The following is a 115,343-nucleotide window of genomic DNA, read 5'->3' as shown; positions in this document are numbered from 1 at the left end:
TGAGGCCGAAGACGTGGGTCGCGGTGAGGCGGCAGGACGAGCGTGACGGGTCGATGGTGTAGGTGCCGGGCTGGATGCTGGTGTGCACGTTTGTCGTCATGCCGTTCAGCTTCGGCGCGGGCACCGACGAAAACCTCAGTGCCGGTACTGAGGTTCGCCACGTAGAGCGGCCCGGTTCTCGACCCCCAGCTTCGCGAGGATGTTGCGGACGTGCGTCTCGACCGTGCGTTCCGAAAGCACCAGCTGGGAGGCGACGGCCCGGTTCGACAGGCCTGAGGCGACCAGCCCGGCGATCTCGCGTTCCCGGGCTGTGAGGTCGTCGCGGGCCAGCGCGGTGGCTTCCGCGGCGATGATCGGCAGGCCCAGACCGCGGGCGGTCGCGAGCGCGGCCGACGCGAGTTCCCGGGAGCGGCGGGGGTCGGTGGTGCGCAGACTTCGGGCGTACGCGGTCTGGGCCTGGGCGAGGAAAGCCGGCGCGCCGATCCTCTCCTCCATCGCCACCGCATCGGCCAGGTGCTGGTTCGCGGACGGCAGGTCCAGGGCGAGAGCGATCGTGCCCAGGGACCGGTCGATCGCGCCCCGGCAGCCTGACATCGAGTTCAGGAAGAGCCCGGACCACGGCAGGATCCGCGTGTAGCAGTCCGAGGCCAGCGATTCGTCGCCCAGCCACGCCGCGAGTTCCCCGGCCACCACGGTCACGAACGGCCGGCGACCGTCGGCGGGCAGCCGAGGTACGACGGGCCGCAGCTTGCGCAGGGCCGTCATCGCGCCCTCCCGGTTCCCGCGTTCCAGAGCGGTCAGCCCCATCTGCGCCGTGCCGATGGCCATCTCGTCGCCGAAGTCGAACGAGTCGGCCCACGAGTAGTCGCCGGTCAGCGACGCGCAGCCGCCGAGGAACGCGTAGTAGAGGTACGGGGCGGAGGCATCCTGGGACCGGCCCGCGAGATCGCGGGCCGCGGCCGCCAGGTCGAGCGCGGAGCCGAGCCGGCCGGCGAGCAGGGCTCGGGCACTGCGGGCGCGCAGCAGGTGCCAGCGTGACACCGGCCAGCCCAGCCGGTCGGCCAGCGCGGCCAGCCGGTTGACCTCCGCGTCGAACTCGCCGAGGTCCCCGATCATCAGGTAGGTGTCGAGCCGCCAGGTGCGTCCCCACAGTTCGGCGTCCGGCTGCCCGCTCGGGCCGGCCAGTTCGCAGCTGCGCCGGGCCAGGTCGAGCACCTCGTCGGTCGCGCCGGCCGGGTCGATCGTCTCGTGCCGGGCGTGGATGGCCGCGACCAGCGCCTCCGGCCGGCCCGAGGCGGTCGCGAGTGCCATCGCCTCGCCGCTGATCCGTTCGGCCCGTGCCGGGTCGCGGTCCTCCGCGAGCAGGAACGCGTACTGGGCGAGCACCTGGGCGCGGTCGCCGTCGTCGAGGTCGTGTTCGAGCGCGCGTTCGCAGAGCCGCAGCAGCGCCGGCCCGAGCGGTCCGCCGAAGCCCCGCACGACCAGCGCCGCCGGGGCACCGACACGGTCGACCACCGCCTCGCAGTCGGCCACGGCCAGATCCAACTGCCCATCCCGGTACGCCGCCTCGGCGCGCTCCAGACGCAGCCGCGGGTCGCCCGGCGCGTGCTCGATCGCCCGGCCCAACCAGCGCACCGCCTCGGTGTAGTCGAGGCCACGGGCCGCCGTCCGGGCCGCGGCGGCGCAGGCCTCAGCGGCGGCCCGGCGTGACGCGGGGTCGGCCACCGCCCGCACGCGGTGGCGGGCGATCTCGGCCGGGCTGCCCTGTTCGCGCAGCGCGTCGGCGAGGACCGCGTGCGCCCGGAGCCGTTCGTCGCGTCCGAGCGACTCGTAGACGGCCTGCCGGACGAGTTCGTGCCCGAACCGTACCCGGGCCGGGGCCGACGGGTCGTCGATCAGGATGCCGGCCGTGACCGCCTCGTCCAGCGCCGTCACCGGGACGACCCGGCCCAGGACGGTCACGTCGATCTCGGCGCCCAGGGCGGCGGCCACCGACAGCATGACCTGGGCGGACGCGGAGAGTTGGGCCACCTGGTGAGCGACCAGACGGCGCAGCCCGGCGGGCAGGTCGGGGTGGGCGGCCGGGCGGGCCAGCCGGTCCTCGAGGATCAGCAGGCGCGCCAGCTCGCGGGTGCGCAGCGGGCTGCCACCACCGATCCGGTGCACGACCACGGCCCAGCTCGGGTGGGTCGGGCCCTGCGCGGCGAGATAGTCGCCGACCGCGGCGACGTCCCAGAGACCCAGCAGCAGCACCTCGGCGCCGGGAAGGTCGGGCCGGCGGTCGGAGCGGCTCGTGCCGATCACCAGCAGGCGGGAGCGGTCGATCTCACGGGCCAGCGCCGTGAGCAGAGCGAGGGAAGCCTCGTCGGCCCAGTGGAGGTCTTCGAGCACGAGCACCAGCGGCCGCCGCTCGGCCGCGTCGACGAGGGCCGCGATCGTGGCCTGGATCGCCCGGAAACGCGCGGCCGCCGCCGTGCCACCCTCGTCGGCCAGCAGAAGCAGGGCCGGGGAAAGCCGCGCGGCAGGCTCAGCCGGCGACAACGAGGCTGGTGCGGAGCGCAGCAGGCTTGTCCACGGCCAGAAGCTGGGGGCGCCCTCGTCGGGGTCGGCTCGCCCGGTGAGCACGGTGGCGCCGGCCGCCTGCGCTCGGGCCGCCGCTTCCTCGGCGACCGCCGTCTTGCCGACGCCGGCCTCGCCGACCAGCAGCGCCACCCCGCCGGTGCCCTGTTCGGCGCTCGCTCGCAGGCGGTCGAGGGCGACCACCTCGGCCACCCGCCCCACCAAGCGCGTGCTCATAGTGACAACGTGGCCCCTAGGCAGCGGGGATGTCTACCTCGATCTCGTTCGAGAGGGTGAAACCGGCGCTGAGTTCGAGGTCGTCGCCGCTCCAGAAGCGGCCCGGGTCGTACCAGTTGGGCTGTTTTCCGCCCGGGAGCAGACCCATGTCCTCGTACGTCACCGCGACCACCTCGGCGCAGTACGCGGTCTCGAGTGTCGCCTCGTTCACCTGGCCGCCGCGCAGCCGCACGTTGGGCACCCGGCCGCGCACCCAGCGCCAGGCGAGCTGGGCCGACGACGGGAACGGGGTGCCGTCGAGCCGCGCCACCGTCTTGAGGGCCTTGTCTTCCATCTCTTTGGAGACGCCCGGCTCGATCTGGCGCAGCCAGCCGCGCTGGCCGTAGCGGCGGGCCCACACCGTGACCGCGTCGCGCAGGTCGTGGAGCTGGACGCCGCGCTGGAACGTGCCGGACCACAGGTCGGGCAGCGACCGGCCGAGTTCGGCGTGCCACATGAGCGGCGGCATGTCCTCCACCACGATCGACATGCCGACGTGGTTGACCGGGCTGTTGGTCAGGGTCTGGATGGCCCGGTCGGGGCCGCTGCGGCCGCGGAAGATCCAGATGTCCCCGGTCCGGGTCAGGTCGATGGCCTCATCGAGGCTGATGGCGGCGTCCACGTGTCTATCCTCAAGTGATGCGTTGGTGGAAGGTAGTGGGATTGGCCGGGCTGGCTGGGGTCGCGGCAACCGGAGTCGTCGTCGCGCGGGCCGAGCGGAAACGCCGGCAGTACACGCCCGACGAGATTCGCGAACGCCTGCACCAGCGGGTGGCCGAGGCCGCCGCCGCCGGTTCAGACGACATCAGTATCGCGGAGTAGCGACCACAATCCTGCCCCGTCGGGCGCGGAGAACCAGGTCTTGCCGCCGGAACCGACCGCCTCGGGCGAGCCGGACGGGCCCGGGATGGCGCCGGCCAGCACCGACTGGGTCGGCGACAGCCGCCGGATCGCCACCGCGGCCACGTTTTCCGGGTGGGCGTGGGCGAACTCGGAGTAGATCTCCTGGTCGTGCTGTCCGTCGTCGCCCACCAGCAGCCAGCGGATGTGCGGGAACTCCCGCGACAGCCGCTGCAGGGTGTTGCGCTTGTGTTCCTGGCCGCTGCGGAACCAGCGGTCGGGGGTGGGCCCCCAGTCGGTGAGCAGCAGCGGGCCGGCCGGGTAGAGGTGGCGGGACAGGAACCGGGTCAGGGTGGGCGCGACGTTCCAGGCGCCGGTCGACAGGTAGAAGACCGGGGCGCCCGCGTTGGCCGTGACCAGCCGTTCGTAGAGGACGGCCATGCCGGGCACGGCCATGCGGGCGTGCTCGTCGAGCACGAACGTGTTCCACGCGGCGAGCAGCGGACGCGGCAGGGCGGTGACCATGACCGTGTCGTCGATGTCGGAGATGAGACCGAAGCGGGCCTCGGGATCGACCACCCGGATCGGGGCCTCGGCCGGTTCGGCGCCCTCGGTGAACAGCCGCACCTTGCCCCAGCCGGGCTCGAGGTCGCCCTTGACGCGGGTGTCCACGTAGCCGCTGCGGTCGGTGCGGGTCTCGGTGATCGTGTCGCCGATCTGGATCTTCACGATGGCGTTGTTCACCGGTGAGTTGGTGAAGCTCCGCCAGCCGCGCAGCTTCTCGAGCTTCTTGCGGGACGGGTTGGCCCGGGAGAGCACCACGCGGGCCATCACCCGGGCCCAGCCGGGCGCGCCGTAGCCCGTGTAGGCGGTGATCACGGGCTGCCAGCCCCGGTTGCGCAGGCGGCGTTCGATGATGTCGTGGAGGGCGTCCTCCACCCTCGCGGCCCGGTGCATCCGGATCGCGGAAGGGTGCCCGCCCGCCGGAGTTGCTGCCACTTCCTGGCCCCCTGATCTCCTGATATCGGCGGTCATCCTGCCCGGTACGGTACCCGGACAGCCTGACAACCGCGGGCGAACGGTATGCGATCCACAGGCGACATTCAGGCGGCCGCCTTCACCATCGCCGGGAGCTCGGTCGTCGTCCACTGATCGGCGAACCACTGTTCATCCGCCACCGGTTGCCCGATCACCCCGGCCCGCACCAGTGCCGCCGCGGCCTCGGCCCGCAGGGTACGCAGCGCCTCGGCGGCCAGCTCGGATTCGTGCCAGGTGGCCAGCTCACGTTCGCGGGCCTTCTCGAACTGGGCCTGGCGATGCGCGCGGGCCGCGGAGCGCAGCAGCCTTTCCTGCACCACCGGATGCAGGCGCGGATTCCAGCCGCGATGCGCCAGCACGTCGTTGAGCTGCACGATCGAGAGATCCCGCTGGCGGCAGGCGGCGGTCGCCGCGCGGTGCAGGTAGCGCTCGCGGTCGGCGTTCTCACCCGGCTTGCGGCGGCGGCTCATCAGCGGGAAAGGCGCGGCCAGCTCGGTCTCGCGGGCCCGGCGGTCGGCCTCGTCGAAGGCCAGCCAGGCGGCGTCGGACTCGCGCTGGGCGGCGGCCCACTCGTCGCGACGGCGGACGGCGGTGGCCGCGGCGCGCTCGGCCGCCACGGCGACCTCGCCGGCGAAGCGGAACGCGTCGGCCTGCGCCTCGGTCAGGGGGCGTACGGGAGCCTTGGGCGGCCAGGCGACCAGGGCGGCCGAGACCGCGATGGCGACCAGGATGACCAGCCACAACACGGCGGCCTGGGGCAGGGAGACGAAGAAGCTCTGCACGACGGATTCCAACGCAACCTCACAGGCCGGGAACGACGCTTGAAGGGGGTGATGGGATCAGAGCGTGGGCGGGCCGCGACCGGCCCGGACGCGGAGCACGACGCCGGTGAGCACAGCGATCACCGCGACGGCGAAAACGACCACCGGCAGGCTGACGCGAGCCGGGGTGCGAAGAGGGGCGAGAGCCAGGGCCAGCAGGGCCAGACCGGTGAGAAAGCGCAGGAAGCGGTGCCCGTCCCAGTCTCGGGGGAACACTCGCGCCACGGCCGTCACACGGACCAACTTACCTTTTCGCCCGGAAACGCGCATGGCTCATCCGAGTTACGGCCATCTCGTCCCGAATCCCTCGAACGGGTGATCGACAAAGAGAAGCGGCGCCTGGCCGAAGCCGGGCGCCGCCGAACCCGCGGTGCCTACTTGCTGGGCTCCGGGATGTCGCACTTGATCTTCGGGTTCACGCCGACCCAGTTCAGCGGGCCGGCCAGAGTGGTGACCGCGATCGTGCCGAACTCGGCACAACTCGTGTTGCTCGTGTCGGAGAAATAGCCGCGCTCGTAGGCGGCGACGCCACCGAGGACGAGCCAGATGATAAGAATCAAACCGCCGATCGAACCGGCTCGCATCGGGGGCCTCCTATGCCGTGGGGATGCCCACCGATACCCCGATCAGTTCAGTCTCTAAACGGGAGGCTTGATCGCAAGGGTCCGCGGGGGCGCGGCATCGTTCAAGCCTTGACCGCTTGCAGGGTGTACGTGTGCGGCAACCGGTTCGGCCGGTCGACGAGTTGATATTCGCCGTTCCCGATGTCCGCCATCTGGCCGCCCTCGAGAGCCTCCCACGGCACGCTCGTGTGCTCGACCAGACCGGTCAGGGTCAACCCCGCTTCCAGTACGGCCGTCACGATCTCGCCGAGGCCGTGGTTCCACTCGGCCGTGCGGTTGTGGGTGAACTCCACATCGGTCTCGACGTAGGTTCCGCCCTCGTCCCAGATCGTCGGCTCGTCGGTTTCGAAGTACGGGTATTCGAGCGCGACGACCCCGTCCTTGCGGTCATAGTCGAGCGCCCACAGCACCGGATGCCCCTCGCGGATGAACAGCCGCCCACCCGGCCTGAGCAGGGCCGCCACCGTGCGAGCCCAGCGGCCGACGTCGGGCAGCCAGCACAGCGCGCCCACTCCGGTGTAGACGAGGTCGTAGCCGTCCCCCACCGCGGCCACCGCGTCGTACACATCCGACTGCACAAAACGTACGTCGGCCCCGGCCACTTCGGCGACGTGGCGGGCCTGTTCGAGCGAGCGTTCCGAGAAGTCGAGCCCGGTCATCGTGGCACCGAGCCGCGACAGCGACACCGTGTCGGTGCCGATGTGGCACTGCAGGTGCACGCCGCGCAGGCCGGAGAGGTCGCCGAGCCGGGGCAGGTCGAACCGCACCGTATCGCTGAGGAACGCGGGGTCGGCGGCGAAACGGTCCACGGCATACGTCGGTGAGGCCGCGTGGGCGGCCGCCCGGTCATCCCAGTTCGCCCGGTTGAGGTCGCGATAGTCGGTCACTCGGGCACGATATGCCGACGTCGATACCGGCGGCTTACCATTTTCGGCCCGGCGCGGTTGGATGACAGTTCGGCAACGTCGACAGGCGGGAGCAACGGCTTGGACACCAGGCGTACGACGGTGCGGGACGTCCGGCGGGCGAACCGGTCCGGCCTGCTCACCGACCTGTTCCACGGCGGTCTGCAGAGTCGGCAGCAGCTCGCGGCCAGCACCGCGCTGAGCCAGGCCAGTGTCAGCAACCTGATCGGCGAGATGATCGAGGAGGGTCTGGTCGAGGAGGCCGGCCTGGTCGGCTCGGACGGCGGGCGCCCGCGCGTTCTGCTGCGGGTGCGGCCCGGCTTCCGTTACGTGGTCGGCGCCGACGTGGCCGAGACCCGCGTGCTCGTCGAGCTCTACGACCTGGAGATGTCCCGGCTGGCCGCGGTGACGCTCGACCACGACGACCGTCCCGAGCAGGTCGCCGACCGGCTGCTGTCCGGCCTGCGTACGGTCGTCGACGACGCCGGCGTCTCCCCGGCCGACGTGCTCGGCTTCGGCGTCGGGGTGCCCGGCGTGGTCGGTCAGGACGGGGTGGTCGACTCGCAGTCGACCGGGTGGGACTCGGTGCCGCTGAGCGACATGCTGCGGGCCGGGACCGAGGTGCCGATCTTCGTCGAGAACGGCGCGAAGACGCAGGGCCAGGCCGAGATGTGGTTCGGCGCGGGCCGCGGCGCCCGGCACGCGGTCATCGTCATGATGGGTACGGGCGTGGGCGCGGCCGTGGTCATGGACGGGCGCGGCTACTACCGGGGCGCGAACAGCAACGCCGGCGAGTGGGGGCACACGACCCTGATCTACGACGGGGACGAGTGCCGGTGCGGGGCGCGGGGCTGCCTGGAGGCGTACATCGGCGCGGAGCGCATCGGCCGGCGACTCGCGGCCGCGATCGGGGAGCCGTACTCCGCGGAGCTTCTCCCCCGGCTGCTGGCGACGCGGGAGTTGCCGCCCGCCGCCGTGCAGGTTTTCGAGCGGACGGCCGGCTATCTGGGCGCCGGGCTGGGCGACCTGATCAACCTGTTCAGCCCTGAACGCATCGTGCTCGGCGGCGACACGGGTTCCGTCCTGGGCGCCCGCTTCCTGGCCGACATCCGAGCCGCCGCGGCCCGGCACGCGCTGCGACGCCCCTACGCCCAAACAAGAATCACCGTTTGCGAACTGGGCGTCGACGCGGTGGCCATGGGCGCGGCGACGCTGCCGATCGCCCACCTGCTGGCCGAGGGCGGCCTGCCGGAAGCAGCCGAGCCGATCCTCATCTTCACGCCGAGGCAGCGGGCCCGGCGCTAGAGGATCTCGGGCAGCCGTCGGGGCCAGTCGCGCTGATCGAGTGGTTACCGAGGCTCTCCAGGCGGGCCGACGTCGTGGTTCGGTCTCAGCGTGGCCCGTCGGCCACCCCGAGCCGTAGCTCAGAAAAGCGTTGCCCGCTCGGGCGGAGTCGGCGGCGGGACCTCGGCGATGCGGTCGGGTCGCGGATCGTAGTAACCCGGTGCGGCCACCAGCGCGGACTGGAAGAACCTGCCCTCGAGGTCTCCAGGATCATCCGGCACGCCCGGGCGCCACAGCGCGAGCAGCAGATCCGGCGCGACCGCGAAAGCGCCGTCGTCCTCCAGCTCCACCCGGGTCACCGCGGCCAGCCTGCTGATCACCTCGTCGGCGGGCACGCCGAAGAGCGGGATGCCCGCGAACAGGACCGGCAACTCCTGGACAGGCCGGTAGATCTCGACCGCGTCGACCAGCCCGGCGTGATCGCGGCTGATCGAGATCGTCAGGCCCGACTTGTAGTGGAAGTAGCCGGCGCTCACCCGGGAATCGGGGCCGGGCGGCCGATAGCCGGACAGATCTCGGAGAAGCTCGGTCGCCTTGGCGTACTCCATGCCCAGGGTGACCGGCCCGGCGGAGCGCGGAGGATCCAGAAGAATTCGCATGCCTGGCCCAGAGTTTGGCCGGCGCGACGTCAACCGCCGCGCCGGCGTCCTCACGTAACGGGGTTCAGCGTAGGGCGGCGATCGTGTCGCGGAACCAGAGGGCGCTCTGTTTCGGGGTGCGCTGCTGGGTCTCGTAGTCGACGTGGACGATGCCGAACCGTTTCGCGTAGCCCTCGGCCCACTCGAAGTTGTCGAGCAGGGACCAGGCGAAATAGCCGCGCACGTCGGCGCCCTGGTCGCGGGCGGCGGCTACGGCGGCGATGTGCGAGGCGAGATAGGCCGTGCGGTCGTCGTCGGCCACGAAGCCGGTGGAGTCCGGCGAGTCGTCGAAGGCGGCGCCGTTCTCGGTGATCACCATGGGCAGCCCGGGATAGTCGTGGTGGAGCCGCACCAGCAACTTGGTGAAGCGTGAGGGCGTGATCGGCCAGTCCATCGCCGTGCGGGGAGTGTCCGGCGCGACGGCCCGTACGACCGGTTCGCCTGACGCGTCGTGCGTGTTGCCTTCAAGATCGGTGCCGGCGAAGTCCTGTCCGAAGTAGAAGTTGACGCCGAGCACGTCGAACGGGGTGGAGATGACGTCCAGGTCGCCGGAGAGTACGGGCAGGGCCGAACCGCGGGCGGCCAGGTCCGCCACGACGTCAGCCGGGTAGGAGCCGCGGCGCAGCGGGTCGAGGTAGAGCCGCAATCCCATCCCGTCGGCGCGGCGGGCGGCGTCGTGGTCCTCCGCCGTGTCGCCGAGAGGGTCGGCCGTGCCCAGGTTCAGCGTGATGCCGTACGTGTGGGGCCGGGTCTCCGAGGAACGCATCTGTCGCACCGCCAACCCGTGGCCCAGCAGCAGGTGGTGGGTGGCGGCCAGGGACGCGTCGAAGTCTTTGCGGCCGGGCGCGTGCACGCCGATGTTGTAGCCCAGGTAGGCCGAGCACCACGGCTCGTTCAGCGTCGTGAACGTGTCGACGCGGTCCTGCAGCCGTTCGAAAACCAGCGCCGCGTAGTCGGCGAACCGGTAGGCCGTGTCCCGCGCGGGCCAGCCACCCGCGTCCTCGAGTTCCTGCGGCAGGTCCCAGTGGTAGAGCGTGGCCCAGGGGGCGATGCCCTGCGAGAGCAGTTCGTCGACGAGCCTCTCGTAGAAGCCCAGACCGGCCTCGTTGACCGGGCCGCGACCGCCCGGCTGCACACGCGGCCAGGCCACCGAGAACCGGTAGCTGTCGACGCCGAGGCTCTTCATCAGCGCCACGTCCTGCGGCATGCGGTGGTAGTGGTCGCACGCCACATCGCCGTTGTCGCCGTTCGCCACGGCGCCGGGCACACGGGCGAACGTGTCCCAGATGGACGGTGTGCGGCCGTCCTCGGCGGCGGCGCCTTCGATCTGGTACGACGCGGTCGCGACGCCCCAGAGAAAGCTCGGCGGCAGGCCGGTGGCGAGCGGAACGTGCGAGGTGATGGTGGGGTTCATTCTTCTCCAGCAGGTACGGGGTGCAGCCAGCACGCGACGGACCGTACGGATCCGTCGGGGGTGCCTGGGCGGCCGAGCACCGGGATGTTGGCCGAGCACGGGTCGAACGCCTTGGGGCAGCGCGGGTGGAACGAGCAGCCGCTGGGCATGCCGGCCAGGTCGGGCGGCGATCCGGGGATGCCCGCCAGTTCGCGCCGCGGTCCGCGCAGGGCCGGGAAGGAGCCCAGCAGACCCTTCGAGTACGGGTGGAGCGCGTCGCGGTAGATCGTCGAGGCGGGCGCCTCCTCGACGATCCGGCCGCCGTACATGATCGCGATCCGGTTGGAGAACTCGACCAGCAGCGACAGGTCGTGCGTGATGAAGATGACCGAGAAGCCGAGCCGTTCGCGCAGCTCGATGAGCTGTCCGAGGATCTGCCGCTGCATCACCACGTCGAGCGCCGTGGTCGGCTCGTCCATGATCACGACCTGCGGTTGCAGGATCAGCGCCATCCCGATCATGACGCGTTGCCGCATGCCGCCGGAGAGCTGATGCGGGTACGCCTCCATGCGGTCGGGCGAGATGCCGACGACCTTGAGCATCTCGCGCGCACGGGCGTTGCGGCTGTGTTCGCTCATCTTCGGCTCGTGGGCCCTGAGCACATCGGTCAACTGCGTCGAGATCTTGTGTACGGGGTTGAGCGAGTTCATCGCCCCCTGGAAGACGATCGCCGTCTCGGCCCAGCGGAAGGCCCGCAATTCGTTGTCCGTCAGGCGCAGGACGTCGTACGCGGGGCTCCTCTCGGGGTGGTAGACGACCTCGCCGCCCGTGATCACCCCGGGTGGGGCGAGCAGCCGGGTCAGGCCGTACGCCAGGGTCGATTTGCCGGAGCCGCTCTCGCCGGCCAGGCCCAGGACCTCGCCGCGGTGCAGGGTGAGGTTGACGTCGCGGACCGCGTGCACGGCCTTGTCACCCAGCCCGTAGTCGACGTTGAGGTTGCGAATCTCGAGGACGGGTTCCATCTACTTGACCGCCTCTCGCGGCAGAGGGCGGGCGTGTGTGTGCGGCTCGGCCGAGTTGGACAGCACGGGGGTGAAGCCGATCCTCATCCGTACGGTGCCGCCGGAGGCTGTCTTGAGCTTGGTCTTGCCCGCGCTGCGCAGCCGGGGGCTGACGAATTCGTCGATCCCGAAGTTGATCAGCGAGAGGGCGGTGCCGAGGAAGGCGATCGCCAGGCCGGCCGGGACGAACCACCACCACGCGCCCTGGCCGAGCGCCTGCTGGCCCTGCGCCCAGAAGAGGATCGTGCCCCAGTTCCAGCCCGAGTTCGACGTGATGCCGATGAACGCCAGCGTGATCTCGGACAGGACCGCGAAGATCACCGTGCCGACGAAGCCGGACGCGATCACCGCGGTGAGGTTGGGCAGCAGTTCGAAGATGACGATGCGCCAGGTCTTCTCGCCGGTCGCGCGGGCGGCCTCGACGTAGTCGCGCCGCCGCAGCGAGAGGGTCTGCGCGCGCAGCACCCGCGCGTTCCACGACCACGACGTCAGGCCGATGATCAGGGCGATCAGGGTGTCGCTGGCATTCTCGAGAATCGACGTAATGATGATCATCAGCGGGACGGCCGGGATGACCAGGAAGACGTTGGACAGCGCGGAGAGCGTGTCGTCGGCCTTGCCGCCGAGGTAACCGGCCGTGACGCCGATCAGCACCGACAGCACGGTCGCGATCGTGCCGGCCAGGAAGCCGACGAACATGACGCTCTGGGTGCCCTCGAGCACCTGGCTGAAGACGTCCTGCCCGAGGTGGGTGGTGCCGAACCAGTGGTCGGCCGACGGCGGTTGCACCAGGTCGTTGCCGCGCGCGCTGGGGTCGTACGGGGTGATCCACGGGCCGATGATCGCGAGGACGACGTAGACGCCCAGGATGACCAGGCCGGTGGCGGCCTTGCCGTTGCGCAGGAACAGGAAGCGCTGCCGTTTGGCCTTGCCGGGACGGACGCTCTCGGGCTGGGCCATCGAGCCCTGGCCGGGGATGACCTGCTCGATGCTCGAGGTCGGGATGGTCATCGACTTAGCCCTCCTTGCGGGTGCGCGGGTCGAGGAGCATGTAGGCGACGTCGGCCAGCAGGTTCGCGACCAGTACCGAGATCGTGATGATCAGGAAGATGCCCTGCATGAGCGGGTAGTCCTTGGCCCCGAGCGCCTGCAGCAGGATGAAGCCGAGGCCGGGGTACGAGAAGACGATCTCGACCAGCAGCGTGCCGCCGACGATGAAGCCCAGCGAGAGCGCGAAGCCGGAGACGTTGGGCAGCAACGCGTTGCGCGCCGCGTAGCCCACCGCGACCCGCCGCTCGGACAGGCCCTTGGCGTGCGCGACGGTGATGTAGTCCTCGGACGACACCGTCACCATCATGTTGCGCATGCTCAGGATCCAGCCGCTGACCGACGAGATCAGGATCGTCAGCGCCGGGAGCAGGCTGTGCTGGATGGCGCTGGGGATGAAGTACTGGTCCCAGGCCGGGATCAGGCCCGAGTCGAAGCCGCCGGAGGACGGGAAGAAGCTGTCCGGCCCGGCGAGCAGGTAGATCGCGATGATGCCGAGCCAGAAGTAGGGCACCGACGAGAAGAACGTGGTGACCGGCAGCAGGCCGTCGGCCCACGAGCCGCGACGCCACCCGGCGACCACGCCGAGACTGGTGCCGAGCAGGAAGCTGATGATCGTGGTGACGCCGACCAGCAGGATCGTCCAGGGCAGCGCGTCGCCGATCACCTGGGAGACCGGGGCCGGGAAGAACGTGAACGACAGCCCGAGGTCGCCGCGGAAGAGCTGCCCCCAGTAGTCGATGTACTGCGACCAGAGGCTGCGGTCGTCGTCGAGTCCGAACAGGACGTAGAGCGAGTTGATCGCCTCGGAGCTGAGCTGGCCGCGGAACTTGGCGATCAGCGACTGCACCGGATCGCCGGGGACCAGCCGGGGGATGAAGAAGTTCAGCGTGATCGCGGCCCACGCGGTGAACAGGTAGAACGCGATGCGTTGCAGAAAGTACTTCACGCCGGGACCTCTGCCTTCGCGTCGTACAGCCAGCACGCCGCCCAGTGACCGGGGACGTCGCCGATCTCCAGCCGGACCGGCAGGTCGGTGGAGCAGCGCGGCATCGCCGACGGGCAGCGCGGGTGGAAGCGGCAGCCGCTCGGCGGGTTGATCAGGCTCGGCGGCTCGCCGTTGCCGCGGTCCTCGTCGAGCGGGTCGGCGTCGCCGGCCAGCCGATCGGGATCGGGGGCGGAATCGATCAACAGCCGGGTGTACGGGTGGGCCGGCGTCTGCGTCACGGTCTCGCTGTCGCCGCCCTCGACCATCCGGCCCGCGTACATCACCAGGGTCTCGTCGGCGAAGTAGCGCGCCGAGGCGATGTCGTGGGTGATGTAGAGGATCGCCAGGTTGAGGCGTTCCTTCAGGTCGCGCAGCAGGTTGAGCACGCCGAGGCGGATCGAGACGTCCAGCATGGACACCGGCTCGTCGGCCAGCAGGGCCTCGGGCCGGGCGCCGAGCGCGCGGGCGATCGCGACACGCTGGCGCTGGCCGCCGGAGAGCTCGTGCGGGAACTTGTCGAGGTAGCGCTCGGGCGGGGTGAGGCTGACCTGGGTGAGCAGTTCGTGCAGCGCGTTCTCGAGGTCGGCGTCGGTCTTGCCCGCATTGTGGTGGATCTTCAGCGAGCGGGTCAGGTGATAGCGGATCGTGTGCACGGGATTCAGGGACGCGAACGGGTCCTGGAAGATCATCTGGACGCGGGCCGCGTACGCCCGGAACGCACCGCCGCCCTTGACCGTCGTGGACTCGCCGTGCAACCGGATGTCGCCGTCCGTGCGCGGGTAGAGCTGGGCGAGCAGGCGGGCCACGGTGCTCTTGCCCGAGCCCGACTCGCCGACGAGCGCGACCACCTGGCCGCGCCGCAGGGTGAGCCGCACGTCGTCGACGGCGTGCACGGCCGGGCGTTCCTTGGAGAACAGCTTGCGCAGCCCTCGGCGTACGGGAAAGTGCTTGGTCAGGCCGATCGCCTCGAGCACCACCTCGCCGGCGCGCGCCTTCGCGTCCTGGGTCATTGATGGACCTCTTTTAAAAGGGGCCGCTCCCGCCCGGCGGCACGGGCGGGAGCGACCACGAATCAGGAGTTGGCGGGCTTCAGCTTGCTGATGATCAGCGACACGTACGGCTGGGTCGGCTGTCCGCCGGAGTACGGGTCGGCGTCGGTCGGCCAACCGGTCCAGTTCTTGTCGCTGTAGGCGGCGCCCACGTTGTCCGCGCCGACCGGGAACATCGGCGCCTGCTCCACGAAGATCTTCTGGATCTTGTTCATGGCCGTGGTGCGGTCGGCGTCGCTGGTGGCGTTCGCGTAGGCCTTCAGCGCCGCGGTCGCCTCGGGGCTCTTGAAGCGGCCGAAGTTGCCCTGCTGGGCGGCGGTGCCGATGGGCTTGAGCATGTCGCCGTCCATGACGGTCTGGTAGATGTCGTACGGCGTGGCGCCGCCGTTCGTCCACCGCATCGAGGCCTCGAAGGCGCCCGTCTGCACGTTCTTGTCCCAGACGTCCTGGTTGGGCTTCTCGACCGTCGCCTCGATGCCGATCTCGGCGAAGTTGCTCTTGATGATCTCCAGCGAGGTCTGGTAGTCCGACCACGGCGCCGGATCGCTGAGCTTGATCTTCACGGGCTTGCCGCTCGGGTCGGTCAGCGTCTTGCCGTTCAGCTTGTATCCCGCAGAGCTCAGAAGAGCCTTGGCCCCCGCGACGTCGTTCGAGAACTCCTTGCCCTTGAACTCCGGGGCGATGAACGCGTCACCGGCGCCCGGCGGCAGGCCGGTAACGCTCTTGATCTCGGGGTGGAAGTAGGCGGCCTCGGCCTGGTTGAAGATGTCGGTTCGGTTGATCACCATGTTCATCGCCTGACGCAGCTTCACGTCGTCGAACGGCTTGATCGTGGTGTTGACATAGAGGCCATGGATGCCGAGCACGCCGGGCGCCCACACCTTGTGGTGCGCCGGGTCCTTGTCGATGAAGGTCGCCTTCGGGTTGGGCAGGAAGACGAACGACCACTCCGAGTCGCCGTTGGCCAGCGCGATGCCCTGCGCGTTGTTGTCGGCGTAGGAGACGTACCGCAGTTCCTTGACCTTCGGAGCGTCCTGCCAGTAGCCCTCGGTGCGGACCGACAGCGTGACGCCGGCCTGGGTGAAGGACTTCAGCGTGTACGGGCCGCTGCCGACCGGGGTCTTGTTGATGTCGGTCGCCGGGTCGGCGATCTTCTCCCAGATGTGCTTGGGCACGATCGGGGTGCTCGCCATGATCTTGTTCTGGTTGACGAACTGCGGCGACTTGAAGCTGACCTTCACCACGTTGCCGGCGACCGAGATCTGGTCGAACGGGATCGCGTGCTGGTTGAGCGCCTCGTTGCCCTTGAGCAGGGTGAACGTGTAGGCCACGTCGTCGGCGGTCAGCTTCTGGCCGTCCGACCAGGTCGCGTTGTCGCGCACGGTGACCTCGGCCGACTTGAAGTCGTCGGCCCACTTCACGCCGCTGGCCAGCCACGGGATCGCGGGCTCGGCCGGCTTGACCGGGTTCCACTGCAGCAGCGGCTCGTAGAGCATCCACTTGTAGCCGAGCGAGTTCGCCGAGGACGTGCCGGCGAACGGGTTGTGGTTCTCGGTCTGCGTGCCGTTCGGCATGCCGATCTTGAGGAAGTCGACCGACTTGCTGGCGTTGCTGTTGGCGTTCTCGGCATTGGGCGACTCGCCGCACGCGGCCAGACCGCCCGTGGCGAGCGCACCCGCCAGGGCGACCGCGAACAGTTTCCTTCTCTGCATCGCAAAATCTCCTCGAAATGTGGGCGTGCGGTATCGCGGCACCGGACTGCGGCCCGGCGCCTTCGGATTCGTAGTGTTTTAAGCGACCGTCGAGGGCCGCTCGGTGAAGGTGGTGGGGATGACGGTCGGACGGTTGGGCAGGGGTGTGCCCTCAAAATGGGCGAGCAGCGTGCGAGCCGCCGCCTCACCCATCTCGCGCAGGGGTTGGTGCACGGTGCTCAGCGGCGGCTGGGTGTGCGCCGCGGTCGGGATGTCGTCGAAGCCGACGACGGCCACGTCTTGCGGGATGCGGCGGCCGGCGGCGAGCAGCGCCTGCATCGCGCCGATGGCGGCGAGGTCGTTGTGGGCGAACACCGAGTCGAATTCCACACCGGACTCGATGGTTGCTTTCACGGCGGCGGCACCGCAGGCCTTGGTGAAGTCGCCCGGACGCAGGCGGTCGGCGTCGATCGCCAGCCCGGCCTCGGCGAACACCGACGTGAAACCGTTCTGGCGCTGCTGGGTGCAGCCGAACTGCTCGGGACCCGAGATGACCAGGGGCCTCGTACGCCCGATCGCGAGCAGATGGCGGGCGGCCGAGCCGGCCCCGTCGTGGTTGGTGGTGCCGACGCTGGGGATCTCGCCGGAGTTCTGGTCGCGGTCGTCGATGAGCACGACCGGCAGACCCCGGCGGTGCAGCGTGGCGATGTAGTCGAGCGTTCCCTCGGGCTCGATGACGAGCAGGCCGTCGAACGACTTGGCCGAGACCTGCGCGCCGAACTGGCGCATGGATTCCTCGCCGCGGTTGCAGGTGAACAGCAGCAGGCCGTACCGCTCGGTCTCGAGCACGTCGACCGCGCCCTGGATCACCTCGCCGATCCACGGCCAGGTGAGCGAGGGCACCAGCATGCCGACCACCCGGGTGCGGCCGCGGGCCAGGCCGACAGCGCGCGAACTGGGCACATAGCCCAGCTCGTCGATCACCGCGCGGACCCGGGCCGCGGTGGATTCGTCCAGCTCACCCTTGCCGTTGAGCACTCGGGACACGGTCGTCTTGCTGACCTTGGCCCGGGCTGCCACATCGGCGATGGTGATTGGCACGAGTCCTCCACTGGTGGTGCCGTCGTGTGACCGCTTCGTTGCGCCGGGATTTCGGAACCGGTTTCGGAAGCGGTTTCGGCAGTTAACGCCAGTGAGGCCGGTCACGTCAACGGTGACCATCGATTATTTAGGTTTCAGTGCGATTACGGTCCATCGACGCCCACCTAAATGTGGACCGGTGTGGACAACCCGGCGGCCAGGTGCGGCAGAACAATGCCCAATGGGGCATCGATGTGGAGCTTCGCGTACGGCTCCCCGCGCGTGACACCACGGTTGACGATCGCGACCCGTACGCCGTCCTTCACCGCCCGCAACACAAAGCGGCGCCCGGACATCACCGTCAACGAGGAACCGAGAACCAGCAGCGTGCGGGCGTTCTCGACCAGCTCGAAGCTGCGCGCGACCCGCTCCGGCGGGACCGTCTCTCCGAAGTAGACGACATCCGGCTTGAGCAGGCCGCCGCAGTCCTCGCAGTCGACCACCCGGAACCCGTCGAGGTCGGTGTCGTCGAGCTCGGCGTCGCCGTCGGCGTTGATCGCGACGGCGCTCGCGGCAAAGGTGGGGTTGGCCTCGTCGAGGCGTTTTGTCAGCATTTCACGCGGCGTCAGGTCACCGCAGTCGAGGCAGACGATGCGGGCCAGGTTGCCGTGCAGCTCGACCACGTCGCGTGCGCCGGCCGACTGGTGCAGGCCGTCGACGTTCTGGGTGATGATGCCGTCGACCACGTCCTGTCGTTGCAGGGCAGCCACGGCCAGGTGGCCGTCGTTGGCGCGGGCCTCACCGATCGTGCGCCAGCCGAGGTGCGACCGGGCCCAATAACGACGGCGGGCGATCGGGTCGCGGGTGAAGGTCTGATAGGTCATGGGCGTGCTGCGACGGGCCGACCCGGACGGGCCGCGATAGTCGGGAATGCCGGAATCGGTCGAGAGACCCGCGCCACTCAGAACCACCACGCCGCCCTCGGCCACCCACGCGCCGAGCTCGGCCACCTGCTCCACCACCTGAAGGTCCACGTTTCCATGGTCCCTCATCCGGGCCGCCCCTCGTAGGATCAACGACATGGGGTTGTTCACGGTGAGTGAGGCGCGGGACGAGCTCAAACGTCTACGCCCGGTGCTGGAAGAGATCGTGACGCTACGTGCCGACGCGGCCGAGCTGGGAGCCGGGCCGCCGACCACGCTGGGCGGCCTGCCCGAGTTCAAAGCGGTCACCGCGCGGCTCGACGAACTGTTGACCCAGGTGCAGCAGTCGGGCGCGCTGCTCAAGAGCCTCGCGCCGCTGCTGGTCGACTTCCCCTCCGACCTCGACGGCGCCGAGGTCGACCTGTGCTGGCTCGAAGGCGACAAGTCCCTCGACTGGTACCACCGCTCCGACCTGGGCTTCGCCGGCCGCCGCCGCCTCCCGTGAACCCGGCCCTCTCCCCCTCGCCCGAGGCGCTGCCCGACTGGGAGCGGATACGGGTGCTGCGCGCCGAGGCCGAGTTCGCCTCCGTCCGCAAGGACCCCAGGATCGCGTACGCCCTGTGGCTGGTTGTCGGCATCATCGGCGGCCACCGCTTCTATCTCGTGACACCGGCCGTTCGATCGCGATGCTCTTCACTCTCGGTGGCCTCGGCGTCTGGACCCTGCTGGACGTGTTCCTCGTCGGGCGGCGCGTCCGCGCGGTCAACCACGCCCGCCGCACCGCGATCATGGCCCGCCACGGCCTGATCGAGATCGCCCTTCCGCGGGGTGCGCCCGACTCCCACGCTTGAGTTCGACGGTGCCCCTCGACAAGGATTCCTGAAGTAGACAGTCATCACTACGCTGATCCCATGCGGATGAGTCCGAAGTGGTGGCTTGTGCTGCTCCTGCTCCCGTTCCCGCTGATCGGCGTCATCGACTCCTGGCAGAAGGCCGTCGCCTACGTCGTTCTGGTCACCGTCGTGGCCGGCGTCTCCTCCCTCATGCGCCACGGCATGCTTGCTCAACTGGAGCAATGGGCCACCGTCGCCGAGTGGACCCCGGTCGAAGCGACCGAGCGCGAGTGGCCGTGGCAGTCCCCCCGGCACGTCAAGGTCAAGCGCGCTTGGACCCGCGAGATCGACGGCTTGTCCGTCACTTTCGGGCTGGTCGGCTGGGAGAGCGACGCCCTCGCCGGGTCCGTCCGAAAACAGACCGGCTCGGGCACATTCGTCGTGGTACGACTACCGCACACGCAACCGTCAATGGCGCTGAGCCCGTCCGGCGACATCGTCGGCGACTCGCCCCGAGCTCACCAACCGGAGTTGCTGCAAGCTTTCCAGCGCAAGGACATCCGCGCTTGGACCGTGCGCGGTGACGAGCTGTTCACCATCGAACCGACCGGATTGCCCAACCCCTACCACGTGAAGCGCATCGTGCGACGTGCCCTGCTCGCGGTACGGCTGCTCGACCTCGGCCCAGACCTCCACCCCGGCCCGGACACGACGACCAGCATCGCGCCGGGCCTCGACGAGTGAAGCCGGTCCTCAGCCCCGTTCGATCAGGTGGCCGACGATCTGCGGGCCCATCAGCACGGCCTCGCCCGAGCCGTCGCGGCGTTCGTCGACGTCGGGCAGGTCGATCGGGTCGCCGGTGGCGCTGGCACCGACCGGGCGCGGACCCACCCAGGCCACCGTCAGGCGCGTCTCGCCCTTGAGGAACCGCTGCACCCGTACGCCGCCGGTGGCCCGGCCCTTCGCCGGGTACGACGCGAACGGCGTGACCTTGACCTGGGTGCCCGTCGATGTCACCACCATCGGTTCGCCGTGGTCGTTGTCGGCCGTGATCACCACGTTGAACGAGATCACCTCGGCGTCGGCCGACAGGTTGATGCCCGCCATGCCACCGCCCTTGAGGCCCTGCGGCCGCACGTTCTTGGCCGGGAAACGCAGCATCGACGCGTCGGACGTGACGAACGCGAACGACTCGGAGCCGTCGGTCAGCCAGGTGGCCTGCAGAACCTCGTCGCCGTCCTTGAGCGTGATCACCTCGAACTCGTCGGAACGCACCGGCCACTCGGGGGCGCACACCTTGACCACGCCGTGCCGGGTGCCCATCGCGATGCCGGGCGAGTCGCCCGCGGCCAGCGGGGCCAGGCCGACGACCCGCTCCCCCTTCTCGAGCGGGATCAGCTCGGACGCCGACATGCCGCCCCGCACCGACACCGTGCCGGACTGTTCAGGCAGCACCGGCAACGGCAACACGTCGGTCTTGAACGCCCGCCCCTGGTTGGTGACCAGCAGGATGCGCCCGCGCGCGGTCGAGTGGATCACGGCCCGGACGGCGTCGTGCTTCACCCGGCCCGAGCGGCGACGGGCCTCGGTGGCCTCCTCGCTCTCGGCCGCGGTGCGCGCGATCAGCCCGGTGGCCGACAGGATCACCTGGCACGGGTCGTCGGCGACCTCGAGCGGTCCGGCCGGCGCCGACGCGGCCAGCACCTCCTTGAGGTCACCGTCGATCAGCGTCGTGCGCCGGGGCGCGCTGAACTCGCTCGCCACCGCAGCCAGCTCGTCAGAGACGACCTGCTTGAGCACATCTTCGTTGTCGAGAATGCGGGAGAGCTCGGCGATCTCGGCGTTCAGGCGTTCCTGCTCGGTCTCGAGCTCGATGCGGTCGAACCGCGTGAGGCGCCGCAGCGGCGTGTCGAGGATGTAGGTCGCCTGGATGTCGCTGAGGCCGAACTCCTCCATCAGCGATGCCTTGGCCGCGGCCGCGTCGTCGCTGCCCCGGATGATCGCGACCACCCGGTCGATGTCGATCAGCGCGATCAGCAGACCGTCGACCAGGTGCAGGCGGTCCTGACGCCTGGTGCGGCGGAACTCGGTGCGCCGGGTGACGACCTCGTAGCGGTGCTGGACGAAGACCTCGAGCAGCGCCTTGAGACCCAGCGTCTGGGGCTGGCCGTCGAGCAGCACCAGGTTGTTGATGCCGAACGACGACTCGAGCGGGGTCAGCCGGTAGAGGTCGGCCAGCAGGGCCTGCGGATTCACGCCGACCTTGCACTCGATGACCAGCCGCGTGCCGTGCTCACGGTCGGTGAGGTCTTTGACGTCGGCGATGCCCACGAGCCGGGCCGGCTGACGCTGACCGCGCTTCGGGCCCGAGACGATGAGCTTGCCCTTCACCTCGTCGGTGATCGCCTCGATGATCTTCTCGGTGCCGACCCCGTAGGGAAGCTCGGTCACCGTGATCGCTTGGCGCCCACGGCCACCCTCGAGCAGCCCGGTCTGAGCCCGGGCCCGCATGCGTACGACACCACGCCCGGTCTCATAAGCGCGCCGTACTTCGTCGAGCCCGAGCAGTTGCCCGCCGGTCGGCAGGTCGGGGCCGGGCACGAAGCGCATCAGCGCGTCGAGGTCAGCCTCGGGATTGGTGATCAGGTGCCGCGCCGCCGCCACGACCTCACCGAGGTTGTGCGGAATCATGTTGGTCGCCATGCCGACCGCGATGCCCGAGGTGCCGTTGACCAGCAGGTTCGGGAACGCCGCGGGCAGCACCCGGGGCTCCACATCGGACCCGTCGTAGGTCGGCTTGAAGTCGACCGTGCCCTCGCCCAGCTCCCCGACCAGCAGCATCGACTCCCGAGACATTCGCGCCTCGGTGTTGTGATTGATGAACCCGCCCGCGAGGAAGGAGTGATCCTCGGAGAGGGCACGTACGGAGTAGACCTCGGCCGGCTCGCACTCCTCGACAGCGGTGACCTTCTCGAACCGGTAACCGGAGTCCATGATCGGCATGATCGTCGCGAGAACTTCAGGATCCTTGATCCGGTCGATGATCCGGAGACGCTCCGTCTCCCACCGCTCCACCCGGTCGAAATTATGCTGAGTGAGCCAGGTCCGGCCGCTGCCCCGCCGGTCGAAATCAAGAGCGGAACGGACGTAGTCAGCGACGAAGGGAACGTGATCCTTGCTCAGTCGATGAGCCCGCAGTGGCGAACGGCGGAGCAACTCCGTCAGACGGCGTTGCTTGCTCTGCAGAAAGCCGACCCGCTCGGCGAACGCCCGGACATTGCGCAGACCCGAGATGACCAGCCGGTGCTCTTCCGCACCGCTGGGACGGAAATATGACCGGTGTACCGCCACAACGCCGAACTCGGCCAGCAGCTCTTGAAGATCCCGGACGAGAGAAGCGCTGTAGCTCGAGTACTGGACGGTAAAGCCGTCTCCAGCATCACGACAGCCGCCGTCCCCCTCGAACACTGCCATGAGGAAGGCGCGTTTGACGCCGAGACCGGCCTTCCAGACAAATTCCGGAACGACCTTGTCGCGTGCCTGATGCCCGATAAATTCAGCCAGGGGAGACATGCGGAACGCGTCCATGCCGCCGCCGTATTCCTGGATGTCGATTTCGCGGATCAGTTTGCGATCGACCTTGGTCTGCCGCTCCGCGACGTAACGGCGACCACCGATGAGATGGTCGTAGGCGAACAGAACCTCATTGAAGAAGTGCTCGTCCGTGTTGTTGAAGCCAGCCCGGGTGCTGTTCGCCCAGCCCTCCGAGGCCCAGGCACCGGCCAGAACACCGAGCATGTATTCCCGGGCAGTCGGGATCACCTGCGTCCAGGCATGCCGGGCGACACATACGACCGTCCCGGGTTTGATCTCGTCGAGCTGCTTCCACTGGAAGATCGGTACACCTAGGGGCGCTTCGAGACACAGGACCGGGTGATTCTGCGTGCCGCGCAGCGAGAATCCCGATTTGGTCACGATCCGCACCGTCGGGTGGATTCCCGAGTTGAACACTTTATCGACCCGGACGGCCTTACCGTCTTTGTCGAGAACCTCGATATCGACGTCCGCCTCGGTGTCGCGGCCGAGCGGAACGAGATCCGAAATGCGAGGCGAGGAGCCGTCCGCGAGCCGAATCCTAGTGTCCGCGGTGACGCAGTACCTTGCGGCAGCCGGGCCGTCGTCTGGAGATCCGAAGTTGCCGTGCCCGTCGATGAGCGGGGCGTTGAGCGAGAAATCCTGGGCCAGGCGGACGAGGGCGTCGTAGATCGCCACGTCGCCGTGCGGATGGTACTTGCCCATCACGTCGCCGACGACCCGGGCCGACTTCACGTAGGCCCGGTCGGGGCGGTGGCCCTGCTCGGACATCGACCACAGGATGCGGCGGTGGACGGGTTTGAGGCCGTCGCGCGCGTCGGGCAGGGCGCGCGAGTGGATGACCGAATAGGCGTACTCCAGGTAGGAGTCTTCGACCTCGGTCGTCAGCGGGTTGTCGATGACGCGGGCGCCGGCCTGATCGAAGGCGGAGAGGTCGACGCGGTTGTCGGTGTTCTTACGGCGTGCCATCAAAGCCTCTCAGGCGTCGATCGTCTCTTGGTCGATGCGGCCCGCCGCCTCGATCAGCCAGTTCTTCCGGGGCTCGACGCGCTCGCCCATCAGCAGCTCGAGGGTGGCCTCGGCGCGCTCGGCGTCGTCGATCGTGATGCGCCGGACCGTGCGGGTGGCCGGGTTCATGGTCGTGTCCCAGAGCTCGTCGGCGTCCATCTCGCCGAGGCCCTTGAACCGGCTGACCGGCTTGTTCACCGTCTTGCCGCCGCGCTCGAGCCGGGCGACGGTCGACTCCATCTCCTGCTGGGTGTAGGTGAAGATCGTCTCGGAGTTGCGGCCCTTGGTGACGACCTTGTGCAGCGGGGGCATGGCGGCGAAGAGACGGCCCTGCTCGATGACCGGGCGCATGTACTTCGCGAACAGGGTGATCAGCAGCGTGCGGATGTGGGAGCCGTCAACGTCGGCGTCCGCCATGATCATGACGCGGCCGTAGCGCATCGAGCCGAGCTCGAAGGTGCGCCCCGAGCCGGCCCCGAGCACCTGCACGATCGCCGAGCACTCGGCGTTGTCGAGCACCTGCTGCAGCGATGCCTTCTGCACGTTGAGGATCTTGCCGCGGATGGGGAGAAGAGCCTGGTATTCGGAGCTTCGTGCCATTCGCGCGGTGCCGAGCGCGCTGTCACCCTCGACGATGTAGATCTCGGAGCGGGCAATGCCGGTGGCGCGGCAGTCGACCAGCTTGGGCGGCATCGACGCGCCCTCGAGGGCGGTCTTGCGGCGGGCCGCGTCCTTCTGCTGCTTCTGGGTCAGGCGGACGCGGGCGGCGTCGACGACCTTCTGCAGCACCGTGCGGGCTTCGGCCTTGGTCTTGCGGTCGTCGATCCAGGCCTTGATGTGGGCCTCGACCAGGCCCTGCATGACCCGGGTGATGCCGGCGGTGGAGAGCTCGTCCTTGGTCTGCGACGTGAACTGGGGCTCGGGGACGCGCACGTGGATAACGGCGGTCATGCCCTCGAGCAGGTCGTCGAGGACGGGCGGGTCTTCCTTGGGCTTGAGCAGGCCGCGCGTGTTGCGGATGGCCTCGGTGAGCGCGCGTACGAGGGCGCGTTCGAAGCCCTTGCGGTGGGTGCCGCCGTGCACGTTGCGGATCGTGTTGGTGAACGACTCGATCGTGCGCTCGTAGCCGGTGCCCCAGCGGAAGGCGATCTCGACCTCGGCGCGGCGCTCGACGTTGGACTGCATCACGCCGTTGGCGTCGGCCGCGTTCTCCTTGTAGGTGCCCTCGCCGTTGATCAGCAGGATGCCGGAGACGGGCTTGTCACCCGCGTGGGTGAGGAACTCGACCATGTCGCTGAGACCGTGCGGGAAGTGGAAGGTCTCGTTCGTGGTCTCTTCGGCGGTCTCGTCACGCAGCGTGTACATCACGCCGGGGACGAGGAACGCCGTGTTGCGGAGCTTGGCGCGGACGGCGTCGACGTCGAGCTTGGCGCCGGTCTCGAAGTAGCGGGCGTCGTACCAGTAGCGGATGGACGTGCCGGTGGACTCGCCGCGCTTCATGCGGCGGACGATGCGCAGGCCGGACTCGGGGTGGAACCGGTCCTGCGGGCCGGGGCCGTCGAAGGAGCCGGGCACGCCGCGCTGGAACGAGAGCTCGTGGACCTTGCCGTCGCGCTTGACGGTGACGTCGAAGCGCAGCGCCAGCGCGTTCACGGCGGACGCGCCGACGCCGTGCAGGCCGCCGGAGGTCTTGTAGCCGGAGCCGCCGAACTTGCCGCCGGCGTGCAGACGGGTGAGCACCAGCTCGACACCGTTCATGCCGGACTTGGCGTTGATGTCGGTCGGGATGCCCCGGCCGTCATCGTCGATCTGCACGGAACCGTCGCTGTGCAGAATCACCGCCACCTTGGCGGCATGGCCTCCGACTCCCTCGTCGGTGGCGTTGTCGATGATCTCGTTGGCGAGGTGGTTGACGCCTCGGCTGTCGGTCGAGCCGATATACATGCCCGGGCGTTTCCGGACGGCGTCCAGCCCCTCCAGGTGCGTGAGGTCATCGGCCCCGTACAGGATCTCCGCGGTCACTGCGTGGCACTCCCGATCGGCCCAGGTGGTGGTCAGGTCGCGGCGAGCCTACCGGGCGCCTCCGACACTTCTCGTCAACCGAGCCGGGAGGGCCTACCTCTGAACCGGATGATACGGGCAAAAGATACGGTTCGTGAGGTACGACACTAGGCCGCCATCGCCCAGCGGAAATCTTCCGCGGGTACGGTCTGCGGCTGCAACGCGCGGTAGAGGTCCAGCGGACGCGGCTTGCCCGAGACTCGTACGGGCGGAAGCTCTTGATAGGCGATGAGTTCGTCGGTGGCCTCGCGGGTGCGGGAACAGACCACGACGGTGTCATGAGGCGCGTACGCCTGCAGACGCGCCGCGGTGTTGACCACGCTCCCGCTGATCATCCCGTGCCCGAAGTCGCGGGTCGCGGGAACGTCGACGATCACGTCGCCGGTCGCGAGCCCGACCCGGGTGCGGACGGCGAACCTGCCGGCCAGAAGTTGCCCCCTCAACGCCTCCTGAACCGACAGGCCCACCCGCACCGCCGAGGCGGCCGCCTGTGCGCCGAAGCCGGACGGGCCGGTGCCGAACACCGCCATCACCGCGTCCCCGACGTATTTCTCCACCACTCCGCCGCCCGTGCGCACCACGTCGGACACGATGCCGAAGTAGTCGCGCTGCAGGGCGCGGATCACCGCGCAGTCCAGGTCGTCGACCAGGGAGGTGAAGCCCACGATGTCGATGAAGAGGACGGTGACGGTCTGACGCCGCTCCTGCTCCGCCATAGCGATTGCGGTCATGTCTTCACGCTCCCCCAGGTCACTGTCGTGCTCCGGGAGAACGGTGCCAGCCGCAGTCCAATAACGGATCTGCAGAACGACGTATCTCCGACACACACAGGCCCGTCACTCATGTGACGGAGAACAGACCGAACCGCCGACAACGGGAGAGGTCGATGGGCACTAGGGTGACCTTCATGGCCAGCGACGAGGACGAGGGCCCACTTGTCGGACGCGCCGACACGTTGACCCAGGTCCAGTCCGACCTGCACAACGCGGGCCCGGGTGGAACGTCCGCGGTGTTCGTCACCGGGGAGAGCGGGGTGGGCAAGAGCCGCCTGCTGCGCGAGACCGCCTCGGCGATGCGCGACGCGGGTTTCGCCGTGCTGTCCGGCACCTGTCTCGACATCGGTGACGCCTCGCCGTTGCATCCCGTTCTGCAGGCCCTGCGCCAGTTGGACCACAGTGTGCAGCCGGCCGGTGACGCGGGCGCGCTCCTCGACCGGGTTTCGCAGGATCTGCGCGAGGTGGCCGGCGATCGCCGCCTGCTGCTCGTGCTCGACGATCTGCAGTGGGCCGACCGCAGCACCCGTCAACTCCTTCTCTATCTGCTGGCCGGCCTGGGCGACGTGCGCATCGCTGTGCTGGCCGCCGTGCGCGCCGAGGCCCTGCAGGGCGCTCACCCGCTGCGCAAGGTGCTGGCCGAGCTGCGCCGCCTCCGTTCCGTTCGGGTCGTCGACCTGGCCCCGCTCGACCGCGACCAGACCGTCGAGCTGGTCACCGCGATCACCGGCGGCCGCATCGAACCCGAGGACGCCGACCGGGTCCACAAGCGCAGCGGCGGCAACCCGTTCGTGGCCGAGGAGCTGGCCCGCGACCTGCGCGACGGCCGGGTCGAGCTGTCCGACACGCTGCGCGAGATCTTCCTGGCCCGGGTCGACGAGCTGCCCGCCAACGCCCACTCGGTGGTCAACGCGATCGCCGCCGGGGTCGAGCCGGTCGGTCACGCGGTGCTGGCCAAGGTCGTGCCGCTGCCCGAGCCCGAGCTGATCGAGGCGATCCGGGCCGCGGTCGCGCACCGGTTCGTGGCCAGCGCCGACGACGGCTACCGCCTGCGGCACCGGCTGGTCGCCGAGATCCTGGCCGGCGAGGTGCTCCCGGCCGAGGCCGCGGCCCTGCACCGCCGGTTCGGCGAGGCGCTCGAGTCGGCCGGCGGCGCACCCGACCACGCTCGCCTGGCCCACCACTGGCAGCGCGCCGGCGAACCGGTGCGCGCGCTGCCGTCGGTGGTCGCCGCGGCCCGCTGCGCCGAGGAGCTCTACGGCTTCACCGAGGCCCACCGGCACTGGTCGACCGCGCTCGAACTGACCACCGACGACGTGCCCGAACGCACCGAGCTGCTGGCCCACGCGGCCGAGTCGGCCCACCACTGCGGCGAGCACCAGCTCGCCCTGACCCGGCTCGACGAGCTGTCCCGCCGCGCCGACGCGCCCGGCCAGTGCGAGCTGCATCTGCGCCGCGCTCGTTACCTGGCCGCGGCCGGGCGCACGGCCACCGCCGAGGCCGAGTACGAGCGCGCCCTCGAGGCGGCCGACTGCACCCCGCGTCAGCGCGCCTCGGCCGCCGCGTTCCTGGCCGAACTGCTGCTTCACCTGGGTCGTTACGCCGACGCGAACGCCCGCGCCCACGACGCGCTCGAGATGGCCGAGGTCAACGGCTCCACCGCGGATCTCGTACGGGCCAGCGCCGCTCTCGGTTTCAGCGCCGCGTTCCGGGAAGATCCCGATGCCGGGCTGGCCGTCATCCGGCACGCGGTCGAGATCGCCGAGCGCAGCGGCCGGCCCGACGAGCTGGGCGTCGCCTATCTGCACCTGGCCGAGCTGCTGACCGGCCCGCTCAACAACATCGAGGAGGGAGTGCTGGTCGCCCGCCGTGGTGCGGAGCGGCTGGCCTCGCTCGGGGCCGGCCGCACCTACCGCACCCGTCTTCTCGCCATCGCCGCCAACGGCCTGTTCCGGGTCGGACAGTGGGCCGAGGCCGACGCCGTGCTGGCCGACGCGATGCGGCACCGCCCGTCCGGCGCCGACGCGGTCGAGCTGCTGCTGGCCCGCTGCCGGCTGTGGGTCGGTTTCGGCGACCTCGACGCGGCCCACCGCGACCTCGACGCGGTCGCGACCCTGCTGGCCGGCGGCGGCGCCAAGCACGTGCTGCCGATGCTCACCCTGCGCGCGGGCCTGGCGATGTGGCAGGGCCGGCACGCCGAGGCGCGGGCGGCGGTGCAGCGCGGCCTCACCGAGACCCGCTCCGACGACCTCATGCTGATCGGCATCCTGGCCTGGCACGGGCTGCGCGCCGAGGCCGAGGCCCACGCGGCCGGGCAGCCGGTCGATCCGGGAGCGCTGCGCCGGCTCAAGGTCGCCGTCGAACGCATGGCGGCCGGGGTCGGGAACGCGGCCGCGCCGGTGCGCGCGGTCATCGGCGGCTATCTCGACCTGTGCGCGGCCGAGATCAGCCGCATCGAAGACCGGCAAGACCCCGCGCCCTGGGCGAAGGCGGCCACCACCTGGGACAAGCGCCGGCAGCCCTACCCGGCGGCCTATTCGCGGCTGCGGCAGGCCGAGGCCGCGCTGCAGCGCCGCGTCCGGAAGGCGGTGGCGATCGAGGCTCTTCGGGAGGCGTACGCGACGGCGACCGCGATGGGCGCCCGGCCGTTCGCCGCCGAGATCGTCGCGGTTGCCCAGCGCTACAAGGTGCCGCTCGCCGACGACGTGGACACCGTGCCGATGGCTTCTCCTTCTGCTCGACCGGACGAGCTCGGCCTGCTCACGACCAGGGAGCGTGAGGTGCTGGCCGCGCTGGCCGAGGGGCTGACCAACCGCGAGATCGGTGAGCTCTTGTTCATCAGCGAGCGCACGGTCGGCGTGCACGTCGGGCACATCTTCGACAAGCTCCAGGTCCGCACCCGCGTACAGGCGAGCCGGGTTTACCTGACCGCGGCGTGACCTTTTCGTTATCTACGTAGCCGCTGATAAGTAGTTCTACCGATCCGTACGTAGGTCTGCTTTTGGAAGTCTCTGCGTACGGGGGAGCACCGCCCGGAAGCCACCGCTTCCGGGCGGTGCTAGGGGGCCCTCCACCGAGCTCCATGGAGGAAAGCCGATGAACCAGTCGGTCTGGGGACCTGCGCAACGGGAGATGACCGATCTCCTGCGGGACCACCCCGACGACGTCCCCGCCGTGGTCGACCAGCTCAAGGCGCTCCAGCAGATCCTTGGCCAGGTGCCGCCGCTGCTGGGCGAGAACCCGCTGTGCGACTTCAACAAGCTCTATCTCACCATCACCGAGGGTGTGCTCGAGCGGCTCTACGCCGGCCGGTTCAAAGATCCGGCGTTCCTGTCCCGGCTCGACGTCGAGTTCGCGGGGCGTTACTTCGACGCGCTGCGGGCCTGGGCCGGCGCCGGGGCGAGCCCTCGCTGTCCCGAGGTGTGGGCCGCCCTGTTCCAGCGCATTCCGGGGCCCGACTGCCGTCCGCTGCCGTCGGCCTGCGCCGGGGTCAACGCGCACATCAACTACGACCTCCCGTTCGCGCTGGTCACGACGTTCGACCACCTCGGCACCGACCCGATAGACGACAGCGATCAGCACCACGACTATCTCGAGATCAACGAGATCTTCGCCGAGGCGATCCCGGGGCTGCGCCGCGGTTACCTCGAGAAGTGGCAGCTGCTGATCGACACGATGAACGGGCGCCTGGACGACTGGTGGCAGGGCGAAGCGGTCGAATACACCCGGAACGTGGCGTGGCGCAATGCCCAGAAGCTTTGGGGCGTACGCCATGACATGCGGGCCACCGACCAAGAGCGGGCGGGTCTCGACCGTACGGCGGCGGGGCTCAACAAGTTGCTGCTCTCACCACTCGGGGCGTTCCTGCAGTGAGCTTTCACCGATCGGGGCGCTCGGGCAGCTCGATGGTGAACATGGCACCGCCCTCTGGGGCGTGACCTGCGGTGATGCGGCCGCCTAGGCGGGTCACCAGCCGGGCGGCGAGGGCCAGGCCGAGGCCGCTGCCGACCTTGCGGACGCCCTTGTACCGGCGGTTGAGCGCGCCCCGGTCGAAGGCCACCGCCAGGTCTTCGTCGGTGAAACCGGGGCCGCCGTCGCGCACCTCGATCACGCCCGGTTCGCGCACAGCCAGGATCAACGGCTGTCCCGCGGGCACGACCCGCAACGCGTTCTCGCCGAGGCCGTCGATCACCTGCCGGATGCGGCCCGGATCGGTCCGCACCACCACGGGATGGTCGGGCAGCTCGGTCCGTACCGCCAGGCCGCCGCGGCTCGCCCACGCCTCGCCGGCCGCCGCGACCAGCTCGACCAGGTCGACCGGGACGACGTCGAGCGGCAGGTCGGCGGCCTCGAGCCGGGAGAGGACGAGCAGGTCGGAGATGAGCCGGTCCAGCCGTTCGGCCTCGGCCAGCATGGTCGCGCCGGCCTTCTCGGTCTCGCCCGGCCCGACCACACCGTCGGCGATCGCCTCGGCATAGCCGCGCAGCGTGGCCAGGGGCGTACGCAGCTCATGGGAGACGGACAGCAGGAACTCCCGCTCCCGGCCCTCGCTGACCTGCAACGCGCTGGCCAACTGGTTGACCGCGTCGGCCAGCTCGGCGGCCTCGGCCGGACCGCCACGGGCGATGCGCACCGACCGGTCCCCCGCCGACAGCCGGGTCGCGGCGGCCGCGGCCAGCCGGATCGGCCGGGCGATGAACCGGGCCAGCAGAGCCCCGGCCAGGATGCCGCCGAGCAGACCGGCGAGCAGGGCGATCCACACCGTGCCGAGGACCCGTCCGGCCGTGTTCGAAGCGACGGCGCGGGTCAGCACGACCCCACTGTTCACGCCGGACAGTGGACGGCCCGCGATGAACGACGGCGTGCCGGCGACCGGGCCGCGGGTGTCGACGAGCGCTCCCCGGGCGACCTGCCGCACCACCCGCTCGGGCAGTCCCGGCTGGTCGACTGCGCCACGGCGGATCAGATAGACCTCGATGCCGTCGCGGCGCAGCGACGTGACGATGCGTTCGCGGGCGGCCTGCCGTTCGGTGGCGAGCAGCTCGACGGCGAGCGCGCTCTTCTCAAGCAGCTCGGCCCGCAACTGCGTGTTGACCGAGCGGACCGCGACGGGTACGGCCACCAGCGCGGTGATGAACACCGAGATGACGGCGGTGGCGACCGTGACGAGCACGACGCGGCTGGTCAGGCTACGCATCGGCGGTGTACCCGATGCCCCGGACGGTGCGGATCAGCGAAGCGGCCCCGCCCAGCTTGGCGCGCACCTGGGCGACGTGCACATCGACCGTACGGGTTCCGGCCGCGGACGCGTACCCCCAGACGCCGGCCAGCAGCTCCTCCCGCGTGAAGACCCGTCCGGGGCGGGCCACGAGGTGTCCGAGCAGGTCGAACTCGGTCGGGGTGAGCGACAGCGGACGGCCGTCGACGGTGGCCTCCCGGCGCGCGGGGTCAAGCCGTACGGGACCGAGGGTCTTCACTCGCTCGCCGTCGGGCGGGCCGGCGGCGCGTCTCAGCAGGGCGCGGACCCGGGTGACCAGCTCGCGAGGGCTGAACGGCTTGGTCACATAGTCGTCGGCGCCCAGCTCGAGCCCGAGAATGCGGTCGACCTCGTCGTCACGCGCGGTGAGCAGGATGACCGGCGTCCAGTCACCGTCGGCCCGCAGCCGCCGCACGATCTCGGTGCCCTCAAGGCCAGGCAACGCGATGTCGACGATGCACGCGACGGGCCGCAGCCGGCGCGCGGCGGAGAGACCGGCGGCGCCGTCGTGCTCGACGTGCACACCGAAGCCGTCCCGGCTCAGGTAGAGGCGCACCAGGTCGGCGATGGGGCGCTCGTCCTCGATCACGAGAACAAGCCCCTTGGTGGGGGCGTCGGTCACCGCACCATCATGCCGCCGCCGATCGTGCGCCAGTGTTCGGGCAATGTAAGGGCTTGCCGCTCGGGCCGCACGTCAGCGGGACGTAAGGACCGCCCGGCTGGTGAGATAGCGCTGCTCGGGGGCGCTGGTGGTCAGCCGGGCTGCTTCGAGGTAGGCCTCGCGGGCCTCCTCGGCGAAGCCGGCCTGATCGAGCAGGTGAGCGCGGACGGCGGCCAGCCGATGGTTGCCGGTCATCCGCTCGTCACCGGCCAGGTCGGCGATCGCGGCCAGCCCGGCGAGTGGCCCCTGGGTGCGGGCGACGGCGACGGCCCGGTTGAGCGTGACGATCGGGCCCGGCGAGATCTTCTCGAGCACCTCGTAGAGCGCGAGGATCTGCCGCCAGTCGGTGCCGGCGTCGTCCGGGGCCTCGTCGTGCAGCGCGGCGATCGCGGCCTGCACCTGGTAGGGCCCGAGCGCCCCGCGACCGAGCGTGGCCGAGACCAGCGCGACGCCTTCGGTGATCCGCTCCTTGCTCCACAGTGCACGATCCTGCCGGTCGAGCGGCACGAGCTCACCGTTCGCCGTGGTGCGGGCCGCCCGTCGCGCATCGGTGAGCAGCATCAACGCGAGCAGCCCGGCCGTCTCGTGATCCCCCGGAACCAGCTCGCGCAGCATCCGCGTCAGCCGGATCGCCTCACCGGTCAACTCGGCCCGCTGCAGCTCCGGCCCACCACTCGCCGTGTACCCCTCATTGAAGATCAAATACAGGACCTGCCGTACGACCCTCAAGCGCTCGGCCCGTTCGGAGCCCGGCGCAGGTGGCGGAAAGTCGTGCCCGCTCTTACGGATCGTCTGCTTGGCCCGGCTGATCCGCTGAGCCATGGTCGTCTCGGGGACGAGGAAAGCCGCCGCGATCTCGGCCGTGGTGAGGCCGCCGACCGCGCGCAGGGTGAGCGCGAGCTGCGACGGCGGCGACAACGACGGATGCGCGCAGAGAAACAGCAGGGCAAGGGTGTCGTCCCGGTCGGAGACATCACCGCTGACCGTGGCGTCGACGTCGGCGGCCTCCCGGCGCCGCCGGGCACTGTCACTGCGGAACTCGTCAACCAGCCGCCGGGTCGCCACCGAGATCAGCCAGGCCCGCGGATTGGCCGGCGTCCCCTCCCGCGGCCACTGAACGGCCGCGGCCAGGAGCGCTTCCTGCACGGCATCCTCAGCCGCGTCGAACTGCCCGTAACGTCGGACAAGCACCCCCAGCACCTGCGGCGCCAGCTCCCGCAACACCGAGTCGAGCGCCTTCGGCTCACTCATCCCCTCATTCCTCGTCGTAGTCCGGCGGGCCGTCCGGAACCTGGCGCAGTTCGACCTTGCGGGCCCAGAAGGCGACCCGCCCGGCCAGCTCGACCGCCCGCTCCTCCCCCGGCACGTCGAAGATCCAGAACCCGGCCAGCGACTCCTTGGACTCCGCATAGGGCCCGTCGGTGACCGCGACCTGCCCGTCCTCGTAGCTGACCGTCTTGGCGCTCGACGGAAACGCCAGCCCGTAGGCGTGAACCAGCTCGCCGGTCTTGGTGAGCTCGGCGTTGAAATCGTCCATGAACGTCAGCATGTCCCGCACCCAGGCCGGGTCGGCCGCCGCCGCCATCTCCCCGCCGTCACCGAACATCATCAGGATGTACTTCATCTTGAACCCCCTGGTCGTTGCTACGTGTCGCCTCCTGGTCGGAGCCGTCCGGCCGTTCTCGACATCCCACCCGAGATTCTTTTCGAACGGAACAGTCACCGCATCCACGAGCCACTCGGAGAACGCTCTCCCACAATCGCGTGCCGACATCCCGCGTCGGTCCGTGATGTCACGGTATAGGAGCCATTGGCGCGCCGGAACCGTCCTCGGGTATTGACACGCGTGAAAGCCCGGCGTAACACTTCGGCCATTCGTGGAGAGCGCTTTCCCCGGCGCCCGACATCCCCAGGAGACCCCGTGAACACGGCTTGCTCCCCGCCCCATCCGTGGCGATGCTTCGTCCTCCCCCTCGTGCTCGGCCTCGCCGCCGCCTTCCTCACGCTGGCGGCGCCGCACCACGCCTACGCCGCCGATCCCCTTCTCTCCCAAGGCAAACCCACCACCGCGTCGTCGAACGAGACCCTCGACACGGTCGCCGCCAACGCGACCGACGGCAACGCGGGCACCCGGTGGTCGAGCCAGTTCTCCGACCCGCAGTGGCTGCGGGTCGATCTCGGCGCCACCGCGACGATCACCTCGGTCGTCCTGCAGTGGGAGGCCGCCTACGGCACGGCGTACCAGATCCAGACCTCGAACGACGGCAACGCCTGGACGACCATTCACTCGAAGACCAACGGGACCGGCGGCACCGAGACGCTCACGGTCAACGGCAGCGGGCGGTACGTCCGGCTCTACGGCACCGCGCGTAACGGCGGCTACGGCTACTCGCTGTGGGAGTTCAAGGTCTACGGCACGACCGGGCCGACCACCCCACCGCCGACCACCCCACCGCCGACCGATCCGCCGGGCAACTTCACGACCGTCTGGCAGGACACGTTCGACGGCGCGGCCGGCACCTCGCCGTCGTCGGCGAACTGGTTGCTGCGCACCGGCACCTCCTATCCCGGAGGTGCGGCCAACTGGGGCACCGGCGAGGTCGAGACCGCCACCGCGAGCACCGCGAACGTCTCGCTCGACGGGGCCGGGCGGCTGTCGATCAGGGCGATCCGCGACGGCGGCGGGAACTGGACGTCGGGCCGGCTCGAGACGCAGCGGACCGACTTCGAGCCGTTGCCGGGGCAGCAGACCAAGTTCACGGCCGTGCTCAAACAGCCCGACGTGGCGAACGCTCTCGGCTATTGGCCGGGTTTCCGGGCGACCGGAGCGGCGTACCGGGGCAACTACAACAACTGGCCGGGCATCGGCGAGACCGACATCATGACGAACGTCAACGGGCGCAGTCAGCTCGCCCAGACGCTGCACTGCGGCACCGCCCCGGACGGACCTTGCGCGGAGTACAACGGCCGCTCCTCCGGCTTCGCGACCTGCGCCGGCTGCCAGACCGGCTACCACGAGTACACACAGATCATCGACCGCACCAAGACCGACGAGGAGATCCGCTTCTACCTCGACGGCCGGCAGACCTGGGTCGTACGGCAGTCGCAGGTCGGCGTGACCGCCTGGCGGGCCGCTGTGCACCACGGGTTCTTCCTGCGGCTCGACCTGGCGATCGGCGGCTCGCTGCCGAACGCGCTCGCCGGCCGGACGACTCCGGTCGCCGACACGACGTCGGGCGGGGTGCTCAGCGTCGACTCGGTGAGCGTGGCCCGCACGGCGACCGGCACTGTGCCGCCCGCCATGACCGACCCGGCCGTGCCTTCCGGGCCGACCGTCGCGCGGGTCACCGGCAGCCAGGGCAACTGGCAGCTCCAGGTCAACGGCGCGCCCTACCAGGTCAAAGGGCTGACCTACGGACCCCCGCAGGCGGCCGCCGACGGATACATGCGGGACCTGCGCAACATGGGCGTCAACACGATCCGTACGTGGGGGGTCGACGACGCCAACACGCCGACGCTGCTCGACCGGGCCGCGCGTCAGGGCATCAAGGTGATCGTCGGGCACTGGCTCAACCAGGGAGCCGACTACGTCAACGACACCGCGTACATGAACTCGGTCAAGGCCGAGATCGTCACCCGGGTCAACACGTTGAAGAACCACCCGGGCGTGCTGATGTGGGACGTCGGCAACGAGGTCATCCTGACGATGCAGGACCACGGGCTCTCCGCGGCCGAGGTCGAGGCACGGCGCGTCGGTTACGCGAAGTTCGTGAACCAGGTCGCGCAGGCGATCCACGCCGCCGACCCGAACCACCCGGTGACGTCGACCGATGCGTACACCGGGGCCTGGCCCTATTACAAGCAGCACGCGCCCGACCTCGATCTGCTCGCGGTCAACTCGTACGGCGCGATCGGCAACATCTATCCCGACTGGGTGGCCGGCGGCTACACGAAGCCGTACGTCATCACCGAGGCCGGGCCGGCGGGCGAGTGGGAGGTGCCCAACGACGTGAACGGGGTGCCGACCGAACCGACCGACCTGCAGAAACGGGACCAGTACGCGAGCAGCTGGAACGCGATCAACGCGAACCCGCGGGTGGCGCTCGGGGCGACCGAGTTCCATTACGGGCTCGAGAACGACTTCGGCGGGGTGTGGCTCAACACGTTCACGGGCGGGTGGCGCCGGCACGGCTACTACTCGTTGAGCCGTGCCTGGACCGGGCAGGCGCCGGTGAACACGCCGCCGGAGATCACCGCGATGAGCGTCTCGAACCAGACCGCCGTACCCGCTGGGGGTTCTCTGACGGTGGGGGTGACGGCGTCGGACCCGCAGGGCGATCTGATCCGTTACAACCTGATGTACTCCGACAAGTACGCGGGTGGCGGCACCGGGCTGACGAACGTGACCTTCACCGACAACGGGAACGGGACGTTCACGGCCAAGGCGCCCGAGCGGCTCGGGGTGTGGAAGGTCTATGTGTACGCCTTCGACGGGCACGGCAACGTGGGGATCGAGCAGAAGTCGATCAGGGTGGTCGCGCCGCCCGAGACCGGCACGAACCTCACGCGCGGCCGGACGACGACGGCGTCCTCCTATCAGCCGACCGGCACCAACGGGCCACAGCTTCCCTCGTACGCCACCGACGGTGATTACGGCACACGCTGGGCCAGCGAATGGACCGGGTCGGCGTGGCTGCAGGTCGATCTGGGCTCGGTGCAGTCGTTCAACCACGTGCGGCTGGCCTGGGAGGCGGCTTATGCGACCGGCTATCAGATCCAGACCTCGAACGACGGCTCCAACTGGACGACGATCCATTCGACGAGCGCCGGTGACGGCGGCTTCGACGAGGTGAGTGTCTCGGGTTCGGGCCGATACGTCCGCATGAACGGCGTCGCGCGCGCCACGGGCTACGGATATTCGCTGTGGGAGTTCGGCGTCTATCGACGCTGAGATGCGGGTGGGGCGTCGCGGCATCTCGCTGCGGCGCCCCCACCAGCCCCTCCGAAGGTCGCTGCCGAACCCATACCTTCGACCCTTCTGCCACCCCGGCCGGAGCCATAAGGTCGCAGGTGAGGAGGTAGCGACATGGACAAAGTGATTCACTTCGAGGTGCCGTTCGAGGACGGTGAGCGTGCCACGACGTTCTACGCCGAGGCGTTCGGCTGGCAGCTCAACGCGATGGCCAACTACCAATACACGCTTGTCACCACGACACCCAGCGACGAGCAGGGCCGGCCCACCGAGACCGGCATCAACGGCGGCATGCTGGCCCGGCAGGGCCCGATCACCGCGCCCGTCATCACCGTCGGGGTCGAGAGCATCGACGACAGCCTGGCCAAGATCGAGAAGCTGGGCGGCAAGGTGGCCATCGGCCGGTCCCCGGTGGGCACGATGGGATTCAGCGCCTACTTCCACGACACAGAGGGCAACCTGATCGGCCTCTGGGAGAACGCCTGATCGGCCATCGGCAGGTCGCGAACCGAACGCCGGGCAGATCCTGAGGGCCCGCCCGCAGACGCTGCCGGCCAGAAACGGCGTCAGCGGTATCCAGGTCGCACGATCGCGAATCCTGACCAGCACGTTCGCGAACACGAATCGGCGACCGAGACCGGGCGGCGGGTCGCCGTCGATCACGGGAGCTCGTGTGCTTGTCGGAGCTTGGCGTCGGCACCGATACGGCCGCTTGCTATTGCCGAGGGTGACGGCTGCCGGACGCGTGAATAACAACATTGCGAACGTTATTTTTGAGGCGTCGCCCACTGTTGTGGCTTCGTTGTCGTTCGTCAATATCGAATCATTGACAGGGGTGGCCGGAAAAGACCAGAATCGCAAATGTGAAAGCTGTTCCCCGTCTGTTGCTCGTCGGCGTGCTCGGTCTGTCGGGCTGCGCCGCGACGGGGAACACCCCCGCGACCACGCCGTCCGCCAACGCCCCGGCGCAGCAGGGCGTGGTGGCCGGGTTCGGGGGCACCGACCTGGCGTGGATCGAGATCAACATCGCGATGGACGAGCAGTTGATGCCGCTGCTCGAGCTGGCGCCCAAGCGTACTGCCGATGCCGCCACGCTGGCTCTTGCCGCGCAGGTCAAGGCGTTCACCGAGGCCGAGCTGGGTGTCTTGCGCCAGTTGCACGCCCGCGCGGGGCTGCCCGACGAGAACCCGCACGAGGGCATGCCGATGCCGGGCATGGTCACCCCCGCGCAGGTCACCGAGGCTTCGCAGCTCGCGGGCGCGGCGTTCAACCAGACGGTGGCCAAGCTCGTCCGGGCCCATCTGGAACAGGGTGAGAACCTTGCCCGCAGCGAGGACAAATCCGGGGTCGAGCCTGGGACCCGCGCTCTCGCTTTGCAAATTCTGCGCACCCGCGCGGTGGCACTGTCCACAATCCCCAGCGACGCTCCGTGAATGACACCTCCGCAAAGCCCTTGAAGGCAACGCGAACAGCGCACGGATAAATCGCGGATAGGAAGACGAGAGCGGGCGACGCCTTGAAGGCGCCGCCCGCATCGGTCTGAGCGCTACGGGCGTTCGTAGTTCTCGTTCAGGGCTGCGCCCCGGTTGGGCTTGTAGAGGTCGAAGCCTCGCGGGTCGCACTGCAGGCCGCCGTTGATGCAGTGGGTGGTCAGGGCGGCCAGCGTCGGCGGGTCGAAGGCGTTGAAGACGTCGTAGTGGAAGGAGAAGCCCCGGCCGCTGGAGAAGCGGACGTTGGCCATGTTCCCGCTGACCGGCCAGGCCATCTTGAACTCGATCATCGGGACGGCCACCGGGTGGGAGGTCGGGCAGACGCCGAGGACCGGGTAGGCCATGTGGCTCTTGTGGTCGGGGGTGTCCAGGTGCAGGCCGTTCCAGCAGCTCGGGGCCTGGAATCGGACGTTGAGCTGGGTGCCCGCCACGCAGTTGGCCGGAATGTCCCAGTTGAAGGACAGGTCACCGCATTCGAAGCCCTCGACGGCGCCCGGGTGGTTGCGGAACTCGTCGAGCGTGGACGTCGGGCTGCCGACCAGGTAGCGCAGGCCCAGGGGGAACGGGCGCACGCTGCGGTAGTCGATGACGCCGGTCTTGTAGTAGATGACCTGCTGGCCCTCGGGCTGCACCGCGGTCGTGCCGTTCAGCAGCGTCGGCATCCAGTAGCCGGTCTTGTCACCGGGCGTGATGCAAGACGTGTTGCCGCCGCGCAGGCTCGCGAGCGTCGTGCCGGCGTACGTCGTGGTGTTGCCCATGAACGTGTGTGAATGAGACACGCCGGGCAGGCCGGGGAAGACGATCGGGTCGTCGTTGAGGTTGCTGCGGCTCACCGAGCAGTTCATCTGGAACTCGTGGTGGGTCGTCGGCGGGTTGGTGGCCGGCGGCACGGCCGTCGACGGAACGACGCCGGTCACGGGCGGGTCGGCCATGATGTAGCCGGGCCCGCTGGTCGGTGGCGCGCTGGTCAGCGTTCCGTACACCTGGAACTCGTACAGCGAGTAGCCGTAACCGGTGCCGCGCTGCGTTCCGTACATGCGCACGTAACGGCCGGAGCCGGTCACCGGCACCGTCTGGGTGCCGCCGGTGGCCGTGGTCGTGCTGTAGACGGTCGTCCAGTTGTTGCCGTCGGCCGAGGTCTGCAACTGGAAGGCCCGGGCGTACGCGGCCTCCCACGTGAGCTTGACCGAGGTGATCGTGGCGGTGCCGCCGAGGTCGACGCGCAGCCACTGCGGATCGCTCCACACGCTGCCCCAGCGGGTGGCGGGATTGCCGTCGACAGCACCGGCGGCCGGGGCGCCGCCGTTCTCGGTCGAGGAGGCGAGGGCGGGCTTGTTCTGCGAGAGCAGGGTGTCGGCCGCCTGCGCGGCGCGGACACCGGTGAGGACGGCGGTGGCGGTGAGGGCCGCGACCGCGCCCAGGACAAGGATGCGTCTTGGTCGGTGGGGATCCACGAGGTCTCCTTCGGGGTTGGAGAGCGCTTTCCGAGTGTTACGCCACGATGTCAAGGACGTCAATACATACGCGGGTTTCCGCTGGTTCCGGAACCTGGCGAGGGCTCCGGAAGGCGTACGCGGAAAGCGCTCTCCCACTGTGCTATAAAGGCGTCTATGCGAACCGAGCGGCTCCCGACCCTCGAGGACGTCGCCCGGGTCGCCGGCGTGTCCCGAGCCACCGTCTCCCGGGTCATCAACGGGATCCGCAACGTCGACCCCCAGCTCCACGAGGTCGTCTGGGACGCCGTGGGCCGCACCGGATACGTGCCCAACCGGCTGGCCCGCTCGCTGGTCACCCGCCGCACGGGCACGGTCGCGCTGGTCGTCTCCGACTCCGAGTCGCACGACGACGACCCGTTCATGGGCCGGTTCTTCGCCGATCCCTACTTCGGACGCGTCGTCGGCGGCCTCATGAGCGTGCTGCGCGCCCAGGGCATCCAGCTCGCCCTGCAGATCGTCGGCTCCGACGACGTACGCAAGCGTCTCGTCGGCGACCTGCGCAACGGCCAGGCCGACGGGGCCATCGTGCTGAGCCTGCCGCCGGTCGACCCGCTGCCGCGCATGCTCACCGAGGGCGGCGTGCCCGCGGTGCTGATCGGGCGCCCGGCCGAGCCGGTCCCGATCGACTACGTCGACCTGGCCAACGACACCGGCGCCGCGCTGGCCGCCCAGCACCTGCTGTCCCGCGGGCGCCAGCGCATCGGCATGATCTCAGGGCCGGCCGACGTCCCGGCGAGCAGCGATCGCATCGCCGGCTTCCGCCGCGAGCTGGCCCGCCACGGGCACGGCTGGGTCCCCACCGAGACCGGCAACTTCACCCGCGACAGCGGCGAGACGGCCATGCGCGCGCTGCTGGCCGCGGTTCCCGACCTCGACGGCGTCTTCGTGGCCAACGACCTGATGGCCCTGGGCGCCCTGGCCGCCCTGCGCGAATCCGCTCGTCAGGTGCCGTCCGACGTCGCGGTGGTCGGCTTCGACGACAGCAGTGCCGCAGTCGCCGCCTCCCCCGCTCTGACCACGATCCGCCACCCGCTCGAGGACATGGCCGCCGAGGCCGCCCGCCTGCTGCTGGCCCGCATCGAAGACCCGGCCATGCGCGTCTCGTCGGTGATCTACGAGCCGGCCCTGGTCGAGCGGGACTCGGCCTAGGAAAATCGTGACTCGTCCGGACCCGGTGTCCCGCGGCCCGGCTGCCGTACAGGTGAGTGGTCGCAGAGCGGTGTGATGCCGTCGAGCATGCGTTGCAGGCCGAACTCGAAGAGCGAGTCGAGAGTGACCACCACGTCGGCGCGGGTGGATATGCGGGTCAGGATCGGGAAGGAGCCCGAACCCAGCGCTGCGGCCAGGGTGTCGCTCTGCGCGCGGAGCCACTCGTCATCGGTCAGGCCGGTGTCCTGTTCGGCTTCGGCCTCCCGTTCCAGGTTGACCGCGGTGCCCCGCACGAAGTTGGCGACCGTGGCCGCGACGTGGATCAGCGTCGTCGGGTCCAGCCCTTGACCGGCCACCGCGCGCATCGTCCATTCGGTATGCGCCATGGCGTTGCGGGTGAGCAACGGTCTGGTGAAGGACACGACGTGCGCGAGCCAGGGGTGCCGCCGGTACATCGCCCATTGGGCACGGCAGAGCGACTCCAGTGAGCCGCGCCAGCCGGCGTCCGGCCGAGCCGGCGGCCGGTGTTCGGCGAAGGCCGCGTCCGCCATCAGCGTGACGAGATGGTCCTTGCCGCGGACGTGCCGGTACAGCGCCATGGTGGCCACGTCGAGGTCGGTGGCGACGCGGCGCATGGTGGTGGCGGCCAAACCCTCGGCGTCGGCGATCGCGATGGCGGTCCGCACGATGCGGTCCACGAAGTCCTCGGCGTCGCTGCGGCCGGGCCGCCGCCGATCCACGGCCGGGTTCCGCGCGGGCGGCCCGATGCCGTCGGCCCTGCGTCCGCGTCCCGCCACGATGGTGCCGACACCGTTGACAGTCTCGGTGAGCCCCTGCTGACGGAGGGCGGCCAGGGCCTTGCTGGCCGTGGCCATCGCGACGCCCCATTCGCGGACGATCTGCCGGGTGGACGGGACACGGTCGCCTGGTTTGAGGACGCCGGTGGCGATCCGTTCGCGCAGCGCGGCAGTGATTCGCGCGGACGCCGGTGCGGTTTCCTTGTCGGCCATGCCGTCTCCTCCCCCGAACTAGTGCACCGCGGCGCGACCTCGGGAAGAACCGGTGAGTGCACTAGTGCCGTATTGGGTCGCCGCTCGTGGACGTGCGCATGCTCGGCGAGTAGATCGCGTACCGCGTTCACACTAACGTCGGGAGAGTCCAATGAGTACACCCAGGAAGCGATGGCTGACGGTCGGTGCGGTCGTGTGTGCCGCGGTGCTGGTTCCGGTCGGCGCCATTGCGGCCGGCACGACCCCGCCCGATCAAGGGCCGGCTGTCGTCCGCACCGTCGAGGGGGCGGTGCGGGGCACGGTCACCGCCGGCCATCGCTCGTTCGAAGGCATCCCGTACGCGGCTGCGCCGGTGGGCGAGTTGCGCTGGCGTTCACCTCGACCGGCGGCGGCGTGGCCTGGTGTCCGGGATGCGACCGAGCCGGCGTCCGGGTGCGCCCAACCGGCGGGCCTGCCGATGGACCGGCCAAGCGTCGCCGAGGACTGCCTGTACCTGAACGTCACGACTCCATCGGCCCGGCCGCGCGGGAAGTTGCTGCCGGTGATGGTGTGGCTGCATGGTGGGCACTTCTTTCTCGGCCAGGGTGACACCTGGGGAGGGCAGACCATGTCGGTCGAGGGCGACACGGTCGTGGTGACAGTCAACTACCGGTTGGGCCCGGTCGGCTTCCTGACCCATCCGGCAGTGGGCGGTTCCGGCAATTTCGGGTTGGAGGACCAGCAGGCCGCCCTGCGCTGGGTGCACACCAACGTGGCCGCCTTCGGCGGCGACCCGCGCAACGTGACACTTGCCGGTCAGTCGGCCGGCGCCACCAGCGTCTGCGGTCACTTGGCCGCACCCAGCTCGGCGGGTTTGTTCCACCGCGCGATCCTGCAGAGCAACTCGTGCAGTGCGCCACTGCGGACCCGCGAGGAAGCCACAGCCGGCGCGAACGCCCTCATCGCAGGCGTCGGCTGCGATGACGATCCCGCGGGCGTGCCCGCCTGCCTGCGACGCCGATCGGCCCAGGAGTTGATCAAGGCCGCCGGATACCCCGGCCAGTCCGAGTGGGAGGCGGGCCCGGTCGCGGGCGGGTCAGTGCTTCCGGCCGATCCGGCCGCGGCGGTCGCCGCGGGCCGGTTCCATCGGGTACCGGTGCTCATCGGCGTCACCAGGGACGAATACCGGGCGCAAGTATGGGGCATGGAGCGCACCGACATGCTTTGTGTGCCGAAGCAGCCGAAGCCGTGCGGGCTCACCGTCAAGCAGTACCGGCAACAGATCAACGCCGCTTTCGGGCCACGAGCGCCGCGGGTGCTCGACCGTTATCCGCCCGCGGCGTATGGCACGCCGTCCGAGGCGCTGTCGGCGGCCATGACGGACTTCGAGTACGCGCTTCCGATGCTGGAAACCGCAGCGGCGTTCAGCCGGTACGTGCCGACGTACGTGTACGAGTTCGCCGACCGGAGCGCCCCGTTCTTCACGGAAGCGGCACCGGTCACGTTCCCCACCGGCGCCTACCACACGGCTGAACTGCCCTATCTGTTCACCGTCGATTACGCACATCCGCTCTCGGCCGAGCAGGAACGGCTGTCTGACGCGATGGTCGGCTATTGGAGCACCTTCGCCCGCGGGGGAAGTCCGGACGGCGCCGGGTGGCCGTCGTGGCCGCGGTTCGGCGTTCGGACCTATCACATCCAGCGGCTCGCCACCGGCGACGGCGGTATCGTCCGCACCGACTTCGAACGGGACCACCACGTCGGATTCTGGCGTTCGTTCACCGGCTGAGTGGCGTGCCGGCCGGGGTGCCGGGGCCTGACCCGCTCGGTCGAAGTGATGAGTTCCCGCGCCGGCCCCCGTCTTACCTACGACGGGACACACCGCGAGGCGTAAGGATGACGTTATGAGCGTGGAAACGGTCGACGAGCCGGCGTTCTCGGGGCTGGCCGAGCGGCACCGGCGGGAGCTGCACGTGCACTGCTACCGGATGCTCGGCTCGTTCGAGGACGCCGAGGACACCGTGCAGGAGACGTTCCTGCGGGCCTGGCGGAGGCGGGAGACGTTCCAGGGACGCTCGACGTTCCGGGCCTGGCTCTACCGGATCGCCACCAACGCGTGCCTGGACCGGCTGGCCAAGGACCGTCCGGATCCGGCCACCGGCGGCGAGGTGCTCTGGCTGCAGCCCTACCCCGACCGGCTGCTCGACGAACTGGCGGCCGGCGGCGCGGACGAGCCGGAAGCCCTCGCCGTGGCGCGCGAGACGATCGAACTGGCGTACCTGGTCGCGGTGCAGCACCTCGCGCCGCGGCCGCGGGCCGTGCTGATCCTGCGGGACGTGCTCGGCTGGCCGGCGAAGGACGTCGCGGAGTTGCTCGGCGACTCGGTGAACTCCGTGAACAGCGCGCTGCAGCGGGCCCGGGCCGGCCTGCGGGAACACCTGCCGTCCGAACGGCAGGACTGGACCGGGGGCGAGGAGGACGCCGGGACGCGCGACCTCGTACGCCGTTACACCGACGCCAGCGTGGCCACGAACATCCCGGCGCTCGCGGCGATGGTGCGCGACGACGTCCGCAGTTCGATGCCGCCCACGCCGGGCCTCTACGTCGGCCGCGACGCGGTGGTGAAGTACTGGGTCGAGAGCGGCTTCGAGGGCATGACGGGCCTGCGCGCCGTCCCCACCTCGGCGAACCGGCAGCCCGCCATCGCCTACTACCACTGGCGCAATCGGGAGAACGCGTACCTGCCGCTGACGATCGACGTCCTTCGCGTCGCCGGCGGGGCGATCACCGAGATCACCACCTTCCACGCCGACCGTTTCCCGGCGTTCGGGCTGCCCGAGCGCCTGCCGGCGGACGGTACGGAGTGATGACCACAACCGTACGGACGACTCGCGCTCGCCGATTCGCGGTCACGGGAGCCGCCGCCACCCTCGCCGCCGCCCTGGCCACGACCCTGGCCGCGCTGCACCTCGTAGCAGCGGCGGTGATGATCCCGGCCTTGGCGCGAAGCCTCCGTACCCGTACCGACTGACTGCCGAGGCTGAGATCAGCCCTGACCCGAGCAAAACGCGCGGGGAGGAGTCTATTTCCTGGTTTCGAGTCAGGCACTGCGACGAGTCAACCGCCTATGGGCTGGCGGCCAGGAAGAGGAAGGCCGCGAAAAGCGCAATGTGGACGCCGCCCTGCAGCACGTTCGCGCGGCCGGGGACGATGGTCAGGGTGCCGACCGCGACGGTCAGGGCCAACAGGACCATCTGGGTGCCGCCCAGGCCGAGCAGGAGCGGGCCGTCCAGCCAGATCATGGCGATCGCGATGGCCGGGATGGTCAGGCCGATGCTGGCCATGGCCGAGCCGACCGCGAGGTTGAGGCTGGTCTGCACGCGGTCGCGGGCGGCCGACCGGACGGCGGCGATCGTCTCGGGGAGCAGGACCAGCAGGGCGATCACCACGCCGACGACCGCCTGGGGGAGGCCGATCGAGTCGACGCTCCGCTCGATCGACGGGGAGACACCCTTGGCCAGACCCACGACCGCGATCAGGGCGACCATCAGCACGCCGACGCTGGCCAGGGCGGTGCGGCCGCTTGCCGGGTCGGCGTGTTCCTCGGCCTCGATCACTTTGCCGCTGGTCGTGGTGGGCAGGAAGTATTCGCGGTGGCGACTGGTCTGCACCATGACGAAGAGGGCATAAAGGGCGAGCGAGGCAACGGCGGCGAAGGTGAGCTGGGCCGGGGAGAACTGCGGGCCCGGGCGGCTGGTGGTGAAGCTGGGCAGCACGAGGCTCAGAGTGGCCAGCGTGGCGACGGTCGCGAAGGCTCCGCCGGTGCCCTCGGCGTTGAAGACCGCGACGTGCCGCCGCAGGGCGCCGACCAGGATGGACAGGCCGAGCAGCCCGTTCAGGGTGATCATGACGGCGGCGAAGACGGTGTCCCGGGCCAGGGCCTGGGTCTTCTCGCCGCCGCTGATCATCAGGGTGACGATCAGGGCGACCTCGATGATCGTGACGGCGATGGCCAGGACCAGGGATCCGAACGGTTCACCGACCCGGTGCGCGACGACCTCGGCGTGGTGGACGGCGGCCAGCACGGCCCCGCCGAGCAGGCAAGCAGCCACCACGACCAGCACCACGGGCAGGTCGCGGCCCCAGGTGAGCGCGAGCACCACGATCGCGATGATCGGCACGAAGACCGTCCATTGCGTCAGATAGCTCCGGATCACCACGGGCATCACGCAACTCTGTCAGATCCGCCCCGCGTCTGTGACAGTTGTGGCGAAGTCGCATCCGGTGGGCGAGGGCCGCTCGCGCGCCGCAGGATAGGAGGCATGGCGTACGTGAACCCGACCGGAGAATTCACCCGGGACCAGCGATACATCGCGACCCGGATCACCGCGGACGGCCGGGACGGCTACCCGGTCGAGCCGGGGCGTTATCGGCTCGCGGTGGCTCGCGCTTGCCCGTGGGCAAACCGGGCCATCATCGTACGGCGTCTGCTCGGTCTCGAAGATGCGTTGTCGATGGGCGTAGCGGGGCCCACCCATGACGTACGCAGCTGGACTTTTGATCTTGACCCGGGCGGGCGCGATCCGGTGCTCGGCATCGAGCGGCTGCAGGAGGCGTACTTCAAGCGGTTCCCGGGTTACGACAAGGGCATCACCGTGCCGGCGATAGTCGACATCCCGACCGGTCAGGTGGTGACCAACGACTTCGCGCAGATCACGATCGACCTGTCGCTGGAGTGGACGGCCTATCACCGCGAAGGGGCGCCGAAGCTGTACCCGGAGGAGCTGCGCGACCAGATCGACAAGGTCAACAAGTTCGTCTTCTCGGACGTGAACAACGGCGTCTACCGGGCCGGGTTCGCCGGCACGCAGGAGTCGTACGAGAAGGCGTACGAGCGGCTCTTCTCTCGCCTTGACCAGCTCTCGGACCTGCTGGCCGGGCAGCGCTATCTCGTCGGGGACACGATCACCGAGGCTGACGTGCGGCTGTTCACGACCCTGGCGCGGTTCGACGCGGCCTATCACGGGCATTTCAAGTGCAATCGCAGCAAACTGACCGAGATGCCGGTGCTGTGGGCCTATGCGCGCGACCTCTTCCAGACCCCGGGTTTCGGCGACACGATCGACTTCGTGGACATCAAGAAGCACTACTACATCGTCCACAAAGACATCAATCCCACCGGAATCGTGCCGCTCGGGCCTGACACGGCCGGCTGGCTGACCGAGCACGGCCGCGAGAAGCTGGGCGGGCGGCCCTTCGGCGACGGCACTCCGCCGCCGCCCCCGAAGCCGGCCGAGCGGGTGCCCGAGGGCCACGGCGCCTGACGCTCAGGGGCGGAAGTCGGCGTTCTCGACGATGTGGTTCGGGAAGCCGACCCGGGCCGCGCGCAGCATCGCCTGGCCCAGCTTGTCGCTGGTGGTGACGTATTTCGGGGCCACCCGCTCGAGCAGCGGGACCAGGGGTGCCGCGGCGGTGTAGAGGGCGTTGTACCAGCCGGTCTTGGAGCGTACGCCGTGGGTCGGCTGAATCATGCCGGGGCGGAAGGCGTAGGCGTTGGGCAGCAAAGCGAGGATGTCACGTTCGGCGCGACCCTTGACCCGGGCCCACATCTGACGACCCCGCGGATTCGTTCCGGCCCCCGAGACGTACACGAAGGTCGTCAGGGGGTTGAGCTCGGCGAACACACGCGCGGCGGCCATCGGGTAGTCATAGGAGACCCTGGTGTACGCCGCCTCGTCGAGCCCGACCGACGACACTCCGAGACAGTAGAAGCACGTGTCGTAACCGCGCAGCTCGTCCTGGATGGGAGCGAGGTCGGTGAAATCGTCGAGCTTGACCTCGCGCAGGCGCGGATGGGAGACGCCGGTCGGCGTGCGGATCACCGCCAGAACCGATTCGACGTCGGGTGCGAGCAGGCTCGCCCGCAGCGCGCCCTGGCCGACCATCCCGGTCGCCCCGAAGATCACGACCTTCATAAATCCCCCTCGGTGAGCTCCCTCGATCATTCCACCGCCGCCGGCGAAATTGTCGTACCTCCGTCCTAGGGTTTGCCCGTGCCCGCTGAACGATGGTCCGCCGCCCAGGTCGAGACGCTCGCCCCCGACGCCTCGTCGGTCAAGGCCGCCCGTGGCCTCTCCGCCCCCACCGCGTGGTCGGCGACCGGGCGGCTCGACGACATCCTGTGGGGACAGTTGCGCAACTATCAGGTCTGCGTCGACCTGAGCGGCCCGGCGTTCAAGTGCTCCTGCCCGAGCCGCAAGATCCCCTGCAAGCACGCGCTGGGCCTGCTGCTTCTCTGGGCCGAGTCCGATGTGGCCGACGGCCCGGCGGCCGCGTTCGCCCTGGAGTGGCAGGCTGCTCGGGCCGCCCGCGCCGCGGCCAAACCCAAGCCGGCCGCCGCGCCCGACCCGGCCGCCGCCGCGAAACGGGTCGAGCAGCGCGCCGAGCGGGTCGCCGGTGGCCTGGCCGAGCTGCGCCGCTGGCTCGACGACCAGATCCGGCAGGGCCTGGCCGGGGCTCAGCTGGCCGGAACTCAGCGCGGCGGTCACCAGCCGTTCGAGGCGATGGCCGCCCGCCTGGTCGACGCGCAGGCCCCGGCGGCCGCGGGCGCCGTGCGGCGGCTCGGCTCGATCGCCGGTATCGGGCCGCACTGGGCCGACCGGCTGCTCGGCGAGCTCGCCCTGCTGCGGCTGCTCGTGTCGGGCTACGACCGCCTGGCCGACCTGCCGCCCGATCTGGCCGCGACCGTGCGCAGCCGCATCGGCTTCCCGGTCGCCACCGAAGAGGTGCTGGCCGGCCCACGTGTCGCCGACCGCTGGCAGGTGCTCGGCCAGGTCGAGACCGACGACGGCGCCCTGACCACCCGGCGCACATGGCTGCGCGGCTCGGCCCAGGGCCGGTTCGCGCTGGTGCTCTCGTTCGCCGCGCCCGGCCAGCCGATGACCTCCGACCTGGTCCCCGGCACCGAGTTCCGCGGCGAGCTGACGTTCTATCCCGGCGCCGCCCCGCTGCGGGCGCTGGTCGCCGAGCGGGTCAGCGCGGCCGAGCCGTTCCGTGAGCCCGACGGGGCCGTCCCGCTCGCCGAGGCCCTCGCCGGCTACAGCTCGACGGTCGCCGCCGAACCCTGGCGCTACGACGCTCCCGTGCTGCTCGCCGGGGTTGCGCCCAGCGCCGAGGGCCTGCTGGTCGACGCGACCGGCGCCGCCCTGCCCCTCGCCCCCGGGCACCGCGAGCCGTGGTGGTTGCTGGCCGCGGCCGGCGGCAGCCCGGCGACGGTCGCCGCCGAGTGGTCGCCCTCCGGCCTGCGGCCGCTCGCAGCGTGGGCCGAGGGCGCGTTCGTGGCCGCCGCTCCCCCGGTGCCCGACTCCGGCTCCCCGCGCCGGCCCGAACTGCCGGCCGAGCTGCTGGCCGCCGCCCTGGTCGGCACCAACCGCCGCCCGTGGGCGGGCGAGTCCTCGCTGCTCGACGCGGCCGCGGTCGCGCTGGCCCGCCGCCGGGCCGGGGTGCTGCCCGCCCTCGGCCACGAACCGGTGCCGGCCGCCCCCGCGGAAACCCTCGTCCCCCTGCCGTCGGCCCGCCTGACGCGCATCCTCGCCGAGGGCGTTCCGGGTGGGGCCCAGCTCGCGCAAGAGCTGCTGACCCAGTGGCTCGACGCCGCCGCCGAGCGGGGCGGCCACGTGCCGTCGGTCGCGCTGCCGGCCCTGCTCGACGCCGGCCGCCGCAACTCGCTGATCCGTCCGGCGCTGGCCCGGGTCGCGGGTCAGCGGGGCGCCTGGCTGGCCGGCATGCGGGCCGACTGGCGCTGGCTGCGCGACGAGGCACCGACCCCGACGATCCTGGTCGACTGGCACACCGGCAGCTCCGGCGAGCGGCTCGGCCATGTGACCGCGCTACGGTCGAGCGACCCCGCCCAGGCCCGCGAGCTGGTCGAGAGCACCTGGTCGCAAGAGTCGTCCGACGACCGGGCCCGCTTCGTCGGCGCGCTGGCCACCGGCCTGTCGCCCGACGACGACGCGTTCCTCGAGCGGGCCCTCGACGACCGCCGCAAAGAGGTTCGCGAGGCCGCGCTCGCCCTGCTGCGCCGGCTGCCCGGCTCGGGGCTGCGCACACGGATGGCGACGCGGGCCCTCGCCCTGGTCCAACGCGAGAAGCGCGCACCGGGCGCCGACCGGCTCGTGGTCACCCCGCCCGAGGATCTCGACGCCGCCCTGCGCCGCGACGGGGTGGCCGCCACCCCCGCGCGCGGCATCGGGGTGAGCGCGTGGCTGCTCGAAGAGGTTGTGGCCGGCGCCCCGCTCGACGTCTGGTCCGACCCCGCGACGATGCTGCGGCTGGCCCGCGGCAACGACTGGGAGACACCGCTGCTGCACGGCTGGGCCAAGGCCGCCGTCGTCCAGCACGACCCGGCCTGGGCCGGCACGCTGCTGCGCGACGCCGCCGCGGCCCTGCGCGAATCCGTCCGGTGGGACCTGCACCTCGTGCTCCCGCCCGACGAGCTCGGCCGGCTGGCCGCCGACGCGCTGCGCCGCGACGACCCGCTGGCCAACCGGCTGCTCGCGCTGCACCCCGGCCACTGGCCCGAAGAGTTGTCCGTCGCCGTGCTCGAGACGATCGCCCACCGGGCCCGCACCGACCGGCACACGTGGCAGCTCGGCGAGCTGTGCCGCGCGGCCGGCCTGTCGATGCCGCCGGGCTACGCCGACCTGGTCGCCCGCCTGGCCCTGCAACTCGACCAGGAGCCGGCCGACGCGTCGCGGGTGCGGCCGGTGGCCGACCTGGCCCGCACCCTGACCTTCCGCCAAGAGATGCTCGACGAGCTCAAAGCCTCCTGACACCCGCCCTTTCACACCTGACTTTCTGTCAGAGCCAGGCAGTAGCCTGCGTTCTGGCGACGACTGAGGAGTTACCCGTGACCGCGCTTCGCCCGCACGCCGAGGACCAGTACGCCGAGGAGCTGGCCCTCCTCGCCGCGTCCGACGACCGCCCGCGTCCGCCCGGCTGGCGGCTCTCCCCGCAGGCCGTGGTGACCTACCTGCTCGGCGACGGCGCCAAGATCACCCCCAAGTACGTGGGACCGCGCCGGCTCATGGAGGTGGCGGTCTCGACCCTCGTAACCGACCGGGCGCTGCTGCTGCTCGGCGTCCCGGGCACGGCCAAGACCTGGGTCTCCGAGCATCTCGCGGCCGCCGTCTCGGGCGACTCGACGCTGCTCGTGCAGGGCACCGCCGGCACGGCCGAAGAGGCGATCCGCTACGGGTGGAACTACGCCCGTCTTCTCGCCGAGGGCCCGACTGACGCCGCCCTCGTGCCCAGCCCGATCATGCGGGCCATGCGCACCGGCACGATCGCCCGGCTCGAAGAACTCACCCGCGTGCCCTCCGACGTGCAGGACGCGCTGATCACGATCCTGTCCGAGAAGACGCTGCCGGTGCCCGAGCTGAACACCGAGGTGCAGGCCGAACGTGGCTTCAACCTGATCGCCACGGCCAACGACCGCGACCGTGGGGTGAACGAGCTGTCCAGCGCGCTGCGCCGCCGGTTCAACACGGTCGTGCTGCCGGTGCCGGCCTCGGCCGACGACGAGGTCGAGATCGTCGCGCGCCGGGTGGAGCAGCTCGGCCGGTCGCTCGACCTGCCCGAGGTGCCGGCCGCGCTCGACGAGATCCGCCGGGTGGTGACCATCTTCCGCGAGCTGCGCGGCGGCCTCACCGAGGACGGGCGCACCAAACTCAAGTCCCCCACCGGCACGCTGTCGACGGCCGAGGCGATCTCGGTGATCACGAACGGCCTGGCGCTCGCGGCCCACTTCGGCGACGGCCGTCTCCACCCGGCCGACGTGGCCTCGGGCATCGTCGGCGCGGTCGTGAAAGACCCGGTGTCCGACGGCGTGGTCTGGCGCGAATACCTCGAGACGGTCGTGCGGGAGCGCGCCGACTGGCGTGACTTCTACCGGGCCGCCCGCGATGCCTGAGCGGCTCTACGGCATCCGTCACCACGGGCCGGGGTCGGCCCGGGCCGTGGTGCAGGAACTCGAACGCCAACCACCCGAGGTGCTGCTGGTCGAGGGGCCGCCCGAGGCCGACGCGCTCGTGCGCTGGGTGGCCGACTCGGGCCTGGAACCGCCGGTGGCCCTGCTGGGCTACGCGGCCGACGATCCGCGACGGGCGGCGTTCTGGCCGTTCGCGGTCTTCTCGCCCGAGTGGCAGGCGATCCGGTGGGCGGTCGAACGCGGGGTGCCGGTGCGCTTCTTCGACCTGCCCTTCGCCTATCGGCTGGCCGACGACGCACGCCCGGCGCGGCCCGCTGAGCCTGCGCCGGGCGACGCCGGCGACGGGCCCGACGCCGCTGACGCCGGACCTGCCGACGCCGGGCCTGCCGACGCCGGGCCTGCCGACGCCGGGCCGGGCGGGGGTGACGCCGGGCCGCGTGGGGGCGAGCCGCCACGGCGGCCGGTCGATCCGATCGGGGAACTGGCGGCCGCGGCCGGCTACGATGACCCCGAGCGCTGGTGGGAAGACGTCGTCGAGCATCGGGGAATGCCGGCGTTCGAGGCGATCGCCGAGGCGATGACGGCCATCCGCGAGCAGTCGTACGAAGACCCGGACGACCTGGTGCGCGAGGCCTACATGCGCGGGGTGCTGCGCGAGGTACGCAAGTCCTACGACGACATCGCCGTGGTCTGCGGCGCGTGGCACGTGCCCGCGCTCGCCCGCAAGGTCGCCGTCAAGGACGACACCGCGCTGCTCAAGGGGCGCAAGAAGGCCAAGGTCGACTTCACCTGGGTGCCGTGGACCTACGGCCGGCTGGCCTCGTGGTCCGGCTATGGAGCGGGGGTCAGCTCGCCGGGTTGGTACCACCACCTGTTCACCTCGGCCGACGAGGTCGTGCCGCGCTGGCTCGTCGACGCGGCCGGGGTGCTGCGGTCCGAGGGCGTGCCCACGTCCTCGGCGCACGTCATCGAGGCGACCCGGCTGGCCGAGGCGCTCGCGACGATGCGCGGGCGGCCTCTCGCGGGACTGGCCGAGGTCACCGAGGCGGCCGAGGCCGTCATGTGCGACGGGGAGCCGTTACGCGTCGAGCTGATCACCCGCAAGCTCGTGGTCGGCGAACGCCTCGGCGGGGTGCCCGACGACATGCCGTCCGTACCGCTGGCCAAGGATCTGGCCGCGCAGCAGCGAGCGGCCCGGCTCAAGCCCGAGGCGCTGGAGCGCGCCCTCGACCTCGACCTGCGCAAGGACACCGACCTCAAACGCAGCCGGCTGCTGCACCGGCTGCGCACGATCGACGTGCCGTGGGGCGAGCCCACCGCCACGCGGCGCGGCACCGGCACCTTCCGGGAGGAATGGCGGCTGCGGTGGCAACCCGAGTTCGCGATTCGCCTGGTCGAGGGCAGCATGTACGGCACCACGGTCGAGGCGGCCGCCACGGCCAAGGTTATTCGGGCCGCCGCGAAGGCCGAGACGCTGGCCGACGTGACCGCGCTGGTCGAGACCTGCCTGGTCGCCGAGCTGTCCGAGGCATACCCGCGGGTCCTGGCCTCGCTCGACACCCGGGCCGCGCTCGACGCCGACGTGAACCACCTGATGGCCGCGATCCCGGCGCTGGCCCGCACGCTGCGCTACGGCGATGTGCGGCGCACCGACGTGGCCGGGCTCGCCACCGTGACCGCGAGCCTGCTCGGCCGGGTCTGCGCCGCGCTGCCCTCGGCCGTCGGCTCGCTGTCGGACGAGGCGGCCAAACTGCTGCGCGACCGGGTCGACGGGGTGCACACGGCGGTCGGCCTGCTCGACGACGACGAGCTGCGCGAACGTTGGATGTCCACGCTGGGCTCGCTGGCCGGGCGGGCCGACCTGCACGGGCTGCTCGCCGGCCGGTTGACCCGCCTGCTGCTCGACGCGGGACGGCTCGACGGCGCCGAGGTGCGCCGCCGGCTGCGGCTGCCGCTGACCGTCGGCACCCCTCCGGCGCACGCGGCCGCCTGGGTCGAGGGCTTCCTCTCCGGTGGCGGCCTGCTGCTCGTGCACGACGAGGCGCTGCTGGCGCTGCTCGACGACTGGCTGGCCGACATCCCGCCCGGTGCCTTCGACGACGTGCTGCCGTTGCTGCGCCGCACGTTCGGCGCGTTCGACGCCGGGGAACGGCGGGCGATCGGCGAACGGCTGGCCGGCCCGCGCTCCGGCGAACCGGAGGCCGGCGGGCTGGGCTTCGACCCGGTCCGGGCCGACCTGGTCCTGCCCACCCTCAGTGCCCTGCTGGGCCGCGAGATCAGCGCGGAGGCGCGATGAGCCAGGAACCAGTCGATGACGCGAAGCGGGAACGGCTGCGGCGCTGGCGGATGGTGCTGGGCGGCCCGGCCGACGAGGCGCTGGGCAAGGCCGAGGGACGCGACGGCGCGATGGACTCGGCGCTGGCCGCCCTCTACGACGGGGGCGGGGCCGGCGACACCGAGCGGGGCAACCGCCGCTCGGCCGGGCTGGGCGGTTCGGCGCCGAAGGTGGCGCGCTGGCTCGGCGACATCCGCGAATACTTCCCGAGCACGGTCGTACAGGTCATGCAGCAGGACGCGATCGAGCGCCTCGACCTGACCCGGCTGTTGCTCGAACCCGAGATGCTCGGGGCGGTCGAACCCGACGTGCACCTGGTCGGCACGCTGCTCTCGCTCAACCGGGTCATGCCCGAGAAGACGAAGGACGCGGCCCGGCAGGTCGTCCGTACGGTGGTCGAGCAACTCGAGAAGCGGATCGAGCAGAAGACGCGGTCGGCCGTGAACGGGGCGCTCAACCGCGCGGCCCGCATCAACCGGCCGCGCCACGCCGACATCGACTGGAACCGCACTATCCACGCCAACCTCAAGCACTACCAGGCCGAGCACCGTACGGTCATTCCCGAGCGGCTGATCGGCTACGGTCGGCGCTCCACGGCCGTGCAGCGCGACGTCGTGCTCTGCGTCGACCAGTCGGGGTCGATGGCGGCGTCGGTGGTGTTCTCCGGGGTGTTCGCGGCGGTGCTCGCGTCGATGAAGTCACTGCGTACGTCGCTGGTCGTCTTCGACACCGCCGTGGTCGACCTGACCGAGCAGCTCGAAGACCCGGTCGAGGTGCTCTTCGGCACGCAGCTCGGCGGGGGCACCGACATCAACCGGGCCATCGCCTACAGCCAGCAACTCATCACGCGGCCCCGCGACAGCATCTTCGTGCTGATCAGCGACCTGTACGAGGGTGGCGTACGCGAGCAGATGCTGCGCCGGGTCGCCGAGATGACGGCGGCCGGGGTGCAGGTCGTGGTGCTGCTGGCGCTCTCCGACGAGGGCGCCCCGGCCTACGACCACGAGAACGCGGCGGCCCTGGCGGCGCTGGGGGTGCCGGCCTTCGCGTGTACGCCGGACGCGTTCCCCGACCTGATGGCGGCGGCGATCGAGCGGCGTGACCTGAAGGCGTTCGCGGAACGCTTCGCCGACGAGCGGAGGGCGGGCGGTTCGTAGGGCGGGACTCGGGCGCGGTTCCGGCGCGCGGTTCCGGGGTGCGGTTCCGGCGCGCGGTTCCGGGGTGCGGTTCCGGGGCGCGGTTCGGGCGCGGTTCGGGCCGGTTCGGGCGCGGTTCGGGCTGCGGGAAGCTGTTGTGGCGAGTGTTCGCGGTAACTAGCGTTACGGGTATGAGTGCTTACCTGAGCAACCCGCATATTTGGCAGGAAAGCTGGGACCGGCAGCAGTCCGCGTTCATGCCGGACCGTGAGGAACGGTTCGCGGCGATGCTCGAGGCGGTCGCCGCGACCAGCGACGGGCCGGCGCCCCGGGTGCTCGACCTGGCCGGCGGCACGGGCACGATCTCACTGCGGACGCTGGCGCGGTTCCCGCGGGCCCGCGTCACGGTGCTCGACCAGGACCCGGTGCTGATGGCGATCGCGGCCGCGTCCCTGCGCGACCGCGCCGAGGTGGTCGACGCCGACCTGGGCGACCCGGGCTGGCGGGCGAAGCTGCCCGAGGAGGGCTTCGACGCGGTGCTGACCGCCACGGCCCTGCACTGGTTGCCGGCCGAACGGGTGGCGACGCTCTACGGGGAGATCCGCGAGGTGCTGCGGCCGGGCGGCATCTTCGTCAACGCCGACCACATGCCCGAGGAGTCGCTGCCGACGCTGTCCGAGCGGCTGCTCGATCACCAGCGGGCGCAGCGGGAGGCCCGCTACGCGTCGGGGGCCGCGACCGCGTGGGACGACTGGTGGGACCGGGCCGCGGCCGACGAGTTCCTGGCGTCCAAGGCCGTCGAGCGCGGGCGCATCTACCCGAGGAACCGGCACGGTCAGGAGTGGACGCCGCCCGCGCTGTGGCACGTCGACGCGTTGCGGGTGGCCGGTTTCAGCGAAGCGGGCGTCCTTTGGCGCGGCGGCACCGACGCCGCGGTCATCGGCCTGCGCTGACGCCAAGCAGCACCCGCCAAGCAGCACCCGCCAAGCAGCGCCCGCGCCGGGGTGATCGACATCTCGTGAACCCCGGCGCCCGCGGCGGCATAGCCTGTTGTCCATGCCATTGAGTGGGGAGTACGCGCCCGGCACCTCGGACTGGGCGCGCAAGCAGGCCGACAAGATCGAGTTCAGCGGCGGGACCGAGGGCGGTGACCTGCAGGGCTATCCGGTGATCCTGCTGACGAGCGTCGGCGCGAAGACCGGCATGCTGCGCAAGACGCCGCTGATGCGGGTCGAGCACGACGGGCAGTACGCGGTGGTGGGCTCGCTGGGCGGCGCGCCCAAGAACCCCGTCTGGGTCTACAACCTGCGCAAGGAGCCGCACGTCGAACTGCGCGACGGCACGGTCACTCACGACTACCTGGCTCGTGAGGTGACCGGCGACGAGCGGGAGATCTGGTGGGAGCGCTCGGTCGCCGCCTTCCCCAACTACGCCGCATATCAGCGCAAGACCGAGCGTCTCATCCCGGTCTTCGTGCTCACGCGACTGCCCGACTCGGACCGCCCGATCGGGCCAACCTGAGAAAATCAGGTGCTCCCGGGGCATCGACGGACGATCATCAAAGCATGCGTACTCCCCACCAGTCCGTCGATCGGCTCGCGGGCCGGCACGCCGACGCGGCGTCCGCCGTGACCGTGCCGGCCGCGCTGCCGTTGTCGGGCGCGGTGGACGACGGCGATCGCCTGGTCGACGTGGTGGACCTGCTCGCGCTCGACGCTTTCGTCACCGGCCGGGAGCCGTACGGTCGCAGCACCTATCTCGAAAACGTGCGTGCCGACGCCGTTCTGAGTGTTGACGACGCCCGCGTCGTGCGCGACGCCGTCGACGAGGACGGGCAGGGCCTGCTCGCCGTCGGTGAGGGCTGGACGCTGCACGTCACGCGCTGGAAGCAGAGCCGCCGGGCCCGCGTCACCGTCACGGCCGTGAGCGCCGAGCTGGCCGAGTCGGTGCTCGAGTCGGCCACGGCGGGCGCCGTCGAGGAGCCCAAGCCCACTCCGGACAACGTACCCATCGGCTTCTGGCACTTCGGACAGCACGGGCCGCGCCGGGCCGCCCGCGAGATCGACGCCGCTCCCTGGGCCAGCATCAAGAGCAACTACGCCGGTACGGTCGCCGCCACGCTGGAACGGCTGATGGCGCTCGACAGCACGACGATCGGCGGCCGGCTCCTGCTGCTGCACGGCGAGCCGGGCACGGGCAAGACGACCGCCCTGCGCGCCCTCGCCCAGCAGTGGCGTTCGTGGTGCCAGGTCGACTGCGTGCTCGACCCGGAGCGCCTGTTCAACGACCCGGCCTACCTGATGAGTGTGGCGCTGGGCAGCGACGACGAGGACGAGCCCCGCTGGCGGCTGCTCATGCTCGAGGACTGCGACGAGCTGATCAGCGGCGAGGCGAAGGCGAGCGCCGGCCAGGCCCTGTCGCGGCTGTTGAACCTCACCGACGGCCTGCTCGGTCAGGGCCGCAACGCGCTTATCGCGATCACGACGAACGAGGACCTCGCGTCGCTGCATCCGGCGGTCGTGCGCCCGGGTCGATGCCTGGCCAGCATCGAGGTCGGCCGGCTCCCGTACGCCGAGGCGGTCGCCTGGCTCGGCACCTCGCGCGGCATCGGGCCGTCGGGGGCGACGCTCGCCGAGCTTTATGCGTTGAGGACCGGCACTCAGCCGGTGACGGTTCCGAAGTCGCCGCCGAGCACCGGCATGTATTTGTAAGCCTAACCTAAATAAATGTGCCCGCTGTCGCTTTGAGCAACGGCGGGCACATCACATTGAGTCGTTCACGCGGTTTCGTAGGTGAGGCAGTCGGCCTTGTCGCCGGACTCGCCCACCACGATCGCCGGGGCGTGACACTCGAGGTCGGTGTTGTGCACACAGTCGGCCCTCTTACAGGCCCCCACCTGGGCCAGTGCCTTGCCCATGCCGCCCTTGTCGCCGGCCACGTAGGTGTCGCACTCGGCCGAGATCGCGCTGCCGATCGTGACCGCGAAGGCGGTGCACCCGTCGTGGTTGTAGCCGCAACTGCTCACCGTGCAGGTCTGCACGCGGGGCATTTCCATCATCTGAGTCATCGTCTGCGCCTCCATTGCCTTCATCCCGGTCAACTCGACGATAAACCATTTCCCAGAAGTGAAGAAACAACACCACCATCTTTATTTGATTAGGTTAGGCGGCCCTAAGAATTGTTTTACAGGCATTCGGCGAGTTTCTTGTCGGCCGCGCTCGGGCCGTACGACTCGACGAGTACGGGAGCCTCGAGCACCGTGCCGATGGCCGAGGCCCAGTCGCCCGGCCGCACCAGATGACCCGGTTGCGCCCGGTTGAGCCAGGCCGTCAGCGCCGCCTGGCGCTCCAGGTCGCGGGCGGGCCCGGGAACGATCCGCACCACCGGAGGATCGGGCCGCAGGTCGGCGGCCGAGCGCTCGCAGCCGGGTTGCGGGGCTGACCGGTAGGTCGTGCACATTCGCAGCTCAGGGCAACGATCGGGCACGTCGAGGTGGGTCACGGCCAGACCGTCGACCCCGCCGGCCACCTCGACCGCGTAGCGGTGCGCGACCGCGTCGAAGTGCCCCACCCGGAACGCGCCCTGCCACTGCCCCGTCGCGTTGTGCCCCTCGGGCAGGTCGAGCGCCGGGTCCTCGGTCACGAACGGCCCGGCGCCGTGCCGGGTCGTGTAGGTGCGGACGACCCCGAGCCGCCGGAACGACCCGCACAGCTCGGCCACGTTGTCGAACGTCGTCGTCGACCAGGTCGTGTGCGGGTGCCACCCACGCCACTCGTCGAGCAGCACCCCCTGCGCGCCCTCGAAGACGCACGGCCCCTCACGCAGCAGGAGCGAAGCGTGCGAGGACCCGACGATCGAGACCGTACGACCGAAGGCCGTGAACGCGTCCACGACATCGTCGAGCGGCACCCCGGCCGGGCCCAACGCTTCCGAGAGCGCCGCCAGCCGACGGCGCAGCCGCGTACGGGAGAGCGTGTCGGAAACCCGCGGGGCGTCGTCGTGACTCAGCGCGTACGCCATGGTCTCGCCGACGCCCATCCCGCACGATCCGTGACGGTCCCCGCCCCGGGCCGATTCCCGCCGCCGATTGGCCGCCCGATGCCACGGCGTCGCGAGAAGAGCGTCGCCGTCGATCGTGAGCAGGTCGAACGGGTTACCCAGAGCGGCTGCCTCGGCGGCCAGCGCGAGCGGGTCGACCACCATGAAGCGCGTCAGGTGGGTCGGCACGCCACGCAGCGTGCCCGACCCGAACTGCGCGAACGTGTGCTGCCGCCCGTCCTCGGTGACCACGTTGTGAGCGGCCTGCGCTCCCCCGTTGAAGCGCAGCACCGCCCGCACCGGCCGGGACGCGCACAGAGCGTCGACCACCGTGCCCTTGCCGGCGTCGCCGTAACCGAGGTCGACGACCGCTACGTGCTCGTTCACAGCCGTTCGTTGCCCGACGCGGCGTCGCCCACCGGCAGCCGATCGCGGTGGATCACGCTGCCACGTTGCAGCGGAGCGAGCGCCTTGCCGACCGTCGCCCGGTGCTTCGAGCCCGCTTCGACCAGGTGATCGAGACCCGAGTCGAGGTCGATCGTGCCCTCGCCGAGACCGACCGTGAGCGCGATCGTCTCGCACACCGCGTCCAGGTCGTCGAGCTCGAGCACGTTCTGTCCGAGCAGCCCGCGCCAGCGCGTGAGCACCTCCGGATCGCCGCCGTAACTCGCCGCGGTCGGCAGCAGGTAGTAGACGTCGAAGGTGCGCCGCAGCTCGGCGACGATGCCCTCGGTGCTCACCGGCTCGGCCAGCTTCTCGCCGAGGAACTTGGCCACCTCGTTCGGCTTGACCCGGTCGTACGGCATCTCGTCGCCGATCAGGAAGAGGTAGCCGCGGCGGCCGCGCTTCGCGAACGAGTCGAGCGACGTGTGGCGGGCCATGAAGTACATGGCCAGCTCGTACGACTCCGATTTCTGCCCACCGCCGCCGCCCTCGATAACGATGCGGGCCAGGTCTTCGTCCATGCGGTTGTCCGACTCGAACTGGCCGACCTGCAGCGGCACCCGGTCGCAGGTGGCGTCGCCGACCGCGCCGAACATGATGTGCGGATCGGTCGCGTAGCCCTTGCGGGTCAGCAGGCCCAGCAGCTGCGGCAGCTTGGTCTGGAGCACGCGCGGCACCCCACCCATCGAGCCCGTCACATCGAAGAGCACCGAGATCGGCGTACTGAAGGGGTGTTCGTCGCTGTCACGGCTCTCCCGCTGGTCGACGCCGCGAGGGTCGAGCGCGGGGTGGGCCTTGCGGGCGCCGCTGTCGCTGTAGGCGAAGGCGCTCGTGCCGGTGGCCCGGCGGTAGTTGTCGGCGGCGGTGTAGACGTCGGTGGACCAGCGTCCGCTTCCCATGATGTTCCTCCCGTTAAACGATGAAGGGCCGGAATGTGCGCGGCCCGTAGAGGCTATGCAGGATGTCGTCGAGCTCGGCCAGCAGACGCCAGGCGTCCTGCGGCCGCATGCGCGGCGCGTCGTAGAGGCAGCCGTCGGCGAAACGCCGCAACGGCTTCGGCGGGTCTTCGATGAGCCGCGTCATCAGCCCGGTGGCCATGTAGATGTCGGTGGCGGGGCCCGCGTTCTTGTCCTTGAGAACCTCGGGCGGGTACACGTCCTTGCGGCGCGCGACGACCGCCTTGACGCGGGTTCCGGAGTAGCACCAGTCGACGAGCGCCACGCCGTGCTGCTCGGGGTGGATGAGCACGTGTTCCTCGAGGACCGCGCCGTGCACGACGCCCGCGCGATGCGCCCAGCCGAGCCCGACCAGCAGCCGCCGCCAGATCCAGGCGATGTCGCGCGCGTCCCTCGGTTCTACTGCATCCAGAGCGACAAAACCGACAAGCCTTTCCTGTACGTTGACTCGCCTGCGCCGTCGTTCCGGGTCTTCATGCAGGTAGCTGTCGATCAGCTTGGGCGCGTACGGCCGGTATCTCGGGTCGCCCTCGTCGCGGAGCCGTCGCAGCGCGGCAGCCTCGGCTTCCATGAGGTCGCTGTCGGCCGGATCGCGCGGGATCTTGGTGATCGTCGTGTCGTCGCGCCTGATCAGGTCGGCGATGTCCCCCACGGCCAGTCGCCGGCCGCGATCGCGATAAAGCCGCGCGAGCTGGGCGAAGGCGTGGGTGGCGCCTTCCGAGTCAGCGGCGGCATCAGGGTGTACGGCCTTCGCGTACGCCCGGTAGGTGGCCTCCTCGCCCCCGTCGGTGATCAACTCTTCGAACGTGGCGGCGTTCCTGATGCGTTCGGCAGCCTCGCCGAACATCATCGGACGTCGTCCTCGCGGGTCGGACGCAGCAGCGCCGGGTGCAGCAGCCGCGCGTCGCCGGCCCGGTAGAGCTTCGGCTTCGGCCCGCCACGCTCGCCGCCGCGGGTCGACGTCTCGCCCGTACTTTCGACAAACCCGGGAACCGAGAGCACCTTGCGGTGGAAGTTGCCGGCGTGCAGCTCCTCCCCCCAGACGGCGGCGTAGATCTGCCGCAGCTCGGCGATCGTGAAGTCGTCGCCCGCGAAGGCGGTGGCCAGCGGGGTGTATTCGAGCTTGGCGCGGGCCCGGTCGAGTCCGTCGGCGAGGATCACGTCATGGTCGAAGGCCAGCCCGGCGGCCTCCTCGACCGGAACCCAGTAGGCGCCCGACGCGTCGGTGCCGGCCTCGGGCTCGGGCAGGCTCGGCGCGAAGGCCAGGTAGGCGACGGAGAAGACGCGCATGCGCGGGTCGCGGCCGGGATTCCCGTACGTCTTGAGCTGCTCGAGATGCACCCGGGCGAGACTGACGCCGGTCTCCTCCTCGAGCTCGCGCAGCGCCGCCGCGTCGAGCCCCTCCTCCTTCACGAACCCGCCCGGCAGCGCCCGCCGGCCGGCGAAGGGCTGCTCGCCGCGCTCGACCAGCAGCACGCAGAGCCGCCCATCGCGGATGGTCAGCGCGACGACGTCGACGGTGACCGCGACCGCCGGATAGGCCGAAGGGTCGTACCCGCTCAGGAACTCTTCCTCACCCATGTCGCCACCCCGGTTGTTCTCAGTTCGAGTAATTCTTGATATGAGAAAGACCGTAGCACGAGAGAAGGCTGCGACGGAAGCCACGGCCACGATCTCTCAGTACGGGGCGACGACGAACACCGCGCCGCTGGTGACGAGCGACGGATTCGCGGCGACTCCGGCGCCCGGGTCGCCGTTCTCCACCACGGTCAAGGTGTAGGCGCCGTCCGGCACCCCGGCGAGGGTGAGCGTGCAGAGCAGCTCGGTGTCCCGGACGACAGCGTCCACTATGCACTCGGCTACGCCTCGGTTGCCGGCCGCGTCGTACGCGTCCTTGACCAGGAACACGTGCGCGTCGCTGCTGCCGGCGGTGCCCGACGTGTCGAAATCAAGGGCGGAGAAGCCCGCCCCCATGACGTCGACGACGACTGTGGACCCGGTCACCGCGGTGTTCGGAGTGACCGTGACGCTGTTGTTGTAGGTGAAGGGAATCGGGATGTCGTTCGTGGCAGGGTTGTTGTCCGGGTCGAGGCTGCTGACCGTGCCTCCCGGACCGTCCACTGTGAGCGCCAGGCCGGCCGCCGCGACCCGCGCCCCGGTGATCGCCGTGAAGCTCTTGCCGTCCGCCGCCACCTTGACGCCGCTGAGAGGAACCCCGCCAACCGCCCCGGTGATCGTGCCCGTGATGGTGCTGAACCCGGTCCCGGTCACCGTGATCGACTGACCGCCGCCGGCCGAGCTGCCGGCCGGGAGGATCGACGCGATGGTCGGCTTGACCGCCACCGTGTAGGACGAGGACGCCAGCAGGTTGCTGTTCGCGATCGAGTCACTGTCATAGACACAGACGTTCCACCGCGCCACCGTCTGATCCCCGACGAGCGACAGCCCGCTGGTATTGATCGTGCTCGCGACCCCGCCGCCATCCAGTGCCGGGTAGGAACTGGACGGAACCCTGAAGGCAATTTTCGTGGCGGTGATCCGTGTAACTTGGGCCGGATCGACCGTGAGCACACCGGCGGTGAGGCTCACGCCCGCGACGCCGATCTGGGCCACCGCCTTGGCCTTGGCGTTGCAGGCGGACGCGCTTGTACCGGTCCCGTAGAACTGGAACTGCACGGTCGGCTTGGTGCCCGCAGCGAACGGCCCCGACACCCCGGGCACCAGCCCCACGGTGCCGACCAGCGTGTTGCCACCACCGCTCCGCCCGGCGGGACTGCTCAGCGCCATCAAAGAGGCGGCCGACGCCGGCCCGGTCGCGGCCAGGACCGAGACGGCCGCCGCGATCAGGATCGTCGCGGCGCAGCTTGCTCGGTGGAGCTTGCCGTGAGACATGAGCGCGCAGCCTTTCCCGGAGGCGCAAGGGGGGCCAGGCGGTCAAGAGCAGCATAACGTCTCTGGTTTTGCGGTTAGGCCAAACGCGAAACGATCCCGGCTTGGCGGACGCTCCCCCTTCCTACTATCCGATCCGTCGGACATTGCACGATATTTGTAACTACGGGCAACTCTTTACTGACTAATAGTTACGCTTCCGGCGAGACGGCTCGCGGCGGTTCACCGAGCGCGGAGCCCACCAATCAGAGACGTGGTCCGTAGCGACCCGTAGGAGGACCTCGCATGCGTAAGTCCAGTACTTCTCGATCCCGGCTGGCGTTAGCCGCCGGGCTGACGATCAGCGCGGCCGGTGCCGCCATGATCGTCGCTCCGGGGGTGGCCCTCGCAGCCACCACGGTGACGCCACCTGTGGTGGCTCCGGGCGGTTCGGTGACGGTCGTCGACGACTCCGCGACAATCGCGGACGGAACCGACGGCGGCGGTACGCCGAACCGGGTACAGATCCTGACCACCGGAACGACCTGCGTGACGCCGATACCGGCAACCTCGACCTCCGTCATCGCCGCCACGGTCACGCTGTCGTCGTCCACGGCCAAGAGCGTCACCTTCACCGTGCCGTCGAGCCTCGCCACCGGGACCAACGGCCAGGTCAAGCGCTACATCGCGTGCCTGTACGAGCCCACCGGCTCCAACGCCCGGGTGGGTAGCGCGACCGGTTACGCGATCCCGGTGGGAGCGGTGCCCACGGCGAACCCAGCGATCGGCCCGACCGGCGGCGGCAACGTCGTCGCCGTGTCGACCGGCACGGGCGGCAATGTCTTCACCGGCATCTCCAACATCCAGGCCCTGTTCACGACCGAAAACATGTGCCCCGCTACCTACGGCACGCCGACCGCCTCGATGGTCGCCACCGCGCAGAAGCAGTCGGACTCGTCGGTAAACGTCACGGTCCCGACCGGGGTCGTCACGCCGGCCGCGGCCTCGGTCCAGTTCAGTCTGTGCCTCTACAACGGTGCTACGACGTCGAGCGCATTGCTCACCGCCGTGGCCTACACCGCCACCCAGATCCAGCTGTCGAACACCACCGGTTCCTGGGCCGGCGGCAACGGCCTGAACGTCACCGCGCCGAACGCGATCCTGGCCGGTATCGACAGCCCTGGGGCGCTGTTCACCACCGCCACCAGCTGCCCCGGCACCTATAGCACGACCGTCACCCTTGGAAGCTCGGTGCCGGTCACGGGCAACAGCGCGCCGCGTAGGGTGAGCGACAACCGGCTGGCCCTGACGGTGCCTCAGCTCTACACGAACGTGGGCGCGTGGAACAGCGCGGTGGGTAGCAACACGAGCTTGCCTTGGCAGCTCTGCATCTACAACGGCGAAGACAACGGCGTCTCGACAACGATCGCCGCCAGCCCTTACACCGCCACGGTGCTGCACACTGCCACCGCTGTCACGCCGCGGGCGGGCACCGCGCTGGGCGGCAGCCGCGTCACCGTCAGCGGCACGTCGTTTCCGCTGACCGCCGCCGAGATCACCGCGACGCTGGGCGGGTCGCCGCTGACCAACATCACTCCGCTCACCCGGACGGCCTTCTCGGCAACCACGCCGTCGCACATCCCGGCCAACAACGTCGCCCTGGTCGTGACCACGAGCGCCGGTTCGGTGACGCTACAGAACGCCTACAACTTCACCAGCGCCCTATCGGTCCGGCCCAATACCGCGCCGAACACCCGGGTGATCGACGTCGTGGTGAACGGTCTCGGGTTCCAGAGCGCGACGTGGAATTCCGGCGATCTGACCAACGCGCACATCTATCTCGTCAACGGCTTGTACAGCTCGTCGTTGGCGGGCGGCAACCGCGCCAACCCGCCGATCGCCGAATGCTCGAACGTCCTGGTGCTCAGTGACTCCGAGCTGATCTGCCGGCTCGACCTGCGGGCTCGGCTCAACGCCGCGGGTACGGCAGTCATGTCCGTTACACCGGTCGGTGGCACCCTGGACACGGTTGCGGGCAGCAGGGTGGTGACGAACTTCGCCGGTGGCACGTTCTCGGCACTCGACATCGGCAAGACCGTCACGGACCCGGCTGCTTCCCCGAGCATTCCCTCCAGTACCACGATCACGGGCATCATCAGCGCTACCAGCGCGCTGCTGTCCAACGCCGCCAGCGGCACCGGAGTCACCACCCCGATCGTTCTTTCCGCGGGTGGACCGGTCAAAACGGTCACAGCCACAACGGCCACAGGAGCGCTCAGCGGCATCGATCCGGTGCTGGTGGCCGCTGACGACACCCGCATCGTCTTCGGTGCGCGCATCAACGCGACGACGGGATCCGTCCTCTCGGCGCAGGCCGGCGCCACGGCGAACATCGCGCCAGATGCGCTGACCAACGGTACGACGACGCTGTCGGTGTTCCCGGCCACGGCGAATCTGCCCGTGCCTGAGGGCGCCTACAACCTGACCTACGTCAGCAACGGCACGGTCAACGCCGTGTCGACCGACGCCACCTACATCCAGAGCGGCATCTCCAGCAGTTCGACCTTCACCGTCGCTCCGTTCTGATCCGGCAAACTCCGATCTGACTGCGACAACGAGCCGCGGCCCGATGCTTTCGCATCGGGCCGCGTTCTCCGTACTCGGCGCGGTCCGCGATGTCATCCGAGTTCTCGCCATTCGCGCATGATTACCGCCGCGCCCTCCGAAAATGACGGCTTGCCGTGAAGGTTGACAGTCACGGCGGCCACGCTCTTCTCGGCGCTCGTCCGCCAGCACACAGCCATGCTGGGCTTCTTGCGCGGCTTCTCCTCGTTGGCCAGCCTGAAGGTCTGCGAACAGCTGACCTCTCCGACCTTCGTGATCCCACCGGCGACCCAGCCCAGCTCAAGCTGGCCTGTCAGGTCACCCTTGGCGGTGATGATCCGCATGGTCTTGCCCTGCTCGGCCGATCCGGTCGTAGTAACCGTGGCGGCGGCCGCCGCCGCTGACAACTCCGGTTGGTCGCGGGGGATGACGGGGTGAAAGTTTGTCACTCCGTGCTTGGCCGCGAAGCTCTTCGCGGCCTTGACCCGCTCGGCATCCGACCTGGGCTCGGCCGACGCGGACCGGGCCGATGCGGATTCGTCGGGCGCAGGGGTCGCGGGGACTGCGGGCTGAGACGACGACCGGATTGCCGGGCTGGCCGGCGAGGACACGCTGCCGACCTCGGTCTGGTTTCCCGCCGAGGTCCGCAAGGGTGTGCCGGCCGTCGTTTCCGCCGTCTCCTCAACGCTGAAACGATCAGCGACGACGTAGCTGCCGGTACCAACGGCGGTCAATCCCGCCAATGCCAGGGCCATCCGAGCCCGACGTGACGCGAAAGGCCGGGACGTCGGCTCCTGCGGGATTTCTTCGTTGGGCATTGCTTGGTCCTTTCTTCGGGTCGGGGCTGTCGAGCCGGCCATCGGAGTTACACGGCCGACCCCGATCCCCCATAGTCGCAAATAACTGGACAAAACGCGGCGAAAGCTAGCCCGCGCTGAGGTCAGACCAGAACTGCAGCCAGGTTGCATGCAACCGAGCTGCACCCAGCACTTTTCTCTCAGTCCAAATGGGGCGACCGACTGTTCTCCTCGACTACACCTGGGGAGGACGTTCATGAGGAAACACCTGCGCCGCTACGCGGTTGGCGCTCTGGCGATCGGCGCGGTCGCCGGTGGCGTCGCGATCGCCCTGCCCGCCACCGTCACGTCGGCCGCCGAGTGGCAGCCGGCCGCCGAATACACGCCGGCCACGGACAACCTGAACGAGGCCCCGGAGAAGCTCCTGCCGGCCGCCGTCTCGGCCGAGAAGCCCGTGCGCGTGGTCACGACGACGCTCGACGCCAACGGCAAGCCCGTCGTCAAGGTCACCACCGCGACCTCGAAGAGCGGCGCGGCCAAGGCCGTCAAGGCCGGCCAGGGCACGGAGAACGCTGTCGGGGTCGAGGTTGACGCTGTGGTCACCGCGACTGACGCGCCCACCGGGACTGACACGATGCGTAGCCGGCAGTGGGACTTCACGAAGATCCGGGTGGCTGACGCCTGGACGAAGTCGACCGGCGCGGGCGTCGTCGTCGCCGTGCTCGACACCGGGGTGGACGCCAAGCACCCCGATCTGGCCGCGAACACCCTGAGCGGCTACGACGCCATCGCCAACAAGGCCGGCGTCAGCACCGACCCGAACGGGCACGGTACGCACGTCGCGGGCACCATCGCCGCCGTCACCGGCAACAACGTCGGGATCAGCGCGGTCGCGCCGGGGGTCAAGATCCTGCCGGTCCGGGTGTTGAACGCGAAGGGGTCGGGCTTCATGTCCGACACGGCCGAGGGCATCATCTGGGCCACCGACCGCGGCGCGAAGGTCATCAACATGTCGCTCGGGTCGAGCTCCCAGACCAAGGCCGTGACCAGCGCCATCACGTACGCCCGGGGTAAGGGTGTTGTCGTTGTCGCGGCGTCCGGGAACGACCGGGCGAAGGGCAGCCCGGCCAACTACCCGGCGGCGGACGCGGGTGTGATCGGGGTCGGCGCCACCGACTCGGCCGACAAGATCGGCACCTACTCGACCGCGGGCAGCTACGTCGACGTGTCCGCACCGGGCACGGGGATCCTCAGCACCTACCCGACGGCGCTCGGCGGTAAGACCGGGTACGCCTCGATGAACGGCACCTCGATGGCCACCCCGCACGTCGCGGCCGTCGCCGCGCTGCTCAAGGCGTACCAGACGGCTCTGACGCCCGACCAGGTGCAGAGCGCGCTGGAGCGCTCGGCCGTCGACCTGGGCGCGAAGGGCCGCGACAACGACTTCGGCTACGGCCGCATCGACGCCGTCGCCGCGCTGCAGGCGGTCACGCCGGTTACCAGCCCCGCCACCACGAGCCCCACCACTCCGGCAACGACGAGCCCGGCCACCACCGCCCCGGCCGCGCCCAAGCCGACCACGACGGCCCCGGCCACCAGCCCGACCATCAAGATCACTGCCGCCGCCACCGACGTTGTCTACGGCACTTCCACCACGGCGACCTACACGGTGACCGCCGGCGGCATCCCGTGGGCCGGTAAGGCCGTCCGCTTCGCCGTCACCCCGGCGGCCACGACCAAGACCACCTACGTCAACGGCACCACCGACGCGAACGGCAAGGTCGTCTTCTCGCGGACCGCCGTCGCCCACGTCCAGGTCCGCCTCGAGGTGCCCGCCGCCGACGCCACCGTCACCTCGGCCGCCACGAGTTTCACCGTCCACTCGACGGCCACCGCGGCGAGCCCGTCGGCCGGCAAGGTCGCGCTGGCCTTCGCCGGCCCTCTCGGCCAGAAGATCAGCTTCGAGAAGTACGAGAACGGCCAGTGGGCCGGGTTCGCCACCGCCACGGTCGACTACGCCAAGACGACCTACTCCGCGGCCATCCTGAAGTCCGGCATGACCGTCCGCATCGTCGTACCGGGAACCACCGCGGTCACCGGCGTCACCACCGCGGCAGTCAAGATCGCCTGACCCGTACGGATTCAAGCCCCCAGCACGGAAGAGGACCCTGGAGCCGTACGCGGGGCGCCGGGGTCCTCCGTGTTGTCAGCCCAGCCGCGCCCATTCGCGTTCGAGCACGGCGATGCTCTCGGCCGTCGCCGGACGCCCCCGCGAAGACGTCGCGACGGTGACCACGCTGCGCTGCGGCGACGTGCGCCAGCAGACAAGCGTCGGCGGCGCGGCGGAGGCGGCGGCGCCGGCGTCCGAGCGAGCACTCCGGCTGCAGCGGGCCCGTCCCACCGCCCAGCCCTGATCACCCACGAGGGCCAGTTCGGGCCGCCCGCTGAGGTCGAACGCGGCCACGGTCACCCGGATCGTGCCGGACGCGGTGTTCTCGTTGAGCTGGACGACCGGCGCCGAGGCGATCAGGACCGAGGGCGACGGCGGTGGTGGAGGGGTCGGGCTGGTCCGCTGACGAACGCCGGACCGGACGACCCGCCACGGCGTGACGGTCTTCTTCGAGCGCACCACGGAGACGGGGGCGGACGCGGCCGGCGACGGGGACGCGGACGGAGTGCGTTGCGGCTGGGCGATGACGAGCGGGCGGTCCGAGGAGGGCAGCAGGTCGACGACGTCGATCTGCGCGGCGAAGGCGCCCGCTCCCGCGATCGCAAGCAGCCCGGCCAGTCCCACGCCGAGCTGCTTGCGGCGCTGATTGCGGCGTTCACGCGCCAGCGATCGGTAGACGCCGTTCTCGTCCTGCACTGTCATGCCGCGCGGTTCCCCGTTCGAACGCCTGAGTGAAGCCGTACGCAAAAGCATCGTCGCACCCAAGCCGGACAAAGGGCGTCCGAACGGCCAAAACACGAGAGTGACTCGGCCAACACTGACAGCTAATTGATCATGTGCTTTGCTCAATCACTATGGGCATCATTTCTCGAGGATTCGGCGGCCGACGGCGCGAGTCGGTGCCCGGCCTGCCGCCCGGCCAGTACCTGACACACGACTTCCCGGTGCTTTCGGCCGGGCCGACCCCGCGGGTCCCGCTCGATCGCTGGCGGTTCACCATCACCACCGAGACCGGCGAGAAGACCAGCTGGAACTGGAGCGAGTTCCAAGCACTGCCGGCCGAGGACTTCACGGTCGACATCCATTGCGTCACCAAGTGGTCCAAGCTGGGTACGACCTGGCGCGGAGTCTCGCTCGACACGCTGCTCGGCGATGTCGAGTCGTCCGCCGACTACACGATGGCGCACAGCTTCGGCGGCTACACCACGAACGTACCCATGGAAGATCTTCTCGACGGCAAGGCCTGGGTGGTCTACAAGTTTGAGGGTGAGGATCTGCATCCTGAGCACGGCGGGCCGGCCCGTCTGCTCATTCCGCACCTCTATTTCTGGAAATCAGCGAAATGGGTGACCGGCCTGACGCTGATGCCCGAAGATGAGCCCGGCTTCTGGGAGGCGGCCGGCTATCACATGTACGGAGACCCATGGCGAGAACAGCGATATCAGGGCGACTGATCTGGCGGGCGGCCACTCTGGCCGAAGCCCACTGGGAGACGCCGACGGCACGCACCTTGGTGCTCGACGTTCCGGACTGGCCGGGGCACCTGCCCGGCCAGCACGTCGACGTGCGCCTGACGGCCGACGACGGATACAGCGCCCAGCGCAGCTATTCGATCGCGTCGTCCTGGCCCCATCCCCAGAACAGGGTCGAGCTGACCATCCAGCGGCTCGACGACGGCGAGGTCTCGCCCTATCTGACCGACACGGTCGAGGTCGGCGATCAGATCGAGCTGCGCGGCCCGGTCGGCGGGTGGTTCGTCTGGCGCGAGACGCAGACCGCGCCGGTGCTGCTGCTCGGCGGCGGCTCGGGGGTGGTGCCGTTGATGGCGATGATCCGCGCCCGCGCCACGGCCGGCACGAAACAGCCGTTCCGGTTGATCTACTCGGTGCGCACACCCACTGACATTCTGTACGCCGAGGAGCTGCGGCGCCGCGTCCGGGACGACGCGGGCCTCGATGTTCACTACGTCTACACCCGCAAGACGCCGGACGATTGGTCCTCGCCCCCGAAGAGGATCGACGTGGCGGCCCTGAACACGTACGGTTGGCCGCCGGACTTCGCGCCGGACTGCTTCGTCTGCGGCCCCACGACGTTCGTCGAGGCCGCCGCGGATATCTTGGTCGCGCTCGGCCACGACCCGCGCCGGATCCGCACCGAACGCTTCGGAGGAACGTCGTGACAGCTACATCGACAGAGGAATTCGAGGACGGCGCGACGCTCGACGGCAACGCGATGGCCGGCGACCTGCGCGAGGTCTTCGCGGTCGACGTGACCTCGGCGCGTTACATGTGCGCCGGGTGCCGGCACACCGACGCGGTCGCCACCCTGCGGCTGTGGAACCGGGCGCCGGGTCTGGTGGCGCGCTGCCCGAACTGTGAGGACGTGGTGATCCGCGTGGTGCGCGCACCCGACAAGGTCTACCTCGACCTGCGCGGCAGCGTACGCCTCGAAGTGCCCCTCGAAGGCGTCTGACCTTGACCGTCCTCGGCGAGCCGGAACGTCCGGTTGTTGTCGGCGGGCCTCCGGACGAGTTGCTGGCCGGGCTGGCCGACGCCACGACGATCCAGGCCGCCCAGGACGAGCTCATCAGTACGGTTCCCGAAAGCGTGCTGCTGATCCAGGGCGGCCCGGGCACCGGTCGTACCGGGGTCGCGCTGCGCCGCGTCGCCTGGCTGCTCGGCCACCCCGACCTGGGCCTGACCGCGCCCGAGGTGCTGATTGCCGGCCCGTCGCGCGGCTTCGCGCGGCACACGCGGGGCCTGCTCGGCGCGTGGGGTCACGAGGGCGCCACGCACAGCTCGATCGACGAGCTGCTGCCCAAGGCGGTCACCGGCGGTCCCGAGCCGCCCCACGTGATCCGGCTCAGGGGCGAGGCGCGGATGGCCGGCCTGCTCGCGCGGGCTCTCGCGTCCTATCGCGAGCGTCCCGCCGATCTGCCGGCCCTGGTCACCGTGCATGGCCGCGAGGTGAGGCTCGACCCCGCGACCGTACGGCGGGTGATCGCCACCGCGACGGCGAGCAAGGCGACCGCGGGTGACCGGCGGCGGCTGCTGCGGGCGGCGCTGGTGACCGAAACGCAGGACCCGCGCCTGATCCTCGATGCGGCCGACCAGCTCGCCGACCTGCTGTGGCCCGAGTTCGACGCCGCGACGTTCCTGACCAAGCTGTTCGGCTCGCGGGAACTGCTCGCTCTCGCGGCCGAGGGCGAATTCACCGAGCGTGAGATCGACGCGCTCGGCGAGGGCTTCGGTCCGGCCGATCCGGCGCTGCTCGACGAGGCCGAACATCTGTCCGGGATCTCGCCACCGACGTACGCCCATGTGGTGGTCGACGAGGCTCAAGATCTCTCGCCGATGCAGTTGCGGGCAATCTCGCGGCGCTCGGCGAACGGCTCGATGACCGTGCTCGGCGACCTGGCCCAGTCGACCGGCCCGTGGGCCCGCGAAGACTGGCACGACGTGCTCGCCCACCTGCCCACGGCACAGCCGCACGTGCACCGCGAGCTGCGCTTCGGCTATCGCGTGCCGCGGCAGATCTTCGGGCTCGCGGCCGAACTGCTGCCGACGGCGGCGCCCAGCGTGCAACCCCCGGCGACGGTACGCAACGGCCCGGCCGATCCGGTGATCGTGCCGGTCGAACCGGCGACCCGCGCGGCGGCCGTGGTGAGATCGGCAGCCGAGCACGCCGAGTCGGGCCGGTCGGTCGCGATCGTGTGCCCGCCGCGCTGCCGCGACGAGGTCGAGGAGCTGCTGCGCTCGGAGAGGCTCCCGTGGAGCCCGACAGCCGGCGACGACCGCGGACCGTCGATCAACCTGGTCGGCCCGCACGAGACGAAAGGCCTGGAGTTCGACGCGGCGATCGTGGTCGAGCCCGGCTTCATCGTCGACGACGACCCGCGCGGGCATCGGCTGCTTTACATCGCGTTGACGCGGGCCACGAGCTATCTGCACCTGATCGGCGCCCGGGAGGATCTGCCGGCCGCTCCGGTCGTCACGTCCGCGCCGTCCGCGCCGTCCGCACCATCCGCGCTGTCTTCGCCGTCCTCGCCGTCCTCGCCGGCCTCGCCGTCCGCACCATCCGCGCTGTCTTCGCTGGCCGCGCCGTCCGCGCCGTCCGCGCCGTCCTCGCCGCTCGGGCGAGAGGCCGAGCGCTCGGGTCGGCACAAGCGCCCCGAGCCACTTGCTGAGGACAGCCGTCCTGAGCGGGACGACCGCCTGGGGCCGAGCGACCGGGACGAGCTGGATGACTGGCTCGATGAACTCAAGCAGGACGACGAGAGCGAACGGCCGGAGCAGCGCAGGCGGCTGGCCCGCAACGCCGAGCCCGAGCCCGGCCAACGACCCGGCCAGAACGAGCTGGATGATCGGCCCGATCTGGACGAAAAGCCGAAGCGGGCGCAGAGGCACCTCCAACCCGCACCGGATGAAAAGCCCGAGTCGGACGAACCGCACGATCGGCCGGTATTCGACCTACCATTTCCGGAAGATGGGCTCTCTCGGGACAAAACCTCCGAACGGTTTGATCTCGGTCTGCGCACCGATGAGTTGACGACGGACAGGCGGGTTGGGCCGGACACAAAGCCTGAGCTTCATGAGGAGCGCAAACCCTACGGTCAACACGCACGCCCCGAGTCGGTGCTCGAACTTGAACTGCACCAGCACAGGCCCGGGTCTGAGGTTCCGCACGCACCGGAACAGCGGCACGAACCGGAACCGCAGCTCACTTCGGTGGTGCAGCTCGCGCAGGAGCCGCAGCTCGAACCAGAACGACAGCACCCATCGGAATCACAGCTCGGACCGGAACCGCAGCTCGAACTGGGACCACAGCTCGGACCGCAACCGCAGCTCGAACTGGGACCACAGCTCGGACCGGAGCCTCAGCTCGAACTGGGACCACAGCACCCATCGGAACCACAGCTCAAACCGGAACCGCAACTCGAACTGGGACCACAGCTCGGACCGGAACCACCGCCCGTTTCGGAGTCACAGCTCGTAACAGGACCGCAGCTCGGACCCGAACCGCAGAGCAGGCTTGAGCCACAGCAAGCGCCGGAGCGGCCTAAGCGGGCGCACCGCCACGCGGCGCCGGAGGCACCGCAGGAGCCGGACTCTCAGCGCCAGTGGACCAAGGAGCCGTGGTGGGATCCGGAACCCGATCCCGAACCGGAACGCAACGGGGAGCCGGACCAACGAGCCGACACACAGCAGCGGGCCGAGCCAGACGAACGAGCCGAGCCGGAACAGCAAGCTGAACCGGAGCAGCAAGGCGAGCCAAACCAGCGAGCCGTGCCGGAACAGCGAGCCGAGCCGGAACAGCAAGCCGAGCCGGAACAGCATGGCGAGCCAAACCAGCGAGCCGTGCCGGAACAGCAAGCCGAGCCGGAACCGCGGCCTGAACCGGCCCCCGCGACGCCGCCTCCGCCGCCGCTTGATCCGGCCGTGAATGAGCACATCACCGTCGTGGCGCACGCGCTGGCCGAGACGTTGCTGGCCAACCTGACCCCGGAGCTGTGGCCGGTCGCGCTCGACCGTCTGATCGAGCTGATCAGCCCCGACCCCTGACGACGCCGAGCACGAAACCTCAGCCGCGGAAGCTGCTGCGGAGCCGCTGGGTCAGCGAGACCGGCGCGGGCGGGCGAGTGCTGGCCGGCTGGGGCGTGGAGGGACGGGAACGACCGACGGGGCGGTCGTAGTCGGCGGTGGCGATCGATTCGATGATCTGGCCGTCGCCGAAGTTTTCCGACTCGGGGATCGAGGCGACGAAGCCCACCAGGATGCCGTTGCGCATGATCTGGGCCTCGAGGCCGGCGGTGCCGTCGTTGTCCCAGATCGCCTCGCGGCCGTCGGGGAGTGTGACGCGAATGCCGTATTGGGTGACGCCGGCCTGCGGCAGCTTCACATGGGCGAAGACATTCCGCGAGCGCAGCGTTTCGACGATCCGGCGTGCCCGTTCTTCTTCCATGTGAGGACGGTAGCCACGGCGGCTGAAGGCATGCTGAAGATCGCCTGTGGCCGTCGTGTGAATCGGTCGCACAGGGTCGCCGACCCGTCACCGCATGACATAGATGCAGGTCACATCGACGAATGTTACTACGAAGTAACGGGAATGTCACCGTGTTTCTTTTCCCAGCGGCCCGGCTTACCGTGCGGTGACCGGAGCGCTTCGGCTTCCCCTCCCCCACGGACCGGAGGCCACCCGATGGGCAGACGACTCGGCTGTCTCGTCACTTCGACCCTGCTGTCACTCGCCGTCGCCATACCCGCAGCAGCAACCCCAGCGGCAGCAACCCCCGCCGCCGCGAGCAACACCGCCGCGAGCAACACCGCCGCGGCACGTCTCGCCGTCGCGGCGATCAACCCGGCCGAAACCGACTACGTCGCGCTCGGCGACTCCTATTCGTCGGGCGTCGGCGCGCCCGGCCAGAGCATCCTGTGCTTCCGCAGCGCCCAGGGCTATCCGGGCCAGTGGAAGGCGCGCAACAACCCCAAGTCGTTCACCGATCTGAGCTGCGGCGGCGCCGAGACCGGCGACGTACGCAGTCTTCAGGTCCCGTTCCTGCGCGGCTCGGCCGATCTGATCAGCATCACGATCGGTGGCAATGACGCCGGGTTCGCGCCCACTGTGCTCGGCTGCCAGGTCAGCAGCGACGCCGCCTGCCGCGACCGGGTCGCCGCCGCGCGCGCCGACATGACGGCCACGCTGCCCGCCAAGCTCGATTCGACGTACGCGGCCATCAAGCGGAAGGCGCCCGGCGCGAAGGTGGTCGTGCTCGGCTATCCGCTGCTCTTCGACACGGCGTCGGCGAGTTGCGGCCTGGCCGGGATGACCCTGGCCAAACGGCGGGCGCTCAACGAGGGCGCGCAGACGCTCAACGACGTGATCGAGGACCGCGCCCGAACGGCCGGCTTCGTCTTCAGCGACGTCCGCGACGAGTTCGCCGGCCACGGCATCTGCTCGTCAAGCCCCTACCTGCACGGCCTCACGGTGACGCCGCCGCAGAACTCCTTCCACCCCAACCTCAACGGCTACACGTACGGCTACCTGCCCGCCCTCGCCGGCGCCCTGTGACGCGCCCCGGGTGGCGCCCCGACGCAAGGGCGCCACCCGATCGCACCCGCCCGGGAACGGCGGATCGCCCCCGCGGGCCGGAGAGTCCTCAGGCATGGCCCGTGTCGTTACTCTTCTGCTTCTACTCGACCTCGCGCTCGTGATCATCGCGCTGGTCGACGTCCTTCGCGCTGACGAGAAGGCGATCCGCACCGCGCCCTGGGCCGCCTGGATGTTCGCCATCCTGCTGCTGTCGCCGTTCGGGGCGATCGCGTGGTTCGTCAAGGGCCGCCCTGTGCCGCATGTCCCGCTGCGCGGCTTCGTCGCGCCGGACGACAACCCCGAGTTCCTCAAGACGCTCGGCAAGTAGAGGCAGCGTGGTCGTGGGGCGACCGTTGCGGCTGTTGCCTGTTAGTTAAAGACCTTAATAAACTCCGGAACGGATAGTGGTTGATCTATCTCTTCTGGAGGTCCGGTGAAGCGATCCGTAACCGCGGCGCTGGCCGTCGCATCGACGACCATGACGCTACTGGCAGGGCAACCCGCCACCGCAACGACGCCGAGAGGGCACGGCTCGACCGCCACCGCACCCACGCCGCGAGGGCACAGCTCGGGAGAACTGGTCACCGGCACCCACTCGACCGGGCCCACCAACGCGTGGGCCCCGCTGCCCACGACGCGGGTCGGTGACGGCCGGGGTCAAACCGTCGACACGACCGTGGTCGTCGACCCGTCGCAGACTCGGCAGCGGTACAGCGGCATCGGCATGTCGATCGACGAGACCAGCGTCTCGAACCTCTGGAAGCTGACCCCGGCCGAACGCGAGAAGGCCGTACGCCTGCTGGTCGACCCGAAGCACGGGGCCGGGTTCGATCGGTTCCGGCTCACCATCGGCAGCCCGGACCTCATCGAGCACCTGCCGTTCTGGTCCTACGACGAATTGCCGCCGGGCGTCACCGAGGACTTCGCACTGAAGCATTTCTCGATTCAGCGCGACATCGATCTGCACATGGTCGAAGCGGTCAAGCTCATCCAGAAGTACAACCCGAGGGCCACGTTCTTCGCCTCGGCCTGGAGCGCGCCGGCCTGGATGAAGACCAACAACCGGTTCACCGGTGAGGTCGCGTTGAAGCCGGGCAGTAGCACCGAGCACTACCAGGTCGGCAAGCTGCGCGACGACTGCATCGACGTTTTCGCCCGGTACTACGTGAAGTACTTGAAGGCGTACGCGGAGAAGGGCATCAGAATCGACGCGCTGACGCTGCTCAACGAGCCGGGAATGGACGTCGTCTATCCGGCGATGGACATCAGCGTCGAGCAGCAGCAGAAGCTCTCGGTCGCCATCAAGCGTGAACTCCGCCGCGCGAACATTGACGCTCAGCTCTACGTGCACGATTTCAACTTCTGGGACTGGCGCGACCCGAACAGCACGGCGACCAAGAACTACCACCGGATCATGAACGACCCGGCCACACGGAGGGCCGCCGACGGCATCGCATTCCACCCGTACTGGGGCGATCCGACCGTCATGCGCGACGCCTACCAGGAGTTCGGCAAGCCGGTACACATGACCGAGACGAGCGATCTCAACCCGGCGACCGTGCTCGACTACTTCCGGTTGAACGCGAGCAGTTACACGCTGTGGGCGCAGGCGACCGACCAGACCGGCGGCACCCTGCACTGGACCGACCAGCGCGACAACGACGTCGACTGGGCCGAGATCGGCCGCACCACCAAGTGGCCCAACCGTCTCGTCAAGGTCAACACCGAGACCCAGACCTTTTCCGTACGGGATGAGCTGTACCCGCTCGGGCAGTTCGCTCGCTATCTGACCCCGAGCGACGTACGCGTCGAGTCGAGCGCGACCGGCGCCGGGGTCAGCAACGTCGTCTATCGCGACGGCGACCGCTTCACCGCGGTAATCGGTAACTCGTCGTCAACGGCGAAGCATGTCCGCGTGACGCTCGGCGACGAGTCCTTTGTGGTCACCGTGCCCGCGAACGCGTATGCGACGTACCGCTGGAAGGGCGACCCGCCCCGCCGCGACCACGCGCCCATGCTCAAAGACGTGCCGCCGGTGGCCGCGGATCAGTACGCGACGACCACGTTCCGGCTGTCGGCGAGCGACCGGGATCGGGACCGGCTCGCCTACTACGCGACGGACCTGCCGGGCGGGGTGTCCCTCGACGCGTCGACCGGGGTGGTGACCCTGAGCCCGACCGTGGCCGGAACGCAGCGGCTCACCTTCCACGCGACCGACGGCGCCGCGCGCGACACGGTGACGGTTACCGTGAACGTGACGCCGCGAGGGGCGCCGGTCGGCGTACGGGTCGAGGCCGAGTCGTACGCGGCCCAGAGCGGCTGGACCGAGGGCGGCGCGAACTTCGTCGAGAACAACGCCGGGGCCAGCGGCGGTAAGAACATCGGCTGGACCGCACCCGGCAAGTGGCTGAGCTACCGCGTCGACGTCGCCCAGCCTGGAACGTACGACCTGGAACTGCGCGTCGCCAACGGCACGGGCGCGGCGGCCGCGAACGCGATCTCGATCCGCTCGGCGGCCGGCGACACTGTCGCGACGGTGTCGGTGCCGGACACCGGCGGATGGGCCGCCTACCAGTCGGTGCACGTGCCGGTCGAGCTGGCCGCCGGCGATCAGCTCGTGACGGTCTTCTGCGAATCCGGCGGGTTCAACCTCGACTATCTCTCGCTCAGCTGACGTTGATCGGGTGCCGCTGCCACGGTGGCGGCACCCGGACGGCGGCCATGCCCGCCGCGGCGGCCGCGCGCATGCCGAAGTCGGTGTCCTCGAAGACCAGGCACCGTTCGGGCGCCACCTCGAGAAGCTTGGCCGCGTTGAGGAAACACTCCGGGTCCGGTTTGCCGTTCGCGTAGTCGCCGGCGCACACCATCACCTCGAAGCGATCACGGATGCCGAGCGCGTCCAGCGACGCCGTCACCGATTCGCGGCTGCTGCCCGACACGACGGCGAAGGGCACCTTCCCGTACGCCGCCTCGATGTGCTCGAGAACCTCGGGCACCGCGCCGACCTGCGGCAGCAACTCGAGGAAGATCTGCTCGCGGCGCGCGTCGACCACGTCGGCCGGGATCGCCAGGCCCTGCATCGCGTTGAGGTCGGCGATCACCTCGGCCGGGGTGCGGCCGCCCCACGCGTAGAACTGCTCCTCGCCGAAGACGACGCCGTACTCCCCGAGCACCTGCTGCCACGCCTGATAGTGGATCGGCATGGAGTCGGTAATGGTCCCGTCACAGTCGAACAGGTAGGCGTCGAACTCGCCCTCGGGCAGCGGCAACATCACCGGGCCACCGTACCGACGGGAGTGGCCCCGGCTTCAACAACCGGGGCCACCTGTGACTCAGTCGAGCAGGGCCGTCACCGTGCCTGCGGCGACCGTGCGGTTGCCCTCGCGCACCGCGAAACCGGCGCCGACCTCGAGCGCGACCGGCTTGCCCAGCGTCACCACGACCTTGTCGAGCGTGTCGCCCGGCATGACCAGGTCACGGTCGCCGAGGTCCATGCCGCCGGACACGTCGGTGGTGTGGAAGAAGAACTGCGGACGGTAGTTCGTCTCGAACGGCGTGTGCCGCCCACCCTCCTCCTTCGTCAGGGCGTACATGCGGGCCTCGAACTTCACGTGCGGCGTCACCGAACCCGGAACCGCCAGCACCTGGCCGCGCTGCACCTGCTCGCGCTTGATGCCGCGCAGCAGCACGGCCGCGTTGTCGCCGGCCTCGGCCGTCTCGAGCGACTTGCCGAACGTCTCGAGCCCGGTCGCCACGGTGGCGATCGTCGGGCCGAGACCCACGACCTCGACCGGCTCGCCGACGCGCAGCGTGCCGCGCTCGATCTTGCCGGTGACCACGGTGCCGCGGCCGCTGATGGTGAGCACGTTCTCGATCGGCATCAGGAACGGCTCGCCCAGCTCGCGCTGCGGGATCGGCACGTAGTCGTCGACGGCGTCGAGCAGGTCGGCGACCGACTTCACCCACCGCGGGTCGCCCTCGAGGGCCTTGAGCGCGCTGACCCGTACGACGGGAACCTCGTCACCGGGGAACCCGTACTCGGTCAGCAGCTCCCGCACCTCGAGCTCGACCAGGTCGAGCAGCTCCGGGTCGTCGACGGCGTCGCTCTTGTTGAGAGCCACCACCAGGTAGGGCACGCCGACCCGCTGCGCGAGCAGCACGTGCTCGCGCGTCTGCGGCATCGACCCGTCCTGGGCGCTCACCACGAGGATCGCCCCGTCGACCTGCGCCGCGCCCGTGATCATGTTCTTCACGTAGTCGGCGTGGCCGGGCATGTCTACGTGCGCGTAGTGCCGGTTCAGCGTCTCGTACTCGACGTGCGCGATGGTGATGGTGATGCCCCGGGCGGCCTCCTCGGGCGCCTTGTCGATGCCCTCGAACGCGACGTACCGGTTGGAGGCCGGGTCGCGGTCGGCGAGCACCTTCGTGATCGCGGCGGTCAGGGTCGTCTTCCCGTGGTCGACGTGCCCCATCGTGCCGATGTTGACGTGTGGCTTCGTACGGATGAACTGGCTCTTGGCCATGGTTTTCTCAGTCCTCACTGGATGTAAGGGCACAAGGGATGCGCGCCTGTCGCCAGGCAGGTCACGCCAGAACCGCGCAGGGCGGAACCACCCTCCCCCTACGGTTCTGCTGCTGGTGGGGAAGGGTCAGATTCGCGTATCGACGCCGCTGAGATCGCGCACGCACACGGGAGCCGCCACGAGGGGCAGCTGCAGACCGAGTGCGTACATGCGCGTCACGATAGCCGGTAACGCCGGACGGCCCCACCGAATTCCGCGCGGTCCCGATCACCAGGTGAAGGCGGCTCCCTGGGCGCGGCCGGTCAGGGTGCGGCCCTCGCGCTCGTACGTGAACGACATGACGACGGCGTATTCGCGGCCGCGCGCCGGGCTCGTGTCGCCGGGGCCGCACTCACGCGTGGAGGCCTTGCCCTCGAAGGTCAGGCCGTCGCAGGTCTTCGCGGGGCCGACGGTGCGGCCGGTGGTGACGTCCTTCAGGGCCACCGTGATGCTGCCGCGGCCGCCGCCCTGGGCCGTGAGCGAACCTTGGTAGCGCACGTCGCGACCGGTGGTGTGGCAGGGCTTCGACACCATCGCGGTCTTGCTGCTCCAGTCGAGCGTCACGCCCTGGCGGCACTCCCACGGGCCGTACGGGCGGGCCTCGGGTTGCGGCGACCGGGTCGGTGCGTGCTTGGTCGCCGCCGGCACTGCCTTCGGGCGTACGTCGGAGGGCCGCGCCGCCGGAGCCGTCGGCGTGAGCGGCTGCGCGTCGCCGGTCAGCGAGCGACCCGGGTCCTTGGCCGCCGGACGGCGCGGGACAGCACTGGCGGTGGCCCCGGTGGCGACTCCGGTAGCGGCGACCGGGGCGGGCGCGCTCGACGCCACGACCTGCGGCGGGGCGCCCAGGTCGCGGGTCTCGCCGTCGGGCCGGCCGAGGTTCCAGGCGGTGGTGGCGACGGCGGAAGCGACCATGGCCGCGGCGACCAGCGACAGCGTGGCCAACGGACGACCCCAGCGCCAGCTCGGGACGGCGTTGCGCTTCTCGGGACGACGGGGCCCGGGGACCAGCGAAGGGGCCGGGGCGGGGACCAGGGACGGACCGGTGAACAGCGACCGGCCGGGGAGCAGGGACGAAGCGGGCTGCAGGAAGGGCGACCGGACCGACTGCGGCGGCGAGGGCGCCTCGTCCGGCGGCGGCAGGGCGGGCACGTCGGCGAAGCGGCGGGCGGCGTCGGACAGGTCGGCCACCAGTTCGGCGGCGGTCGGGCGCAGCCGGGGCTTCTGCGCCATGCATCCCATGATCACGTCCCAGAGCAGGTCGGGGAGGCCGGGACGCCGCTCGGGGTTGCCCTCGAGGTGCTGGCGCATGAGGTCGGGAATCGAGTCGCTCGTGTACGGCGGCCGTCCGCTGATCAGCTCGTAGAGCAGCACGCCGAGCGCGTACACGTCGGTGGCCGGGCTGGCCGTGGACCCGTGGAACGCCTCGGGCGACATGTAGTGCGGCGTCCCGACGACCGCGTTGGGCGTGGTCATGCTGGGCGTGTTCAGGATGCGCGCGACCCCGAAGTCGGTGAGCCGGGTGTCGAGCCGCCCGTCGGCCGTGGCGAGCAGGATGTTGTCCGGCTTGAGATCGCGGTGCACCACCCCCAGGTCGTGCGCCTCGGCCAGCGCCGCCGCCACCTGGGCGGTGAGCCGGGCCGCCTCGCCGGGCGCCACGGTGGGCCGCTCGCGCAGAAGATCACGCAGGCTGCCGCCGCTGACCAGGTCCATGACCAGGCCGATCGTCTCGCCCACGCTGAACAGGTCGTGGACCCGTACGACGTTGCGGTGCCGCAGCATCCGCAGGATCGTGCGCTCCTGCACGAACCGGGTGACGAGCTTGGGCTGGCGCAGCAGGCTCTCGTGCAGCAGCTTCACCGCGACCGGCTTGCCGGCTTTCTGGTCGAGCGCCTCCCACACGGTTCCGGTGGCGCCCTGCCCGATGGGGCGCTGGAGCACGTACGAGCTGCCGACGCACCGCCCGCTCAGGTCCATGGTCGACGTGCCGTACGTGTCGGCGCGTTGACCGCTGCTGGACCGACCTCCCGTGCGATGCTGAATCACTCGACGACCCCTCCGGCGACAACAATGCACCGGAATATTGCTGTTTGTCCGGATCGAATGGCAAGCCTGAGCGCCCGGTTTCGCACCTTCGGTCGGAGTCGCGGATTCCCCGTTACCCGGCGGTGGCGGTGTCGTTCGAGGAGTGAGCTACTTGGCGGCGGCCGCGTCGCCCGACGGGTGGGTGCCGGCCAGGTTGCGGATCGCCCCCAGCAGCGTCGACCGGGTGAACGGCTTCTCGATCAGCATGCTGTTGTCGTCGAGGCGCAGCTGCGGGCCGAGCGACGCCGCGGTGTAGCCCGACATGAACAGCACCGGCAGGTCCGGACGATGCGTACGCAGCGCGGCGGCCAGTTCGGGCCCGGTCATCGTCGGCATCACCACGTCGGTGATCAGCAGGTCGGGGTGCTGACCCGCGGCCACCTGGGTCACCGCCTGCAGCGCGTCGGTCGCGACCGTGATGGCGTACCCGGCCGGCTCGATCAGGCGTTGCACGAGCTGAGCGACCTCGGGCTGGTCCTCGACGATCAGAACCCGGCCGATCACCGCGGGCACCCCCTGGCGGCCCCCGGCCGAGGCCGTCTTCTCCTCGGCCGCGGGCAGGTAGAGGTGGACCGTCGTGCCCATCCGCGGCTGCGACTCCAGCTCGATGTGACCGCCCAGGCCCTGCACGATGCCGGCCGTGGTGGCCAGGCCGAGCCCCGCCGCCGTCGGCCGGGTGGTGAAGAACGGCTCGAGCGCGCGCTGCCGCACCTCGTCGGTCATGCCGACGCCGGTGTCGGTGATGACGATGTGCACGAGCCGGCCCGGCGGCACTCCCTCGGGGCCCTTGCCCGCCTCGACCAGCTCGTTCATCGCGGCGACCCGCAGCATGCCGCCGTGCAGCATCGCGTCGCGCGCGTTCGCGGCCAGGTTGACCAGCGCCTGCTCCAGCGGTCCGCGTTCGGCTTTCACGGCCCACACGTCGGGACCGAACGCCAGGTCGAGTCCGATGTGCTCGCCGAGCGTACGGCTGAACAGTGACTGGACGTCGGTGAGCAGGTCGGGGATCGGGATGATCTCGGGGCGGTTGCCGTCGCTGCGGCCGAACGCGAGCAGCTGGTGGGTCAGCGAACGGCCGGTGCCGACCGCGTCGAGGATGTCGACCGCGAGTCTGTGCTGCTGGCTCTCCTCGTCGGTGGACGCGGAGATTATCTCGGCCGAGCCGCCGACCACGGTGAGCAGGTTGTTGAAGTCGTGCGAGATGCCGCCGATCAGCTGACCCAGACTGTCGAGCCGGCGCAGGTGGTCGAGCTGGCGCTTGAGCCCACGGGCGTCGATGTGGTCGGTGGTGTCGAGGACCATGCAGACCACGCCGGTGAACTCGTTGTGGTCGCCCATCAGCGGCATCATGCTGATCCGTACGCTGCGCTGGGAGCCGTCGGCGCGCATGAGCCGGGTGCCGCCGACCGTGGAGCGGCCCTCCCGGCACTCGGAGATGCGCCGGTTGAGCTCCTTCTGCCCCTGATCGTTGAGGAAGCCGCGCAGCGAGACCCCGACGAGCTGCGAGCGGGGCATGCCCAGCACGACGCCGATCGGTTCGTTGGCGTACGTCACCACGGCGTCCGGATCGAGCTGCAGCACCCCTTCCGGGATCGTCTCGAGCACCCGGCGGTAGCGCTCCTCGCTGGCCCGCAGCCGTTCGTGGGCGCGGGCGCTCGAACAGGCCAGGGCGAGCTCCCCGGCGATGTCACGGGCGAGCTCCACCTCCGCCGTCTCATAAGACGACCCCGGCGTCTCACGGGTCAGAACCAGATAGCCCGCGTACGTGTTGTCGACGATCACCGGGCACAGAACCGCCGAATGGATCTCGTGCTCCTCCCCGGCCAGCGGCTCGACCCCGTCACCGGCCAGCACGATGGGCCGCCGGCTGGCCGCCAGCGCCGTGGAGAAGTCGTCGTCGGGGAACTGGTCGACGTGGTCGAGCACCCGCGCGAGCGAGGCCGAGCGTTCGTCGTCGATGTGATGGTAGGTGATCGTGCCGTAGTGGCCGTCGTCGCGCAGCAGTTGCACGCCGGCGCCGTCCCCGATCATGTCGGCGGCGGCGCGGGCAGCCGTCGACGCGACGGCGGCAGGATCGTGCGAGACCCGGCTGAGAGCCAGGGCCAGGTCGGCGAGCGCGTACCGGAGGGGGTAAGCCATGACACCCATGAAGACATGATCCGCCCCTTACGCCCCGCGCGAGGCCGGTTCGCCAGGTTTGCTGACTTTCATGGGACGAGGTGCGGAAGAACCTCGGCCGCCGCGCCCCGCAGGTTGATCGCGCAGAACGGGTCGAGCGGGGTGCTGTCGGGGTTGACCTGGATGACGGTTCCTCCCATGCGCGCCGCGACCTGCGGGATCTCGGCGGCCGGGTAGACCAGGCCCGACGTGCCCACGGTGATCAGCACGTCGGAGCCGGCGGCGGCCTCGACGGCCCCTTCCAACGCGTCGACGGGGAGCTGCTCTCCGAACCAGACCACCCCCGGGCGTACGGGTGATTGGCAGTGCTCACACCCGGGCGGGGTTCTGGGGCCTTCACCGCCGGGCGCCTGCTCGCGCGGCCGGTGGGGCTCGCCGCACGACGAACAGCGCGGAGTGAACAGGCTGCCGTGCAGGTGGGTCACGTTCGGGGAGCCGGCCCGCTCGTGCAGGTCGTCGACGTTCTGCGTGATCACGGTGGCGGGCAGCGCGGCGACCGCCTCATGTCCGGCGTTCGGGGAGACGCGCTCGACCAGCTCGCGACGCCACTCGTACCAGCCCCAGACGAGCGCGGGATCACGATCGTACGCCTCCGGGGTGGCCAGGGTCTGAGCGTCGAAGCGCGCCCACAGACCGGTCAGCGCGTCCCGGAAGGTCGGGACGCCGCTCTCGGCCGACATGCCGGCGCCGGTGAAGACGACGAGCCGCTCGGCCCGGGCGATCAGGTCGGCGGCCTCCCGCATCGATTCCATGCGCGAAGTGTGCCGTACCCGTCGAACGATTATCCGTCATCTATTGACAAGCATCGATTATGTGCGACGGTGTTACGACACCCGCGGCGGGACGGAGGGCAGTTCCCGCCACTGACTGACGATGCGGAGCCATGCCCTCATGAAATCCCTCTTCAGCGCGCTGGCCGGCCTCCTTCTCTGCGGCCTCGCCTTCCTCTTCGTGCCGGCGCCCCCGGCGAACGCGCACGGCAACATCACCGGCCCGGCGTCGCGCAACTACGGCTGTTTCGAACGCTGGGGCAGCCGCTTCCAGGACCCGGCCATGGCCACCGAGGACCCGATGTGCTGGCAGGCCTGGCAGGCCGACCCGAACGCGATGTGGAACTGGAACGGCCTGTTCCGCGAAAACGTCGCCGGCAACCACCAAGGCGCCATCCCGGACGGCCAGTTGTGCAGCGGCGGGCGTACGGAAAATGGCCGTTACAACGCGATGGACGCGATCGGCAATTGGCGGGCCACGAACATCGGGAACAGCTTCAACGTACGGCTGTTCGACGGCGCCCGGCACGGGGCGGACTACCTCTGGGTCTATGTCACAAAGCCCGGCTTCAGCCCGGCCACGCAGGCCCTGAAGTGGTCGGACCTGGATCGGGTGGCCCAGGTCGGCAACACTCCCGCGGCCCAGTGGCAGCAGCTCGACAACGGCGTCCAGATCGACATCCCGGTGTCCCTGTCGGGTCGCAGTGGACGAGCCATGATCTACACGATCTGGCAGGCCAGCCACCTCGACCAGTCGTACTACTTCTGCAGCGACGTGAACTTCGGCGGCACGACTGAACCGCCGCCCACCACTCCCCCGACAACCCCGCCGACCACTCCCCCGACGACGCCACCGGCCACCGGCGCCTGCTCCGCCACCTATGCCACGAGCAGCCAGTGGTCGGGCGGTTTCCAGGGCGAGGTGAAGGTGACCGCCGGCGCGGCCGCCATCAGAAGCTGGACGGTGACGCTGGCCTACGGATCGGCGCCCGCGGTGCAGCAGTCGTGGAACTCGACGATCACAGCGAGCGGCAGTTCGCTGACCGCCAAGCCCGCGACCTACAACAGCGCCCTGCCCGCAGCCGGCACGACGAGCTTCGGCTTCATCGGCTCCGGCACCCCTTCCGCCCCCACGCTCACCTGCACAGCCACAACCTGACCAAGACACCCGCAGCCGGTAGAGGGCGGTCAGACATCGATCGCCCTCTACCGCTGAACCCTCCGACCCACTACAGTTCTCTTTGGGAGCGCTCCCAATCCCCAGCCCCGACGGCGAAAGGAGCTCAGCTCGACCCGGCGGATGAATTCGAAGAGCTGCGAGGGACGGTGTCCTGCCCTCCCCGTCCCCCAGCCCCCAGTCCCCCAGCCCCCAGTCCCACTGCCGCCAGCCTGCCCACCCACCCGGGAGGAGCAGCGGCCACGACCCTAGACCGTGTCAAGCGGATCAAGCCGAGTTATCCACAGCTCACGCGAACAGCGCGCTGACCGACTCCCCGTTGTGGATACGCCGCATCGCCTCGGACAGGGCCGGCGCGACCGACAGGATCGTCAGCTTCTCGGTGCGGTTCTGCGGCGGGATCGGCACCGTGTTCGTGCAGACGATCTCCTCGATCTCCTTCTCGGCCGAGAGCCGCTGCACCGCGTCCGCCGCGAACAGCCCGTGCGTGCAGGCCACCCGCACACTGCGGACGTTCCGTTCACGCAGCCGCTCCAGCAGTTCGAAGACCGTGCTCCCCTTGGCGATCTCGTCGTCCAGCACGATCACGTCGCGGTCGGCCACGTCGCCGATCACCGTGCTGATGACCACCTTGTCGTCGGCGTACCGCTGCTTCGCCCCCGCCGCCACGTCGATGCCGAGCAGCCTCGCGAACGCCGCCGCCTCCTTCGCGTTGCCCAGGTCGGGCGACACGACGACCGCGTTGTCCAGGTTGTAGCGCCGGAAATGCCGGGCCAGCTCCTGCAGCGCGTGCAGGTGGTCGACGGGGATGTTGAAAAAGCCGTGCACCTGCGGCGAATGGAGCGTCATCGCGAGCACCCGGTCCGCACCCGCCGTCGTGAGCAGGTCGGCGACCAGGCGACCCCCGATCGAGATGCGCGGGGCGTCCTTCTTGTCACTGCGGGCGTACGCGTAATGGGGCAGGACGACCGTGATGCGTCCGGCTGATGCCCCCCGGGCGGCGTCGAGCATGAACAGGAGCTCGACAAGATTTTCCTGTACGGGCGGCACGAGCGGCTGAATCAGGAAGACGTCCCGTTCCCGGCAGTTGGCCTGCAGCTGCACCTCGATGCAGTCGTTGGCGAAACGGGACACGCGGGTCGGCAGCAGCGGCACTCCGAGGTGGTCACAAATCTCGGCGGCGAGGTCGGGATGGGCGGATCCGGAGAATACGGCGATGTCGCGCACGGCCCCACCCTAAAATGTCCGCCCTCGTGGATGCGGTCGCGGGTCCTCAAGATCGGCATTGAGGCGTTAGGTTGTGCGACATGAACGGTCTTGCCGTGGCGTGCCGCCGCGTGGTGCACATCTACCGGGCCGAGGCCGGCGACGTCGTCGCGCTCGCCGGTGTCGACCTCTCCATCGCGCCGGGCGAGACGCTCGCGCTCGTCGGGCCGTCCGGCTCGGGCAAGTCGACGCTGATCGCCCTGCTCGCCGGGCTGATGCGCCCCTCGGCCGGCCGCATCAACATCGGCACGTACGACATGGGCAAGCTCTCCGACGGCGAGATCTCCCGCCTGCGCGGCACCGAGATCGGCGTCGTCCTGCAGGGCGCGTCGAGAAACCTCCTCCCGTACGCCTCCCTGCACCGCAACATCTGGCTGGCCCAGCGCCGTGCCGCTCACACGCGCGGCATCACGCTCGACGACCCCGACCGCATCCTCGACCTGGTGGGGCTGCCCGGCCAGGGCCGCCAGCGGCTGGCCGACCTGACCCCGGGCGGACGGCAGCGGGCCGCGCTGGCCGTGGGCATCGCGACCGGCCCCGGCCTGCTGCTCGTCGACGAGCCAACCAGCCGCCTCGACACGGCGGGCCGCGACGAGGTGCTGGCCGCGATGGAGACGGTCAACGCCGAACGGCAGACGACGATCGTGGTCGTCACCCACGACAACGAGGTCGGCGCCCGCCTGGGCCGCGCGGTCACGATCCGCGACGGCCGCGTCGGCGCCGAGGGCCGCGACGGTCAGGACTTCGCCGTGGTCGCGGGCGACGGCACGGTCCAGCTCCCGCCCGAGGTGCTGGGCAGCTACCCACCGGGCACGCTCTTCACGGTCCAGCACATCGACGGCGAGGTGACCCTGGTCCCGGGCGGCACCGAACAGGTCGCCTAAGCCCGGCGGCGACAGCAAAGCCAGGCACGTCACGCAGCCCGGCGGCGACAGCAAAGCCAGGCGCGTCACGCAGCCCGGCGGCAACGGCAAAGCCGGCCCGTCACGCAGCCCAGCGGCGACAGCAAGACCGGCACGTCACGTTCACGTAGCCCGGCGGCGGTACGACGGCCGACGCCGGGCACGCCATCAGGCGCGGGCCCAGGTCGCCTCGCCGTCGCCGAGGTGCAGTTCGCGGTCGCACGCGGCGGCGGCCTCGGGGTCGTGGGTGGCGAAGACGACCGCCGCCCCCCGCTCGGCCTCGGCCCGCAGCAGTTCCATGACCCGCTGCCGGTTGGCCGCGTCCAGCTCGCTGGTGATCTCGTCGGCCAGCAGGACGTCGCCCTGCAGGGCCAGCCCGCGCGCGATCGCCGTACGCTGCTGCTGCCCGCCCGAAAGCTCCTCGATGAGCTGGTTGGCCTGCCCCGAGAGCCCCAGCGGTTCCAGCGCCTCAGCCGTACGCCGCCGCGCCTCGGCGGCCGTCCCCCCGGTGGCGATGACCGCGACGGAGATGTTCTCGGCCGCCGTCAGGATCGCGGCCAGCCCGTTGTCCTGCGGGATCAGCACCACGCCGAGCTTGACGGCATGGTCGCGGTCGGCAAGCTGTTCACCGTCGACCAGCACCCGCCCGCTCGCCGGGCTCAGCAGTCCGGACATCGCGCTGAGCAGCGTGGTCTTCCCGGCACCCGAGGTGCCCGTGATCGCGAGGATCTCGCCGGGCCGCGCCTCGACCGAGACCCCGCGCAGCACGACGTTGTCGCTGTCCCAGGCGAGGTCCGCCTCCACGACGCTGAGCGTCTTCATGATCCGTCCTCCAGGAATCGATGTGCCGCGCGGCTGATGGTAGGTGAGAAGGGGGGTCATGGCTTGATCCGGCGGCGCAGGTCGCGGCCGGTGGCCAGGGCGACGGCGGCGAGCAGCACCAGAACGACGGCGGTGGCACCGGCCAGCACCAGCACGCGCGGCCACGACGGCAGGGGCAGCGCGACCTCGTCCACCCCGGCCAGCGGCAGAGCCCAGCCGGTCACGGCCCAGCCCGCCAGCGCGGTGAGCATGCCGACCAGCGCGGCGATGCCGACCAGCGCGGGATAGGTCCATGACGTGGCCCGGCTCGTCGTCGGCCGGGGCAGGCCCTGCACACGCAGCGCCGACAGGTCTTCGACGCGCCGCTCCCGGTCGACCGCGGCCGCCAGCACCAGGGCGAACGCGCCGAGCAGCACGGCCAGCGCGCCGGCGAGCAGGTGGAACCAGAGCGACAGGGCCGGGCCCTGCTCGTCGAGCTGGCGGCGCACCTGCTGGGCTCGGGTGTCGGCCACGACGGTGAGGCCCTGCGCGGTGAGTTGTTCGACGATGTCGGCCGGGGCGCGGTCGTTGAGCCACACCTCGGGCAGCAGGGCCGGGGCCGCGTCGACGGCGACCCGTCCGGCGTATTCGAGGTCGACCAGGCTGGCGTTCACGCCGAGACGGGGCACGGCGGGCACCTCGGCGCGACCGGCCACGTCCATCGGGTAGCCGTCGAGACCGGTCAGCACCTCGGCCGCCGGGGCCTGACCGGCGTACGCGACGGGCAGCGGATAGGGCGTGTCGCCGGGCTGGACCCAGGCGCCTTCGGGGAGCCCGCCGGAAGCGTCCACATCGATGCGCGGGCCGTCCGGCGTCGCGCCGATCTTGCCGTGCCGGGGCATCCGCCAGCGACCGACGTCGAGCGTGGCCGAGTCGCCCGCGGTGCCGCCGCCGATGCTGTGGATCGTCAGCCCGCCGGTCACGCCGACCACGTTGCCGTTGACGGCGAGCTGAATCCCGTTGATGCGGCAGCCTTTCGCGCACGTGTCGACGCGCTGCCGGTACGTCCACTCCCCTTCGACGAGGTTGCCGAGGCCGACGACCGCGTCGCCCAGGCCGGTCAGCGACGACACCGACACGTTGAGCCGCAGTTGCTTGGCCGCTACGACGCCGTGCCCACTCGCTTTGATCGTCAGGTCGTCGCCGTCGATCGTGATCGGCTCGGGCGCCGGGGGACGCAGGTCGCGCGCGATCTCGGCGGCTGACGGTCCGCCACCGGGCCAGGTGGCCACGGCGGCCAGGCGGGTCGTGTCGGCGGCCAGGCCCAGCGGCTCGCGGCCGGTGCTGTTGCGCAGCCGGGCCGTCGCCATCGCGAAGCGGCCGTCCGGGTCGACCGTGCGCACGGCGTGCAGCAGCCGGCTGCGGTGCACGGGCTCGACCTCGAGCACCCGGGCCGCGCCGACACCCAGGCCGGACTGCACGACCCGGCCTCGGGCGGCCACGTCTATTCCGCAGGCGGCGTAGCCGGCCACGGCGACGGTCGCGACCAGCAGCGCGAACAGCCGCTGGGCGCCGGGGCGGCGGGAGAGCTGGTAGCCGGCCAGCGCGGGCCCGAGCCGGCCGGCCGCGAGCGCCCGGGTGGCGAAGCGGGTGACCAGTGGCAGCAGGGCGCGGGCGGCCAGCAGGGCCAGGGCGAGCATGACGAACGCGGGGGCGAGCAGGCCGACCCCGGTGAGCGAGCCGCCGGTGAGAATGAGCTGCACCGCGCTGACCACGGCGAGCAGCACGACGACGGCTTCGACGGCGAGCGCGCGGGCGCCGTTGGCGGTCACCGGATTGCGGCGCAGCAGGGTGGCGACCGGGCTGAGCAACTGGCGCCGCTGGGCCAGCACGGCCGCGCCGAGGGCGGCGAGCGCGGCGAACGGCGCGAAGCGCAGCGAGGACCAGCCCGCGTCGACGCCGACCCCGGGGAACCGGGCCGCGGCCACCAGGTTGACGAGCAGTTGCCCGGCCAGGCAGCCGGCCACCGCCCCGGCCAGGATCGCGAAGAGGTTCTCGCCGGTCGCCAGCCACCAGCGCGTCCACCAGCGGGACCCGCGCAGCGCGACGATCGCCAGCTCGGGCTGGCGGCCCTGGGTGCCGTAGCCGACCGCGAGGAAGATGCTGAAGCAGGCGAGCAGCACCAGCGGGACGGCCAGCACCGGCACCAGCAGGTGTGCGGCCGAGCGGCCCGAGTCGATGCGGTCGAGCAGGGCCGGGATAGCGGTGTCGACCTGCAGGTTGGGGCCGATCTCGGTGGCCTTGCCGGTCAGCGCGAGCAGTCCGGCCCGCAGCCCGTCGAGGCCGTCGACGCCGAGCGCGGCGGGGCCGGCCACGCCGTCGATGGACAGGTCGGTGAGCCCGTGGTCGATCGTGGTGAAGGTGGTGGCGCCGGTGAGGACGGGCTCGCTCGGGCCGCGGCCGGGGCGCACGTCGAAATAGCCGTGGGTGCCCCAGTAGACGTCGGTCGGGTCGGGAATCTCGTAGACGCCCGCGATGAGGAGCTGCTTGGGGATGCCGGCGGGTTCCCAGTGCGGGTTGACCGGGTCGTCCTGGTAGGCCGCGAACGTCATGCGGACCGCGTCGCCGGCCGACACGCCCAGCCGCGCGGCGGTCCGCGCACCGACGAGGATGTCGTCCTCACCGACCAGGCACCGCCCGTCGACGATCCGCACGTGGGTGCAGACGTCCTGACGGAACACCAGCCGGCTGGCGTTGCTGTTCTCCTTCTCCAGCCCGATGGCGGGGAAGGACGACCCGTAGACGTACGTGAAGCCGGGCAGTTCGATCAGGGCGGCGCCGACGCCGGCGAAGTCGGGGGCGCCGCTGACGACCCGGGCGTCCTGGGTGCCGGCGATGACCAGGCTGCGCTCGGCGGGCGCGGCGGCGGCGACCTGACCGGCGGCGATCGCCCGGTCGACCGCGCTCAGGTAGGCCGGCGACGCGACCGCGGAGGCGACCGCGAACAGGGCCAGCAGGGCGAGCGTGACGGCCTGCCCGCGCCTGGTCCAGATCATCGCGAGCACCAGCGACATCATCGGGCCGCCTCCCCGCCGTCACGCAGCCGGCGCACCAGCGGCAGCACCGAGAGCCACCCGACCAGGCCGAGCAGCCCGAGCCCGACCGCGCCGGCCAGGCTCAGCGCCGTCCAGCCCAGCGCGCTCGGCGGCGGCAGCACGTTCCAGCCGTCGGTGAAGCCGCGCACGGCCACCCGGGCCAGCGGGTTGGCGACGGCCGCGGCCACCAGCCCGGCCAGCAGGCCCACCACGATCAAGACCAGAGTTCCCGCGTACGCCGTCCCGAGCGCCACGCGCAGCGACAGGCCCTGAAGTCGCAGGGCCCGAAGTTGCTCGAGGCGGGCGCGCCGGTCGACCGCGCCGGCCACGGCAACGGTCGCGGCCGCGAGCAGCAGTCCGACCACGCCGCCGACCAGCCCGAACCGGGCGATCGCCGAGGGCGCCTGTTCGGCCAGCCGGTCGGAGCGGCGGACGATCGTGTCCTCCCCGACGACGGTCAGGCCGGCCTGACGCAGCGCCGTCACGACCCGGTCGCCGGCGCCGGGAGCCAGCCACACCTGGAACTCGCCGGGGGTGCTGGCGTCGCCGGCGATGCGGCGCACGGTGTCGAGGTCGACGAGCGCCCCGGAGGCGCCGACCACCGGCAGGACCTCGGCGGTGCCGTCGACCCGCGCGGGGACCGGCTGGCCGCTGAGAGTGAACAGCGTGGGATCGGCGAAGCGCCAGTCCTTCGGCGGCGGCCCGGCCAGCACGATCGACGGGGGCATGGTGCTGTCCACGGCGTACACCTGGGTGCCGATGTCGGCGCCGGCGACGACGTTGGCGTCGACCCCGACGCGCAGGGCGCCGTCGCGGGCGGCGATGTCGAGGGCCAGGGCGGCCGTGCCGGGTCGCCACCGGGCGATGTCGCCGAGCTGCTCGGGACCGAGGATGTCGGCCGGCGGCCCGGCTTGGGTCAGGCCGCGAAGCACGATCGCGCTGTCCGGCGAGGCGGGCGGATGGTAGCCGCCGGAATCGGGCGGGCCGGTGAACTGCCAGCGCAGCAGCCGGCAGCCGGGCGCCTCGGCACAGCCCTCGACCGGCGCGGTGCGGGTCTGCTCGCCGGGCGCCAGCGTGCCGAAGCGCACCTGCACCGGAGCACCGGTCGCCTCGTTCTGCAGGGCGAGGGCGAGCGCGACCGGGAAGCGGCCCTCGGCTCGCACCCGGACGGCGAGCCGGTCACCGGTGATCAGGGGTGCCGGTGGCGGGCCGGGGTTCTCGGCGGTCGCCGAGGCGAGCAGGCCGACCGGGCCGTAGCCGGGGCGCCAGTGCGCCACGGCGGCCAGCCGGGAACTGTCCACCGCGAGCATCGGCGGCGAATTGGTGCGGTCGACCGCGGCGGCCATCGCCTCGTCGCCTTCCGGGTCGGCCCGGCGTACGGCGTCGAGCAGCGCGGTGCGGTTGGCCGCCTGCACGGTCAGCACCCGGTCGGCGCCCAGCTCGGCGGCGCTGCGGTCGGTGCGGGCGCGGGCGTCGCCCACACCGAGGCCGAGGGTGGTGGCGAAAAGGGCGACCGCCACCACGATGAGCGCGAACACGCGGTCGCTGCCCGGCTGGCGCGACACCTGCACCGCGGTGAGGCCGAGCCGTAACCGGCCGGTGCGCACCGCGGCGCTGCCGCCCCGATCGGCCACCCGGCCGAGCAGCCGGGCCAGCAGCAGCGCCACCGCCAGGGCGACCAGGGCGGGCGCGGCGAGGGCGAGCCCGCTGTCGGGCGCGCTGGACCGGGCCTGATAGATGGCCGCCATCGCGATCGCGAGCAGCAACAGGTCGGTCAGGCCGGCCCGCCAGTCGCCGCGCCCGGAACCGACCTGGCGCAGCAGGTCGGCGACCGGCTTGCGCAGCACCACCGCCTCGACGGCGGCCAGCACGATCAGGCCGCCGAGCAGCACGGCGGCCACGGCGGCGAGCGAGAGCAGCAGCGCCTCGCGTTGCTGGCTCACCGCGGTGACCGGCCCGGCGAGCCACCGGGCCAGCAGATGGCCCAGCGGCAGGCCGATCAGCGCGCCGGCGGTCAACGGCAGCAGGTGCTGCCCCCAGGCCAGGCGCAGCATCGCGAGCCGGGTGCTGCCGCGCAGTTTGAGCAGGGCGACGTCGCCGCGCCGGTCACGCCCGGTGTAGCGGCCGGCCAGGCCGATCGCGAACCAGGTGAGGAACAGCGTCTGCACCATCGCAACGACGACGCCGAGGCGGATCTCGGTGCGGTCGCGGTCGATCGCGCCGAGCAACGGGCCGGTCAGGTTGACCAGGCGCAGCCCGCCCGAGCCGAGCTCGCCGCTCGCCTCCCGCAGCACGGCGCCCAGCTCGTAGCCGCCGTCGCCGCGCAGCAGCTGGTCGGGCACGCTCAGGTCGAAGGCGATCGTCGGTTCCCCGAGCAGCTTCGCCTTGAACGTGTCGAGCGCGGTGAAGGCCGGGTCGAGCCCGCCGCTGTCGGCTTCGAAGAGAGGATTGCTCCAGTAGGGGCCGGCCTGATCGGTGTAGACGAAGAGGGCGACCACCTCGAGGTTGATCGGGTCGGAGTTCGGCGAGGCTCGCAACGTCAGCGTGTCGCCGCGCCCGAGACGCAGTTGCTGCGCCGCGGCGGCGCTGATCGCGGCCTCTCGCGGGGCGGCCGGGCACGGGCCGTCGAGGCGTACGTGATCGCAGAAACCCTCACGGTAGGCGATCGACATGGTCGGCGCCTCGCCGCCGGAGGGCGCGGTCAGCGGCAGCGCCAGCCCGTTCACGGGTTCGGCCGCGGGCAGCGGCAGCACGGCGTGCACCGTCGACTCGTGCTGGTCGATCGCGGCCTGGGGGTCGCCGTCGGTGTCGGCGATCTGGCGCACCGACAGCGTGCGCTGCTCGGACGGGGCGGCGGCCACGTCGGAGGCGGCGGCGCGGTTGATGCTCGCGTAGGCGAACCAGGGCGCGGCGGCGGCCACGGCGGCGGCCAGTGTGGTGAGCACCAGCACGGTCAGCACCTGAGCCGTGCGCGTCCGAACGGCCCCCCAGACGAGTGCGAACATCCACACCTCCCCGTGAGATCTCCGGAGGTTACGCCACCGGGAAGGCGTACGGGGGGCCTGTGGATATCAGAGCCAGCCGCGCTTCTTCAGGTAGAAGTAGAGGCCGACGGAGATGACCACGATGAGCACCGAACTGGCCAGGAAACCCGACATCTGCTCGTAACCGGGGTAGGGCAGGTTCTGGCCGAAGTAGCCGGTGAGCGCGGTCGGCACGGCGATGATCGCGGCCCACGCGGCCAGCTTGCGGGTGGTGTCGTTGAGCGCGTTGCCCTGCTCGGCGAGGTCGGCCTGCAGCAGCCCGTCGACGCGGTCGCGCAGGTGCTCGACCTCGTCGACCGTGTGCTGGGTGTGGTCCTCGACGTCGCGGTAATAGGGGCGCAGCTTCTCGTCGACCAGGCCCAGGTCCGAGCGCATCGCCTGGCTGACCAGCTCGGGCATCGGGGCCACGGCGCGGCGCAGCGCGGCCAGCAACTTGCGCTGGTGCACACCCCGCAGGCGTACGGCCCGGGGTGCCCCACCCTCCTCGAGCAGCACGTCCTCGATCTTGTCCATCGCCGCGTCGAGCCGCTGCACGGCCGCGTACTGCCCGTCGACGACCACGTCGAGCAGCCCGTAGAGCAGGAAGCCCACGCCGCCGGAGGCCGCGCCCAGCTCGGTCTCGGAATCCCAGCGCCCGACGAACCGGGTGGTGTCGCTCGGCGACTTGCGTACGGTGATGAGGGCGCGCGGCGTGACGAACGCGCTGATCTCGGTCTTGCCGAACTGCGTCACCGATTCCCGGGTCGCGATGTCGACGGCGTAGACGTTGAGGAACACGTGATGGGGATAACGGTCGATCTTGGGCCGTTCATGGTCGGCCACGGCGTCCTCGACCGCCAGGGGGTGCAGCTGGAACTGCTTGGCCACCACGTCGAGGTCGCCCGTGTCGGGGTCGAACAGGTCGAGCCAGAGCACCGCCTGGGGATGCTGGTCGAGCAGGCTCGCGACCTGCTCGTAGCCGAAGTCCTTGGCGATGACCTTCCCGCTCTCGTAGAGCCGGGTCTCGGTCGGGCAGAAGGGGTAGGACGCGGGCGATGTCACGGACACCACTATGCCCCTCGTCTCGTCGGCACTACCCAGTCGAGATCATCGCCATACGATGAGTCGTGGCCTGGCTAGACCATCTGCTCTTCATGTTCTACACCGCCAAATGGCAGGTAACCGCCGACCAGGCGATCTACTACCGCGAGATCGTCGGCAACGTCTTCGGGCTCGGGTCGGCGCTGTTCGGCATGCGCCGCAGCGTCTGGGCCTGGCCGGTCGGCATCGTCGGCAACGTGCTGCTCTTCACGGTCTTCGCCGGCCAGGCCATCGGCAACGACCAGGGCACGCCGCTGTTCGGCCAGGCCGCGCGCCAGGTCTTCTTCGTCATCGCCAGCGTCTACGGCTGGTGGCGGTGGAACCGCAACCGCCGCCGCAACCACGACGGCGCGGCCGTGAACCCCCACTGGGCGACGTTCCGGCAGCGCGTGGTCTACGGCAGCCTGGCCCTGTTCGGCGTGGTCCTGTGCTTCTTCGTCTTCCGCGCGGTCGGCGCCGGCTTCCCCGTCCCCTGGTGGTACTACCTGGCCGACTCGTGGATCTTCGTCGGGTCGATGCTGGCCACGTACGCCCTGGCGCGCGGCTGGGTCGAGTTCTGGCTCTGCTGGATCGCCGTCGACCTGGTCGGCGTCCCCGAGCTCCTGCACTTCCGCTACTACCCCTCGGCGATCCTCTACGCCGTCTACGCCGTCTTCGTGATCTGGGGCTTCGTCGTGTGGCTTCGCATCTCCCGCGAGGAGCCGGGGCCACCCGCCGGACGGGCGGCCCCGGGCACTCAGACCTCGGCCGTGATCTCGTAGATCTCGGTCGTCGGGTGGCCGGCCCGCTCGTGGATGCGCATCACGGCCTCCTTGCTCGGCCCCGTGCTCAGGCAGAAGACCTTGCCCTCCTCCGGGTCGAGCCACGCCTGCTCGAAGTGCACCCCCTCGTCGTCCTCGATCTTGAGGTCGGCGTCGTGCGCGTCGTTGAGCTGCGCCGGCGTGACCCCGTAGAACCCGCTGTGTACGTCCATGAATTTCGCCATGCGTTCAGATTCCTCGGGCAGAGTCGGTCGGACATCGGTCAGAGCACCTATCAAGGCGCGGTCGCCTGACCTAAAGTCGCGAGCGTGGTGGCCAGTCCCGTTCTCGTCGGCCGGGACGACCTGATCGCCCTGGCCGAGCGCCGGCTCGCCGAGGCCACCGGAGAGCTGCTGTTCCTCGCCGGCGAGGCGGGGATCGGCAAGACCCGGCTGCTCGGCGAGATCATCGGCCGCGCCCGCGCGGCCGGCTTCACCGTGGCCGGCGCGGGCGCCTCCCCCGGCGACACCGAGCTGGCCGGCGGCCCCCTGGCCGACCTGGGCGCCGAGCTGCGACGCGACCCCACCACGGCCGCGCCGGGCGAACGGCTCGGCCGCCGCCTGCGCGAACTCGCCGACGGCGACCCGGCCCGCCGGCGCCGCCTCCTCGTCGCCGACCTCGCCGAGCTGATCGCCGGCGCCGCCGACCCGCTGCTGATCACGCTCGAAGACCTGCATTGGGCCGACGACCTCACCCTCGACGTGCTGGCCCGCCTCGCCCGCCACGCGAAGTCCGGCCGGCTGCTGGTCGTCGGCACCTACCGCAGCGACGAGCTCTACCCGCGCGTCCCGATGCGCGTGTGGCGCACCCGCCTGCTCACCCAGCGCCTGGCCGAAGAGGTGCGGCTGCGCCGTCTGCATCCCGATGAGACCTCGGCGATGGCCGCCGCGATCACCGGTTCGGGCCTGCCCACCTCCGCGGCGGCCGCCCTGCACGAGCGCAGCGACGGCATCCCGCTGCACGTGGAGGAGTTCCTGGCCGCCTCCGAACAGGTCCCCGACACCCTCGCCGACGCCGTGCTGGTCCGCGCCGCCCACCTGACCCCGTCCACCCGCCGCCTGGCCGAGGTGGCCGCCGTACTGGGCCGCTCGTTCGACCTCGACCTGCTCACCGCGCTGACCGGCGACACCCCCACCGCCGTCGACGAAGCCCTGCGCGAACTCACCGAACAGTTCTTCGTACGTGCCGGCGCCGACCGCTCCGGCTACGACTTCCGCCACGCCCTGATCCGCGACGCCCTCTACGCCGACATCACCCCGCACCGCCGCCGCGACCTGCACGCCCGAGCCGCCGCCGCGGGCTTCCCCGATGCCCTCGCCAGCGACCACTACGAACGCGCCGCCCTCCCCGACGAGGCCTTCCGCCACGCCCGCGCCGCCGCCCGCGAGGCCTCCGCCCTCTCCGCCCACCGCGAGGCCGCCGAGCTCTACCGCCGCGCACGCCGCACCTTCCCGGCCCGTCTGCCGCGCTCCGACTGGGCCGGCTTGCTGTCCGCCCTCGCCTGCGAGCTGCTGGCGATCGACGAGAACGACGAGGCCGCCGCCTGCTACGCCGAGGCGTACGACGTACGCATGGAACTGGGCGACAAAGCCGGTGCCGCGGCCTTGGTGCCCGACTGGGTGGCCGTACGACACCTGTTAGGGGCCGACCTCGACACCCGCACAGAGGCCCTGCGCGCCGCCCTTCCGCTGGCCGCCGACCGCCCCGAGACCCGCGCCGAGATCCACGCCGAACTGGCCGCCGCGTACATGCTGGACCGTCGCCTCGACGAAGCCCTGGCCAGCGGCGAACAGGCCCGCGCACTGGCGGTCGAGGACCGCGCACGCTGCCACATAGACGCCACCGTAGGCTCCGTGCTTCTCTTCGCCGGCCGCCCCGACGAGGGCACCCGCCTGCTACGCGACGCGATCAACCGCGCCCTGAAACTACGCTTCGAGGCCCAGGCCGCCCGCTCCTATCGCATGCTGGGCACGTCCATGTCAGTCCTGGTCGAGTACGACACCGCGACCTCGACCCTGACCGAAGGCATCGCCTACGCCGAGCGCACCGAACTGTTCAACGACCGCCACTACATGGCCGCCCACCTGGCCCACGTCCGCTGGGCCACCGGCGACTGGCCGGCCGCCACCGCCCTCGCCCGCCAGGCCCTGGCCGACGGCCACGGCATAACCACCGAGATAACCGCCCACCACGTGCTTGGCTACCTGGCCCTGGGCCGCAACGCCCTGGACGAGGCCACCGACCACCTGCGCCGAGCCGAACAGCTGGGCGGCAGCATGCGCGAACTCCAGCGCCTCTCCCCCGCCCTGTGGGGCCTGGCCGAGGCAGCCCTGGCCCGAGGCGACGCACCCGAGGCCATAGCCCTTTGCGAGCAGGGCTACACCGCCTCAGCCGCAGTACGCGACGCCGCCTACCTCTTCCCGTACGTAGTGACCGGCACCCGCGCCCACCTGGCCGACTCGAATCCCACGGCCGCCCGCGCCTGGCTGACCCGCACGACGGCACTGCTGCGAGCGCGATCGATCCCCGGCACGCTGGGCGCCCTCGACCACGCCGAGGGCCTGATCCACCTGCACGAGGGCCAGACCGGCAAGGCCCGTACCTCGCTGGCCGCGGCCGCCGCCTTCTGGTCCGCCCGCCGCCGCTTCTGGGAGGGCACAGCCGTCCTGCTCGACCAGGCCCGCTGCGCCACCCGTTCTCGCCGCCCGGCTGACGCCGCCGCCCTGCGGGCCGCAGCCGCGCGGGCCTACGCCTCAGTCGGCGTGGAGATGACGCCGTCGCCGTTCACCCCCGCGACCCTGCTGTCCTCTCGCGAGTTCGAGGTGGCCCGCCTGGTCGCGGCCGGCCTGACCAACCGAGAGATAGCGGTCGCCCTGACCATCGCCCCCAAGACCGCCGCCGCCCACGTGGAACACATCCGCACCAAGCTGGGCGTCTCCCGCCGAGCCCAGATAGCCACCTGGGTAACCACCCACTGATCCCGCCACACCCGCAACCCCCGACGACCCGGCAAGGCCGTCCCAGCGCGGGGCGAGCCACCAAAAACGGCCGGGACCGAAGCAACTCCGGTCCCGGCCGTCAAGAGGTGAATCAGCCGGCGGACGGCCCGACGTTGGTGCGGGAGCGCACGACCTCGGCGACGTGGGCGACGGCCTCGTCGATCGGGACGCCATTGCGCTGGGAGCCGTCGCGGTAGCGGAAGGACACGGTCCCCGCGGCCACGTCGTCGTCGCCGGCGATCGCCATGAACGGGATCTTCTGCTGCTGCGCCGTACGGATCTTCTTCTGCATGCGGTCGTCGGAGTAGTCGACCTCGGCCCGGATCCCCGCCGCCTTCAGCTTCGCCACGAACGAGGTCAGGTAGTCGGCGTGATCGTCGCGGATCGGGATGCCCACCACCTGGACCGGCGCCAGCCACGCCGGGAACGCCCCCGCGTAGTGCTCGACCAGCACCCCGAAGAACCGCTCGATCGACCCGAACTTGGCCGAGTGGATCATCACGGGCTCTTGGCGGGTGCCGTCGGCCGCCTGGAACTCGAGGCCGAAGCGGGCCGGCTGGTTGAAGTCGTACTGAATGGTCGACATCTGCCAGGTGCGCCCGATCGCGTCCTTGGCCTGCACGCTGATCTTCGGCCCGTAGAACGCCGCGCCACCCGGGTCGAGCACCAGGTCGAGCCCACTTTCGGCGGCCACGTCCGAGAGGACCTTGGTCGCCACGGCCCACTGCTCGTCCGTACCGATGAATTTGTCGCTCTTCGGGTCGCGGGTGGACAGCTCGAGGTAGTAGTCGTCGAGACCGAAGTCGTCGAGCAGTGAGCGGACGAAGTTCAGCAGGTGCTTGATCTCGCCCGGGGCCTGCTCGGCCGTCACGTACGAGTGGGAGTCGTCCTGGGTCAGACCGCGTACGCGGGTCAGCCCGTGCACCACGCCCGACTTCTCGTAACGGTAGACCGTGCCGAACTCGAAGAAGCGCAGCGGCAGCTCACGGTAGGACCGCCCGCGCGACCTGAAGATCAGGTTGTGCATCGGGCAGTTCATCGCCTTGAGGTAGTAGTCCGCGCCCTCCAGCTCCATGGGCGGGAACATCGTGTCCTTGTAGTACGGCAGGTGCCCGGAGGTGTGGAACAGCCCCTCCTTGGTGATGTGGGGCGAGCTGACGTACTGGAAGCCTTCCTCGATGTGGCGGGCGCGGACGTAGTCCTCCATCTCGCGCTTGATGATGCCGCCCTTGGGGTGGAAGACGACCAGGCCGGAGCCGATCTCGTCGGGGAACGAGAACAGGTCGAGCTCGGTGCCGAGCTTGCGGTGGTCGCGGCGCTCGGCCTCGGCCAGCCGGTTCAGGTAGGCCTTGAGGTCGTCGCGCGACGGCCACGCGGTGCCGTAGATGCGCTGGAGCTGCGGGTTCTTCTCGGACCCGCGCCAGTAGGCCGCGGCCGAGCGCATCAGCTTGAACGCCGGGATGAACCGGGTCGTCGGCACGTGGGGGCCGCGGCACAGGTCGCCCCAGACCCGCTTGCCCTCTTTGTCGAGGTTGTCGTAGTGGGTCAGCTCGCCGTGGCCGACCTCCATGACCTCGTTCGCGTCGACGTCGCCCTTGAGGTCGACCAGCTCGAGCTTGTACGGCTCGTCGGCCAGCTCGACCTTGGCCTCGCCGAGCGACGCGTACTCGCGGCGGCGGAAGGTCTGCCCCGCCTTGATGATCTCCTGCATGCGCTTCTCGAGCTTCTGCAGGTCTTCGGGCTGGAACGGCTTCGGCACGTCGAAGTCGTAGTAGAAGCCGTTCTCGATCGGCGGGCCGATGCCGAGCTTGGCTTCGGGGAAGATGTCCTGCACGGCCTGGGCCAGCACGTGCGCGGCCGAGTGGCGCAGCACGTTGAGGCCGTCGGGCTCGTCGATCGCGACCGGGGTGACGTCGGTCTCGAGCTCGGGACGCCAGTCGAGGTCGCGCAGCCGGCCGGAGGCGTCTCGGACGACGACGATCGCCTTGGGCCCCGAGGTCGGCAGGCCGGCCGCGGCCACCGCGTCGGCGGCCGTAGTCCCGGCCGGGACGACTAGTGGGTCGGCCACAGCGGGGGTACGGGTTGCTGACACGGTGATCTCCTTCTACAGAAAAGCTCGCCTGAACCTTGACGATGCTATCCGCCCGGAAATTCCCGCGAACCACCTCTACCTCAGCTCGGCGTCCTGCTCGGCTCCCGGCCGGTAGGAGACGAGCCGCCGCCCGCCGGCTCGCTGTTCGAGGTCGTCGATGGCCGCCAGGCGCCGGATGATCGCGAGCTGAGCCTGGGAGATCCCGTCACCCTCGTGAGCCCGCAGATCTTCCTTGGCCCGGCGCAGCAGGAGCCGGTTGGCCATGTCGCGATCCTTGTCCGGCAGCCCCACCGCCGCCCCGACGATCTCGGGCTGTTCCAGGATCGCCCGCTCTTGGTTCAGCGGGTGCTGCGCCCGCCACCAGGATGCCCGTTCGGCCGGGGTCGCGGCGGCCAGGGCCAGCACGCCCCTTTCGCGATATTCCGGCGGTTCGGTCGGCGGCACCTGCTCCTCACGGTATTTGTGCAGTTCAAGAGCTTCGACCGTACGCCGGTCGGCCTCGTTGACGCGGGCCACGATCTCGGCGATCTGCTGCGCGTACGCGTCGACGGCCAGCCCGATCGGCGCGGTGATCAGCCCGGAGACCAGGTCGATCCACAGGCCCACGCCCCGGGCCTCGGCGACCAGCCCGTGCAGCAGCCGCCGGTTGTCCTCGACCTCGCCCGCGAACTCCCGTACGGCCGTGGCGATGGCGGCGCAGTGCCCGTACCCGGTGCCGAGCTGAGCCCGCAGGTCGGCCCCGCGGTCCTGGGCGTCCGCCGAGGTGGGCCAGTGGTGCGGCAGGTCGCGGGTCTCTCGTCCGAGCTCCTCGACGGCGGTGTCGAGAGCCGCGGCCAGCCGATCCCATTCGCGGGAGATCTCGATCAGTCGTGCCGTGTCCGCCGCCAGCAATCCCTGGAGAGTGATCGTCACGGCCGCGCTCCCAGGATCCGCTCGGCCGCGGACGAGTCGGCCGCGGTGTAGTCGGCCGCCGCCGCCCGCAGGTCACCGCCGTGGTCACGTATCAGCGCGGTCAGGGAGTCGAGCGTGCCCGCCCAGCGCCGGGCCGCGTCCACCAGGGCGACGTCGCAGGTGATCGCCCCCTCGATCGCGCCCTGGCTGGCCCGCTTCCATTCCGGGATGCGGTCGGTCACGGCGGCCAGGCGCTCGGCCACCCCGGTCACCGCCTCGCCGATCGCGTGGACTGCCGGCGCGTCGATGCTGGTCCTGTCGTTCATCGGTCAACCCCACCGTCCGTAGGAGCCTGCGCATCCCACACGGCGGCGTCGGGAAGGCGGTTCAGCCGACCTCGGCCAGCGCCTCCTTGATCAGGGCCGTGACCTCCTTGGGGTGGGCCAGCATGACCAGGTGCGACGAGTCGACCTCGATCGTCTTCACGCCGGCCCGCTGGTAGCCGAAGCGCTCGACGTCCGGGTTGATCGTGTGGTCCGAGCTCGACACGATGCCCCAGGCCGGCTTGGTCTTCCAGGCGGCGACCGGGGCCTTCTCGGCGAACGCGGCACCGGCCAGCGGGCGCTGCGACACCGCGAGGACGCGGGCGCGGGCCGGGTCGACGCCGGCCGCGAAGATCGCCGGGAACTTCTCGACGTCGACCGAGACGTCGGTGCCGTCCTCGGCGCCCGGGATCGGGTATTTCGTGTAGACCAGCGCGGCGGCCAGGTCGGAGTCGGGGAATCCGCCCTGCAGCTCGGCCAGGCTCTCGCCCTCGTCGAGCGCGTATCCGGCCAGGTAGACCAGGCCGACGACGTTCTCCTCGACACCGGCCACGGTGATGACCGCACCGCCGTACGAGTGGCCGACCAGCAGAACCGGGCCTTCGATCTGCCGGACCACCGACGAGATGTACGCGGCGTCGCCGATCAGGCTGCGGTTCGGCACGGCCGGGACGGCGACCTTGACGCCTTCGTCGAGCAGTAGGGCGGTGACGTCGGCATAGCTGGCGGCGTCGGCGAACGCCCCGTGGACGAGGACGACGGTCGGCTGCACGGTCATTGTTTCTCCTGCTCCTGCGGGTTTCGAATGCTCACCCATCGTGAGGGGGACCGCGACGGTCGGTCGTCCGTCGAACGACTGCACGGCCGGGCGGCCGACCTCACAGGCGGTCGATCACCGCCGGCAGCTGCGAGCGACGAGCCACGCCGAGGATCGGATACGCCCGGCTGAGGTGGGTGCCGACCGTGCGGTCGGACAACGCGAGACGGTCGGCGATCTGCTTGTTGGTCAAGCCCTGGGCGGCCAGGCGTACGACCTCACGCTGTTGCGGGGTGAGGCCGGCGGCTTGCCGGCGCGGGGGCGCGGCCGCGGCCAGCTCGGCCTCGGCGCGCTGCTCCCACGGGGTCATCCCGGTCGCCGCGAAGACGTCGCGGGCGGCGGCCAGCAGCGGACGCGACTCGGACGGGCGGTGCCGCCGGCGCAGCCACTGGGCGTAGTCCATCAGGGTCAGCGCCCGCTCGACCGGCCACCGCGCGCCGTCCGGGTCGTCCAGCGCCAGCCGGAAGTGCTCCTCGGCCTCGGGTTCGGCGGTGGCCAGCAGGGCGCGGGCGCGGTGCCAGACGGCGGTCAGCCGGGCCGATTCCAGCGCCCGCACCCGGCGTTCGGCGGCGGCGACGATCGGCGCGACCTGGTCCTGGCGGTCCAGCACGACGGCGACCTGGGCCAGGTCGGCAAGCCCCAGGTCGGAGACGCGGTGGTGGGCCGGGACGCCGTGCGGGTACTGGTGGCGCAGCCGGTGGAAGGCCAGCCCGTGCAGGCCGGCGATCGCGTCGGCCAGCCCCTGCGCCCGGCCCAGCCGCACGTCGTAGACGGCGTGGCTGACCGGTTGGATGGCGCCGCGGGCCTCGCGCAGCCGCTCCCGCAGGTCGGGTTCGCCGCGCAGGGCCGCCACGCAGGCGTGCAGGGCCAGCGCTCCGGCGCGCACGTCGACCGCGATCCGGGCCGGGCTGGGTTCGGCGAGGGCCCGTACGGCGGCCTTTGTTGCGGCATCGAATCGGGCGCTGTCGTAGTGCACCCAGGCCAGCGCGATCAGGGCGAGGGGCCGGTGCGGACCGCCCGGCGCGGCGAGCTGCCAAGCCCGGGTCAGGTGCCGGGCCGCGTGCTCGGTCTCGTGGCGGGCGAGGGCGATCGTCCCGAGTGCGATCGCCCTCTCGTCGGGTGGCATCGCCTCGGGCTGCCCATCTTGTTCGAGCAGCCGCCGCGCCCGTCCGTCCACGTCGACGTCGTCGGCGAGCGCCCGGCCCCAGGCTTCGAGCAGCTCCGACTCGCCCGCGCCGCCGTCGCGCAGCGCCTCGCGCACCCGCTCCCGGGATCGTCCGTCGCCGCGCATCCACGCCGCCCGCAGCGTCGTCAGCAGGTGTGCCTCGCCCGATCGCCGTCCCGCCGACAGCGCGAGACTCCACGCGTCCTCCCCGGCCAGATGGGCGTGGTGCGCGGCCCGTTCGGCGCGGCGACGGGCGGCGGTCAGATCGCTGCTGCGGGCCGAGGCCAGACCCAGGGCGTACGCCGCCGCGCGCACCCGCCCCGTCATGGACAACCGATCCCCGGCCCGGTCGAGCAGGGCCGCGGCCTCGTCGTCCGGCGCGGCTTCGGCCCGCGCCCGATGCCAGGCCCCGGCCGGGTCGCCGACCGGCAGGCGGGCGGCCAGGGCGAGCCGGGCCGCGTTCCGGTCGGCCGGCCCGGCCCGGTCGATGACCGTCGCGCGCACCACCGGATGCGGGAAGTGCCACCCGGTCCCCAGCACCCCGTCGGCCGCGAGTTCGTCGAATACGCCTACCGGCACGAGCGCGTCCAACGCCGCCGCTGTCGACCGCCCCGGGGTCTCGGCGGCGAACGCGACCACGAGCGCGGCCCGCAGCCGCACGGGGTCGAGCCCGTCGACGCCCGGCGCAAGCGCGCGGCGCAGACGACCGGGCACGGGCAGCTCGGTGGCGGTCGGCGGCAGGTCCTTGGCCGGCGGGAGGTGCCGGGCCAGTTCGGTCAGGGCGAGCGGGTTGCCGCGCGACTGGGCCACCACGAGCCGGGCACCCGGATGCCCGCGCGCCTCCGGCAGGGCCGCCACCAGCCGTCCCGCGTCGGTTCGGCTCAACGGGCTCAACCGCACGGCCGTCATCTCCGGGGCCACGGCCGCCGTGGTCGCCCCGGCCAGCACCGGCAGCTCGTCGAGTCCGACCAGTACGCTGCGGGACAGCTCGTCGAGCCGGTCCAGGTCGTCGGCCACCCACAGGCAGTCCGGCAGCACCCGCGCCAGCGCCCGCACCGCGTCGGCCGGCTCGGCCGGGGCGGCCGAGGGCGGGTCCTCACCGAAGAGTCGAGCGAACGCTGCCGCCGCCGGGGGCGGCAGCGCGGTGGTGTGCCGCTGCACCGGTCGCAGCAGGCGGTGCAGACCCGCGCCGGGCAGCGCCTCGTCGCCCGGCAGCGCCCGCACAACCAGCACCCTCCCGCCCCGGCGGCGGGCGGCCTCGGCCAGCACCGCCGACCGGCCGGCCCCCCGGGGACCGTGCACCAGCACCGAGCCGCCCCGGGCGAGCACGGCCGCGATCGCGTTCAGCGGCCCCTCCCGCCCGACCAGCCTGGTCACCTCGGACCGCCCCGGCCGGCCAGCAGCTCGCCGAGCTGGGTGCGGTTGGCGATGCCGAGCTGCGGAAAGATCCGGTAGAGGTGCGAGCCGATGGTGCGCGGCGACAGGAAGAGCCGCTCACCGATCTCGCGATTGCTCATCCCGCCGGCCGCCAGGCGCACGATCTGTTCCTGCTGCGGGCTCAGCCCGGCGAACGGGTCGGCCGCCGGGGCGCCACCCCGCAGCTGCGCGAAGACGCGCCCGGCCCAGCCGGCGGCGCCCAGCCGTTCGAAACCGTCGAGCGCGTCGATCAGCAGATCACGGGCCACGCGCGGCTGCTGGTCGCGACGCAGGCGGTCGGCCACGGCCACGGCGAGGGCGGCTCGTTCGAACGGGTGGTTCCGCACCCCGGCCAGGACGGCGGACGCGGTGGGCAGGTCGTCGTCGAGCAGCGCGCGGGCGGCGGTCATCCGGCCGCGGGCCCGGGCGCTCAGCCACCTCATCCCGTACGCCTCCTCGGCCTGACGAACCGCAGCCTCAGCCTCATTCCGTACGCCCGCCTCGGTCGCCGCCGCCACCAGGTCGGGCAGCACCAGCACCTGCCAGTCGTGCGGCACCGCGAAGGCAACCGCCAGCGACTCGTACGCCCTCTCGTGCTCGCCCGAAGCGGCCGCGGCCAGCCCGCGCGCCCACGCGAGGCGCAGGGCGAAGACCGGAACCGACTGCGGGTCCATCGGCGAGCGCGCCAGCAGCTCGTCCGCGGCCGCACACCGTCCCCGCAGATAGGCGATGACGGCGAGCTGGGCATAGGTGCCGGCCCGGATCAGCGTCGCCTCCGACCCGACCGGCGAGGAAAGCAGCGGCACCAGCATGTGCTCGGCCTCGATCCAGCGACCGAGGTCGATCATCGCCCACCCGGCGGCACCCGGCGCGGCCAGGAACACCCCCGACGCCTTGCCCTCGATCACCCCGGAGACGGCCGGCGCCAGCAGCCGCAGGGCGTGCTCGGGCTCGTCGGCCAGCATCGCGGCCGCCCCGGCGACCGTGGCCCGGTCCTGGTCGGCCAGCGAGCTCGCCTCACGGGCCAGCAGGCAGCCCTCCCGCACCTCCTCGCTGGGCCGGGTCACGACCAGCGGGAAAAGCCAGGGCTGATCGACCGGCAGGTCGGCCGTCGCCCGCGCGAGCGTCCCGGTCAACGCGCCCCGGCCGAGCAGGAACGACGGGAACGCGGCCGAGTTGGCCGTGCCCGCCGTCAGCGGCTCGGCCTCGATCACCCAAGTGAGCCGGGGGACGGCGGCGTCGAGCCGGCCGCGCATCGTCTGCAGCCACGCACCGAAGACGGCCAGGTTGACGTCGAAGCCCGGGGTGGCCTCCAGATCGAGCACGGCCTCGGCCCGCTCGAGGATGCCGGTCGCCCACCGCAACCGGCCCACTGCTCCCGCCCGGGCCGCCGCACCCAGCAGAACCGGCGCGCGGTGCTCGGGCTTCAACAAGCCGGCCGCCTGTTCGAGCATGGTCACCGCGGTCACCACTCCCGCGCCGTCCAGCAGCTCGGCCGCCTGGACCAGCTCGTTCGCCAGCTCCGGGTCGTGGCCCGTCGCGGCGGCCGCGCGATGCCACAGCGCCCGGCGCGAGTCGGTGGCCCGCTCGGCGAGCAGGCGATGGGCGCGCCTCTCCGCCGCCGCTCCCGCCGCCCGCAGCACCGCGAACTCGACCAGCGGGTGCCGGAAATGGACCGCGGTGTCGGTCACCGAGATCAACCCCGCGTCCACTGCGGGTTGCCACACCTCGGCGGCGATGGCGAGCTCTCTTTCCCCGGCCGCGACCAGGGTCAAGGCCCACTTCGTACGCTCAGGAAGCTCTTCCACCCGTCGGGCGTAGACGTCGGCGACACCTCCGTCGCCGGGCAGAACGGCCCCACCGGCGTACTCGCGCAGCGCCAAGGGGTTGCCCGCCGCCCGTCGCAGAATCTCGAGCCGGGCCACGCCGGCCGGGGCATCCGGGACCGCCTCGAACAGCCGCTCGGCCTCGCGCTCGGACAACGGCGGCACGACCAGCACCTCGAGCAGCTCGGCCAGCTCGATCGGCACCCGGTCGGTGCGCGCCGCGAACAGCGCGACCATCGGCATCTGCCCCACGGAGATCACCGAGGCCAGCGTGAGCAGCACGTCGAGGCTCGGCGCGTCGACCCGGTCGACGTCGTCCACCACCAGCACGAGCGGCCGGTCACCCGCGAGCTGATCCAGCGCGGCGCACACGGCCGCGCGCAGTATCAGCAGGTCGACGCCGGTCTCCGCACCGGCCAGGGCCGCGCGCAGGGCCCGCCCTTGAGCGGCCGGCAAGGCGTCCGGGTCGGCGTCGGCCAGAAGAGCACGCAAGGCCGCGTACGCCACCCGGGGCATCCCCGAATCGCCGGCGACCCTCGACACGCGGTGACCGCGCTCGACCGCCGTCTCGGCGAACGCACCCAGCAGCGCCGTCTTGCCTACCCCCGCATCGCCCGTCAGTACGAGCGCGTTCCTGTCGCTCAGCAGCCTTTTCAGGCGTGCCCACATCGCCCCGTGCCCGATCAGGCCCGGGGCGTCCCCTTCGGCCCCCATCCACCCACCCCCGCCTGGCCAGTCTGCCCACTGAACTGGGCAAACCCAAGGGGACAGGAGGGCAGAAGTCAGGGGGATCCGGGACCGACCCGGCCGCGCGGGCTCCCCACGAGCCGGCGCGGCCGGGAGGTTACGGCTGGATCGGGAGGGTCTGGCCGGCCAGCAGCCGCTTACCCGCCTCGATCTTGGCCTGGTACGGGTTGGTCTTCCACACCTTGGCCAGCTTCACCGCGTCCTCGCCGTCATAGCCGGCGCCGAAGAACGCGTTGACCCGCTTGAGCTCGTTCTTCTGCTCCTGGGCCGCCTTGACGTTGGCCGGCTTCGGCTTGACCGGAACGTCCTGACCCGCGAGCAGCCGCTTGCCCGCCTCGAGCTTGGCCGCGGGCGCGTCGGACAGCTTCCAGATCTTCGCGAGCTTCGCGGCGTCGTCCCACACGTAGCCGGCCTCGAAGAACGCCGTGAACTGCTTCTGCTGCTGCGGCGTGATCGTCTCCTCGACCACCGGCTTGTCCGGTGTCGGCTTGATCGGCAGCGTCTCGCCGAGCAGCAGCCGCCGGCCGGCCTCGGCCTTGACCCGGTTCAGGTTGTCGGGGTTCTGCTTCCAGATCTTGGCGAGCACCTGGGCGTTGTCGTAGCCGTAGCCGGCCGCGTAGTACGCCTTGAACTGCTCCTGGAACACGGCCTCAGGGTCCGAGCTGGGGCTGACGGCCGGCGCGGCCGCGGCGATCCCGGTCGTGCCACCGCCACCGGCGTTGTTGGCCGGCAGGAACGCGGGCAGGTTGATGGCCCCGGCGATCAGACCGGCACCGAGCACACCACCAGCCGCGATCTGCGCGCCCCGACGGCGACGCTTGTACTTCTTCGAAAGCTCCAGCACGTGGGCGTAGACCACGGCCGGGTCGGGGGTGTTGTCCTCATGAGCCTCGAAAGCCTCATGCAGCTGGTCGGTCACGACTTCTCCTTGACGAGAATACGGTCATTCAGCTCCGGCTCGTCGAGACGGAGGGTCTTCAGGGCCCTCGACGCATGACTGCGGACCGTGGCCACGGAACACCCGAGCAGGCCGGCGATCTGCTCGTCCTCCAGGTGCTCGTAGTGGCGCAGCACGAGCACGGCCCGCTGCTTGCGTCCGAGCGTGAACAGACGGGCCCACAGGTCGCCGTTCGGGTCACCGGCCACCCGCAACCGGCGAACCGCCCAGAAGCGCCGCCACGACAGGTACTCGTCGAGCACCATGCGCCGCACATACGCCTCGGGGTCGTCCGTGTCACTGATCCGGCGCCATCGAACCTGCGTGCGCGCGAGCACCTCCTGGATGACGTCCTGCGCGAGATCACGGTCTCCGGTGAGGACGACGGCATAGCGCAGGAGACTGGGCAGCCGGGCCATCGCGAATTGCTCGAAGGTCACACCCTTACGACTCCCCCGGCACCCGATCTGTGCACCCCGATCTTGATCAATCTTCAGCGCGCCGCTCACCTACCATTCGGTCGCATGAAGAGAGATCCCGCGGTTGCCGCCCTCGGCACGTTGCTGGACCGGTCGGTGGCGCGGATCGGGGAGCTGACGAGCGACGGCCGGTTCTTCGATCGCCGCGAGGTCGCCCGGATCGCCGACATCTGGGACAACAACACCATGCCGTTCTTCGCGGTTCTGACGTCACCCGAGCGGGCGCGTGAGGCGCTCGACTGGATGGCCGCCTTCAGCCCGGAACGCCGCGCCTGGATGATCCAGCAGGTCCCGGACGTGGCGCCGCTGCTGAGCGCCGCCCCGCCCCGGGAACAGCACTACCGCGACTACCGCGACGCCGTCCGTCCCGGAACGATGGCGTTGACCACGGCGCTCGCCGACACTTACGACCTCGCGTCAGCAGAGGTGTCCTCGTTCACCGTGGAGAGGACCGGGTCGACCCTCAGCGCCGACGTGGAACTCCAACCGGAGCGGGCCTTCCCCGCTCCCAGCGGCACACGCGACGTGAAGTTGTGGTTGCACTTCTCGGACGTGCGAGGCGCGCGGTTCGACAGCGACGACGCGGTGGGAGCCTCAATGCTGGCAGGCGGGGACGTCAGGCTCGGCGGCCACGGTTACGTGCACGCTGCGGAAGCCGAGGTCTGGATCGACGACGACGCGTGGCACCTGTCACCGGTGGGAAAGGCGGCCGACGCGGTGACCCCTCCGCGGCAGCCTCGCACAGAAGTCACGTGGCCCGCCGTCGTGGGCGAAGCCGGCACTGCGGCCTTCGCGCTGTACGAAAGGATGCTGCGAATCAGGATGGTGCGTTCCCCGGGGATGGTCGGCCGGGTTCCGCTGCGCACGCTCAGCGCAGCCCTAGCGAAGGCGGGATCACAGGCGCTCGACGCGAACGGCCGTTTCCTGCGGAACAGGGCCTTCACGCGGCTCGCCCACCGCTGGAACGACATCGCCGCACCACCACGACCCCCGGCCGCGGCCCCTGGCGACCATCTCACGCTGGCCCAGCTCAACGCCGGTCACAACACCATCATCAACTCCGCCGTACGCGACGACGACGGCACGTGGGCGCTGCGCTCGGCCTCCCTCCCCTGTCCGGCCGGGTCAGCGGTGCGGGCCGAACAGGGCACCATTACCGTGGAGCTATGACAGCACCGCCGCGAGACCGTCCGCCCGGCGATCACTGCCCGCGTCGAGCAGCGTGCCGCGCAAGCGGGCGATCTGCACGTGGCCGGCGTCGTTGTGGGGACCCTCGGTCGTCGACACGGTGAGGCCGTCGGTGTCGGACAGCGTGACGCCCGGTTCCACGATCAGGTCGTCGCCGCGCAGGATCCAGCGCGGCCGGTTCACCAACGCGGACAGGTCAGAGGCGGTCAGGGCCTCGGGGGCTACCTGGGCGAGGATCCACGGTTGGGCCCGGCCGCCCTGGCAGCCGAGGGCGATCACGTCGTCGGTTGTCGTGCCGATCGTCGGGCAGAGCGTGTGCGGCGGCCGTAGACCGGGACCGATGCAGGCCGGGTGACCCGGGTCGAGGCTGAACGCGGAACCCCGGTTGTGCAGAACGATGCCGGTCCCCGGGTCGAGCAGGCCGGCGCCGAAGCTTTCGAACACGCTCTGGATCAGGGCTACCGCGTTGCCGTCGTCGTCCACGGCTGTCACGGCGACCGTGTCGCCCTTCGGCTCGGGGCCGGGGACGGGGACAGCGCCCGGCGGGAGCGGACCGCGGCGGGGGTCACCCAGGCGAGCGTCACGGTCGGCCTGCGCACGGCGACTGTCGGCGAGCAGCGACGACGACCCGACGACGGCCAGGAAGGTCTCGCCCTGCACGGGTGGCGGCGCGGCATGCCAGGTGACCCCACCGGCGGTGGCCTGCAACGGCGTGACCACCTCAGCGACGTGCGCCGCGAAGTCCGCCGTGGACAGAGGGCTTCCGAAGTCGCGCAAACCCTTCGCCAGTGGCGGATCGGAGTAGAAGGACCGCCAGTCGGAGCCGATCCGGGTGAGTGTCGCGGCCAGGGCGGGCTGCACCAGGGCCGGTTTCAGCATGATCTCAGCGAGGCCGCGGTCGGCCAGGATGCGGTCCTTCGCGGCCTCGATCGCCGCACGCAGGCCCGGGCTGAAGGGCACGCCGTCCTCGGCCATCCGTACGGCCGGCGCCAGCAGCGCGGCCAGCGGAAGCCGGGCGTTCGAATGCACCGCGGCCCATCCCGCCACCACGCCCGGAACGGTTACCGTCTGGGGCCCGTACAAAGGCATCCCTGCTTTGAGCGCATTCACGTCGACCGCGGCGGCCGCTGCCCCGATCGAGAGTATGGCCTGGACCGGCCGTCCTTTGGGGCGCACCATCGCCACCAGGTCGCCGCCTACTGAGCATTGGTGCGGATAGACGACCGCCAAAGCAGCAGCCGCGGCCAGTGCGGCGTCGAAAGCGTTGCCGCCTGCGGCTACGGCCGTGTGGGCGGCGTCGATTGCGGCCGGGTGGGGGGCGGCTACGGCAACGGACATAGTCGGACCCTAGTCGTCGGAAGACCCCAGGGCTCTGCCCCGGACCCCGGCCATCGCTCGGAGATCAGCCTGCCTTTTGGTTGCGCTGGGAGCTTGGGTGATGGAGAACCCCCCTTCAGGCGTGAGCGGCAGGGTGCGCCGGCTTGACCCACCACTCAGCTAGGCCCGGGTGAGTGAGCCACCCACCTTCACCGGCGCGGAGGCCAGACCACTCTGCGTCAGGGGGAGCGCCCGGCTCTAAGCGCCTGATCAGAAGTTCTGTACGTAACTCACTCGGGAAGAGGGACGTAGCGACGTAAAAACCTCGTCGTGGGTTCGGATCGAGTTACCACACACGACCGAAACCCCCGACGAGGTCACCGCCAGTATGCGCCCTGCGCACGT

General features: G+C 70.7%; 92 protein-coding genes and 1 pseudogene (1 of these 93 running past the window's edge). 36 read left to right on the top strand and 57 right to left on the bottom strand.

Going from position 1 to position 115,343, the window contains the following annotated elements; translation table 11 throughout:
• The 3 genes in view from EER30_RS31675 to EER30_RS31665 are tightly spaced (at most 16 nt apart) and all read right to left on the bottom strand, a layout consistent with a single transcriptional unit that may run on beyond the window.
• Nucleotides 1-124, bottom strand: the 5' portion of a protein-coding gene (locus EER30_RS31675; RefSeq protein WP_240670420.1) for a YceI family protein. 413 nt of this gene lie to the left of the window's left edge; only the first 124 of its 537 coding nucleotides appear in the window; the start codon lies at nucleotides 122-124; its stop codon lies beyond the left edge, outside the window.
• Nucleotides 125-135: 11 nt separating this feature from the next.
• Complete coding sequence (locus tag EER30_RS31670) at nucleotides 136-2,796, bottom strand: ATP-binding protein (protein ID WP_127504320.1); 2,661 nt, start codon at nucleotides 2,794-2,796, stop codon at nucleotides 136-138.
• A gap of 16 nt (nucleotides 2,797-2,812) precedes the next feature.
• On the bottom strand, nucleotides 2,813-3,457 hold the full coding sequence (locus EER30_RS31665; RefSeq protein ID WP_127504319.1) for a hypothetical protein: 645 nt from the start codon (nucleotides 3,455-3,457) through the stop codon (nucleotides 2,813-2,815).
• Between the two features lie 17 nt (nucleotides 3,458-3,474).
• Here EER30_RS31665 and EER30_RS31660 point away from each other — a divergent pair, with 17 nt between their 5' ends.
• The gene (locus EER30_RS31660) at nucleotides 3,475-3,657 is read left to right on the top strand and encodes a hypothetical protein (RefSeq protein WP_127504318.1); all 183 of its coding nucleotides are present in this window, start codon (nucleotides 3,475-3,477) and stop codon (nucleotides 3,655-3,657) included.
• On the opposite strand, the gene EER30_RS31655 is transcribed toward EER30_RS31660, so the two are convergent.
• The 5 genes from EER30_RS31655 to EER30_RS31635 form a co-directional block, all read right to left on the bottom strand.
• Entirely contained in the window at nucleotides 3,631-4,710 is a 1,080-nt protein-coding gene (locus EER30_RS31655; protein WP_127504317.1) for an App1 family protein phosphatidate phosphatase, read from the bottom strand. The genes EER30_RS31660 and EER30_RS31655 overlap by 27 nt on opposite strands.
• A 68-nt stretch (nucleotides 4,711-4,778) precedes the next feature.
• Nucleotides 4,779-5,507, bottom strand: a complete 729-nt coding sequence (locus EER30_RS31650; RefSeq protein WP_127504316.1) for a hypothetical protein — start codon at nucleotides 5,505-5,507, stop codon at nucleotides 4,779-4,781.
• A gap of 45 nt (nucleotides 5,508-5,552) precedes the next feature.
• The gene (locus EER30_RS31645; protein ID WP_127504315.1) at nucleotides 5,553-5,768 is read right to left on the bottom strand and encodes a hypothetical protein; all 216 of its coding nucleotides are present in this window, start codon (nucleotides 5,766-5,768) and stop codon (nucleotides 5,553-5,555) included.
• Between the two features lie 140 nt (nucleotides 5,769-5,908).
• Complete coding sequence (locus EER30_RS31640; RefSeq protein ID WP_127504314.1) at nucleotides 5,909-6,118, bottom strand: hypothetical protein; 210 nt, start codon at nucleotides 6,116-6,118, stop codon at nucleotides 5,909-5,911.
• Between the two features lie 101 nt (nucleotides 6,119-6,219).
• A complete protein-coding gene (locus tag EER30_RS31635; RefSeq protein ID WP_127504313.1) occupies nucleotides 6,220-7,044 on the bottom strand; it encodes a class I SAM-dependent methyltransferase in 825 nt (274 codons plus the stop codon).
• Between the two features lie 99 nt (nucleotides 7,045-7,143).
• Here EER30_RS31635 and EER30_RS31630 point away from each other — a divergent pair, with 99 nt between their 5' ends.
• Nucleotides 7,144-8,367, top strand: coding sequence for an ROK family protein (locus EER30_RS31630; RefSeq protein WP_127504312.1), 1,224 nt, complete (start codon nucleotides 7,144-7,146; stop codon nucleotides 8,365-8,367).
• Between the two features lie 119 nt (nucleotides 8,368-8,486).
• Here the strand turns inward: EER30_RS31630 and EER30_RS31625 are convergent, their stop codons facing one another.
• The 9 genes from EER30_RS31625 to EER30_RS31585 all read right to left on the bottom strand — a co-directional run bounded on the left by EER30_RS31625 (nucleotide 8,487) and on the right by EER30_RS31585 (nucleotide 18,405).
• Entirely contained in the window at nucleotides 8,487-9,005 is a 519-nt protein-coding gene (locus tag EER30_RS31625) for a hypothetical protein (protein WP_127504311.1), read from the bottom strand.
• A gap of 64 nt (nucleotides 9,006-9,069) precedes the next feature.
• Nucleotides 9,070-10,458, bottom strand: a complete 1,389-nt coding sequence (locus tag EER30_RS31620) for a GH1 family beta-glucosidase (protein ID WP_127504310.1) — start codon at nucleotides 10,456-10,458, stop codon at nucleotides 9,070-9,072.
• Nucleotides 10,455-11,459: an ABC transporter ATP-binding protein gene (locus EER30_RS31615; protein ID WP_127504309.1), complete on the bottom strand. Its 1,005-nt coding sequence runs from the start codon at nucleotides 11,457-11,459 to the stop codon at nucleotides 10,455-10,457. The genes EER30_RS31620 and EER30_RS31615 overlap by 4 nt, the downstream gene beginning before the upstream one ends.
• The gene (locus tag EER30_RS31610) at nucleotides 11,460-12,509 is read right to left on the bottom strand and encodes an ABC transporter permease (RefSeq protein ID WP_127504308.1); all 1,050 of its coding nucleotides are present in this window, start codon (nucleotides 12,507-12,509) and stop codon (nucleotides 11,460-11,462) included.
• 4 nt (nucleotides 12,510-12,513) lie between these two features.
• Nucleotides 12,514-13,494 carry an ABC transporter permease gene (locus EER30_RS31605; protein WP_127504307.1) on the bottom strand — a complete coding sequence of 327 codons (981 nt, stop codon included), beginning with the start codon at nucleotides 13,492-13,494 and terminating at the stop codon, nucleotides 12,514-12,516.
• Nucleotides 13,491-14,543 carry an ABC transporter ATP-binding protein gene (locus EER30_RS31600; protein ID WP_127504306.1) on the bottom strand — a complete coding sequence of 351 codons (1,053 nt, stop codon included), beginning with the start codon at nucleotides 14,541-14,543 and terminating at the stop codon, nucleotides 13,491-13,493. The genes EER30_RS31605 and EER30_RS31600 overlap by 4 nt, the downstream gene beginning before the upstream one ends.
• 62 nt (nucleotides 14,544-14,605) lie before the next feature.
• Entirely contained in the window at nucleotides 14,606-16,294 is a 1,689-nt protein-coding gene (locus EER30_RS31595; RefSeq protein ID WP_127504305.1) for an ABC transporter substrate-binding protein, read from the bottom strand.
• Between the two features lie 78 nt (nucleotides 16,295-16,372).
• Nucleotides 16,373-17,374 carry a LacI family DNA-binding transcriptional regulator gene (locus EER30_RS31590; protein ID WP_127504304.1) on the bottom strand — a complete coding sequence of 334 codons (1,002 nt, stop codon included), beginning with the start codon at nucleotides 17,372-17,374 and terminating at the stop codon, nucleotides 16,373-16,375.
• Nucleotides 17,375-17,538: 164 nt separating this feature from the next.
• Complete coding sequence (locus EER30_RS31585; protein WP_127504303.1) at nucleotides 17,539-18,405, bottom strand: NAD-dependent protein deacetylase; 867 nt, start codon at nucleotides 18,403-18,405, stop codon at nucleotides 17,539-17,541.
• A 28-nt stretch (nucleotides 18,406-18,433) separates the two neighbouring features.
• On the opposite strand from EER30_RS31585, the gene EER30_RS31580 reads away from it, so the two are divergent.
• The 3 genes from EER30_RS31580 (at nucleotide 18,434) to EER30_RS31570 (ending at nucleotide 19,853) form a co-directional block, all read left to right on the top strand.
• Nucleotides 18,434-18,781 (top strand): DUF2203 domain-containing protein, encoded by a 348-nt coding sequence (locus EER30_RS31580; RefSeq protein WP_127504302.1) that lies wholly within the window; start codon nucleotides 18,434-18,436, stop codon nucleotides 18,779-18,781.
• A gap of 181 nt (nucleotides 18,782-18,962) precedes the next feature.
• The gene (locus tag EER30_RS48945) at nucleotides 18,963-19,127 is read left to right on the top strand and encodes a hypothetical protein (RefSeq protein WP_240670418.1); all 165 of its coding nucleotides are present in this window, start codon (nucleotides 18,963-18,965) and stop codon (nucleotides 19,125-19,127) included.
• Nucleotides 19,128-19,187: 60 nt separating this feature from the next.
• Nucleotides 19,188-19,853 (top strand): hypothetical protein, encoded by a 666-nt coding sequence (locus EER30_RS31570; RefSeq protein ID WP_127504301.1) that lies wholly within the window; start codon nucleotides 19,188-19,190, stop codon nucleotides 19,851-19,853.
• A gap of 9 nt (nucleotides 19,854-19,862) precedes the next feature.
• Here the strand turns inward: EER30_RS31570 and EER30_RS31565 are convergent.
• From EER30_RS31565 to EER30_RS31555, 3 genes and pseudogenes are all read right to left on the bottom strand, one after another.
• Nucleotides 19,863-23,576, bottom strand: a pseudogene (locus EER30_RS31565) (DNA gyrase subunit A); the annotation flags it as partial.
• Between the two features lie 105 nt (nucleotides 23,577-23,681).
• Complete coding sequence (locus EER30_RS31560; protein ID WP_127504299.1) at nucleotides 23,682-25,733, bottom strand: DNA gyrase/topoisomerase IV subunit B; 2,052 nt, start codon at nucleotides 25,731-25,733, stop codon at nucleotides 23,682-23,684.
• Between the two features lie 146 nt (nucleotides 25,734-25,879).
• Nucleotides 25,880-26,503, bottom strand: a complete 624-nt coding sequence (locus tag EER30_RS31555; protein ID WP_164842542.1) for an adenylate/guanylate cyclase domain-containing protein — start codon at nucleotides 26,501-26,503, stop codon at nucleotides 25,880-25,882.
• Nucleotides 26,504-26,679: 176 nt separating this feature from the next.
• On the opposite strand from EER30_RS31555, the gene EER30_RS31550 reads away from it, so the two are divergent.
• Both EER30_RS31550 and EER30_RS31545 read left to right on the top strand, forming a co-directional pair.
• Nucleotides 26,680-29,484 (top strand): AAA family ATPase, encoded by a 2,805-nt coding sequence (locus EER30_RS31550; protein WP_127504298.1) that lies wholly within the window; start codon nucleotides 26,680-26,682, stop codon nucleotides 29,482-29,484.
• Between the two features lie 157 nt (nucleotides 29,485-29,641).
• Entirely contained in the window at nucleotides 29,642-30,418 is a 777-nt protein-coding gene (locus EER30_RS31545; protein WP_127504297.1) for a DUF5995 family protein, read from the top strand.
• A 4-nt stretch (nucleotides 30,419-30,422) separates the two neighbouring features.
• Here the strand turns inward: EER30_RS31545 and EER30_RS31540 are convergent, their stop codons facing one another.
• The 4 genes from EER30_RS31540 to EER30_RS31525 form a co-directional block, all read right to left on the bottom strand.
• On the bottom strand, nucleotides 30,423-31,742 hold the full coding sequence (locus tag EER30_RS31540; RefSeq protein WP_127504296.1) for a sensor histidine kinase: 1,320 nt from the start codon (nucleotides 31,740-31,742) through the stop codon (nucleotides 30,423-30,425).
• A complete protein-coding gene (locus tag EER30_RS31535) occupies nucleotides 31,735-32,424 on the bottom strand; it encodes a response regulator transcription factor (RefSeq protein WP_127504295.1) in 690 nt (229 codons plus the stop codon). Before EER30_RS31535 ends, EER30_RS31540 begins: the two co-directional genes overlap by 8 nt.
• A gap of 72 nt (nucleotides 32,425-32,496) precedes the next feature.
• Nucleotides 32,497-33,714 (bottom strand): RNA polymerase sigma factor, encoded by a 1,218-nt coding sequence (locus EER30_RS31530; protein ID WP_127504294.1) that lies wholly within the window; start codon nucleotides 33,712-33,714, stop codon nucleotides 32,497-32,499.
• A 4-nt stretch (nucleotides 33,715-33,718) separates the two neighbouring features.
• Nucleotides 33,719-34,087 carry a YciI family protein gene (locus EER30_RS31525; RefSeq protein ID WP_127504293.1) on the bottom strand — a complete coding sequence of 123 codons (369 nt, stop codon included), beginning with the start codon at nucleotides 34,085-34,087 and terminating at the stop codon, nucleotides 33,719-33,721.
• A 297-nt stretch (nucleotides 34,088-34,384) separates the two neighbouring features.
• On the opposite strand from EER30_RS31525, the gene EER30_RS31520 reads away from it, so the two are divergent.
• The 3 genes from EER30_RS31520 to EER30_RS31510 all read left to right on the top strand — a co-directional run bounded on the left by EER30_RS31520 (nucleotide 34,385) and on the right by EER30_RS31510 (nucleotide 38,868).
• Entirely contained in the window at nucleotides 34,385-37,414 is a 3,030-nt protein-coding gene (locus EER30_RS31520) for a discoidin domain-containing protein (protein WP_127504292.1), read from the top strand.
• A gap of 135 nt (nucleotides 37,415-37,549) precedes the next feature.
• Entirely contained in the window at nucleotides 37,550-37,921 is a 372-nt protein-coding gene (locus EER30_RS31515) for a VOC family protein (protein WP_127504291.1), read from the top strand.
• Between the two features lie 377 nt (nucleotides 37,922-38,298).
• Nucleotides 38,299-38,868 carry a DUF305 domain-containing protein gene (locus EER30_RS31510; RefSeq protein WP_127504290.1) on the top strand — a complete coding sequence of 190 codons (570 nt, stop codon included), beginning with the start codon at nucleotides 38,299-38,301 and terminating at the stop codon, nucleotides 38,866-38,868.
• A gap of 113 nt (nucleotides 38,869-38,981) precedes the next feature.
• On the opposite strand, the gene EER30_RS31505 is transcribed toward EER30_RS31510, so the two are convergent.
• Nucleotides 38,982-40,379, bottom strand: a complete 1,398-nt coding sequence (locus EER30_RS31505; protein ID WP_240670417.1) for a DUF1996 domain-containing protein — start codon at nucleotides 40,377-40,379, stop codon at nucleotides 38,982-38,984.
• A gap of 156 nt (nucleotides 40,380-40,535) precedes the next feature.
• On the opposite strand from EER30_RS31505, the gene EER30_RS31500 reads away from it, so the two are divergent.
• Nucleotides 40,536-41,570 carry a LacI family DNA-binding transcriptional regulator gene (locus EER30_RS31500; protein ID WP_127504289.1) on the top strand — a complete coding sequence of 345 codons (1,035 nt, stop codon included), beginning with the start codon at nucleotides 40,536-40,538 and terminating at the stop codon, nucleotides 41,568-41,570.
• On the opposite strand, the gene EER30_RS31495 is transcribed toward EER30_RS31500, so the two are convergent.
• Nucleotides 41,567-42,580, bottom strand: a complete 1,014-nt coding sequence (locus EER30_RS31495) for a TetR/AcrR family transcriptional regulator C-terminal domain-containing protein (RefSeq protein WP_127504288.1) — start codon at nucleotides 42,578-42,580, stop codon at nucleotides 41,567-41,569. The genes EER30_RS31500 and EER30_RS31495 overlap by 4 nt on opposite strands.
• 151 nt (nucleotides 42,581-42,731) lie before the next feature.
• Between EER30_RS31495 and EER30_RS31490 the strand changes: the two genes are divergently transcribed.
• The 3 genes from EER30_RS31490 (at nucleotide 42,732) to EER30_RS47410 (ending at nucleotide 45,590) form a co-directional block, all read left to right on the top strand.
• Nucleotides 42,732-44,348 (top strand): carboxylesterase/lipase family protein, encoded by a 1,617-nt coding sequence (locus EER30_RS31490; protein WP_127504287.1) that lies wholly within the window; start codon nucleotides 42,732-42,734, stop codon nucleotides 44,346-44,348.
• Between the two features lie 115 nt (nucleotides 44,349-44,463).
• Complete coding sequence (locus EER30_RS31485) at nucleotides 44,464-45,426, top strand: RNA polymerase subunit sigma-70 (protein WP_127504286.1); 963 nt, start codon at nucleotides 44,464-44,466, stop codon at nucleotides 45,424-45,426.
• Entirely contained in the window at nucleotides 45,426-45,590 is a 165-nt protein-coding gene (locus EER30_RS47410; protein ID WP_164842541.1) for a hypothetical protein, read from the top strand. The genes EER30_RS31485 and EER30_RS47410 overlap by 1 nt, the downstream gene beginning before the upstream one ends.
• Before the next feature lie 94 nt (nucleotides 45,591-45,684).
• On the opposite strand, the gene EER30_RS31480 is transcribed toward EER30_RS47410, so the two are convergent.
• Nucleotides 45,685-46,785, bottom strand: a complete 1,101-nt coding sequence (locus EER30_RS31480; protein WP_205650513.1) for a calcium:cation antiporter — start codon at nucleotides 46,783-46,785, stop codon at nucleotides 45,685-45,687.
• Between the two features lie 96 nt (nucleotides 46,786-46,881).
• On the opposite strand from EER30_RS31480, the gene EER30_RS31475 reads away from it, so the two are divergent.
• Nucleotides 46,882-47,883 carry a glutathione S-transferase family protein gene (locus EER30_RS31475; protein ID WP_127504285.1) on the top strand — a complete coding sequence of 334 codons (1,002 nt, stop codon included), beginning with the start codon at nucleotides 46,882-46,884 and terminating at the stop codon, nucleotides 47,881-47,883.
• Between the two features lie 3 nt (nucleotides 47,884-47,886).
• On the opposite strand, the gene EER30_RS31470 is transcribed toward EER30_RS31475, so the two are convergent.
• Entirely contained in the window at nucleotides 47,887-48,534 is a 648-nt protein-coding gene (locus EER30_RS31470) for a Rossmann-fold NAD(P)-binding domain-containing protein (RefSeq protein WP_127504284.1), read from the bottom strand.
• A 78-nt stretch (nucleotides 48,535-48,612) separates the two neighbouring features.
• Between EER30_RS31470 and EER30_RS31465 the strand changes: the two genes are divergently transcribed.
• From EER30_RS31465 to EER30_RS31435, 7 genes are all read left to right on the top strand, one after another.
• Nucleotides 48,613-51,390 carry an SWIM zinc finger family protein gene (locus EER30_RS31465; RefSeq protein WP_127504283.1) on the top strand — a complete coding sequence of 926 codons (2,778 nt, stop codon included), beginning with the start codon at nucleotides 48,613-48,615 and terminating at the stop codon, nucleotides 51,388-51,390.
• Between the two features lie 77 nt (nucleotides 51,391-51,467).
• Nucleotides 51,468-52,529, top strand: a complete 1,062-nt coding sequence (locus EER30_RS31460) for an ATP-binding protein (RefSeq protein WP_127504282.1) — start codon at nucleotides 51,468-51,470, stop codon at nucleotides 52,527-52,529.
• Nucleotides 52,522-54,843, top strand: a complete 2,322-nt coding sequence (locus tag EER30_RS31455; protein ID WP_127504281.1) for a DUF5682 family protein — start codon at nucleotides 52,522-52,524, stop codon at nucleotides 54,841-54,843. Before EER30_RS31460 ends, EER30_RS31455 begins: the two co-directional genes overlap by 8 nt.
• Complete coding sequence (locus tag EER30_RS31450; protein ID WP_240670416.1) at nucleotides 54,840-56,039, top strand: VWA domain-containing protein; 1,200 nt, start codon at nucleotides 54,840-54,842, stop codon at nucleotides 56,037-56,039. Before EER30_RS31455 ends, EER30_RS31450 begins: the two co-directional genes overlap by 4 nt.
• Before the next feature lie 170 nt (nucleotides 56,040-56,209).
• On the top strand, nucleotides 56,210-56,971 hold the full coding sequence (locus EER30_RS31445; protein WP_127504280.1) for a class I SAM-dependent methyltransferase: 762 nt from the start codon (nucleotides 56,210-56,212) through the stop codon (nucleotides 56,969-56,971).
• Between the two features lie 103 nt (nucleotides 56,972-57,074).
• Nucleotides 57,075-57,539 carry a nitroreductase family deazaflavin-dependent oxidoreductase gene (locus EER30_RS31440; RefSeq protein WP_127504279.1) on the top strand — a complete coding sequence of 155 codons (465 nt, stop codon included), beginning with the start codon at nucleotides 57,075-57,077 and terminating at the stop codon, nucleotides 57,537-57,539.
• Nucleotides 57,540-57,583: 44 nt separating this feature from the next.
• The gene (locus EER30_RS31435) at nucleotides 57,584-58,729 is read left to right on the top strand and encodes a DUF5925 domain-containing protein (protein ID WP_127504278.1); all 1,146 of its coding nucleotides are present in this window, start codon (nucleotides 57,584-57,586) and stop codon (nucleotides 58,727-58,729) included.
• A gap of 65 nt (nucleotides 58,730-58,794) precedes the next feature.
• Here the strand turns inward: EER30_RS31435 and EER30_RS31430 are convergent, their stop codons facing one another.
• The 6 genes from EER30_RS31430 to EER30_RS31405 all read right to left on the bottom strand — a co-directional run bounded on the left by EER30_RS31430 (nucleotide 58,795) and on the right by EER30_RS31405 (nucleotide 64,348).
• Nucleotides 58,795-59,085: a DUF1540 domain-containing protein gene (locus EER30_RS31430; protein WP_127504277.1), complete on the bottom strand. Its 291-nt coding sequence runs from the start codon at nucleotides 59,083-59,085 to the stop codon at nucleotides 58,795-58,797.
• Nucleotides 59,086-59,201: 116 nt separating this feature from the next.
• Nucleotides 59,202-60,443: an adenylosuccinate synthetase gene (locus tag EER30_RS31425; protein ID WP_127504276.1), complete on the bottom strand. Its 1,242-nt coding sequence runs from the start codon at nucleotides 60,441-60,443 to the stop codon at nucleotides 59,202-59,204.
• Entirely contained in the window at nucleotides 60,440-61,399 is a 960-nt protein-coding gene (locus tag EER30_RS31420) for a hypothetical protein (protein ID WP_127504275.1), read from the bottom strand. Before EER30_RS31420 ends, EER30_RS31425 begins: the two co-directional genes overlap by 4 nt.
• 13 nt (nucleotides 61,400-61,412) lie before the next feature.
• On the bottom strand, nucleotides 61,413-62,306 hold the full coding sequence (locus EER30_RS31415; RefSeq protein ID WP_127504274.1) for a protein kinase family protein: 894 nt from the start codon (nucleotides 62,304-62,306) through the stop codon (nucleotides 61,413-61,415).
• Nucleotides 62,303-63,037: an NUDIX hydrolase gene (locus EER30_RS31410; protein ID WP_127504273.1), complete on the bottom strand. Its 735-nt coding sequence runs from the start codon at nucleotides 63,035-63,037 to the stop codon at nucleotides 62,303-62,305. The genes EER30_RS31415 and EER30_RS31410 overlap by 4 nt, the downstream gene beginning before the upstream one ends.
• Nucleotides 63,038-63,133: 96 nt before the next feature.
• Complete coding sequence (locus tag EER30_RS31405; RefSeq protein ID WP_127504272.1) at nucleotides 63,134-64,348, bottom strand: IPT/TIG domain-containing protein; 1,215 nt, start codon at nucleotides 64,346-64,348, stop codon at nucleotides 63,134-63,136.
• A 282-nt stretch (nucleotides 64,349-64,630) separates the two neighbouring features.
• Between EER30_RS31405 and EER30_RS31400 the strand changes: the two genes are divergently transcribed.
• Nucleotides 64,631-66,910, top strand: coding sequence for a beta strand repeat-containing protein (locus EER30_RS31400; protein ID WP_127504271.1), 2,280 nt, complete (start codon nucleotides 64,631-64,633; stop codon nucleotides 66,908-66,910).
• A 92-nt stretch (nucleotides 66,911-67,002) separates the two neighbouring features.
• Here EER30_RS31400 and EER30_RS31395 read toward each other — a convergent pair whose 3' ends face one another.
• Complete coding sequence (locus EER30_RS31395; RefSeq protein WP_127504270.1) at nucleotides 67,003-67,746, bottom strand: hypothetical protein; 744 nt, start codon at nucleotides 67,744-67,746, stop codon at nucleotides 67,003-67,005.
• A 235-nt stretch (nucleotides 67,747-67,981) separates the two neighbouring features.
• On the opposite strand from EER30_RS31395, the gene EER30_RS31390 reads away from it, so the two are divergent.
• Entirely contained in the window at nucleotides 67,982-69,856 is a 1,875-nt protein-coding gene (locus tag EER30_RS31390; protein WP_127504269.1) for a S8 family serine peptidase, read from the top strand.
• Between the two features lie 75 nt (nucleotides 69,857-69,931).
• On the opposite strand, the gene EER30_RS31385 is transcribed toward EER30_RS31390, so the two are convergent.
• Nucleotides 69,932-70,597, bottom strand: a complete 666-nt coding sequence (locus EER30_RS31385) for a hypothetical protein (RefSeq protein WP_127504268.1) — start codon at nucleotides 70,595-70,597, stop codon at nucleotides 69,932-69,934.
• A 152-nt stretch (nucleotides 70,598-70,749) separates the two neighbouring features.
• Here EER30_RS31385 and EER30_RS31380 point away from each other — a divergent pair, with 152 nt between their 5' ends.
• Genes EER30_RS31380 through EER30_RS47405 form a run of 4 tightly spaced genes read left to right on the top strand, consistent with a single transcriptional unit; the run spans nucleotide 70,750 to nucleotide 75,456 of the window.
• Complete coding sequence (locus tag EER30_RS31380; protein ID WP_127504267.1) at nucleotides 70,750-71,349, top strand: sulfite oxidase-like oxidoreductase; 600 nt, start codon at nucleotides 70,750-70,752, stop codon at nucleotides 71,347-71,349.
• A complete protein-coding gene (locus EER30_RS31375) occupies nucleotides 71,319-72,074 on the top strand; it encodes a ferredoxin reductase (RefSeq protein ID WP_127504266.1) in 756 nt (251 codons plus the stop codon). Before EER30_RS31380 ends, EER30_RS31375 begins: the two co-directional genes overlap by 31 nt.
• Nucleotides 72,071-72,367 carry a DUF6510 family protein gene (locus EER30_RS31370; RefSeq protein WP_255437001.1) on the top strand — a complete coding sequence of 99 codons (297 nt, stop codon included), beginning with the start codon at nucleotides 72,071-72,073 and terminating at the stop codon, nucleotides 72,365-72,367. The genes EER30_RS31375 and EER30_RS31370 overlap by 4 nt, the downstream gene beginning before the upstream one ends.
• A 2-nt stretch (nucleotides 72,368-72,369) precedes the next feature.
• Nucleotides 72,370-75,456 carry an ATP-binding domain-containing protein gene (locus tag EER30_RS47405; protein WP_164842540.1) on the top strand — a complete coding sequence of 1,029 codons (3,087 nt, stop codon included), beginning with the start codon at nucleotides 72,370-72,372 and terminating at the stop codon, nucleotides 75,454-75,456.
• A gap of 19 nt (nucleotides 75,457-75,475) precedes the next feature.
• On the opposite strand, the gene EER30_RS31350 is transcribed toward EER30_RS47405, so the two are convergent.
• On the bottom strand, nucleotides 75,476-75,856 hold the full coding sequence (locus tag EER30_RS31350; RefSeq protein WP_127504265.1) for a hypothetical protein: 381 nt from the start codon (nucleotides 75,854-75,856) through the stop codon (nucleotides 75,476-75,478).
• A gap of 237 nt (nucleotides 75,857-76,093) precedes the next feature.
• Between EER30_RS31350 and EER30_RS31345 the strand changes: the two genes are divergently transcribed.
• From EER30_RS31345 to EER30_RS31335, 3 genes are all read left to right on the top strand, one after another.
• Nucleotides 76,094-76,963: an SGNH/GDSL hydrolase family protein gene (locus EER30_RS31345; protein WP_127504264.1), complete on the top strand. Its 870-nt coding sequence runs from the start codon at nucleotides 76,094-76,096 to the stop codon at nucleotides 76,961-76,963.
• A gap of 94 nt (nucleotides 76,964-77,057) precedes the next feature.
• Entirely contained in the window at nucleotides 77,058-77,312 is a 255-nt protein-coding gene (locus tag EER30_RS31340; protein WP_127504263.1) for a PLD nuclease N-terminal domain-containing protein, read from the top strand.
• A 105-nt stretch (nucleotides 77,313-77,417) separates the two neighbouring features.
• On the top strand, nucleotides 77,418-79,658 hold the full coding sequence (locus EER30_RS31335) for a carbohydrate-binding protein (protein ID WP_240670415.1): 2,241 nt from the start codon (nucleotides 77,418-77,420) through the stop codon (nucleotides 79,656-79,658).
• Here EER30_RS31335 and EER30_RS31330 read toward each other — a convergent pair.
• From EER30_RS31330 to EER30_RS31310, 5 genes are all read right to left on the bottom strand, one after another.
• On the bottom strand, nucleotides 79,651-80,256 hold the full coding sequence (locus tag EER30_RS31330; RefSeq protein ID WP_349290895.1) for an HAD family hydrolase: 606 nt from the start codon (nucleotides 80,254-80,256) through the stop codon (nucleotides 79,651-79,653). The genes EER30_RS31335 and EER30_RS31330 overlap by 8 nt on opposite strands.
• A 60-nt stretch (nucleotides 80,257-80,316) precedes the next feature.
• Nucleotides 80,317-81,507, bottom strand: a complete 1,191-nt coding sequence (gene tuf, locus EER30_RS31325) for an elongation factor Tu (RefSeq protein WP_127504261.1) — start codon at nucleotides 81,505-81,507, stop codon at nucleotides 80,317-80,319.
• A 267-nt stretch (nucleotides 81,508-81,774) separates the two neighbouring features.
• Nucleotides 81,775-83,589, bottom strand: coding sequence for a serine/threonine-protein kinase (locus EER30_RS31320; RefSeq protein WP_240670414.1), 1,815 nt, complete (start codon nucleotides 83,587-83,589; stop codon nucleotides 81,775-81,777).
• Nucleotides 83,590-83,736: 147 nt separating this feature from the next.
• Nucleotides 83,737-85,767, bottom strand: a complete 2,031-nt coding sequence (locus EER30_RS31315) for a hybrid sensor histidine kinase/response regulator (RefSeq protein ID WP_240670413.1) — start codon at nucleotides 85,765-85,767, stop codon at nucleotides 83,737-83,739.
• Nucleotides 85,768-85,835: 68 nt separating this feature from the next.
• Nucleotides 85,836-86,558: an SIR2 family NAD-dependent protein deacylase gene (locus EER30_RS31310; protein WP_127504259.1), complete on the bottom strand. Its 723-nt coding sequence runs from the start codon at nucleotides 86,556-86,558 to the stop codon at nucleotides 85,836-85,838.
• Between the two features lie 139 nt (nucleotides 86,559-86,697).
• Between EER30_RS31310 and EER30_RS31305 the strand changes: the two genes are divergently transcribed.
• Nucleotides 86,698-87,735 carry a lytic polysaccharide monooxygenase auxiliary activity family 9 protein gene (locus EER30_RS31305; protein WP_240670412.1) on the top strand — a complete coding sequence of 346 codons (1,038 nt, stop codon included), beginning with the start codon at nucleotides 86,698-86,700 and terminating at the stop codon, nucleotides 87,733-87,735.
• Between the two features lie 306 nt (nucleotides 87,736-88,041).
• Here the strand turns inward: EER30_RS31305 and EER30_RS31300 are convergent, their stop codons facing one another.
• Complete coding sequence (locus EER30_RS31300; protein ID WP_127504257.1) at nucleotides 88,042-88,980, bottom strand: ribose-phosphate diphosphokinase; 939 nt, start codon at nucleotides 88,978-88,980, stop codon at nucleotides 88,042-88,044.
• An 80-nt stretch (nucleotides 88,981-89,060) separates the two neighbouring features.
• Here EER30_RS31300 and EER30_RS31295 point away from each other — a divergent pair, with 80 nt between their 5' ends.
• On the top strand, nucleotides 89,061-89,903 hold the full coding sequence (locus EER30_RS31295; protein ID WP_127504256.1) for an ABC transporter ATP-binding protein: 843 nt from the start codon (nucleotides 89,061-89,063) through the stop codon (nucleotides 89,901-89,903).
• A 186-nt stretch (nucleotides 89,904-90,089) separates the two neighbouring features.
• On the opposite strand, the gene EER30_RS31290 is transcribed toward EER30_RS31295, so the two are convergent.
• The 4 genes from EER30_RS31290 to EER30_RS31275 all read right to left on the bottom strand — a co-directional run bounded on the left by EER30_RS31290 (nucleotide 90,090) and on the right by EER30_RS31275 (nucleotide 97,902).
• The gene (locus tag EER30_RS31290) at nucleotides 90,090-90,743 is read right to left on the bottom strand and encodes an ABC transporter ATP-binding protein (protein ID WP_127504255.1); all 654 of its coding nucleotides are present in this window, start codon (nucleotides 90,741-90,743) and stop codon (nucleotides 90,090-90,092) included.
• Between the two features lie 56 nt (nucleotides 90,744-90,799).
• Nucleotides 90,800-93,799, bottom strand: coding sequence for an ABC transporter permease (locus EER30_RS31285; protein WP_127504254.1), 3,000 nt, complete (start codon nucleotides 93,797-93,799; stop codon nucleotides 90,800-90,802).
• Entirely contained in the window at nucleotides 93,796-96,822 is a 3,027-nt protein-coding gene (locus tag EER30_RS31280; protein WP_127504253.1) for an FtsX-like permease family protein, read from the bottom strand. The genes EER30_RS31285 and EER30_RS31280 overlap by 4 nt, the downstream gene beginning before the upstream one ends.
• Before the next feature lie 66 nt (nucleotides 96,823-96,888).
• A complete protein-coding gene (locus tag EER30_RS31275) occupies nucleotides 96,889-97,902 on the bottom strand; it encodes a magnesium transporter CorA family protein (protein ID WP_127504252.1) in 1,014 nt (337 codons plus the stop codon).
• A 92-nt stretch (nucleotides 97,903-97,994) separates the two neighbouring features.
• Here EER30_RS31275 and EER30_RS31270 point away from each other — a divergent pair, with 92 nt between their 5' ends.
• The gene (locus EER30_RS31270; RefSeq protein WP_164842545.1) at nucleotides 97,995-98,702 is read left to right on the top strand and encodes a nicotinamide mononucleotide transporter family protein; all 708 of its coding nucleotides are present in this window, start codon (nucleotides 97,995-97,997) and stop codon (nucleotides 98,700-98,702) included.
• Here EER30_RS31270 and EER30_RS31265 read toward each other — a convergent pair.
• Entirely contained in the window at nucleotides 98,678-98,926 is a 249-nt protein-coding gene (locus tag EER30_RS31265) for an SCO4226 family nickel-binding protein (protein WP_127504250.1), read from the bottom strand. The two genes, EER30_RS31270 and EER30_RS31265, sit on opposite strands and share 25 nt — an antisense overlap.
• An 84-nt stretch (nucleotides 98,927-99,010) precedes the next feature.
• Here EER30_RS31265 and EER30_RS31260 point away from each other — a divergent pair, with 84 nt between their 5' ends.
• On the top strand, nucleotides 99,011-101,719 hold the full coding sequence (locus EER30_RS31260; RefSeq protein WP_127504249.1) for an ATP-binding protein: 2,709 nt from the start codon (nucleotides 99,011-99,013) through the stop codon (nucleotides 101,717-101,719).
• 112 nt (nucleotides 101,720-101,831) lie between these two features.
• On the opposite strand, the gene thrS is transcribed toward EER30_RS31260, so the two are convergent.
• The 8 genes from thrS to EER30_RS31220 form a co-directional block, all read right to left on the bottom strand.
• Complete coding sequence (gene thrS / locus EER30_RS31255) at nucleotides 101,832-103,832, bottom strand: threonine--tRNA ligase (protein ID WP_205650512.1); 2,001 nt, start codon at nucleotides 103,830-103,832, stop codon at nucleotides 101,832-101,834.
• A gap of 75 nt (nucleotides 103,833-103,907) precedes the next feature.
• The gene (locus tag EER30_RS31250) at nucleotides 103,908-104,744 is read right to left on the bottom strand and encodes a hypothetical protein (RefSeq protein WP_127504248.1); all 837 of its coding nucleotides are present in this window, start codon (nucleotides 104,742-104,744) and stop codon (nucleotides 103,908-103,910) included.
• Nucleotides 104,741-105,049 (bottom strand): type VII secretion target, encoded by a 309-nt coding sequence (locus EER30_RS31245; protein WP_127504247.1) that lies wholly within the window; start codon nucleotides 105,047-105,049, stop codon nucleotides 104,741-104,743. Before EER30_RS31245 ends, EER30_RS31250 begins: the two co-directional genes overlap by 4 nt.
• Before the next feature lie 61 nt (nucleotides 105,050-105,110).
• Complete coding sequence (locus EER30_RS31240; RefSeq protein ID WP_127504246.1) at nucleotides 105,111-105,824, bottom strand: alpha/beta hydrolase; 714 nt, start codon at nucleotides 105,822-105,824, stop codon at nucleotides 105,111-105,113.
• 100 nt (nucleotides 105,825-105,924) lie between these two features.
• Nucleotides 105,925-108,405: a helix-turn-helix transcriptional regulator gene (locus tag EER30_RS31235; protein WP_127504245.1), complete on the bottom strand. Its 2,481-nt coding sequence runs from the start codon at nucleotides 108,403-108,405 to the stop codon at nucleotides 105,925-105,927.
• A complete protein-coding gene (locus EER30_RS31230; protein WP_127504244.1) occupies nucleotides 108,402-110,984 on the bottom strand; it encodes an AAA family ATPase in 2,583 nt (860 codons plus the stop codon). Before EER30_RS31230 ends, EER30_RS31235 begins: the two co-directional genes overlap by 4 nt.
• Nucleotides 110,985-111,114: 130 nt before the next feature.
• A complete protein-coding gene (locus tag EER30_RS31225) occupies nucleotides 111,115-111,936 on the bottom strand; it encodes a hypothetical protein (protein WP_127504243.1) in 822 nt (273 codons plus the stop codon).
• Nucleotides 111,933-112,394 carry a SigE family RNA polymerase sigma factor gene (locus EER30_RS31220; RefSeq protein WP_240670411.1) on the bottom strand — a complete coding sequence of 154 codons (462 nt, stop codon included), beginning with the start codon at nucleotides 112,392-112,394 and terminating at the stop codon, nucleotides 111,933-111,935. Before EER30_RS31220 ends, EER30_RS31225 begins: the two co-directional genes overlap by 4 nt.
• Before the next feature lie 84 nt (nucleotides 112,395-112,478).
• Here EER30_RS31220 and EER30_RS31215 point away from each other — a divergent pair, with 84 nt between their 5' ends.
• Nucleotides 112,479-113,603: a hypothetical protein gene (locus EER30_RS31215; RefSeq protein ID WP_127504242.1), complete on the top strand. Its 1,125-nt coding sequence runs from the start codon at nucleotides 112,479-112,481 to the stop codon at nucleotides 113,601-113,603.
• On the opposite strand, the gene EER30_RS31210 is transcribed toward EER30_RS31215, so the two are convergent.
• A complete protein-coding gene (locus EER30_RS31210) occupies nucleotides 113,598-114,959 on the bottom strand; it encodes a gamma-glutamyltransferase (RefSeq protein ID WP_127504241.1) in 1,362 nt (453 codons plus the stop codon). The two genes, EER30_RS31215 and EER30_RS31210, sit on opposite strands and share 6 nt — an antisense overlap.
• Nucleotides 114,960-115,343: the final 384 nt, after the last annotated feature.

This window comes from Actinoplanes solisilvae (genome assembly GCF_003999975.1).
In the GTDB taxonomy this organism is placed as follows: domain Bacteria; phylum Actinomycetota; class Actinomycetes; order Mycobacteriales; family Micromonosporaceae; genus Actinoplanes; species Actinoplanes solisilvae.
This window is presented reverse-complemented; position numbering and strand designations above follow the sequence as displayed.

Coding starts and splice junctions, on each gene's coding strand:
- EER30_RS31670 (WP_127504320.1), bottom strand. CDS start 2,796: ATGAGCACGCGCTTGGTGGGGCGGGTGGCCGAGGTGGTCGCCCTCGAC.
- EER30_RS31660 (WP_127504318.1), top strand. CDS start 3,475: ATGCGTTGGTGGAAGGTAGTGGGATTGGCCGGGCTGGCTGGGGTCGCG.
- EER30_RS31655 (WP_127504317.1), bottom strand. CDS start 4,710: ATGACCGCCGATATCAGGAGATCAGGGGGCCAGGAAGTGGCAGCAACT.
- EER30_RS31640 (WP_127504314.1), bottom strand. CDS start 6,118: ATGCGAGCCGGTTCGATCGGCGGTTTGATTCTTATCATCTGGCTCGTC.
- EER30_RS31625 (WP_127504311.1), bottom strand. CDS start 9,005: ATGCGAATTCTTCTGGATCCTCCGCGCTCCGCCGGGCCGGTCACCCTG.
- EER30_RS31620 (WP_127504310.1), bottom strand. CDS start 10,458: ATGAACCCCACCATCACCTCGCACGTTCCGCTCGCCACCGGCCTGCCG.
- EER30_RS31615 (WP_127504309.1), bottom strand. CDS start 11,459: ATGGAACCCGTCCTCGAGATTCGCAACCTCAACGTCGACTACGGGCTG.
- EER30_RS31610 (WP_127504308.1), bottom strand. CDS start 12,509: ATGACCATCCCGACCTCGAGCATCGAGCAGGTCATCCCCGGCCAGGGC.
- EER30_RS31600 (WP_127504306.1), bottom strand. CDS start 14,543: ATGACCCAGGACGCGAAGGCGCGCGCCGGCGAGGTGGTGCTCGAGGCG.
- EER30_RS31595 (WP_127504305.1), bottom strand. CDS start 16,294: ATGCAGAGAAGGAAACTGTTCGCGGTCGCCCTGGCGGGTGCGCTCGCC.
- EER30_RS31585 (WP_127504303.1), bottom strand. CDS start 18,405: ATGAGGGACCATGGAAACGTGGACCTTCAGGTGGTGGAGCAGGTGGCC.
- EER30_RS31580 (WP_127504302.1), top strand. CDS start 18,434: ATGGGGTTGTTCACGGTGAGTGAGGCGCGGGACGAGCTCAAACGTCTA.
- EER30_RS48945 (WP_240670418.1), top strand. CDS start 18,963: ATGCTCTTCACTCTCGGTGGCCTCGGCGTCTGGACCCTGCTGGACGTG.
- EER30_RS31570 (WP_127504301.1), top strand. CDS start 19,188: ATGCGGATGAGTCCGAAGTGGTGGCTTGTGCTGCTCCTGCTCCCGTTC.
- EER30_RS31555 (WP_164842542.1), bottom strand. CDS start 26,503: ATGACCGCAATCGCTATGGCGGAGCAGGAGCGGCGTCAGACCGTCACC.
- EER30_RS31550 (WP_127504298.1), top strand. CDS start 26,680: ATGGCCAGCGACGAGGACGAGGGCCCACTTGTCGGACGCGCCGACACG.
- EER30_RS31545 (WP_127504297.1), top strand. CDS start 29,642: ATGAACCAGTCGGTCTGGGGACCTGCGCAACGGGAGATGACCGATCTC.
- EER30_RS31540 (WP_127504296.1), bottom strand. CDS start 31,742: ATGCGTAGCCTGACCAGCCGCGTCGTGCTCGTCACGGTCGCCACCGCC.
- EER30_RS31530 (WP_127504294.1), bottom strand. CDS start 33,714: ATGAGTGAGCCGAAGGCGCTCGACTCGGTGTTGCGGGAGCTGGCGCCG.
- EER30_RS31525 (WP_127504293.1), bottom strand. CDS start 34,087: ATGAAGTACATCCTGATGATGTTCGGTGACGGCGGGGAGATGGCGGCG.
- EER30_RS31515 (WP_127504291.1), top strand. CDS start 37,550: ATGGACAAAGTGATTCACTTCGAGGTGCCGTTCGAGGACGGTGAGCGT.
- EER30_RS31500 (WP_127504289.1), top strand. CDS start 40,536: ATGCGAACCGAGCGGCTCCCGACCCTCGAGGACGTCGCCCGGGTCGCC.
- EER30_RS31495 (WP_127504288.1), bottom strand. CDS start 42,580: ATGGCCGACAAGGAAACCGCACCGGCGTCCGCGCGAATCACTGCCGCG.
- EER30_RS31490 (WP_127504287.1), top strand. CDS start 42,732: ATGAGTACACCCAGGAAGCGATGGCTGACGGTCGGTGCGGTCGTGTGT.
- EER30_RS31485 (WP_127504286.1), top strand. CDS start 44,464: ATGAGCGTGGAAACGGTCGACGAGCCGGCGTTCTCGGGGCTGGCCGAG.
- EER30_RS47410 (WP_164842541.1), top strand. CDS start 45,426: ATGACCACAACCGTACGGACGACTCGCGCTCGCCGATTCGCGGTCACG.
- EER30_RS31480 (WP_205650513.1), bottom strand. CDS start 46,785: ATGCCCGTGGTGATCCGGAGCTATCTGACGCAATGGACGGTCTTCGTG.
- EER30_RS31475 (WP_127504285.1), top strand. CDS start 46,882: ATGGCGTACGTGAACCCGACCGGAGAATTCACCCGGGACCAGCGATAC.
- EER30_RS31470 (WP_127504284.1), bottom strand. CDS start 48,534: ATGAAGGTCGTGATCTTCGGGGCGACCGGGATGGTCGGCCAGGGCGCG.
- EER30_RS31455 (WP_127504281.1), top strand. CDS start 52,522: ATGCCTGAGCGGCTCTACGGCATCCGTCACCACGGGCCGGGGTCGGCC.
- EER30_RS31450 (WP_240670416.1), top strand. CDS start 54,840: ATGAGCCAGGAACCAGTCGATGACGCGAAGCGGGAACGGCTGCGGCGC.
- EER30_RS31445 (WP_127504280.1), top strand. CDS start 56,210: ATGAGTGCTTACCTGAGCAACCCGCATATTTGGCAGGAAAGCTGGGAC.
- EER30_RS31440 (WP_127504279.1), top strand. CDS start 57,075: ATGCCATTGAGTGGGGAGTACGCGCCCGGCACCTCGGACTGGGCGCGC.
- EER30_RS31435 (WP_127504278.1), top strand. CDS start 57,584: ATGCGTACTCCCCACCAGTCCGTCGATCGGCTCGCGGGCCGGCACGCC.
- EER30_RS31430 (WP_127504277.1), bottom strand. CDS start 59,085: ATGACTCAGATGATGGAAATGCCCCGCGTGCAGACCTGCACGGTGAGC.
- EER30_RS31420 (WP_127504275.1), bottom strand. CDS start 61,399: ATGGGAAGCGGACGCTGGTCCACCGACGTCTACACCGCCGCCGACAAC.
- EER30_RS31415 (WP_127504274.1), bottom strand. CDS start 62,306: ATGATGTTCGGCGAGGCTGCCGAACGCATCAGGAACGCCGCCACGTTC.
- EER30_RS31410 (WP_127504273.1), bottom strand. CDS start 63,037: ATGGGTGAGGAAGAGTTCCTGAGCGGGTACGACCCTTCGGCCTATCCG.
- EER30_RS31405 (WP_127504272.1), bottom strand. CDS start 64,348: ATGTCTCACGGCAAGCTCCACCGAGCAAGCTGCGCCGCGACGATCCTG.
- EER30_RS31400 (WP_127504271.1), top strand. CDS start 64,631: ATGCGTAAGTCCAGTACTTCTCGATCCCGGCTGGCGTTAGCCGCCGGG.
- EER30_RS31395 (WP_127504270.1), bottom strand. CDS start 67,746: ATGCCCAACGAAGAAATCCCGCAGGAGCCGACGTCCCGGCCTTTCGCG.
- EER30_RS31390 (WP_127504269.1), top strand. CDS start 67,982: ATGAGGAAACACCTGCGCCGCTACGCGGTTGGCGCTCTGGCGATCGGC.
- EER30_RS31385 (WP_127504268.1), bottom strand. CDS start 70,597: ATGACAGTGCAGGACGAGAACGGCGTCTACCGATCGCTGGCGCGTGAA.
- EER30_RS31380 (WP_127504267.1), top strand. CDS start 70,750: ATGGGCATCATTTCTCGAGGATTCGGCGGCCGACGGCGCGAGTCGGTG.
- EER30_RS31375 (WP_127504266.1), top strand. CDS start 71,319: ATGGCGAGAACAGCGATATCAGGGCGACTGATCTGGCGGGCGGCCACT.
- EER30_RS31350 (WP_127504265.1), bottom strand. CDS start 75,856: ATGGAAGAAGAACGGGCACGCCGGATCGTCGAAACGCTGCGCTCGCGG.
- EER30_RS31345 (WP_127504264.1), top strand. CDS start 76,094: ATGGGCAGACGACTCGGCTGTCTCGTCACTTCGACCCTGCTGTCACTC.
- EER30_RS31340 (WP_127504263.1), top strand. CDS start 77,058: ATGGCCCGTGTCGTTACTCTTCTGCTTCTACTCGACCTCGCGCTCGTG.
- EER30_RS31330 (WP_349290895.1), bottom strand. CDS start 80,256: ATGTTGCCGCTGCCCGAGGGCGAGTTCGACGCCTACCTGTTCGACTGT.
- tuf (WP_127504261.1), bottom strand. CDS start 81,507: ATGGCCAAGAGCCAGTTCATCCGTACGAAGCCACACGTCAACATCGGC.
- EER30_RS31315 (WP_240670413.1), bottom strand. CDS start 85,767: ATGGCTTACCCCCTCCGGTACGCGCTCGCCGACCTGGCCCTGGCTCTC.
- EER30_RS31310 (WP_127504259.1), bottom strand. CDS start 86,558: ATGGAATCGATGCGGGAGGCCGCCGACCTGATCGCCCGGGCCGAGCGG.
- EER30_RS31305 (WP_240670412.1), top strand. CDS start 86,698: ATGAAATCCCTCTTCAGCGCGCTGGCCGGCCTCCTTCTCTGCGGCCTC.
- EER30_RS31295 (WP_127504256.1), top strand. CDS start 89,061: ATGAACGGTCTTGCCGTGGCGTGCCGCCGCGTGGTGCACATCTACCGG.
- EER30_RS31290 (WP_127504255.1), bottom strand. CDS start 90,743: ATGAAGACGCTCAGCGTCGTGGAGGCGGACCTCGCCTGGGACAGCGAC.
- EER30_RS31285 (WP_127504254.1), bottom strand. CDS start 93,799: ATGATGTCGCTGGTGCTCGCGATGATCTGGACCAGGCGCGGGCAGGCC.
- EER30_RS31280 (WP_127504253.1), bottom strand. CDS start 96,822: ATGTTCGCACTCGTCTGGGGGGCCGTTCGGACGCGCACGGCTCAGGTG.
- EER30_RS31270 (WP_164842545.1), top strand. CDS start 97,995: ATGTTCTACACCGCCAAATGGCAGGTAACCGCCGACCAGGCGATCTAC.
- EER30_RS31265 (WP_127504250.1), bottom strand. CDS start 98,926: ATGGCGAAATTCATGGACGTACACAGCGGGTTCTACGGGGTCACGCCG.
- EER30_RS31245 (WP_127504247.1), bottom strand. CDS start 105,049: ATGAACGACAGGACCAGCATCGACGCGCCGGCAGTCCACGCGATCGGC.
- EER30_RS31240 (WP_127504246.1), bottom strand. CDS start 105,824: ATGACCGTGCAGCCGACCGTCGTCCTCGTCCACGGGGCGTTCGCCGAC.
- EER30_RS31230 (WP_127504244.1), bottom strand. CDS start 110,984: ATGGGGGCCGAAGGGGACGCCCCGGGCCTGATCGGGCACGGGGCGATG.
- EER30_RS31215 (WP_127504242.1), top strand. CDS start 112,479: ATGAAGAGAGATCCCGCGGTTGCCGCCCTCGGCACGTTGCTGGACCGG.
- EER30_RS31210 (WP_127504241.1), bottom strand. CDS start 114,959: ATGTCCGTTGCCGTAGCCGCCCCCCACCCGGCCGCAATCGACGCCGCC.